Consider the following 96,648-nt stretch of genomic DNA (forward strand, 5'->3'; position numbering starts at 1 on the left):
TTCCATTTCAACCAGTTCCAGCAGTTCCGCGTCGTCGACCAGGTCGCACTTGTTCAGGAACACGATGATGTATGGAACGCCAACTTGGCGGGCCAGCAGGATGTGTTCGCGGGTCTGTGGCATTGGGCCGTCAGCTGCGGAGCACACCAGGATCGCGCCGTCCATCTGCGCTGCGCCGGTGATCATGTTTTTGATGTAATCGGCGTGGCCTGGGCAGTCAACGTGAGCGTAGTGACGCGCTGCGGTTTCGTACTCGACGTGGGCGGTGTTGATGGTAATGCCGCGCGCTTTTTCTTCCGGTGCCGCATCGATCTGGTCGTATGCTTTGGCTTCGCCGCCGAATTTCTTCGACAGGACGGTTGCGATTGCTGCGGTCAGCGTGGTTTTACCGTGGTCGACGTGGCCGATGGTGCCGACGTTGACGTGCGGCTTGGTCCGTTCGAATTTACCTTTTGCCATTTTGAACTCCTAATGATTTGATTAGATTGCTCAGACACACGCCCGACGGTCTGCTTGAATGTGCTGCCATTACCTATTACTGCGAATTCTGGTGCCCTTGACGTGGATCGAACACGTGGCCTCTCCCTTACCAAGGGAGTGCTCTACCACTGAGCTACAAGGGCTTTGTCATGCGCGCGATGCAAACCGAGCATCTGAAGGGCACTGGAGCGGGTGAAGGGAATCGAACCCTCGTCGTAAGCTTGGAAGGCTTCTGCTCTACCATTGAGCTACACCCGCAAGTATCGTTCACTTCTTACAACTCAGTCTGCCTTGCAAAAACTTGGTGGAGGGGGCTGGATTCGAACCAGCGTACACATAGTGAGCAGATTTACAGTCTGCCGCCTTTAACCACTCGGCCACCCCTCCGCGAGGAACCGCAGAGTATGAAGCATTCCAACACACCTGTCAACTGTATCCGCTGCTGCTGTTGCAGATAAAGAAGAAGATGGCTGCTTCGGGGCGTGATTGTAACCTCAGCTTTCAGGAATCTGCAAGGGCAAGATTGAAATTCTTATTTTTTTCTGTTTTCCCGGCCCTCACGCCCCCAGCGCCACCAGCACCTGGCCCTTCAGGGCGCGGATCAGCGAGGCCTCGTCGGGCGGCACGCCCTCCGGCGCCGGGTGGATGCGGTCGGCGTAGAACAGGCCCAGGCGCGCCGAGTTCACCACCAGCGGCAGCACGATGAAGCTGTGCGCGTCGGCCAGCAGCGTGCGGTGCCACAGCGGCAGCAGCTCGCGGATTTTCTGCGCGGTGGCGTCGGCGATCATCAGGTCGGCGTCGTTTTCCATGGCCAGGTGGAACAGGTCGTTGGCCGGGGCGATGGGGAACTGGAAGCCGGCCTGGCGCTCGATATGCTTTTCGCCGAAGGACAGGCGCCCCCGGTACAGGCCGCTGCGGGCATCCTTCAGGCAGACGGTGGCGAAGCGGAAGCCCATGCTGCGGTACAGCGTTTCCAGCACCGTCTGGATCAACTCGTTCATCTTGCTGTGGCCGGCCGCGCGCATCTGCGTCACCTCCTGCACGCCGGCCAGCAGCAGCTCGCGGGCGTTGGTCGGCTTGCCGCTCGGGTAGCAAGCGTCCTTGCCCTTGTCGCCGGCGTCCATGGTCGCCAGCATCAGCACGTTCGGCAGGCCGCCGCCGGCATCCTCGCCGGGCGTCTGCGGCCCCAGGTTCATGCTTTCCAGCAGACTCGTCATTTCCGCGCGCACGGCGGCGAACAGCTTGCCCAACTGTTCCAGCTCGACGCCGAGGGCGGCGCCGAAGCGGGCGTGCAGGGCCCGCCCCTCGGGGCTGTCGGCGGCGTCGCCGGGGCGCGCCAGCAGCTTGGCCGCGTCGATGCTGAAACTGGCCACCTGGCGCATCCATTCCTGGCGGTTGACGGCGACCTTCTGCAACCCCGGCGGCAGGGTGCTCAGCGAGCGCACGATGACGTCGGGGATTTTCCATTCGCGCAGCACGGCCGCCGACAACACGTCGAAGCTGCTGCCCAGTATCATTTGCGAGGCCTGCCCCTGGGTGTGCTTGCCGTCGGCCACCAGCGCGCAGATTTCGCGGAAGCGCTCGTGCTCCTGCGAGGCGATCAGCAGCGGGCCGATGTTCTTGAACAGGGCGCTGATCGACGCCTCCTCGGCGCCCTGGTAAAAACTCAGGCGCGCCAGCTCGCGGCCGATCAGGCTGGCGCACAGGGCCGCCTCCAGCTCGACGCGCACGCTGTAGGCGTGCTTGCTGTTGAGCAGGGTGTCGACCAGCAGCATGGCCAGCGCCGTCGTCTTCACATTGTTAAAGCCGAGCAGCGAGATGGCCCGCGAAATCGTCGTCACGGCCGTGCCGTTGGCCGTGCGGTAGGTCGGCGTGTTCGACAGGCGCAGGATTTTCTGCGTCAGCGCCACGTCCGACAGCACGTAATAGGCGAGGCTTTGCGTGCCCTCGTCGTCCGAGGAGGCCAGTTGCACGACGCGGGCCACCGAGGCGCCCAGCGCGAACAAGCCCTCGTCGCCGCAGAGTTTTTGCAGCAGCAGGCCGCGCACGGGCCGCTCGGCGCCGGCGGCCGCGCTTGTCGAGGCCATGACCATGACTGTGTCCCCCTCCCTGCCTGTGGTGGCGCCCGGCTAGACGGCGGCGCCGGCGCCCGCGTCGCGCCAGCGGCCCGCGCGGATATTATATTTTTGTAAAATTTTCTGGTGCAGGCCGGACAGCGCCGGCAGTTTCGCGTTGAGCGGGTCGAGCCGGCGCACGGCGCCGATATAGTCGAGCGCGTGCTGGCCGAGCCGCTCGTCCCAGCCATTATGCTCCAGGCACTTCAACACGGCCACGGCGGCGTTGAACACCACCTGCGGATTGTCGGGCAGTTTCACGGCCGCCTCGACCATCAGGTCGACGGCGGCGCGGAAGTCGCCCTGCTGCGCCTTGGCGGCGCCGGCGGCGACCAGGTCGGCCACCTCCTGGCGGCTCTCGTGGGCCAGCGCGACGGCCAGGTCGGCGCGGCCGGCGTTCTCGAACACGGCCATGGCCCGCGCCATCTCGGCGCTGCTGCCGGCGTTGCGCATGACGGCGCGCATGACGTCGGCCGCGCCCTCCTCCCTGCCGTTGTCGAGGCAGTTGCGGGCCAGCTCGATCTTCAAGCCGCTGGACACGCCGACGCTGTGGCGGCAGGCGAACAGGGCGACGTCGAGGGCCTCGCCGAGGCGCTGCTCGTTGCCCGTGTACTCGTGCAGCATGGCCGAGGCGACGGCGCTGCACAACTGGCTGTTCTTCTGCCCCGCCATCGACTTGTCGAGGTCGCGGATGACGGCGGCCGCCTGCACCGGGTCGCCCTTGCGCACCAGGCTGCGCACCAGGCGGGCGTGGTCCTCGGGGTCGCGGAACTCGGAATAGCGGGCCTTGCTGACGACCAGTTTCAGGGCCTTTTCGGCGGCGTCGACGTCGCCCGCGTCGAGCGCCACCTGGCCCAGCCGGCGCCAGCGCCGCAGCGCGTGCGGCGACAGCGCCACCGCCTCGCCCAGCGCCGCCTGGGCGGCCGCCGGCTGGCCCAGCGCCTCGTAGGTGCGGGCCAGCCAGTCGTAGGCGTCGAGGAATTTCTTGTTGTTTTCCAGCAAAGCCTCCAGCATGACGCGGGCCTCTTCGTACTGGCCGCGCAGGAACAGGGTCTTGGCCTGGCCCAGGCGCGCCCAGCCGATCGCCTTGGCCGCGTACAGGGCCGCGTAGATCGGCTCGGCCTCGGCCGGCTCGCCCAGCAGCACGTGCAGCTCGGCGCGCAGGCGCTGGAAATCCGTGGCGTAGCGGGGCTCCCCGGCGGCGCCGTCGAGGCAGGCGGCGATGGCGCCGCGCTCGTCGCCCAGTTCCAGGCACTGGTGGACGGGCAGGAAGGCGTTGCGCTTGTCGAGGGCCCGGTATATGCGCTCAAGCAAGTTGTCGGCAGTGAACGGTTTCAGGATGTAGTCGGTCGGCGCCAGCTCGACGGCGCTGACGACCTTGCCGAAACTGCCCTCGCCGGTGACCATGAAAAACATGGTCGTCGCCTGCACCAGCTTGTGGTGGCGCAAGTCTTCCAGCAATTGCTGGCCGTCCTGGCCCCCTTCGAGGTCGTATTCGCACAGGATCAGGTCGAAACTCTTCACGCCCATCTGGCGGATCGCCTGGCTGGAGTTGGCCGCGTCGTCGATCTTCGCCAGGCCGCACAGGTTCAGCATATTGTGCAGGCTGGCGCGCATGCCGGGATGGGGCTCGACGATGAGCGCGGTCAGACCCTTGAGTTCGTTCATGTCCTCCGCTCCGAAAAACCGCCCGGCGCCCGCGCGCCGCGCCCCCAGACTTCAGTGTAGCCGAGCCGGACGCGCCGCGCTGTGGCGGCGCAGCCACGCCGCCGCTAGCCCTGCTGCGGCTGCCACAGCGCCGGCTCGGTGTCGATCAGGTGGATCAGCGCGGCCACCACCTGCGGGTCGAACTGGCTGCCGCTGCGCTCCTCGATGTAGCGGCGCACCTGCGGATACGGCCACGGCTCCTTGTACGGGCGCTCGTGCAGCAGCGCGTCGAAGACGTCGACGACGGCGACGATGCGCGCCGCCATCGGGATGGCGCGGCCGCGCAGGCCCTGCGGATAGCCGCCGCCGTCGAAGTGTTCGTGGTGGTTGCCGGCGATCTGCGCGCCGTAGGTCAGGTAGCTGACGCCGTCGACCATGCCGGCGGCGCGCTCCAGGATGGTCTGGCCCACGCGCGCGTGCAATTGCATCTGCGCGCGCTCCTCGTCCGTGTGCAGGCCGGGCTTGAGCAGGATGCGGTCGGGCGTGGCGACCTTGCCGACGTCGTGCAGGATGCTGGCCAGGCCGATCATGTCGACCAGTTGCGGCGTCACCTCGTCCTCGTAGACGTTGCGCTCGCTCAGCACGCCGGCGATCGCGCTCGACAGCGCCTGCACGCGGCGCACGTGGCCGCCCGTGTCGCTGTCGCGGAACTCGGCCAGGTCGGCCAGCGCCACGACGGTGGCCTCCTGCGCCTTGCGCAACTGGCCGAACATGTACAGATTGTCGAAGGCGGCGGCGATGCGCTGGCAATACACTTCCAGCAGGTCGCGCTGGATCTGCGCCAGCGGCCACGGCGGCGTGACGGAGATGGCCAGCTCGCGGTCGCCCTCGGTGTGGATGAACAGCACATTGGCCGGGTGCTCGAACTGGCTGCACTTCTCCGTGAAGGCCTTGTGGATGGTCGGCGCCAGCGGGTGCTCGGGCGGCATCGCCCCGACGTCGGCCAGCGCCGCGTAGCCGCCGGTGGCGGCGACGACGGTGGGCACGCCGGTGCCGCCCTGCATCAGGCACAGCACGCCGTCGGCGCCGACGTCGAGGATGGCGCTGACCTGGTTCAGCACGCCGGAGGCGAATTCGCGCAGCGAGTGGATCTGGTACAGATTCGTCGCGCCGGCGAGGATCTTGCCCAGGCCGATGCGGCTGCGCTCCAGCATCATCAGGCTTTCATAGGCGCGCAGGGCCGAGATCACCGTCGTAAACAGCTTCTGCGTCGTCAGCTCCGTCTTCGCCTTGTAGTCGTTGATGTCGTATTCGATGATGACGCGCTGCTCGGGCGCCTGGCCCGGCTGGCCGGTGCGCAGCACGACGCGGACGATCGAGTTGTTCAGGTCGGCGCGGATGCGCTTGGCCAGGATCAGGCCGGCGTCGTCCGTCTCCATGACGACGTCGAGCAGCACCAGGGCGATGTCGGGGGTGTCGCGCAGGATCTCGAAAGCCTCCCTGCCGCTGTAGGCCGAGAACAGCTCCAGCTCGCGCCCCTTGAAGCTGACGTTGCGCAGCGCCAGCCGGGTCACCGCGTGGACGTCGACGTCGTCGTCGACGATGAGCACGCGCCACAGGCGCTGGTCGGGCGCGGCCAGACCGGCCGGCGGCGGCGCCTCCTCGTCCTCATCAAGCAGCCAGTTCTCGTCTGCGGCGTTGGATTCGGTCATAACTGCTCCTTAGAGGTGAACAAGGCGCCTGCAATGACGCTCTCCTGCCTGCCTAGCATAATCAGATTTTGTCAGCCTTACAACCCCATTCTGCCGGATCGGCGCGCGCCCCGGCGCACGCTATATTTTTCCGCAAAACGGCCGCCGCAGGCTCGCCATCGGCCCGATACTCTGCTACCCTTTAGCCGCACGGGCGGGCGCCTCCGGCCGGCCCAGACAAGGACAGCACACCATGCAAGAACAGCTCGCCGCCGCGCCGCCGGCCACGTCCGGCCAGGAGCGCGCCGGCCACGAATACCTGGCCTTCACGCTCGGCGCCGAGGAGTACGGCATCGACATCCTGAAGGTGCAGGAAATCCGCGGCTACGAGGCGGTCACGCGCATCGCCAACGCGCCCGCCTTCATCAAGGGCGTCATCAACCTGCGCGGCATCATCATCCCCGTCGTCGACATGCGCATCAAGTTCAATCTCGGCACGCCCGTCTACGACCAGTTCACCGTCGTCATCATCCTCAACATCGGCGGGCGCATCGCCGGCATGGTCGTCGACAGCGTCTCCGACGTCACCACGCTGACGCCGGAGCAGGTCAAGCCGGCGCCGCAGATGGGCACCGCCTTCAGCACGGAATTCCTGATCGGCCTGGGCACGGTCGAGGCGCGCATGCTGATCCTGGTCGACATCGACAAGCTGATGTCGAGCGAGGAAATGGCCCTGAGCGAGCCGCACGCCTGAGTCCGGCGCGCTACTTCGCCGCCTGCGCGCAAGCCGCGTCGCCGGCCTCGATGCGCTGGTAGCGCACCTCGTACTTGCCCAGGGTCAGCTGGTCGACGGTGAATTTCTCGTGGGCCTGGATGAACAGATAGCGCACGTTCGAGCGGCGCTCCAGGTCGAACAGGCGGATGAACACGGGCGCGGCGCTGTTGGCGTTGTCGAGCGTCAGTTGCAGCTCGCCGCCCTTGTTGCCGATCGGGAAACCCTCGACATAGCCGGAGCGGGCCGGCCACGGCTCGCCGTTCGGCGCCGCCTGCGCCAGGGCCTGGCCGTCCGCGTCGCAGGAGGCTTGCGCCGCGGACGCCGGCAACAGCAGTTGCGACACGGCCATCACCTTGATTTCCGGCTTGGCCGGCGCCTCCGCCGCATACGGCTTGCCGGCGGCCCAGTCCTCGGCCGCCGCCTCGGCGCGCGGGGCGGCCCGCTGCCCGGCGTGGGCGGGCGTGCCGGCCCCGCCCTGGCCGCCGCCCCAGGCCGACTCCAGCGCCGACAGGGACGGTTCGCCGCGGCCCAGCGTCAGCGCCGCGGCCAGCCAGCCCAGGGCCAGGCATAGCGCCAGGCTGAGCCACCACTTCCAGTCGCGCCAGGCGCGGTAGGGCGGCGCCGCGACGCTTTCCTCGGCCTCGTCGGCCTGGCCGTGGCGCTGCTTGCCGCGGCCCTCCTCCTGGTGGGTGCTTTCCAGCCACTCGATTTCCCACTCCTCGGCGGCGATCCACTCGTCATGCTCCTTGCGCCGCTGCGGGTCGGCCAGCGTGCCATAGGCGCTGTTGAGGATGGCCATGATGCGGGCGGCCTTTTCGTCGCCGGGATTCTTGTCGGGATGGTATTTCTGGCTGAGCGCTTTATAGGCGGCACGTATGACTTCCTGCGGCGCCAGGCGCGCCACCTTCAGGTTGTCATAATGTGTGTGTATCTTTCCCATCGTTTCAATTGTGTCCACAAGCGCGCGACGACGGGTGGTCGCGCTGAATCAGTCATCATAGCCGATCTGGCAAGCAAAAAACCGCGGCGCCGGCCGCGCCCGCCGCGCTACAGGCGGTGGCTGCGGTCGGCCGCCAGCAGGGCCGCCGGCAGCGCCACGCCGCGGCCGACCACGAGCACCTTGAACAGCTCGCCCATCTCGGCCGGCGACAGCAGTTTTTGCAGCGCGTTGGCCTGCGGCAGGTAGGCCGGCGCGTCGGACGGGTCGGTGCGCAGCAGCAGCTCGCCGATGCCGGCGCCGAGCAGGAAGCCGGCCTGGTTCATATAGCCGAGCACGTCCAGGCCGGCGTCCTGGGCCGCCAGCGCCATCGCCGTGAAATCCACGTGGGCCGTGATGTCCTGCAGGCCCGGCAGATAGAAGGGGTCGGCGTGGGCGTGGTGGCGGTAGTGGCACATCAGCGTGCCGGCGGCGCGCTGGCCCAGATAGTATTCGTGGCCCGGGAAGCCGTAGTCGAGCAGGATGGCCGCGCCCGCCGTGCCGGCGCCCAGCATGCGCGCCAGGGTGCGCATGAAGCCGCAGGCGACGCCGTGCACCTCGCTGACATAGCCGACCGGCAAAGCGTCGGCGTCGCCGATCTGGGCGGCGATCTGCGCCAGCGCGGCGGCGCCGGCGGCGCGCTCGACGAAGACGAAGCGGCCGGCCTCGACGCCGACGTGCAGCTCGCACCAGCCGGCCGGGGTCTTGCTGACCAGGCTCACCGGCATGGCGTCGAGCACCTCGTTGCCGAGCACCACGCCGTCGAAGGCGTCGGGGAAGCCGTCCAGCCACACCACCTGCGGGAAGGCGGCCAGCGCCAGCTCCTGGCGGGCGCGCAGCTCGCCCGACAATTCGACGATGGCGTACTGCTCGACGTGGACGCCGGCGCGCGCCAGCTCGGTCAGCACGTCGTGCGCCAGCTTGCCGGTGCCGGCGCCGAATTCGAGGAGGCGCGGCGCGCTTTGCGCCATAATAGCGGCTGCGACGTGGGCCAGCGCGGCGCCGAACAGCGGCGTCAGCTCCGGCGCGGTTGTAAAATCGCCATCCTTGCCCAGCTTCGCGGCGCCGCCGCTGTAATAGCCGAGGTCGGGCGCGTACAGCGCCAGCTCCATGAAGCGGTCGAAGGGAATGGCGCCGGCGTGCCGCTCGATATCGGCGGCGATGCGGCGCTGCAGGGCGTGGGACGCGGCCAGCGCGTCGCTAGAAGGTGCGGGAAGAGACATTCCGGCATTGTAGCGAATCGCCGGCGCGGCTCCACACTTTATGCCAAGATTTGCATCAACCTCCAAGCTAGATGGATAAACACACCGCTATGACGCAGCACACCACCACGCAACACGGCGCCGCCGCCAACGTCGCCCTCGTCACGGGCGCGGCGCGGCGCATCGGCCGCGCCATCGCGCTGGCGCTGGCGCGCGACGGCTGGGACGTCGCCGTCCACTACCGCGGCTCGGCCGCCGAGGCCGAGGCCACGGCGGCCGAGATCCGCGCGCTGGGCCGGCGCGCCGCGGCGCTGCGCTGCGACCTGGCCGACGCGGAGCAGACGCGGCAACTGCTGGCGCGCGCCGCCGCCGAGCTGGGGCCGGTCGGCTGCGTCGTCAACAACGCCTCCCTGTTCGAATACGACGGCGCCGGCGACTTTTCGGCCGCGCTGCTGGAGGCCCACATGCGCACCAACGTCGCCGCGCCGCTGCTGCTGGCGCAGGCGCTGCACGCGGCCACGCCGGCCGGCGCCCAGGCCGTCGTCGTCAACCTGCTCGACCAAAAACTGTACAATCTCAATCCTGATTTTTTGTCGTACACCCTGTCGAAGGCCGCGCTGCACACGGCCACGACGCTGCTGGCGCAGGCGCTGGCGCCGACCGTGCGCGTGGTCGGCATCGCCCCCGGCCTCACCCTGGTGTCGGGCGAGCAGAGCGAGGCCGGCTTCAGCAAGGCGCACCAGGCGACGCCGCTGGGCCGCTCCAGCACGCCCGACGACGTCGCCGCCAGCGTCTGCTACGTGGCGCGCGCGCGCGCCCTGACCGGCACCACGCTGCTGGTCGACGGCGGCCAGCACCTGACGCCCTTGCCGCGCGACGTCATGTTCATCGCCCAGTAAGCCACAACCCGATACGCATTCCCCACAAAAGGTAAAAACTATGTTGTCCGCCCTGTCCCACCCCCGCCTGACCGACTGCCGCCGCCTGTTCCTGCGCAACTACGAAGTGCTGATCAACATCGGCGTGCACGATTTCGAGAAAAAGGGCGAGCAACGCGTCCTTATCAACGTCGACCTGTACATCCCGCTGGCGCTGTCGACGCCGAAGGACGACCAGCTCGACGAAGTGGTCGACTACGACTTCATGCGCGAAACCATCGCCAAGCGCATGGCGCGCGGCCATGTGCACCTGCAGGAGAGCCTGGTCGACGACGTCGTCGCGGCCATGCTGGCGCACCCGCGCGTGCGCGCCGCGCGCGTGTCGACGATGAAACCGGACGTCTACCCCGACTGCGAAGGCGTCGGCGTGGAAGTCTTCCAGATCAAGGACGACGTATGAGCGCCGCGACACTGACGGCGGCGCCGGCCGCGCCCACCGCGAAACAGGCCGACAAGATCGCGCTGGAAAACAACAAGCTGCACAAGCGCCTGTGCCGCCTGGTCGGCCAGGCCATCGGCGACTTCAACATGATCGAAGAGGGCGACAAGGTGATGGTCTGCCTGTCCGGCGGCAAGGACAGCTACGCCCTGCTCGACATCCTGATGACGCTGCGCGAGCGCGCGCCCATCCACTTCGACATCGTCGCCGTCAACCTCGACCAGAAGCAGCCGAACTTCCCGGCCGACATCCTGCCGACCTACCTGAGCAATCTGGGCGTGGCCTTCCACATCGAAAACCAGGACACCTACAGCATCGTCAAGCGCCTGATCCCCGAGGGCAAGACCACCTGCTCGCTGTGCTCGCGCCTGCGCCGCGGCATCCTGTACCGCGTCGCCGACGAGCTGGGCGCGACCAAGATCGCGCTGGGCCACCACCGCGACGACATCCTGGAAACCTTCTTCCTGAACATGTTCTTCGGCGGCAAGCTGAAAAGCATGCCGGCCAAGCTGCAGTCGGACGACGGCCGCCACATCGTGATACGGCCGATGGCCTATGTGAAGGAAGCGGACAGCGAGCGCTACGCCGAGGTCAAGGGCTTCCCCATCATCCCCTGCGACCTGTGCGGCTCGCAGGAGAACCTGCAGCGCAAGCAGATCAAGAACCTGATGCGCGAGTGGGACAAGAAATTCCCCGGCCGGGTCGACAGCATCTTCTCGGCGCTGTCGAACGTGGCGCCGTCGCACCTGCTCGACCGCGAACTGTTCAGCTTCACCGACATCAAGGCGGACGGCGTCGCCAACCCGCTCGGCGACATCGCCTTCGACGAGGAGCCGTGCGCGATGCCCGCCACCTTCCCCGGCACGATTCCGCTGCAAGCCGTGTAGGCGGGCGCGGCCGCCGCGTTCATCGGGGCGGCCGCCCGCGGCGGCGCCGCCTCAATACACGGCGGCGCTGCGCATCACCGGGTAGAGCATGAAGCGCTCGTCCCAGGAGGCGTGGCGGCGCGCGAAAAACTCCAGGCGCGCGCGGGCGCTGGCGGCGAAGGCCGCGTCGCCCTCCAGCTTGCGCTTGAACTCGGCCGCCAGGGCCGGATCGGCCGCCAGCTGCTCGCGCGCGACGTCCTCGGCGACATACTCCTCCATATACTCCTTGCGCTCGAAGGCCGTGTTGAACCAGCCCCAGGCCAGCAGCGAATCGGGCGCCTGCGGCTCCAGCAGCGCCATCACCAGGCGCGCCTTCGGCTGGGCGATCGGCACGAACAGCGCGCCGGCGCCGACGCTGCGCGCCTCGGCCCGCCACGCGCCCGTCAAGGCCAGCGTCTGGCGGCCCTCGAAGGACTGCGCGCCGAACTTGAGCTGCTCGGCGCGGAAAGTCTCGACCTCGACCTTGCCGGGCGCGTCCTTCAACTGCGCGAACGCGACGCCGTGCTGGCGCAGCTTGGCGCCGACCCGGGCCGCGTGGGCGGCCGGCACCAGATAACCGCCGGCCGGCGCCGCCACGGACAGGTCGGCCAGGATCTCGTCGCGCAGCGGCACCGTCCACAACTGCGGCGTCGCCTCGTCGTAGCGCGTCATCAGCGCGCCCGACACCTCGGACGGCGTGCGCGTATAGGCGTAGCCGCGGAAATCGACCATGCGGCGCTTGTCGCTGGTCTTGTAGCTGAGCGGCACGGCGGCGCCGGCCAGCGCCGCGGCGCGCCCGTCCGCCTCGCGCGCCGTCTTCAGCCAGGCGGCGCCGTGCGCGGCGACGCGCTCCAGCAGCGACACGATGGTGTTGCGCGTGACCCGCACGCGGGTCGGATAATCCTTCCACGAATGGGTTTCGACCAGCATCGCGAAGCGGTTGCGCAGCAAAAAATAGCCGGTCGAGAAACGCGGATTCGACACGGCGTCGACGAAGCCCGACTGCGGATTGTCCGTCTCGGCGAAAGAAATATAAAACGGCTTCGGATCGGAACCCTGCCTGGCCAGATCGGCCATCACGCCGTCGCGCAGCGCCGCGCCGGCCTGCCGCAGCGCGGCGTCGCCGGCGTGCACCGGCTCGACCTGGATCGACACATCCGGCTCGAACTTGGCGCCGTCCGTCACATGCAGATCGACATAGGCGAGCGGGTCCCAGGCATTCACCAGCGCCAGCATCGCCTGCATCTCGGGCGCGTCGGCCTTGGCGTAATCGCGGTTCAGATTGAAATTTTGCCCCGTCGTGCGCCAGCCCATCTCGACCGGGCCGCGCTGGTTCGGCCGGTTCCACTGGCCGAAGCGCTCATGGCCGTCGACATTAAAGACGGGCACGAACAACAACACCTGGCGCTCCAGCGCGCCGGGCGCGGCGCGGCCGTCGAGCACCTCGCGCAAGGCCAGAAAACCGGCGTCCTTGCCATCGATTTCGCCGGCGTGGATGCCGCCCTGCACCAACAACACCGGCAAGCCGCGCCGCTTCGCCTCGGCGGCGCTGAGCGCGCCGCTGCGCGAGACGGCCAGCGCCAGCATCGGCCGCCCCTCCGGCGTGCGGCCGAACTCGACGCAGCGCACGGCCCGCGGATAAGCCTTCTGGAACGCCGCGCACAGCCGCTGCACCTCCTCATAACGGCCGGTGCGCTGGAAGCCGGAGCGCTCCGACAGCGTGCTCAGCGGATCGGACGCGGCGGCAAGCAGCGGACTGGCGAACAGGGCAAGCAGCAAGGCGGAACGAATCATCAAACGGACTCCGGGAAAGAAAGGGACAAACGGGCGGGAAATTATAGACGGACCCGGCGTTTTTGTTGCAAACACCCCTGGGGTCAGGTCTAGACATGGCGGTTTCTGGCGAAAAACCGCCATGTCTAGACCTGACCCCAGGGGGTGAAGCAAGTTTTTCAGGCGGCGGGGAGGTCGATCCAGAATTCGCTGCCCTGGCCCGGCTCGCTGGCCGCGCCGATGGCGCCGTCCATCAGTTCGACCAGGCGCCGCGTGACGACGAGGCCGATGCCGGTGCCTTCTTCGCCGCCATGTTCTTGCCCCAGCCGGTTGAAGGGCTGGAAGAGTTCGCCCAGTTGCTCCGGGCGCAGGCCCATGCCGGTGTCGCAGACGCGGATGCGCACGCGCCCGCCGCCGGCGCCGCAGTGGACGGCGATGGCGCCGCCCTCGCGGTTGTATTTGGCGGCGTTCGAGAGCAGGTTCAGCATGATTTGCTTGAGCCGCGTCGGGTCGGCCAGCGCGCGCAGTTGCGCCGCCGCCGGCAGCGCCAGGCGCAGCTGCCGCGCCGCGCACAGCGGCTGGATCAGCGTCGCGCATTCCTGTATCAGTTCGGCCAGCGGCACGGCCTGCAGCTCCAGTTCCATCGTGCCCGATTCGACTTTCGCCAGGTCGAGGATTTCGTTGATGAGGGCCAGCAGGTGCTTCGACGATTTCAGGATGTGGGCGGCAAATTCGCGTTTCTGCGCCGCCGTCGAGGGCAGCGTCGTCGAGCTGAGGATGTGCGAGAAGCCGAGGATGGCATTGAGCGGCGTGCGCAGTTCGTGGCTCATGCTGGAGATGAACGCGGATTTGGCGCGGCTGGCCAGTTCCGCCTTGGCCCGCGCCAGGTCCAGTTCGCGGTTCGCCTGCGCCAGCTCGGCGGCGCGCTCGCGCAGGCTTTGTTCGACTTGCGCCTTGTCGATGCGCAGTTGGCGCATCGCCAGCGCCCGCTTGAGCACGGGCAGGATGACGCTGAGCTTGAACGGTTTGAGGATGTAGTCGAGCGCGCCCTGTTGCATGGCCTCGACGGCGCTGCCGATGGTGCCGTCGCCCGTCATGATCAGGCAGGCCAGGTCCGGGTCGCTGCGCAGCGCCGCCTGCAGCAGCGTGATGCCGTCCATGCCGGGCATCATCAGGTCGGCCAGCAGCAGCGCGTAGCCGCCGCCGCCGAGCTCCGCCAGCGCCGCCTCGCCGGCCGTGAAGCCGACGGTCTGGTAGCCGTAGTCGCGCAGCGTGTCGCACAGGGCCTGCATGTGGGACGCCTCGTCGTCGACGACGAGCACGCGCACCGCCGAGCCGTCCGCCGCCATCGCCCGCTCCCCGCCTAGCCGGCCGCCGCCGCGCGCGGCTGGAAGCCGGCCAGCGCGGCGCGCAGTTCGCGCAGCTTGGGCGGCTTGCTCAGCACGTAGTCGACGTGGGCCGGGATGTCGTCGTCCTCCAGCAGTTGCACGCCCCAGCCCGTCAGCAGGATCACCGGCGCGGCCGGCGCGCAGCGCTTGACGGCGGCCGCCACCTGGCGCCCGTCCACGTAGGGCATGCCGAGGTCGGTGATGACGGCGGCGAACGGCGTCGCGCCCGCCTGCGCCAGCTCGAAGGCGGCGATGCCGTCGGCGCCGCCGTGCACCGAGGTGACGGCGTGGCCGTCCGTCTCCAGGATGTTGCGCAGCGAGCGCAGCAGGACCGGGTCGTCGTCGATCACCAGCAGCCGCAGCCGCGGCGGCAGCGCGTAGGCCAGCGCCGGCGCCACGGCGGCCGCCTCGGCCTGGCGCGCCGGCACGAACAGCAGCCGCAGCACGCTGCCGGCGCCCTGCCAGCTGTCGATCTCGATGTCGGCGTTGTGGCGCTGCGCGACGCCGTAGACCATCGCCAGGCCGAGGCCGGTGCCGCGCTCGCCCTTGGTGGTGAAGAACGGCTCCAGGCAGCGCCGCCGCGTGTCCTCGTCCATGCCGATGCCGGTGTCGGCCACTTCGATGCAGACGCGGGCGCCGGCGCGCCCGCCCTCGCCGGCGGCGATGCTGCGCGTGCGCAGCGTCAGCACGCCGCCCTCGGGCATGGCGTCGACGGCGTTGAAGACGAGGTTGATCAAGGCTTCGCGGATTTCGCTGTCGACGCCCATCACGGCCGGCAGCTCGGGCGCCAGCGCCGTCACCAGTTCGATGACGACGCCGCTTTGCTGCGGCATGTCGAGCCAGCGCGCCCGCGTCAGCCCCAGCACCTGTTCGACCAGCATGTTCAGCTGCACCGGCGCCAGGCGCATCTGCGGCTCTTGCTGGCGGTAGAACTCGCGCATCCGCGCCACCGTCTGGGCGACGTCCTCGATGGCCCGCTGTATCGTCTCCAGGTAGGTGCGGGCGCGGGCGCTGAGCGCCGTCTCCGTTTCCAGCAGCGATTCCGTGTACAGCGCCACCGGCGAGATGGCGTTGTTGATGTCGTGGGCGATGCCGCTGGCCATCTGGCCGAGCGCGCGCAGGCGCTCCTGCTGCAGCACGATCTGCTGGGTGCGGCGCAACTCGTCGTAGGACTGGCGCAGCGCCGCGTGCAGGCGCGCCTGGTGCGCGGCCAGGGCCACGTGCTCGCTGAGCTGGCGCAGGAATTCGCAGTCGCCGCTGCGGAAGCTGGCGCTGGCCCGGCGCGCCGTCACCAGCACGCCGAAGACGGTGCTCTCGACCAGCAGCGGCGCCATCACCAGCGCGCGCAGGCCGCCGCCGGCCAGGCGCTGCGGAAACGGCGAGGCGACTGCGCCGATGTCCGGCTCGTAGACGAGTTCGCCCTTGACGCAGCGCGCCAGGCCGTTCTCGTCGACGTCGATGACGGCGTCCTCGGCCATCGCCAGTTGCAGCGCCAGCCCGGCGCTGCCGACGCCGACGCAGCTGACGCTGAGCTGCCCGGCCTGGACGTCGTACAGGCAGATGCAGCAAAAGTCGATCTGCAGATTGTCTTCCAGCGTGCGCACGACCACTTGCAGGATGCTTTTCAGGTCGAGCCGCTCGCCGATGGCCCGGGTGATGCGGTTCAGCAGGTCGAGGCGGCTGAGCTGGGTTTCGAGCTTGCGCTCGGCCTGCAGGCGCACGTCGATCTGCGCCTGCAGCGAGGCGTTGGCCTGCTCCAGCTGGGCCGTGCGCTCGGACACGCGCTGCTCCAGGATCAGGTTCAGCTGCGCCAGTTCGCGCTCGGCGCGGCTGCGTTCGAGCATGTCGGTGGCGGCGTGGCGCATCAGCGAGAACAGCAGCGTCAGGTAGGCGGCGACGATGATCAGGTGGGCCGCCAGCGCCGGCGTGTCGGCCGTCGTGCGCGAGTACAGCATGGCCGTGTGGGCGCCGACGAGCACGACGGCCATCAGCCCAAGCGAACTCAGCAGTCTGTCGGCGCCGCGCCGGCGCCAGCAGCCCCAGCCCACCAGCGCCCACAGCAGCGGCACGAACAGCAGCGTCGGGCGGGTCACGCCGGACCACACCGGCACGGTATATTTCGGCAGCCAGATCGACGGCGGCATCAGCGCCGCCCCCAGCAGCAGCAGGACCAGGCCCAGCCGCGGGGCCCTCAGCCAGGCGGGCGGCAGCCACAGCGCGCACAGTATGCCGATCGGCAAGATGTAGGCGGCCGGCGGCCACGTCGCCGGCCGCAGCCACGGCTGCGACAGGGCGATCGCTTCGAGCGCGCCGAACCATTCGACCTCGACGATGGCGTGGACGAACTGGAAGCCCGAGGAGATGGCGAAGCTGATCGCCAGCGGCTGCAGCAGCGGGCGGCCGGCGCCGGCGCCCATGTCCCACAACAGCAGGGCCAGCACGCCCGAGGCGAGGAAGACGCCGGTGTTGAGGATGGTGTGCAGGAAGGGGTAGACGCGGTAGCCGATCAGGAACAGCAGCAAGGCCGTCAAGCCGAAGCTGAGCAGCACGACGGCGCTGCTGCGCGGCAAATTCAGGCGGCCCCCCGCTTCCACGGCCGCCATCGGCACACTGACTGCATCTGAGCGCTGCGACATGTCCACCTCTTTAGGGGAAACACAGACTGCGGGGCGGCGGAAGCCGGCACCGATGCGATAATGGGGAAAAAACAAGAGTTCCGATTATATTCTCTTTTTTTGGGGAAACCGCTATGCACACCTCCGCTTTGCGCCAACGCAAGACGCGGCCTGACAACAACGCCGCCGCGCGCCGCGCGCCGCGCCCTATCGGGAGAGCGCCGTGTCGCGTGCCGAACGTCTGTTGCAATTGATGCAGGCGCTGCGCCGCCACCGCGAGCCGGTGAGCGGCGCGGCGCTGGCCGCCGAACTGCGCATCAGCGTGCGCACGCTGTACCGCGACATCGCCTCGCTGCAGGCGCAGGGCGCGCGCATCGACGCGCAAGCGGGCGTCGGCTATGTGCTGCGGCCCGGCTTCCTGCTGCCGCCGCTGATGTTCACCGATGAAGAAATCGAGGCCCTGGCGCTCGGCTCGCGCTGGGTCGCCAGCCGCGCCGACCGGCGCCTGGGCGAGGCGGCGCGCAACCTGATGGCGAAAATCGCCGCCGTGCTGCCGGCCGAGCTGCGCCACGAGCTGGACACGGCCGCGCTCATGGTCGGCCCGGCCGGCCCGGCGCCGGCCGGCGACCGCGAGCTGGCGCAGATCCGCGCCGCCATCCGCGCCGAGCAAAAGCTCGACATCGTCTACCGCGACCTGCAGGGGCGCGACTCGCGCCGCACCGTGTGGCCCTTCGCCATCGGCTTCTTCGACAAGGTGCGCGTGCTGGCCGCCTGGTGCGAGCTGCGCGGCGGCTTCCGCCACTTCCGCACCGACCGCATCGTCGGCCTGGACGCGACGCCGCAGCGCTATCCGCGCCGGCGCCAGGCCCTGCTCAAGGAATGGCGCCACAACGAGGGCGTGGCCCGGCAATAGCAAAAAGGCCACTGACAGAAACTGACAGTGGCCCTCCCTATGATGGGCAGCAACGGGTCGGCGCCGCCGCAGAGGGCGGGCCGGACCGGAACCAGCACCCACCCCAACCGGAGCATTGCCATGTCGTCTAGCCCCCATCCCAACTTCTTCCTCCTCTACGTCGACCGGCCGCCGGCCAGCGCCGACTTCTACGCCGGCCTGCTGGGCCGTCCGGCCGTGGAAGTGTCCGCCACCTTCGCCCTGTTCGCGCTGGAGTCCGGCGTGATGCTGGGCCTGTGGTCCAAGCACACCGTCGAGCCGGCCGCCACGGCCGGCGGCGGCGGCGCCGAAGTGGCCTTTTCCCTGGCCGACAGGGACGCCGTCGACGCCCGGTACGCCGACTGGCGCGCCAAAGGTTTGCCGATGCTGCAGGCGCCCGTCGCGCTGGACTTCGGCTACACCTTCGTCGCGCTGGACCCGGACGGCCACCGCCTGCGCGTGTTCGCCGCCGGCGCCTGAGGCCGGGGGTTCAACTGCCGAAGTGGTAGTTGAACTCCAGCGAGCCGAGGCGGCCAAGCGGGCTGTAGCGGCCGATCGGGTAGTACGGCCAGCCGCCGCTGCTGTCGTACTTGACCTTGTTGAAGACATTGTTGACGATCAGGGACACCGTGGCGTTCTTGTTCACCCGGTACACCGTGCTGAGATTCGCGATGCCCGTCGGCGGCAGCTCCGCCGTCCTGCCCGAGTTCGGCGTCTTGCTGTAGCGCGTGACGAACAGGGTGTTGGTCCAGTCGCCAATATTCCAGCTCAGGCTGGTGTTGAACTTGCTCGGCCAGTCGACGTTGCTCAGCGTGTTCAAGTCGTCGCTGATGGCGTCGCCCTCGAACTGCTTGGAGCGCTTGGTCAGCGTGCGCGAGTAGTCGGCCTTCCACACAAAGCTGCCGTAGTCCGTCGTCTTCCACTGGTACTTGAGGCTCAGGTCGAAACCGCTGCTGCTCTCGTGGGCGGCGTTGATCGGATTGGTCGTGATCTCCCTGATCTCGCCCGGCTTGTTCAGCGCCGTCAAAGGATAGCGCTCGACGCGGCGCAGCGTGTCGACGCAGGACGGCGAGTTGATGTCGGCCTTGCCCAGGCGGCAGTCCGACTCGTCGCGCAGCAATTTGTCGGAACTGAGGTTGGTGACGAGGTTGTCGATCTTGATGTTCCAGTAGTCGAGCGAGACGTCGAAGCTGGTGCTGGGCGACCAGACCACGCCGACGCCATACGACTTGCCCTTCTCCGACTTCAAGTCCTTGCTGCCGTACTGGACATAGTTGGCGCCCGGCGACATGCCGGCGTAGTCGCAGTCCTCCAGCGCCTTGCCCGCCTGCGCGCAGCGGTAATGGTCGGTGGTCGACGAGTAGTAGCCGGTGCCGCGCGACTTGTAGATATAGTTCATGTCCGGCGCGCGGAAGCTGGTCGCGTAACTGCCGCGCAGCAACACCTGCTTGATCGGGCGAATCTCCAGGCCGCTGGCGTAGGTGAACTTGCCGTCGCTGCGGCCGGCGAAGCTGTAGCGGTCGTAACGGCCGGCCAGCGTGCCCGTCACTTCCTTGAGCAGCGGCAGGTTGATCTCGGCGCCCAGGGCGTAGCGGTTGCGGGTGCCGGCCGTGACGTCGGATTTGCTGGTGGTGTTGAAATAACCCTCGTTGATGCGCGGGTCGGGGCTGTTGCTGAAGCCCTGGCGGCCCAGCTCGGCCACCGTCGCCACCTTCGCCACGCCGGCCGGCAGCGTGAACGCGTCGCCGCTGGTGATGATGCTGATGCCATGGGTCCAGGACTTGTCCTTGCTGACGGAGCTGCCCGTGATGCTGTCGAATTCGGCCGCGCTCAGGCGCCGCGTCAGGCGGCTCAGGTCCGGCGCGTAGATGGCGATGCCGGCGCTGTCGACGCCCTTCTGCGGCCCGAGGAAGAAGCTGTCGATGTTCGCCAGCGCGCGCGGCGCGTAGTTCTTGCTCTGGTAGACAGAGGCGCTGTAGCCGGCCTCGTAGGTCCAGCCGGTGTGCGGGATGGTCCCCTTGATGCCGAAGGCCAGCGAGCTGGCCAGGTCGTCCCAGCTGCGGTTGTAGCGGCCGGCGCCGCCGATTTCCTCGGGCGCGATATACTTGGTCCAGGCCTCGTAAGCCTTGGTCTTCTCGTTCAGGAAATAGCTGCCGTTGGTCGACGACGAGGTCCACGACGGCCCGCGCGTGCTGTTCTCCGTCGAGTTCTTGCCGATCAGGAAATCGCCGTACAGCGAGGTTTCCGGCGTCAGCTCATAATTGACGCTGGTGGAAAAATTCTGGCTCTTGTTCTGCGTCTGCGTCGTCCAGTAGGTCGCGCCCGCCTTCGGGCTGGCGCAGTAACTGCCCTTCTTGGCCGTGTACTTGATGACGCTGCCGCCGAACAGGTCGCCCAGCTTGTCGCAGGCGTCGCCCAGGTCGAGCAGGGCGCCGCCCTTGACGACCTTGCGCGTCAGCACCGCCGTCGGCGTGCCCGAGCGCTCGGCCATGAAGTCGCGCTGCTGGGTCCACAGCATGTCGCGCTCGCTCAACTCGACGCTGAAGATGGCATTGAGCTTGTCGCCGTTCACGCCGCCGGAGAATTGCGCGCGCCGGCTGCCGCCGCCGCCGCGCGAGGTGTCGCTCAGCTTGACGTTGGCGTCATAGCCCTGCGCCTGTTTTTTCAGGATCACGTTGACGACGCCGGAAATCGCGTCCGAGCCGTACACGGCCGAGGCGCCGCCGCTGAGGATTTCGATGCGCTCGACCATGCTCGACGGAATGTTCGACAGGTTCGTGAAATTCACCGAGCCGCCGTAGGCGACGGGGAAGTCGGCCATGCGCCGGCCGTTCAGCAGGATCAAGGTGTGGTTCGGCCCCAGGCCGCGCAGGCTGATGGTGTTGGCCGAGGGCGTGAAGGTGTTGCCGAAATCCTCGCCCTGGACAAAGCCGCTGTTCTGCACCTGGTTGTTGAGCGCGTCGAAAACGTTTTTATAGCCCTGCCGGGTGATCTCCTCGCCGGTGATGACGGTGACCGGCGACGGCCCCTCCAGGGCGGCGCGGACTATGCGCGAGCCGGTGACGACGACGGACTGCGTTTCGGGGGTTTGCGCGGCGGCCTGCCAGCAGGAGCTGCCGAGAATGGCGAGCACGCCAACGGCCAGAGGTTGAAGTGTAAGGGGTGTTCGGGTCATTGAAGTCTCGCAATCGGATGGAGCCCCAAAGGTAACAAAGCCGCAACAATATATTAACGAATATATTTGCTTTATCTTATATGATAATTGCAGTACGGAATCGCGGCGCAGCACCGGGGTCGCCCCCGGCCCTGCGCCGCGGCGCTCAGGCGGCGCGGTGCGCGGCGTCCGTCGGCGCGGCCGGGGCGTGGAAGGCGGCCAGCAGCGCCGCCTCTTTCTCCTTGGCCGCCTTCAGGTGGCGCTCCTTGACGTGGCCGTAACCGCGGATGTCCTCGGGGACGCTGGCGATCGCCACCAGTTGCGCCAAGTTCTCCGCCGTCAGCTTCGCCAGCAGGCCGCCCACGGTCTGGCGGTAGGCGCCGATCAGCGCGCGCTCCATCTTGCGCTCGGCCGTGTAAGCGAACACGTCGAATTTGGTGCCGCGCAAGCCCTTCAGCTTGGCCAGCACGCCGAAGGCGCGCATCATCCAGGGACCGAATTCCTGCTTGACCAGCTGGCCCTTGGCGTCATGCTTGGCCAGCAGCGGCGGCGCCAGGTGGAACTTGAGCTTGACGTCGCCCTCGAACATGGCGGCGATCTTCTCCTTGAAGGCGCCGTCCGTGTACAGGCGCGCCACCTCGTACTCGTCCTTGTATGCCATCAGCTTGTAGAAGTAGCGCGCCACCGCCTCCGCCAGGCGGGTGCCCTTGCCCAGCTTGGCCTCCGCGGCGCGGACCTGCTCGACGAAGTCCTGGTATTGCCGGGCGTAGGCGGCGTCCTGGTAGGCCGTCAGCAGCTCGACGCGCCGCTTGACGAGCTCGTCCAGGCTTTGCGTGCGCTTGAACTCGATCACCTTCGCCGGCGTCGTCATGCGGATCAGCGCGGCGGCGTCGTGGGCGGCCGAGCGGCCCCAGTTGAAGGCCGCCTTGTTGAAGGCCACCGAGACATTGTTCAAGTCGATCGCCTTCATGATGCCGGCCTCGCTCAGGGGCACGCGGCCCTTTTGCCAGGCATAGCCGAGCATGAACATATTCGTCGCGATCGAGTCGCCCATCAGCGCGGTGGCGATCTGGCCGGCGTCGATGAAGTCGACCCGCTCGGCGCCGCAAGCCTTCTGGATTTCCTGCTGCGAGGAGGCGCCCGGGAATTGCCAGTCCGGGTTCTTGACGAAGGCGGCCGTCGACGAGCCGGTCGAATTGATCATCGCGTAGGTGCGGCCCTCGCCCATGCGCGACAGCGCGTCGCGGCTGGCCGTGACGATCAGGTCGCAGCCGATCACCAGGTCGGCCGCGCCGGTGCCGACGCGGGTCGAGTGGATGTCTTCCTGGCGGTCGGCCAGGCGCACGTGCGACATCACCGGGCCGCCTTTTTGCGCCAGCCCGCTCATGTCGAGCACGGAACAGCCCTTGCCCTCGACGTGGGCGGCCATCGCCAGGATCTGGCCGACGGTGACCACGCCGGTGCCGCCGATGCCGGTGACGAGGATGCCGAAGGGCTGCGCCGTGGACGGGATCTGCGGCGTCGGCAGGACCGGCATGGCGGCGTCGCCGGCGGCGGCCTTCTTCGGTTTCTTCAGCGCGCCGCCCTCGACGGTGACGAAGCTCGGGCAGAAGCCCGTGACGCAGGAGAAGTCCTTATTGCACGAGGACTGGTTGATCTGGCGCTTGCGCCCCAGCTCCGTCTCCAGCGGCTCGACCGACAGGCAGTTCGACTGCACGCTGCAGTCGCCGCAGCCCTCGCAGACGGCCTCGTTGATGACGGCGCGCTTGGCCGGGTCCGGGTACTCGTTGCGTTTCCGCCGGCGCCGCTTCTCGGACGCGCAGGTCTGGTCGTAAATCATCGCCGACACGCCGGGCTGGTCGCGCAGCTCGCGCTGCACGGCGTCCAGTTCGCTGCGGTGGCGCACCGTGACGCCCTCGGCCCAGGCGTAGTCGGCCGGGTATTTGTCCGGTTCGTCGGTGACGACGATGATGGGCGTGACGCCCTCGGCGGCGATCTGCCGCGAGATGATGGCCGGCGACAGCGGGCCGTCGAACTCCTGGCCGCCCGTCATCGCGACGGCGTCGTTGAACAGGATCTTGTAGGTGATGTTGACCTTGGCCGAGACGGCCGCGCGGATCGCCAGGATGCCGGAGTGGAAATAGGTGCCGTCGCCGAGGTTGGTGAAGACGTGCTTCTCGTTGGTGAACGGCGCCTGGCCGACCCAGGTCACGCCCTCCGCGCCCATGTGCGTGAAGGTCGAGGTTTCGCGGTCCATCCACAGCACCATGTAGTGGCAGCCGATGCCGGCCAGCGCGCGCGAGCCTTCCGGCACCTTGGTCGAGCTGTTGTGCGGGCAGCCGGAGCAAAAGAACGGCGTGCGGTCCTTGTTCGGGTCGGGCTTGGCGCTGATGGTCTTGAGGACGTTTTCCTTGGCCTCCAGGAAGGCGATGCGCTCCTTGACGCGCTGCTCGACCGGGTGGCCGGCGTAGTAGCGCGAGATGCGGCTGGCGATGGCGCGGGCGATCAGCGCCGGGTTCAGCTCGTAGGTGGCCGGCAGCAGCCAGTCGCCGTGCCCGGTGCGGTGCTCATTGCTCCACTCGCCAGTGTCGTCGAACTTGCCGACCACGCGGGGCCGCTCGCCATCCTTCAGGTTGTACAACTCCTCCTTCAGCGCATATTCGAGGATCTGGCGCTTTTCCTCGACGACGAGGATCTCGTCGAGGCCCTTGGCGAAGTTGTGCACGCCGTCCGATTCCAGCGGCCAGGTCATGCCGATCTTGTACAGGCGTATGCCGATGTCGGAGGCGACCTGCTCGTCGATGCCGAGGTCGGCCAGCGCCTGGCGCGTGTCCAGGTAGGACTTGCCGGCCGTGATGATGCCGATGCGCGCCTTCGGGCTGTCCCAGATGATCTTATTCAGCCGGTTGGCGCGCGCATAGGCCAGCGCGGCATACCATTTGTAGCTGTTCATGCGCACTTCCATGTCCAGCACGCTGTCCGGCCAGCGGATGTTCAGGCCGCCCGGCGGCAGCTCGAAGTCGTCCGGCATGGCGATCTGCACGCGGTCCGGGTCGAGGTCGACGGCGGCGCCCGACTCGATGATGTCGGTGACGCACTTCATCGACACCCACAGGCCCGTGTAGCGGCTCATGGCCCAGGCGTGCAAGCCGTAGTCGATGTATTCCTGCACCGACGCCGGGTACAGCACGGGAATGCCGCAGGCGTTCAGGATATGGTCGCTCTGGTGCGCCGTCGACGACGATTTCGCCGCGTGGTCGTCGCCGGCCAGCACCAGCACGCCGCCGTGCTTGGCGCTGCCGGCGTTGTTGGCGTGCTTGAAGACGTCGCCGCAGCGGTCGACGCCCGGGCCCTTGCCGTACCACATGCCGAAGACGCCGTCGTACTTGGCGTCCTCGAACAGATTGGTCTGCTGGGTGCCCCAGACGGCCGTCGCCGCCAGGTCCTCGTTCAAGCCGGGGTGGAATTTGACGTGGTGTTCGTCGAGGTATTTCTTGGCCTTCAGCGCCGTCATGTCGACGCTGGTCACGGGCGAGCCGCGGTAGCCGGTGATGTAGCCGGCCGTGTTCAAGCCCGCCTTCAAGTCGCGCTCGCGCTGCAGCATCGGCAGGCGGATCAGCGCCTGGGTGCCCGTCATGAAGGCGCGGCCGCGCTCCAGCGTGTATTTATCGTTGAGCGAAATCTCGCCCGATGGCTGGCCTGGCTCTAGTTGTGAGCCTTTAGTTGGTGCATTCATTGCTTGTCTCCATTATTCTCATTGCATTGCGCGCAAGCCGGGTGGGCCGTACACGCACGTACCGTCTGGCCTTGTGGGCGCGGCGGTGCGAAAAAATGACTGCTTTTATAGGGTAGCACAAGCCCGCGCACCTTTCTGGGAGGGGCTGCGGACTGGGCCGGCGTCCGGCGCCCAGAGGCGGGCGCCGGCGTAATCATGCTGGAATAAGCGCACAGTATAGTCCTGCCAGGGCGGCATTTAATGCCAAAGACTTCCCAGCGCAGTACGATTTGAGCAATAATATTGCGTGCAGATTGCCCTATTTGAGATATTGATGACCAAGATTACGCTGGATAAAACCGACCGCCGCATCCTCTCCATCCTGCAGGCCGACGGCCGCCTGTCGAACCAGGACGTGGCCGAGCAGGTCAGCCTGTCGCCGTCGCCCTGCCTGCGCCGCATCAAGCGGCTCGAAGAGGCCGGCGTGATCCGCCAGTACGTGGCGCTGCTGGACCCGGACAAGATCGGCCTGGGCCTGCTGGCCTACGTCAACGTGCGCCTGGAAAAGCACAACGAGGCCGGCGCGCAAAGCAACGCCCGGGCGCTGGCGCTGACGCCCGTGACCTCGCCGCGGGCCGACTTCGCCGTCTCCGTCGAACAGTGGCCGGAGGTGGTGGCCTGCTATGCGATGACGGGCGAGATGGATTACCTGCTGCGGGTGCACGTGGAGGACATGGAACATTTCTCCCGCTTCATGATGGCGACCTTGCTGCGCCACCCGGCCGTGCTCGACGTGAAATCCAGTTTCGCACTGCAGCGCATCAAGGATACGACGGCGCTGCCGTTAGTGTAGTGTTGCAGCTGTGCCGCGCCGCGCCGCCGGGCGCGCGGCGTGGCGGGCAATGCAAACTTCACACCATCGGGCCGCCATGAAACTGAGCAAACTGTTCGCCCTCGCCACGCTCGTGCTAGCCCTGCTGATCAGCTCGATGCTGGCGCGCATCCTGGCCGGCGAATGGCGCCACTACCAGGCCACCCGGGCCGGGCTGCAGGCGCTGCAACTGGCCCACCAGGCGATGCTGGCGGCGGAAAAGGTGTCGCTGGAGCGCGGGCCGGCCAACGCGCTGATGGGCGCCGACGCGCCCGACGCGGCCGCCCGGCAAAGGCTGGCCGATGCCAGGCTCGGCAGCGACGCCACGCTGGCGGCGCTGCAGGCGGCCCTGGCCGGCGCGCCGCGCCAGCCCGACGCGGCGCTGCTCGCCGTCGGCAAGGCCAGGGCGGCCCTGGCGGCGGCGCGCCGCGGCGTCGACGCCGTCGCCGCCCAGCCGCGCGCGGCGCGCGCGCCGGCGCAGATCCGCGGCGCCGTCCAGCACATGTTCGACGTCGTCCCCCTCGTCATGCAGGCCGTGACGGCGCTGTCGCAGCGCGCCGAGGCCGTCTATCCGCAATTTTCCGGCGCGCTGATGAGCGCCCGCATCGCCGTCGAACTGCGCGAGTACGCCGGCCGGCTCGGCTCGCACTTCACGGCCGCGCTGACGGCGCAGCAGGCGCTCAGCGAGGAAGACACCGCCCACATCAACGTGCTGCGCGGACGCATCGAGCAATTGCGCCTGCTGACGACGCTCTCGCCCAACGAGGCCAACGCCGACGCCCGCGTCGCGGTGGCGCTGCAAACCATGGAAGCGCGCTATTTCGGCGACGGCCTCGCCTTCGCCGGCGGCATCGTCGCGGCCAGCAAGGCGGGGCGGCCCTACGGCATGGACAGCGCCCAGTTCGCCGCCGGCTACGTGCCGGCGATGCAATCGATCCTGCAAGTGCGCGACGCCCTGCTGGCCCTGTCCATCGACGGCGCCCGCCAGGCCAGCGAGCAAGCCCAACGCGAACTGCTGCTGGCGTCCTGCCTGGGCGCGGCGATGCTGCTGATGCTGGCCGGCCTGCTGTACATCCTGCGCCGCCGCGTCGTGCGGCCGCTGCTGTGGGCCACGCGGGCCGTCGTCGACATCGCCAACGGCGACCTCGACACGCCGGTGCGGGTCTCGCAGCGCCGCGATGAAATCGGCGACATGCAGCACGCGCTGCTGCGCCTGCGCGCCAGCAACCTGGAAAAACGCCAGCTGGAGCTGGAGCGCCAGCACCTGATCGAACAGCTGCGCGTGAGCGCGGACACCGACTACCTGACGGGCACGCTGAACCGGCGCGCGTTCACGGCGGCCGGCAAGGCCATGGCGCGGCGCTGCCAGGAACACGGGCTGCCGCTGGCGCTGATCATCTTCGACATCGACTACTTCAAGGCCGTCAACGACGAATGCGGCCACGACGCCGGCGACCTGGTGCTGATCCGCATCGCCGAACTGGTCGGGCGGGAACTGTGCGACGGCGACATCCTGGCCCGCTACGGCGGCGAGGAATTCATCGTCATGCCCGTCAATTGCGACCTGGCCGGCGCGCGCGGCGTCGCCGAGCGCCTGCGCGCGGCCATCGCGGCGGCGCCGATCCGCCTGCCGGACGGCGCCAGCCTGCGCGTCACGGCCAGCTTCGGCGTGACGGCGGCGGGCGGCACGCCCGCCACGCTCGACGGCCTGTTCCGCAGCGCCGACGCGGCCCTCTACAACGCCAAGAAACTGGGGCGCAACCGCGTCGAATGCGGCTAGGCCCTGGGAACTAGTCCTGCTTGCGGCCCGGCAGGCGGTCCAGCCACTTGACGGCGGCCCGCGTGTTGGCCTTGAAGGTGTAGTCGAGCATGGCGAACTGCTCCTCGACGGCTTCCTGCAGCACGCTGGCCGGATTCGGCGGCAGCAGCTTCAGGTAGGCGTCCGCCTCGCCGTAGTCGCGCTGGATTTCCATGCCCGCCTTTTTGGCGATGTGCATCATCGTCTGGTTCGACGACAGGCAGTGCATATACATGGTGTCGACGTCGTTGTTGCGGCAGTGGATGGCGGCGCGCTCGAACATCTTCGTGCCGACGCCCATGCCGCGCGTCGAGCGCAACACCGACACGCCGAACTCGGCCACCCGCTCCTTGGTCGTGGCGGCGTGCTTGGCCGGCGATTTTTCCTTCGGCGCGAAGGCCAGGTGGCCGACGGCGATCAGCTTGAAGACGCGGTTGTAGACGCCATAGACGACGTCGCGGGAAAAATCGATCTTGTTGACGTAGGATTCGACCAGCTCGTCGGGCAACTGGGTGCCGAATCTGAGTAAGCGGTCACTCTTCTCCAGCGCGAGGAAATGCTTCAGCATGCGCCGGCGGTCGCGCTCGTGCAACTCTTTGACGAGCACGGCGGGGCCGAAGCCGCGCCGCTTCCAGCTTTCCATCCAGCGGATAAAGGGATTCGCTTGGGTCACGCTATGCTCCTGGCTTGGTGCAGCGCACCATCCCGACCATTGTATACCAACGATTTCTGCCGTTTGGAATTATCCCTCTAACGCGCGCACGGCCTGCACCCGCGCCGCGTGCACCGCCGCGGCGATGTGGGCGGGCTGCTCCGCGTGGCGCCTGGCCACCTCGCCGGCGTCGACGCCGCGCGCCACCGCCAGCGCCGCCAGCAGGTGCGGCGCCTGCGGGAACGGCTTGTCGCGGAAGCCGTCGGCGGCGCCGCCGCGGCCGCGGAAGTCGCATTCGGCCGCCAGCAGCATCTGCGCGAAGCGGGCCGGCTTGCGCAAGCCGTCGCAGCGCTCGAACAGCGTGACGATGGTGTTGGCGCGCAGGCTCAGCGCGCGGCCGACGTTGCCGTGCTCGCGCGCCGTCATCACGGCCAGTTCGCGGCAGTCGTTGGGCACCTTCAGGCGCCGGCACAGTTGTTCGATCAGCGCCACGCCGGCGCCCTCGTGGCCGTGGTGGCTGGGCCACAGTTGCGGCGGCGTCGTCCCCTTGCCGAGGTCGTGCATCAGGCTGGCGAAGCGCACCGGCAAGTCGAAGCCGCGCTCGGCGGCGTAGTCGAGCACCAGCAGCATGTGCGCGCCGGTGTCGATTTCCGGATGGTGCAGCGGCGGCTGCGGCACGCCCCACAGCGCGTCCAGCTCGGGCATGATGCGCGCCAGCGCGCCGCACTCGCGCAGCAGCGCCAGCATGCGCGACGGCCGCGCCTCCATCAGGCCGCGCGCCAGCTCCTGCCAGACGCGCTCGGGCACCAGCGCGTCGACCTCGCCGGCGGCGACCATGCGGCGCATCAGCGCCAGCGTCTCCGGCGCCACCGTGAAGTCGGCGAAGCGCGCCGCGAAGCGCGCCAGGCGCAGGATGCGCACCGGGTCCTCCAGGAAAGCGTCGGAGACGTGGCGGAACACCCGCTTGCGCAGGTCGGCGACGCCGCCGAAGGGGTCCGACAGCGTGCCGTCGCCGGCCTTGGCGATGGCGTTGATGGTCAGGTCGCGCCGCACCAGGTCCTGCTCCAACGTGACGTCGGGCGCCGTGTGGAAGACGAAACCGCGGTAGCCGGGCGCGCTCTTGCGCTCGGTGCGCGCCAGCGCGTACTCCTCCTGCGTGTCAGGGTGCAGGAAGACGGGGAAGTCCTTGCCGACCGGGCGGAAGCCCTGGCGCAGCATGTCGTCCGGCGTGGCGCCGACGACGACGTAATCGTGGTCCTGGACCGGCAAGCCGAGCAGCTCATCGCGCACGGCGCCGCCGACCATGTAGATGCGCATTGCCGGCGCGCTCAATCGGGCATCTCGGCGTCGTGCTTCGGCGCCTGCTCCGGCTCGGCGACGCCCTCGCCGATCCAGCGCGCCACCGCCGGATGCGCCAGCACCCGCTCGCAGTAGGCGTTCAGCGCCGGCGCCAGCGACACGCCGTAGGTGCGGAAGCGCGTCACGACGGGGGCGAAGTAGGCGTCGGCGATCGAGAAGTCGCCGAACAGGAACTGGTGGTGGCCGAAGCGCGACAGGCACTCTTCCCAGATTTCGCTGATGCGGCCGATGTCGGCCTGGGCCGCGGCGGTGCGCCCGCGCCCCGGCAGGCTGGCGCGCAGATTCATCGACATGGCGCTGCGCAGGCCGCCGAAGCCCGAGTGCATTTCGGCGCAGACCGAGCGCGCCATCGCGCGCGCCGCCACGTCCTGCGGCCACAGGTGCTTTTCCGGGAACTGCTCGGCCAGGTATTCGCAGATGGCCAGGCTGTCCCAAATCGTCATCTCGCCGGCCAGCAGCACCGGCACGCGGCCGCCGCCCGAGTAGCGGGCGATCTGCGCGGCCGTGTCGTCGCGGTCGAGCAGCACGCGCACCTCCTGGAAGGGAATGCCGAACGCCGTCATCGCCACCCACGGCCGCATCGACCACGACGAATAGTTCTTGTTGCCGATGACGAGGGTCAGGCCCGGCTGGCGGGCGCTGGCGAGGGTTTGCGACAAGGAGGGATCGAGTTCGGTGGTTTGCATGTTCTGCTGTCCTTGGTGGGTGGAGGGTGAAGGGTGCGCTAGCGTCCGGCGCGGCTGCGGAAATCGTCGAAGCCCGGCGGCGCCGCGCCGAGGTAGTGGCGCGCCTGCGCCTCCAGCGCGACGGGGACGATGTCCAGTTCGGCGGCCGTGCGCGCCTGCGCGGCGGCGTCGACGACATTGTCGGTGCGCATGGAGTCGAGGTTGTCGCGGCTCATCAGCGGCTCGCCGGGCAGGCATTCGAGCAGGCGCGCCTGCAGGCGCCCCAGCGCCGCCGGCAGGGCGATGATGGGGCGCGGGTGGCCGGCATAGTCGCCGGCCAGCGCGGCCAGCTCGCGCAGCGTGTAGACGCGCGGGCCGCCCAGCTCGTACACCTGGTGGCGGCTGCGCGGGCGCGCCAGCGCGTTGACGAAAGCTTGCGCGACGTCGCCCACATACACCGGCTGGTAGCGCGAACCGGCGCCGGCCAGCGGCAGCAGCGGCAGATAGCGCTGCAGGCGCGCGAACAGGTTGAGGAAGTGGTCTTCCGGGCCGAACACCACCGAGGGCCGGAAGATCGTCGCGGCGACGGCCGGGTTGGCGGCGGCCGCCAGTTCGCCGTCGGCCTTCGAGCGCAGATACATCGACGGCGCGCCGGCCGCGGCGCCCAGCGCGCTCATGTGCAGGTAGCGCGGCACGCCGTGGGCGGCGCAGGCGGCGACGACGCGGCGCGGCAGTTCCACGTGGGCCCGGGCGAAGGCGCGCCCGTATGGCGCGCCAGTGTCCGAGTGCAGGCGGCCCACCAGGTTGACGACGGCGTCGAGCCGCTGGCCGGCCATCAGCCGCCGCAGGTCGGCGTCGCGGTTCGGGTCGGCCTCGACGACCTCGACGCGCGGCAGGGATATCAGGTGCTTGGCGCGCTCGAAGCGCCGGGTCGGCACGATGACGCGGGCGCCGGCCGCCGCCAGCCGCGCCACCAGGTGGCGGCCGACGAAGCCGGAACCGCCCAGCACCAGCACGGTCTGTATCTGCAACGCCATTTCGGGTATCCGCATCTCATCCTCCCTTGTCCGGCGGCGCCGCGCGCCGCGCTTACGGCAATTCGGCCGCTGCCGCGCTGCCCTTCGGTCCCACCGTGCCCAGGCGCGCCTTCAGCGACTGCGGCTTGTTCTCGAACAGGGCCGCGTAGTAGGTCGCGTTCGCCATGACGTTCTTGACATAGGTGCGCGTCTCCGTGAACGGGATGGTTTCGGCGAAGATCGCCCCCTCCAGCGTCCGCGGCAAGGTGGCGCGCCAGCTGCGCAGCCGGCCCGGGCCGGCGTTGTAGGCGGCCGAGGCCAGCACCTGCGAGCCGTCCAGGCCGCCGATGACCATGTTCATGTAATTGGTGCCCAACAAAATATTCGTGCGCACGTCGCTGAGCATCTCCTGGACGAAATCCGTCAGGCCGATCTTCTTCGCCACCCAGCGCCCCGTCGACGGCATCACCTGCATCAGGCCGGAGGCGCCGACATGCGACTGCGCGTCCATGATGAAGCGCGATTCCTGGCGTATCAGGCCGTACACCCAAGCCTTGTCCAGGCCCAGCGTCTGCGTCGCCGGATGCATGATGTCGTGGTGCGGCGACGGGTAGCGCTGGGTGTAGTCGACCTCGACGCGGGTACGGTCCGAGGTGTTGACCATGCGGTCGAGGATATTGTTCTGGCGCGCGAATTCGGCCGCGGCCAGATGCTCGCGCTCGCTCATCTTGCGCAGCTCCCAGTTCCACTCGCGCGTGCCCTCGAAGCGCAGGCGCATCGCGAAGAACTTCAGCGCCCGCTGGAAACCGGGGTTGGCGGCGACGGCCGCGACTTCCTGCGCCGTGATGGCCGGGCCGGTCAGCGGGATCGTGATCTGCCGCCCCAGCTCCTCCTGCGCCAGCAAGCCATAGAAATTGCTCTGATCGGCGATGCCACGGAACAGCTGCGCCGCCTCGGTGCTGACCTGGCCCGGCGCCTCCGCCTTCAGGGCGCGACCCAGCCAGTAGCTCCAGGCCGGATCCTGGCGCAGCGCCGGCGGCATCGCCCGGATGCCCGCCTTGACCTGGCCCCACTGCTCGTCGCGCAGCGCGATGCGGGTCTTCCACTGCATCTGGTCGAGCGACAGCGGCGCGCCGTTCGACTGGCGCCAGTAGTCGCCCGTTTCCGGCGCCAGCGAATACGAGGACTGCAGCGCGATATTCGCCCAGCCGATGGCGCGCTCCTGCTCCGTCAGCTTCGGCTCGGCCTTGTGCAAGGCCAGCACGGCCAGCTTGACGCTGCTTCTGGCCATGCGGCCCAGCGCCACCAGATAGGTTTCATGCTCGGCGCGGCCGCTGCCGACGCCCTTGGCCAGCGCCAGCGCCGGCGTGTCGATGGCGCGCGCGATGGCCGTGTCCGCGCCGCCCAGCAACAGCATGGTGCGGCGCGCCGGCCCCGTCGCGTTCATCTCGCCGGCCAGGCGCAGCTGCGCCCACAGGTCGTCGCCGCCGAACTGGCCGTTTTGCGCCAGCGCCGCGATCAGGCTGCCGCACGCCTCGCCGTAGCCGGGCGGCGACACCAGCAGCGCGCGCGCCTCGGCCGCCACCTTCTGGCCCTTGAGCGCGCGCGACAGCAGCGCATAGCACTTGACCTGGGTGTCGTCATTGAGGGCGAAGCGCGGATATTCGGCGTCGAAATTGAGCCAGTCGCGCTTGCGGCCCAGTTCCAGCAGCCAGTCGTTGCGCAGGCGGTCGGCGATGGCGCTGCCCTCGTAGCGGCTGAGGAAATCGCGGAATTGCTCGACGCCGAGTTCCTTGAGGCGCGGTTTGAGCCGATAATAGTCGACATACGAGGCGACCGAATAGGCGCCCAGCCGCTCGGCATAAAAATCGGCCTTGGCCGTGTCGTCCTGCCGGGCGGCGTCGCGCAGCAGCAGGAAAGCGTCGTCATCGGCGCGCGCGTCGGCGCCGGCGGCGAAAGCCTGGGTTGGCAGGACGCAAGCTGCAACAACAATCGCGCGGGCAAACCATTTCGATGGGGAACTCAATTACGACTCTCAATTCAAATTTGAAACATGACATGAACAGCAAGCCTAGAATACCACGCGATCCGGGCGCGCCACCAGCGCCCGCGACAAACCCGAAGGCGCACTTACGCAGCAGCCTGCTCAACGCGCGCCGGGCCCTGGCCGATGACGCGCGCGCCCAATGGGACGGCGCCATCTGCGCGCGCCTGCTGGACTGGTGCGCGGCCCGGGACATCGCCGCGCTGGGCGTGTACTGGCCGCTGCGGGGCGAGCCCGACCTGCGGCCGGCCTACGCGGCGCTGGCGGCGCGCGGCGTGCGCCTGGCGCTGCCGGTGGTGCTGGAAAAAGCGGCGCCGCTGGCGTTCTCGGCCTGGACCCCGGGCGAGGCGATGCGCAAGGACGGCATGGGCGTGGCCGTGCCGGCCGCGCTGCGCCTGCAAGCCTGCCCGCCGGCCATCCTGCTGCCCTGCCTCGGCTACAACGGCGGCCGCCTGCGCCTCGGCTACGGCGGCGGCTACTACGACCGCACGCTGGCGCAGGCGCCGCGCCCGGCCACGGCCGGCATCGCCTACGCCTGCCTGGCGGCGGACTTCGCCGGCGACGCGCACGACATCGCGCTCGACGCCATCATCACGGAAAACGGCATCTTATAGCGCCGGCGCCGCCGCGGCAGGGCGCGCTCAGACCAGGCGCTGCCACAGGGCGGTGGTCGCCTGGGCCTGGTTCATGCTGTAGAAATGCAGGCCAGGCGCGCCGCCGGCCAGCAGGCGCTCGCACAACTGCGTCACCACGTCCAGGCCGAAGGCCTTGATCGACGCGCTGTCGTCGCCGAAGCTGGCCAGCTTCAGGCGCACCCAGCGCGGAATTTCCGCGCCGCACATGTCGGAGAAGCGCATCAATTGCGTGTAGTTGGTGATCGGCATGATGCCCGCGACGATGGGCACGTCCAGGCCCAGCTTGCGGGTTTGCTCGACGAACTGGAAATACGCGTCCGCGTTGTAGAAGTACTGGGTGATCGCGGCGTTCGCGCCGGCCCGCACCTTGCGCGCGAAATTCTGCAAATCGTCCTGCGGCGAACGGGCTTGCGGATGCACCTCGGGATAGGCGGCCACCTCGATGTGGAAGCAGTCGCCCGTCTCGGCGCGGATGAACTCGACCAGCTCGCTGGCGTAGCGGAACTCGCCGGAGGCGCCGTAACCGCTCGGCAAGTCGCCGCGCAAGGCCACCAGGCGCTTGATGCCGTGGCCCTTGTACTCGTTGAGGATGGCGCGGATCGACTCGCGCGTGCCGCCGACGCAGGACAGGTGGGGCGCGGCGTCCTCGCCGGCCGCCATGATCTCCAGCACGGTGTTCAGGGTGCCGTTTTGCGTGCTGCCGCCGGCGCCGAAGGTCACCGAAAAATACTTCGGATGCAGCTCGGACAGCTTCTGCCGCGTCGCGCGCAGCTTTTCCGCCCCCTCCACCGTCTTCGGCGGAAAGAACTCGATACTGAAATTAGGTGTTGGCATCGGAATTTTTCAAAAGTAAGGTCGACAAGGCCCAGGAGATGATGCTGTACAGCAGGGCGCCGCCGATGGCAGCCCAGAAACTGGCGACATGGAAGCCGTCGACCAGTTGCGCCACGAGCCAGAACATGAAGCCGTTGACGATGAAGATGAACAGGCCCAGCGACAACACCGTCACGGGCAGCGTCAGCAGGATCAGCAGGGGGCGGATCAAGGTGTTCACCAGGCCCAGCAGCAAGGCCGAGACGAGCGCCGCGGCGACATTGCTGACGCTCACGGAATGCATCAGGTAGGGCACGGCGAACAGCGCCGCCGCATTGATAAACCAGGTCAGTATCAATCGCATATCAGTATGCCTGTCAGATAGAAAAAGGCCGGCGGCAAGCGCCGGCCCTGGAGTTACCGTATATTGCCCGAAGCGCCGGCGGGCGCCTTAGTAGCGGTAATGCTCCGGTTTGTACGGACCCTGCGGCTGCACGCCGATGTAGGCGGCCTGCACGTCCGTCAGCACCGTCAATTGCGCGTTGAGTTTCTTCAACTGCAGGCGCGCCACCTTCTCATCCAGATGCTTGGGCAGCGTGTACACGCCGACCGGGTAGTTGGCCGTGTTGGCGAACAGCTCGATCTGGGCGATGGTCTGGTTGGCGAACGAGGAGCTCATCACGTAGGACGGATGGCCGGTGCCGCAGCCGAGGTTGACGAGGCGGCCTTCGGCCAGCAGGATGATGCGGCGGCCCGAAGGGAAGATCACATGGTCGACCTGGGGCTTGATGTTTTCCCACTGGTATTGCTTGAGCGAGGCGACGTCGATTTCATTGTCGAAATGGCCGATGTTGCAGACGATGGCCTGGTCCTTCATGCGCGTCAGGTGCTCGTGCGTGAGGATATGGTAATTGCCGGTGCAGGTGACGAAAATGTCGCCGTGCTCGCAGGCGTAATCCATCGTCACGACGCGGTAACCCTCCATCGCCGCCTGCAGCGCGCAGATCGGGTCGACTTCCGTGACCCAGACCTGGGCCGACAGCGCGCGCATGGCCTGGGCCGAGCCCTTGCCGACGTCGCCGTAGCCGGCGATGACGGCGACCTTGCCGGCGATCATCACGTCGGTGGCGCGCTTGATGCCGTCGACCAGCGACTCGCGGCAGCCGTACAGATTGTCGAACTTCGACTTCGTCACGGAATCGTTGACGTTAATGGCCGGGAAGGCCAGCTTGCCCTCCTTGTGCATCTGGTACAGGCGGTGCACGCCGGTGGTGGTTTCCTCGGTGACGCCGAGGATTTCCGGCAAGCGCTTCGAATACCAGCTCGGGTCGATGGCCAGGCGCTTCTTGATCGAATTGAACAGGCAGACTTCCTCTTCCGAGCCGGGCGCGGCCAGCACCGACAGATCGCTCTGGGCGCGCACGCCCAGATGCAGCAACAGCGTGGCGTCGCCGCCGTCGTCGAGGATCATATTCGAATACACGGGCGCGCCGGCGGCGTCCGGCCACTCGAAGATGCGGTGCGTGAATTCCCAGTAATCGTCGAGCGACTCGCCCTTGAACGCGAACACGGGGGTGCCGGCGGCGGCGATGGCGGCGGCGGCGTGGTCCTGGGTCGAATAGATATTGCACGAAGCCCAACGCACCTGGGCGCCGAGCGCCTCCAGCGTCTGGATCAGCACGGCCGTCTGTATCGTCATATGGATGGAACCGGTGATGCGCGCGCCCTTCAGCGGCTGGGCCGCGGCGAACTCCTCGCGGATCGCCATCAGGCCCGGCATTTCCGTTTCTGCAATTTTGATTTCTTTATCACCCCAAGGCGCCAAGCTAATGTCGGCGACGAAGTAATCCTGCTGGTCTTTGAGTACGGCGTTCATCACGCCCTCCTTTCAGTTAGAAAAAAGTAACGTGAGCGCGGTTGCGGAAGAATCCCGAGCCTGGCGAAAATGAATTCGTCGCAACGCTCCTCGGGCCTTCCATCTTAGCATCGGCGCGCGGCCGGCGCCACCCCAAAATGCAACTCTTGCTCCAAAACCACTTTGGGGTCAGGTCTAGACATGGCGGTTTTCCGCGAAAAACCGCCATGTCTAGACCTGACCCCAGGGGGTGAAGCAACAAAAAAGCGCCCGCGGGCGCTTTTGGGGCTTAGCGCAGGCCGGCCGCCTCGCGCAGCAGCGCCACCTTGTCGGTGCGCTCCCACGTGAATTCCGGCTCTTCGCGGCCGAAGTGGCCGTAGGCGGCGCTCTTTTGGTAGATCGGGCGCAGCAGGTCCAGCATTTGGACGATGCCTTTCGGGCGCAGGTCGAAGTGCTGGTGCACCAGGGCGGCGATTTGCTCGTCCGGGATGACGCCCGTGCCTTCCGTGTAGACGGTGATGTTGATCGGCTTGGCCACGCCGATGGCGTAGCTGATCTGAATCTGGCATTGCCGCGCCAGGCCGGCCGCGACGATGTTTTTCGCCACGTAGCGCGCCGCGTAGGCGGCCGAGCGGTCCACTTTCGACGGGTCTTTGCCGGAGAACGCGCCGCCGCCGTGCGGGCTGGCGCCGCCGTAGGTGTCGACGATGATTTTGCGCCCGGTCAGGCCGCAGTCGCCCTGCGGGCCGCCGATGACGAAGCGCCCCGTCGGGTTCACCAGGTAGCGGGTGTTGACCAGCCATTCGCGCGGCAGCACTTGCTTGATGATGTCTTCGATGACGGCTTCTTCGATATGCTTGTGCGAGATTTCCGGCGAGTGCTGGGTCGACAGCACGACGGTGTCGACGCCGACCGGGCGGCCGTCGACGTAGCGCAGCGTGACCTGGGATTTGGCGTCCGGACGCAGCCACGGCAGGCGGCCGTCCTTGCGCAGCTGCGACTGGCGCTCGACGAGACGGTGGGCGTAGTGGATCGCCGCCGGCATCAGCTCGGCCGTTTCGTCGCAGGCGTAGCCGAACATCAGGCCCTGGTCGCCGGCGCCCTGGTCGAGGTCGATGCCGGCCCCTTCGTCGACGCCCTGGGCGATGTCGGGCGACTGCTTGTCGTAGCACACCATGACGGCGCAGCCGCGGTAGTCGATGCCGAATTCCGTGTTGTCGTAACCGATGCGTTTGATGGTTTCGCGCGCAACTTGAATATAATCCACATTGGCGTGGGTGGTGATTTCACCGGCCAGCACCACCAGGCCCGTGTTGCACAGCGTTTCCGCGGCGACGCGGGCGCTCGGGTCTTGCGCCAGGATGGCGTCAAGGATGGCGTCGGAAATCTGGTCGGCCACTTTGTCTGGATGGCCTTCGGAGACGGACTCGGACGTAAAAAGGTAGTCGTTTGACATGGCAAGCTCCTGTTACTGTTTGAATGATCTGTCGCAGTAAAGGTGCCTGCGACGCTTTAGCGATATTTATATTCCGCTTCGCAAGTTGTCTGTTAACTCAGCGGATACGACTTCTGTCGTGGTATTTTACGCTTCTTAAAAAATTTTGGCCAAGCAACCCCGCCTTTTTGTTGAAATCCATTACCTATGCTCGTACCTCTCTTTCGCTTTTTATCAAGGTTTCCGCTGCCGCTGCTGCACGGCCTCGGCGCCGCCCTCGGCTGGCTCGTCTACCTGGCGTCGCCGTCCTACCGCCGGCGCATGCGCGAGAACATGGCGCGGGCCGGTTTTTCGCCGCAGTTGCGCGCCGCCGTCGCCGAATCGGGCAAGAGCATCGTCGAGCTGCCCTTCATCTGGTGCGCCGCGCCCGAACGCGTCGCCCGCCACGCCAGCGAAGAGAACTGGGAGCTGGTCCAGCGCACGCTCGACAGCGGCCGCGGCATTGTGTTCCTCACGCCACACCTGGGTTGCTTTGAAATCGTCGCCCAGCAGATCGCGCTGCGCACGCCGCTGACGGTGATGTACCGGCCGCCGCGCAAGGCGGCGCTGAAGCCGCTGATCGAGGGCGCCCGCGCGCGCCAGAACCTGATGCTGGCGCCGGCGAATATGTCGGGCGTGCGCATCCTCGCCAAATGCCTGCGCAAGGGCCAGCCCATCGGCCTGCTGCCCGACCAGGTGCCGCAGGAGGGCGAAGGCGTGTGGGCCGAGTTCTTCGGCCGCAGCGCCTACACGATGACCTTGCCGGCCAAGCTGGCGCAGATGGGCGAGGCGCAAGTGATCCTCACCTACGCCGAGCGCCTGCCGCGCGGGCGCGGCTACAAGGTGCATTTCGTCGCCCTTGAGGACAGCCTGGACGGCACGCCGGCCCAGCAAGCCCAGGTCATCAACACGGCCATGGAGCGCCTGATCGCGCGCAGCCCGGCCCAGTATTTCTGGAGCTATAACCGCTACAAGGTGCCGCCCGGCGCCCAGGCGCCCGCCGCGCCGCAAGGAGAGCAGGCGTGAGGGCCCTGATCGCCTTCATGTGGCTGCTGCACTGGTTGCCCCTGCCCGTGCTGGGGCGTTTCGGCGACGCCGTCGGCAGCCTGCTGTTTAACCTTCTGGGCAAGCGCCGCGCCATCACCTTGACGAATTTGCGCCTGTGCATGCCGGAATTGTCCGAGCAAGAGCGGGTGGCGCTGGCGCGCCGCCATTTCCAGGCGTATTCGCGCAGCGTGTGGGAGCGCGGCATCCTGTGGTGGGCACCGCAGGCGCGGCTGCGCCGCCTGATCCGCGTCGAGCCGGGCTTCCCCGCCGCACAGATCGCCACCGGGCCGACCATCCTGCTGTGCCCGCACTTCGTCTGCCTCGACGTCGCCGGCGTCGCGACGGCCATGGAAATCAGCGCCTCGTCGATGTATGTGCAGCAGAAAAACGCCTTCTTCGACAAGGTCTTGCGGGCCGGCCGCTCGCGCTTCCGCCCCGTGCGCCTGTTCACGCGCCAGGACGGCATCAAGCCCATCCTGCGCGCGCTGCGCGAGGGCTTGCCCTACTTCATGCTGCCGGACATGGATTTCGGCGCCAAGGATGCCGAGTTCGTGCCCTTCTTCGGCGTGCCGGCCGCGACGCTGACGGCGACGGCGCGCATCGCCGCCGCCACCGGCGCCCAGGTGCTGCCCGTCATCTCGACCTTCCTGCCCGGCTACCGCGGCTGGAGCGTGCGCTACTACCCGGCCTGGGAAAATTATCCGGGGCCGGACATCACGGCGGCGACGGCGCGCATGAACGCCTTCATCGAGGCGCGCGCGCGCGAGCACCCGGCCGAGTATTTCTGGACCCACAAGCGCTTCAAGACCCGCCCGGAGGGCGAGGCGTCGCCCTACGCGGCCAGCGGCCGCTAAGCCCGTCCCGCCCGAAACCTCTTATACTGATGGTATGAAACTCAAATTTACCAAGATGCACGGCGCCGGCAACGACTTCATCGTCATCGACGCGATCAACCAGCAGGTCGACTTCACGCCGGCCCAGTGGCAACGCCTGGCCGACCGCCGCTTCGGCATCGGCGCCGACCAGATCCTCGTCGTCGAATCCTCGGCGCGGCCGGGCTGCGACTTCCGCTACCGCATCTACAACAACGACGGCGGCGAAGTCGAGCAGTGCGGCAACGGTTCGCGCGCCTTCGTCAAATTCGTCGTGGAAAAAGGACTGACGACGCGCTCCGGCATCAGCGTCGAGACCATGGCCGGCGTCATCGCGCCGCGTCTGGAGGCCGACGGCAGCATCAGCGTCGACATGGGCGCGCCGGTGCTGGAGCCGGCCGCCGTGCCCTTCGACACGGCCGGCCTGACGGGCCTGCCCGAGGGGCGCGACACGCTGTGGCCGCTGCAACTGGACTTGCCGGGCGCGGCCGCCGAGGTGCGCATCTCGGCCGTGTCGATGGGCAATCCGCACGCCGTGCAAGTGGTCGCCGACGTCGAGCGCGAGCCGCTGGAGCACAGCGGCCCGCTGATCGAGCGCCACGCGCGCTTTCCGAAGCGCGTCAACGCCGGCTATATGCAAGTGCTGGACCGCCGGCACATCAAATTGCGCGTCTATGAACGGGGCGCCGGCGAAACGCTGGCCTGCGGCACCGGCGCCTGCGCCGCCGTCGTCGCCGGCATCCGCCGCGGCTTGCTCGACTCGCCCGTCAAGGTCAGCGCGCGCGGCGGCGAATTGTCCATCAGCTGGGGCGGCGAAGGCCAGCCGGTCTGGCTGACCGGTCCGGCCGTGACCGTGTTCGAAGGGGAAATCGACCTCGCCTGACGCCGCCCGCCTAATATATATAGGCGATGCGCGTCTCAGGCCGGCAGCAGGCCGCCGTCCGGCTCCGCCAGCGACTCGGGCAAATAGGTCTTCAGCCGGTACAGGCGCTGGCGGTAATTGCCCTCCGGCCCGGCCAGGCCGCAATCGAGCCGCTCAAACACCCGCCCGATGCGTTCCAGCGCCTGGCGCTGCTGCGCCGTGCGCACCAGCACCAGGCGGCGCTTGCTGCGGCCATAGCTGGCGCGGATGTCGATGACCAGGCAATGCCCCTGGTCGGCGGCGTTGACGTCGACCAGCAGCGCCTCCGCCCGCGACAGGCCGAACAGGCCGGCCAGCTCCAGGCGGGCGGCCAGCAGCGGCTGGCTGGCCGCCAGTTCCAAGGCCGTCAACGGCCCCAGCGCCGCGCTCCACGGCGCCGCCACGGCGCTGGGCGCGATCTTGCCCAGCGCCGCCTCCGCCTCCGCGCTGCCCTGGGCCGCCGCCTTCATCAGCCAGTAAGCCGCGCGCACATCGTTGTTTGCGCCGTCGCGCCGGGTGCGCCAGGCGTGGATGCCGCATTCGAGTTGCGCCGCGCCATGCCCCATGTCGGCCGCGCGCTCCAGGTAGGACTGGGCTTCGCTGACGCTGCGCTGGGAAAATTCCGGTTTGATATAGATACGCGACAGGGCGAACCAGGCGTCGGCCAAACCCTGCTCGCCGGCCTGGGTCAGCCAGCGGATGGCGCGCTTGAAATTGACGGCGCCGGCGCTGGATTCGACCCGGCTGCCCTGCGCATCCATGCGCGCGAACCACAGGCCCAGCGACAACTGGGCCGCGCGGTCGCCGCCCTCGGCCGCCAGCTCGCAAAAGCGCTGGCGCTGCGCCGCATCGACGACGATGCCGCCTGCGCCGCGCTGTAGCAATTCCGCGCAGCGCGACAGCAACAACACTTCCTGCGGCGACAGCGGCGCCGCGCCCGGTTTCCTGGCGCCGTCGGCGCCCTCGCCCGCCTCCTGCAGCAGCAACTGCGCCACCGGCAGGGCCCGCGCCAGGAATTGCCCGGCGTCGCCATCCTCCCAAGCCTGGCCCAGCACGGCGTACAGCGCTTCGCTGACGCCGTTGTCGGCCGCCTTGGCCAGCCAGGCCTGGCCCTCGCGCAGCTGTGCCGGCGCCGCCGCGCCCGCGCCGCTATGCTGCGCCAGCAACCACTGGGCGTCGGCCAGGCCGGCTTGCGCGGCCGCTTTCAAGCCCCGCAGGGCCTGGGCGCGCAGGGCGCCGCCGGCGTCGTCGCGGCCCAGCGTCAGTTGCGCCAGCACCAGGCCGGCCGCCACGACGCCGGCGTCGCTGGCGCGCGCATAGCTGGCCACGACCTCGGCGCCGCCCTGTTGCGCAATATCGTAAGGAATATGGGCGCCGATCAGCAGGCAGGCTTCATCGCAGCCGGCCCGCGCCGCGCGCTGCAACCAGTGCAGCGCCGTCGGCGCGCTTTTCGGCAAACCGGCGCTGCCGAACAGGTAAAGCTTGCCGAGCGCGAGCTGGGACTGCCGATCGCCGGTACGCGCCCCTTTGATAATCCCTAATTCTTCACGATTTGCCATCGATCCACTTATTGATGTTAAAAAATTTGTGAATATATTTACATATAGTTAATAGGTTTTTGCTTACAGTCACTATATTGGGGCGACATGCTGTTTTTCAATCCTTGCCGCAGAATAAATGTGCAATGCAGCAAATACAACGGCTTCCAGTGTAGTCGTTGGCGGCGGCGAAACACCTTGCGCTAGCTCAAGTTCCTCAATACGGGACAAAATACGACAAGCCATCGGGGCGCCATATCCGATGCCGGCAAAACATATTAAGCACAGAATTGCACGACATTCCAAATTGCACCGTCACAAAAATACAACAGCCAGCGATGCTTCTTTAACTTTCGACCAATATTGCTCCAGTCAATCGACCAATCTGGCGGCCTTGGCGCCGCGAGCATTTAAGGTTCAGCTCATCCAAGTGTTGAATACCGCGCACTTCATTGCTCCACGGATCTTTGAACGCTTTCACTTTATAGGGAATAAAAATGAAAAAATCTTTAGTGGCTCTGGCCCTTTTCGGCGCTTTCGCCGGTGCTGCACACGCACAATCGTCCGTCGCCATCTACGGCACGATCGACGCCGGCCTGGGTAAAGCCACCGGCAAAACCACCGCCGTCACCAAGCGCGACAACAACAAGCTGGGTTTCAAGGGCGTGGAAGATCTGGGCAACGGCTTGAAAGCCCTGTTCCAACTGGAAATCCGCTATGAGTCCGACACCGGCCAACTCGAAAACGGCTCGAACGGCTCGCAGCGTCCGCTGTTCCAAGGTCAAAGCCGCGTCGGCCTGCAAGGCGACTTCGGTACCGTCCGTCTGGGTCGTGGCCTGACCGCCTTCCAGGAATCGAGCACCGCCTTCGAACCATGGTCCGGCATGCCAACCCAAGTGGGCTTCCAGTCCGACCTGCACACCGGCGGCTACAACAGCGATCCACAGGGCGGCACTGTCAGCTCGAAAAACCGCTTCTCGAACGCGATTTTCTATAACACCCCAGTGATGTCGGGCTTCCAGGTGAATGCCACGGTCGCAACCAAAGAGGCCACCGCAGTCCCCGTTACAGAAAATCCAAGCGTCGTCGGCGACGCGAAGGTCAGCCCTTACTCGCTGTCGGCCACCTACACCAACGGCCCGTTCGCCGGTATGGCCGCTTACGAGCGTAACGCCGCCGAAACCAAAGTGTGGTCGGTCGCCGCATCGGTCAACCCTATCCAGGACTTGAAACTGATGGCTTCGTACACGAAGCAAGACCAGAGCAAATCCGTGGCCGTCAATCCAAACACCAAATCGTGGGTGATCGGTGCTAACTACACCGTCGGCGCCGGCCTGATCCGCGCCGGTTACGGCCAAAAAACCCCGGACGGCGTGACCAAAACCAAGCAAGCATCGCTGGGTTACGAGTACAACCTGTCGAAACGCACCTATGTCTACGCTGACGTGTCGCAAAAGAAGATCGCCACCTCGGTTAACTACTATGGCGTCGGTCTGCACCACAACTTCTAATCGGCCTGCGCCAGCCACGCCTGTGGCTGGCCGCGCCGAAGCGTAGTTGACAACGGCCGTGGGCAACCACGGCCGTTTTTTTTCGTCCGCGCCAGGCGGACAGGCGCATGTTTCCTGGCTTCCATTCATTTGTGTTGTTTTTGCAACCTTGATGCCGCGTACTCGATGGCGTTCTGTACAAGCCACGGGAAGAATGTCATATTGGGGTGCGCCGGATTAGTACGGACGTTCGTTTTCATAAAAAAGACAAACCTTTTGGAGACAGCACGATGAACAAAACCATTCTCGCAGGCCTCATTGCCGCAGGCTTCGCCGCGCCGGTCCTGGCGCAGTCGAACGTGACGATCTATGGCATCGCCGACGCCGGCGTGATGTACGTCAACAACGGCGGCAAGGACAGCCGCGTCAAGCTCGTCAGCGGCATCGCCGACGGCTCGCGCATCGGTTTCAAGGGCACCGAAGACCTGGGCGGCGGCTACAAGGCCATCTTCAACCTGGAAGCCCGCGTCGAACTGGACACGGGCGGGCAAAAAACCGGCAACATCAGCTCGAACCAGGGTTACGCGCTCACGCGCGGCCTGGAAAAGCTGCCGGCGCCGCTGCTGGCCGGCGTGCGCGGCGCGCTGCAGCCGGCCGTCAACGTCAACATCAGCGGCGCCCTGTTCGACCGCACCTCGATGGTCGGCCTGGTCACGCCGGTGGGCGCGGTGCTGATGGGACGCATGTACACGCCCGGCTATGAAGTGTTCAACAACGCCGACGTGTTCGAGTCCGGCACGGCGGCCGGCTGGGGCGGCATCGTCGGCGGCGCCGGCGGCCTGCTGACGGCCGGCATCGCGATCCGCTCCGACAAGGCCATCCAGTACCGCATGGAGACGCCGCAGGGCATCGGCGTGTCGCTGATGTACGGCTTCGACAAATCCGGCTACGTCGGCATGGACAAGCGCTCCTGGGGCGCCAACGTGCGCTACAAGGCCAACGGCTGGGACCTGGGCCTGGCGCACAACTTCGGCACCGACCAGGTCGGCAACCGCGGCCTCGTGACGACCACGCTGGGCGGCTCCTTCGCCACCGGCGACGCCAAGTTCTTCGTCGGCTACCACAAGCAAAAGAATGAAAACTCGGTCATCATCCGCTTCGCCAACGAGACGCTGGCCCCCGTGTTCGCCCCGCTGGGCGCCCAGGGCGTGGCGCTGGCCGGCCTGGTCAACCGGGCCCTGGTGAACAATTTCTACCTCGACGCCGCCAGCTACCAGATCGGCATGCATTACCGCATCGGCGCCGGCCGCATCATGGCCTCCATCGTGCGCCAGGACGACAAGACCTCGCTCAACAGCGACGCCACCCAGTACGGCATCGGCTACGACTACAACCTGTCCAAGCGCACCGACATCTACACGGTGCTGGCCTACATCAAAAACACCAACCAGGGCCAGTACGCGCTGGGCGCGGCCAGCGCCTCGGGCGGCTTCACCTCGGCCCCGGGCGAGTCCAGCCGCGGCGTGCAATTCGGCATACGCCACCGCTTCTAAGCGCCGCCGGCGCCCCGCCAGACGCCTTCGGGCGTCTTTTTTCTGCCCGCCGCGCGGCGCGGCGCGGGGCCGTCGGTTAAAATTGGGTTTCCGCTGCGAAGCACCGCTGTCGCGCAGCAAGCTCACCTTACCAACAGAAACGATCAATGACCGCCACACTGGATTCCACAACTGTCGCCCAATACCTGACGGACCACCCGCAATTTTTCCAGGAACACGTGGGCTTGCTGGGCGAGGTTAAACTGACCAGCCCGCTGACCGGGCGCACCGTCTCGCTGCAGGAGCGGCAGATGGAAGTGATGCGCGACAAGTACAAGGCGCTGGAATTGCGCCTGTCCGAGCTGTCCCGCCTGGCCGAGGAGAACGCCGGCATCGCCGCCAAGTTCCACGGCTGGACCCAGGACCTGTTGCGCGCCCGCGAGGCCGCCGGGCAGCCGCGCGCCGTCGTCGACGGCATGCTCGGCCATTTCGCCGTGCCCTACGCCACGCTGCGCCTGTGGGACCTGGCGCCGCAGCACGCCGACGCCTGGTTCACGGCCGGCGTCTCCGACGACGCCCGCCTGTTCGCCAGCAGCCTGCAGGCGCCCTACTGCGGCGCCAACAAGGATTTCGAGGCGGTGCGCTGGCTCGACGCCGCCGCCCCGGTGGCCTCGACGGCCATGCTGGCGCTGCGCGCCCCCGGCGGCGCCGCCTTCGGCCTGCTGGTCCTCGGCGCGCCCGACGCCGCGCGCTTCAAGGACAGCATGGCCACCGATTTCCTCGTCAACATCGCCGCCACCGCCAGCACCGCGCTGGCCCTGCTGCGCGCCTGACGCCGATGGCCGGCGCGCGCGCCAACGGCGACTGGCTGGACGCCTACCTGGAACAACTGGCCAGCCAGCGCAAGCTGTCGCCGCACACGGTGGCCGCCTACCGGCGCGATTTGCGCGAGCTGGACCGGCTGCTGGGCGGCCTGGCCTGGGACGCCGTCGGCGACACCATGCTGCGCCGCTGCGCCGCCCAGTTGCACGGCGGCGGCCTGCAGCCCCGCTCGATCGCCCGCAAACTGTCGAGCTGGCGCGGCTTTTTCGACTGGCTGGGCCGGCACGCGGCGCTGCCCGCCAACCCGGCCGCCGGCGTGCGCGCGCCCAAGCGCGCCAAGAGCCTGCCCAAGGCCCTCTCCGTCGACGACGCCGTGCGCCTGGCGGCGACGCCGGCGCGGCCCCTCGGCGGCGCCGCCGAGCCGGCCGCGCTGTGCAACCGCGCCATGTTCGAGCTGCTGTATTCGAGCGGCCTGCGGGTGGCCGAGTTGAGCGGCCTGGACACGCACTACCGCGGCGCCGGCGCCCACGGCCCGGCGTCGCTGGGCTGGATCGACGCCGCCGCCGGCGAAGTGCTGGTCACCGGCAAGGGCGGCAAGATGCGCAAGGTGCCCGTCGGCGCGGCCGCCCTGGCGGCCCTAGCGGCCTGGCTGGCCGTGCGCCCCGCGCCGGCCGACGGCAGCGCCGCCCTGTTCCTGAGCACGCGCGCCAGCCGCATCTCGCCCCGCGTGCTGCAACTGCGCCTCAAGGCCCACAGCCAGGCGCTCGACATCCCCGCCAACGTCCACCCGCACATGCTGCGCCACTCCTTCGCCTCGCACCTGCTGCAATCGTCGGGCGACTTGCGCGCCGTCCAGGAAATGCTGGGCCACGCCAGCATCACCTCGACCCAGGTCTACACGGCCCTCGATTTCCAGCACCTGGCCCTCGTCTACGACCGGGCCCATCCGCGCGCCAAGCTCAAATAGGCGGCCGCCGCCGCCGTGATCCAGGTCAAGCGCCTGGGCCGTATTTGCAAGCGGGCGCGGAATTCCGGCATAATCGTCGGCCAGCCGCGCCGAAAAGCGGCGCGCGACCCAGTCACCTTCACAGCAACGGCGGACACGATCCATGGCACTCATTCCCACCACCATCCTGACGGGCTTCCTCGGCGCCGGCAAGACCACGCTGCTCAAGCGCATCCTGCAGGAACAGCACGGCCTGCGCATCGCCGTCATCGAAAACGAATTCGGCCAGGAAAACATCGACAACGAGATTCTCGTGCAGGACAGCAACGAGCAAATCATTGAAATGAATAACGGCTGCATCTGCTGCACCGTGCGCGGCGACCTCATCGTCGCGCTCGGCACACTGGCGCGCCAGCGCGACGCCGGCCAGTTGCAGTTCGACCGCGTCGTCATCGAAACGACGGGCCTGGCCAATCCGGGGCCGGTGGCGCAAACCTTCTTCGTCGACGAGGAAGTGGCCAGCCACTACCTGCTCGACGCCGTCGTCACCGTCGTCGACGCCCGCCACGCCATGGCCCAGCTCGACGAGCACGAGGAGGCCCAGCGCCAGGTGGGGTTCGCCGACAAGCTGTTGCTGTCGAAAACCGACCTGGTCGACGCCGCCGCGCTGGCCCTGCTGACGCCGCGCCTGAAGCGCATCAACCCGCGCGCGCCCATCGCCCACATGGACTTCGGCCGCACGCCGCTGGCCGAGGTGCTCGACATCCGCGGCTTCAATCTGAACGACAAGCTGGAGCTGGACCCGGATTTCCTCGCCGCCGAGACGGCCCACGAACACGAACACGAGCACGAGCACGGCGCGGCCTGCGCGGCCGACTGCGCCGCGCCCGGCCACCACCACCACCACGCCGGCCATAGCGACGACATCGCCGCCTTCGTCTTCCACAGCGCGCGGCCGTTCGACAGCGCCAAGCTCGACGAATTCCTCGGCGGCCTGGTGCAGGTATACGGCCCTCGCATGCTGCGCTATAAAGGCGTATTGTTGATGCAGGGGGCGGACCGCAAGGTCGTGTTCCAGGGCGTGCACCAAATCATGGGCAGCGATCTCGGCGCGAAATGGGGCGAAGACGAGGTCCGTGGCAGCAAAATGGTATTTATTGGTAAAAATCTACCAAAAGACATCTTTATTCGCGGACTCGAACAATGTTTGGTATAAACTAGCCGGGTTTTGCGCACTCGCCTCTGCCATGGCCGTCAAATCGGGATGGCAATAAGAAGCAAAGCGTGACAAAATCGCCAGACACGACGGCGCAGTCCGAATGTCGTGATCCCGTCATGAAAGACGGGCAAGATGCTGGGGCAATCGGCGGCGGCACAGCAGCGCTGCGCCGAGAACGTAGTTTCCACAAAAGCAATATCCGGAAAGCTGAATAGTAAAAGCGGATACCGGTGCAGCTGGCCGCGCAATCGCCTGGTCAACTGATCAATTTGAAAACTCTGTCGTATCGAAGGTAAGCGAAGTGATGACCAAAACAAATAAATCAACCCCCGCCGCCAACACAGAAGTCGCCATCCTCTCCGAAGAAGCCATTCGGCAAATGAGCGAGAGTGACTATATGAACCCGGCGCAACTGGCATTTTTCAAGGCGCGCTTGCAGCAACTTGAAAAAGACTTGCTGAAAAACGCAGGCGAAACCACCGAGCACCTGCGCGAAACCGTGCTCGTGCCCGATCCGGCCGACCGCGCCACCATCGAGGAAGAGCACGCGCTGGAATTGCGCACCCGCGACCGCGAACGCAAGCTGCTGAAGAAGGTGCAGCAGTCGATCGCCAGCATCGACGCCGGCGATTACGGCTGGTGCGAAGAGACGGGCGAGCCGATCGGCATCCCGCGCCTGATCGCCCGGCCGACGGCGACGCTGTCGCTGGAAGCCCAGCAGCGCCGCGAACTGAAACAGAAACTGTACGGCGACTGAGACGCCGTCGCGCGCCGGCCCGCCGGCGCCCCGCCGCAAGCAGGCACGCGACCCAAGGGCGCGTGCTTTTTTTTTGCGCGGAATCGGGGGAAATGTAAGGGGCGGCGCAAAAGCTTGCCCATCAGCTACACTAGTCGGGCATGCGACGGCCGCGGCCCTGCCGCCGCCGTCGATGCGCAAGCTCGGGCACCTTCATTGAACCGCATTCGGGACGGGACAAGACGTGGGACTGTTCTCACTGTTCAAAAAAAACGCGGCCGACGCGCCGCCGCAGGGCGCCGACGAGGCCGGCCGCGCGCCCAACAGCGAGGCCAACCGCGAACTGGCGCAGGCGCGCCAGCGCGAACTGGCCCGCGCCACGGCGCAAAAGATCGACGAGATCGAGGCGGCGATGGCCTTCGACATCTTCAACACGCCGGAGCCGGCCTGGGGCAGCGCGCCGAAGCGCCCGCCGCGCCCGCCCGCCGGCGACGCCACCCTGGCCCTGCTCGACGCGGCCAGCACGGAATTGCTCGGCTGCGCGGCCGGTCCGGCCCCCGTCGTCGAGGAAATCGCCGTGCTCTTCGCCAACGGCCAACTGGCGCTGGCCGGGCAGATGCTGACGGCCAGCCTGGCCGGCGCCGGCGCCGACCGCAGCCTCTGGTGGATGCTGTTCGACCTGTACCAGATCGAAGGCCGCCAGGAACAATTCGACAGCCTGTCGATCGACTACGCCAGCACCTTTGAAACCTCGCCGCCGGCCTGGAGCGGCGCGCCGCCGCAGCCGGGCGCCGCCTACGCGGGCGCGGCGCCGACGCTGGCCCTGTCCGGCCCGCTCGACGGCGCCATCGGCCCGGCCCTCGAACGCCTGGGCCAGTTGGCGCGGCAGGGCCCGCTGCTGCGCCTGGATCTGAGCCAGGTGACGGCCGTCGAGCCGGCCGGCTGCGCGCTGCTGCTGCACAGCCTGAAACAATTGCAGGACGGACAACGCGAACTGGTCGTCGTCGCCGCCGCCGAACTGGCCGCGCACATCCAGGCCATCGTCCAGGTCGGCCGCCGCGACGAGGGCGAGGCTTGCTGGCTGCTGCTGCTGGAACTGCTGCAACTGCTCAAGCGCGAAAAGGAGTTCGAGGAAACCAGCATGGACTACTGCGTCACCTTCGAAGTGTCGCCGCCGCCCTACCTGGCGCCGGCCAAGGTGGCGACGCCGCCGCGCCAGCCGGCCTCGGCGGCCAGCGACCGCTTCATGCTGCCGCCCCTGGTCGACGGCGCGGCCGCCGCCCTGCTCGACGCCATCGACGCCTACGCCGGGCGCGACGGCGCGCTGGTGTTCGACTGCTCGCGCCTGGCGCGCATCGAGTACGGCGCGGCCGGCCTGCTGCTGGCCCGGCTGCGCCGCCTGGCCGCGGACGGCAAGGCGATCGAATTCCGCGACTTGAACCACCTGGTGGCGGCGCTGCTGCGCCTGTTGGCTTTTTGCGACATCGCCAAGATCTTCCCCCACAAATACTAGGATGGCGCCGGCCAGGCGGGGGCCGCGGGGCCGCGGGCGCCTTGCAATCGGCCATTCCATCCCCATTTTTGCACGATGCAGTCGATGCGACTCCCCCTTTTGAGGTCAATATGGAACAATTTCACGGCACCACGATCCTGTGCGTGCGGCGCGGCAAACAGGTCGCCATCGGCGGCGACGGCCAGGTCACCCTCGGCAACATCGTCATGAAGGGCACGGCCCGCAAGGTGCGCAAGTTATACCAGGGCAAGGTGCTGGTCGGCTTCGCCGGCGGCACGGCCGACGCCTTCACCCTGCTCGACCGCTTCGAGGGCAAGCTGGAAAAACACCAGGGCAATCTGCTGCGCGCCTCGGTCGAACTGGCCAAGGATTGGCGCACCGACCGCGTGCTGCGCCGCCTTGAGGCGATGCTGCTGGTGGCCGACAGCGAATCGACGCTGGTCATCACCGGCAACGGCGACGTGCTGGAACCGGAGGACGGCATCGGCGCCATCGGCTCCGGCGGCAGCTACGCCCAGTCGGCCGCCAAGGCCCTGCAGGAAAACACCGAGCTCGCGCCGGCCGAGGTGGTCAAGAAGTCGCTGACCATCGCCGCCGAGCTGTGCATTTACACGAATATGTCGCATACGATAGAAACCCTGGATTGAAGGGCACACCATGAACATGACACCGCTGGAAATCGTCGCCGAGCTCGACAAACACGTGGTCGGCCAGGGCCGTGCCAAGAAGGCCGTCGCCATCGCGCTGCGCAACCGCTGGCGCCGCCAACAGGTCGGCGAGCCGCTGCGCCACGAAATCACGCCGAAGAACATCCTGATGATCGGCCCCACCGGCGTCGGCAAGACCGAGATCGCGCGCCGCCTGGCCAAGCTGGCCGACGCCCCCTTCATCAAGATCGAGGCGACCAAGTTCACCGAGGTCGGCTACGTCGGCCGCGACGTCGACACCATCATCCGCGACCTGATCGACATCGGCATCAAGCAGACCCGTTCGAGCGAAATGAAGAAGGTGCGCCTGCGCGCCGAGGACGCCGCCGAGGACCGCGTCATCGACATCCTGGTGCCGCCGGCGCGCGACTTCGGCTTCAACGTGGCCGCCGCCGAGGCGCCGGCCGCCGGCGACAGCACGCGCCAGACCTTCCGCAAGCGCCTGCGCCAGGGCGAGCTGGACGACAAGGAAATCGAGATCGAGCTGGCCGAGGCCGGCCCGCAGATGGAAATCATGGCGCCGCCGGGCATGGAGGAAATGACCGAGCAGATCAAGTCGATGTTCTCCGGCGTGGGCGCCGGCCGCAAAAAGGCCCGCAAGATCAAGATCAAGGAGGCGCTCAAGCTGCTCGTCGAGGAAGAGGCGGCCAAGCTGCTCAACGAGGACGAACTCAAGCAGATGGCGATCCAGAACGTCGAGCAGAACGGCATCGTCTTCCTCGACGAAATCGACAAGATCGCCTCGCGCTCGGAGGTGGGCGGCGCCGACGTCTCGCGCGCCGGCGTGCAGCGCGACCTGCTGCCGCTGGTCGAGGGCACCACCGTCAACACCAAGTACGGCATGATACGCACCGACCACATCCTGTTCATCGCCTCCGGCGCCTTCCATCTGGCCAAGCCGTCCGACCTGATTCCCGAGCTGCAGGGGCGCTTCCCCATCCGCGTCGAGCTCGAGTCGCTGTCGACGGCCGATTTCGAGCGCATCCTGACCAGCACCGACGCCTGCCTGACCATGCAGTACGAGGCGCTGCTGGCGACCGAGAACGTGAAGATCGACTTCGCGCCCGAGGGCATCACGCGCCTGGCCGAAATCGCCTTCTCCGTCAACGAGCGCACCGAGAACATCGGCGCGCGGCGCCTGTACACGGTGATGGAAAAGCTGCTTGAGGAAGTGTCGTTCAGCGCCAGCGAGAGCGGCGGCACGGTCGTCACCGTCGACGCCGCCTACGTCAACGCCCGCCTGGAGGCGCTGGCCGTCAACGAAGACTTGTCGCGCTACGTGCTGTAAGGGGAACGGCGATGGCAAACAAGGCCCTGGCGACGCGGCAGCGCATGCAGTTCCGCGTCGAACCGTCGCAACAGCCGCGCCGGCCCGTCGCCGCCGCCCCCGCGAAGGGCGCGGCGCGGCGCCAGCCGGCGCCGCCCAAAACGCGGGCCAAGCCGGCGTAAGCGGCGGGCCGCCCGCGGACGCCCCGGCGGGCGCCCGCCATCAGGCCAACGGTGGTGTCAGAAGCGGCGCGACAGGCCAGTGGTGAACAAGGTGCGGCGGCCGCGCGCCGCGTCGCCGGGCACGCTGTCCCAATCCACATGCAGCGACCAGTCGGCGTCCAGCGCATAGGCGCTGCCGAAGCCGTACAGCGCGCCCAGCCGGCGCGCCGCGGCGCCGCCGTAGCCCAGGCCGAGCCGGGCGTGCAGCGAGAACGCGTCGAATTTATATCCCCCCACATACGCCAGGGCGATGCCGCGCACGCCGGCGCCGCCCGCATAGCCGAGCGCCTCGGCCGAATGGGCCGCCTCGCCGCCGCGGAACTGCAGGGACGGCAAGCGGTAACCGGCGTACAGCCTGGCGTTGTCGGCGCCGCCCACGCCGGCGCCCGCATACAGCGGCGCGGCGGCAAGAAGGTGGGCTTGGGGCATGGGCATCCTGTCATGGCTGCGGCCGGCGCGGCGGGGGCGCGGGCCTGCCTGGCAGTGTCACCAGTTTAGCCCGGAAGTACCATATACTTATGCGAAGTCCCGTTACGAGCCACGTTTGGTAGCGTATTTCGGTACTCGACATTGCTGCGGCGGGCTGCGCTGCCGCAAAGCTAAGATGTCGGAAAATGCAACAACAAGCACAGGCCGAAGGCCGGGTTCCTCCCGGCCGGCCTGACCCCGCATCCGCGTCCCCGGTTTGGCCCGGCTGGGCGGCATTGACGACAAAGGCAAGCCATGAGTTCACCGGAATTGATCGTGCAGGTGCTGCGCGCCGAGCTGCGCGCCGTCGGCATCACCTACAAGCTGCTGGCCGAGCGCATCGGCATGAGCGAGTCCAGCGTCAAGCGCATGTTCGGCCAGCACGATATGTCGCTGTCGCGGCTGGCGCAAATTTGCAAGGCGGCCGGCATCGCGCTCGAAGACGTGCTGCGCGCCGCCGCCGACGTCACGCCGCACGCCGACACGCTCACGCTGCCCCAGGAAAATTCGCTGATGGCCAACCCGAAGCTGCTGCTGATGGCCATCTGCTGCCTGGGCCACTGGACGCTGGAACAGGTGGTGGAAACCTACCACCTGTCGGAACCGGAGTGCATCGGCCTGCTGGCCGAGCTGGACCGCCTCGGCCTGATCGAGCTGAAGCCCCTGAACCGCTACAGCATGCGCGTCTCGAACGCCTTCCACTGGCTGGCCGACGGCCCCGTGCAGCAGTACTTCCGCGAGCATGTCGTGGCCGACTATTTCGGCGGCCACTTCGACGGCGCCGGCGAGACGCTGATGTGCATCCCGGCGCGCCTGAGCCTGCCCAGCGCGCGCGAGCTGGTGCAGAAGATCCAGCACCTGGCCGGCGAACTGGCCCGTCTGCACCAGGGCGACCGCCGCCTCGCCGCCAGCGAGCGCGACGGCTTTACCCTGCTGCTGGGCTTCCGCTCATGGGAATTCGGCGCCTTCACGGCGCTGCGCCGGCCCCGCCCGGCTCACCAGATCGGCCCGAGGAATAAATAGAAGGTGCCGGTGCCGCGCTTGCTGGCGCCGGCGCCCGCATAGAAGGGGCCGAAGCGCGTGTCGACGGACAGGAAGGCGCTGACCGACTGGGTGAAGCGGCCCCGCTGCCACGGCTCGCTCTGGTCGAAGGCGCCGCCCGCCTCCAGCGAGAAGCCGGCGCGGATGGCCCCGCCCAGCGTGCTGGGCACGGCGCCGATGCGGCGCGCCATCACCAGACGGCTCAGCAGCACGCTGCGGCCCTCGATGGAATTCTCCTGCACGCCGGAGAGCCGCAGGAAGCCGCCCAGCTGCAGCGGCGCCGCGCCGCTCTGGCCGCGCGCCCATTCGGCGTAGACGTGGCCGGCCCAGTTTTCCGTGTGGAAGGCCGACAGCGCCGTCACGGCCGTGCGCCGCTCCGCCGGGCCCCGCTCGGCGCCGCTGTCGACGGAACTGGCCCAGGTGGCGTCCAGCATGAAGCCCCTGGTGGGGAAGGCCAGCGAGTCCAGCGTGTCGATGCGGTAGGCGATGTAGCGGTCGGTGGCCAGGCCCGTCTGCATCCCCGCGGTCATCTCGGGGATCACCTGGCGCGCCCGGCCCTGGTTGCGGCGTATGCCGATCTGCACGTCGCCATAGCTGCCCAGCCCGCGCCCCAGCGCCAGCGTGGCGCTGTTCAAGTCGTAGGCGTAGCGGTAGTTGCGCAAGCCGTCCATGAACTTGTCCCCCACCGCCGAGCTGTAGCGCAGCGACGGCGCGATATACCACGGCGAGCCGGCGCCCAGCGGCTGCCACCACTGCGTCTCGATCGAGCGCTCGGTGCCGATCCGGCCGATGGTGCGCCACTCGGCGCCCCAGGCGTTGAGCGAGCTGGCCACGTGCATCACCTTCAGCGCGAACTTGTTGTTGTCGTTGAAATCGCTGCCCAGCTCCAGGCCGACGCGCAGGCGGCTGCCGGCCCATTCCGACGGGGTGGCCTTGATCAGCACGCTGCGCTGGTCGCCGGCGTCGCTGACCTCGGTTTCGACGCGCGCCAGGTCGCCCCGGCCGTACAGGCGGGCGCCGGCGCGGCGCACCTCTTCGCGCGTCACGGCGCTGCCCTCGACCAGGCCGGACTGCGCCGCCAGCGCCCTTTCGTTGATGCCGCCGCCGCTCTGCACCTCAAGCCGGGCCAGCGGCAGCGCCACGTCGGCCAGCACCGGCGCGGCCAGCCGCAGCGCCTCCAGCGCCGCGTACTCGCGCTCGGGCAGGGCCAGCGGCGCCAGCCGCAGGGCCAGCGCGCGCGCCGCCTCGGCGCCGGCGCGCATGGCCCGCTCCTGCTTGCCGAAGTCGAGGAAGCTGATGCCGTTCAAGTCCGGCGCCAGCAGGATGTCGCCCGGCCCCAGCTCGCGGATCGAGCGCTGCACGTTTTGCTCGGTGAGGATTTGCAGCATCTGCTGGGCCACGCCGATGGCGCTGCCCAGCTCCTTTTCCGGCGCCAGCGGCGTGCCGACGTTGACGGCGATGACGATCTCGGCGCCCATCGCCCGCGCCATGTCGACGGGCAGGTTGCGCACCAGGCCGCCGTCGACGACGAGGCGCTGCTTGATGCGCACGGGCGCGAACACGCCCGGCACGGCCAGCGAGGCGCGCACGCTGAGGAACAGCGGCGTGTCGTCGAGCTCGACCAACTCGCCCGTGATCAAGTCCGAGGCCACCGAGCGGAACGGCAGCGGCAGGCTGTTGACGGGACGGTCGCGCATGGCGTCCGGCAGCAGCCGGTTCAGCGCCAGCTCCAGGGCCGCGTTGCCGGCCGCGGCGGGCGGCAGCGAGACGCCGTCGCGGCTCAGGCCGAACTCGATGCGCGAGGGCAGCAGCTGGTCTTCCTCGCGGCGCCGGAAGGCCAGGTCGTCGCGCGCCTGGCGGTCGGCCACGACGCGGTCCCAGCTGGTGTCACGCGCCATGCGCTCCAGGTCGGCCACCGAGGCGCCGGCCGCGTAGGCGCCGCCGATGACGCCGCCCATGCTGGTGCCGACGACGATGTCGACCGGCACGCGCATGTCGCGCAGCACCCGCAGCACGCCGATGTGGGCCAGGCCGCGGGCGCCGCCGCCGGACAGCACGAGGCCGACGCGCGGGCGCGCGGCCGGCGCGTCGGCCGGGGCGGCGTCCTGCGCGGCGGCATGGGACAGGGGTAGCGCGCAGGCGCAGCAAACCACGAGGGCGCGAAGGGATAGCATGGTGCGGTGACTCCAGAAAGCGCGGCGGCCGGGCCGCCGGGGGGAAAAAAGGCCGGCGAGCCGGCCCGGGCACGCGGCCCGACTGTCAGCGCTGCGCGCCCGGCGCCGGCATGCCGATGCGCGACGGCGGTGCCATCTGCACGGGCGGCTGCTGCGGCGGCTGCGGCTGGCCCTGCGGCGGTTGCGGCGGCGGCAGCGGCGGCGCCGCCGACAGCGGCGGCGCGTCGCCGCGGCCGGCCTCCTGCGCCAGTTCGACGCGCTTCGGCACGCCGCCGTCGGCCAGCAGCACGAAGCGCGGCTGCACTTCCTTGACGACGACGCCGGGCGCCACCTCGGCGCCGACCGGATAGGCTTGCGCCGGCTTGCTGTCGCTGGCCAGGATGGCCACGCTGCCGCGGCCGTCGGCGGCCGCGACGACGCCCTTCAACTGGTAATTGCTCAGGGCGGCGGCCTGCAGGCGCCCGCCGAACAGGCCGGCGGCCGCCTCCGGGCTGGCCTCGGGCGCGCCCAGGCTGGCGACGGCGGCCAGCGGACGCTGCTGCGGCTTGAACAATTGCAGCGTCCAGTAGGCCAGCGAGGCGGACAGCGCCACGACGGCGAGAAAACTGACAAACAGGGGCAAACGCTTCATTCCATTCCTCTTTAACGCACCAGCTGGTTAATTTCGATGATCGGCATCAGCACCGCCAGCACGATCAGCAGCACCACGATGCCCATCGCCAGGATCAGCGCCGGCTCCAGCAGGCCGGCGATGGTCAGCGTGCGCCGCTCCAGGTCCTGCTCCTGGGCGCTGGCGGCCCGTTCCAGCATGGCCGGCAGCTCGCCGGTGATTTCGCCGGCCCGTATCATATGGATCAGCATGGGCGGGAAGTGCTTCTGCGCCGACAGCGCGCGCGCCAGGCTGACGCCCTCGCGGACGTTGTTGCTGGCCTCTTCGACGAGCTCGCGCATGGCCACGTTCGAGAGCGTGTCGCGGCTCGTTTCCAGGGCCCGCAGGATGGGCACGCCGGAACCCGTCGTGATGGCCAGCGTGCTGGCGAAGCGGGCCGTGTTCAGGCTGCGCTCGAACTTGCCGTACAGGGGGGCCGTCAGCAGCCAGGTGTGCCAGCGCCGCTTCAGGCCCGGCTCCGTGAGGGCGCGGCGCCAGGCGAACCAGGCCGCCAGCAGCACCGCGCCGACCAGCAGGCCGTAGTGGCGCACGAAGTCCGACAGCGCCAGCATGATGACGGTCAGCAGCGGCAGCTTCTGCTTGGTGTTGGCGAACACGGAGACGATCTGCGGCACCACATAGGTCAGCAGGAAGATGACGATGGCGAAGGCGACCACGGTGACGATGGCCGGGTAGGTGAAGGCCAGCCTGACCTTTTGCACCAGCGCGTTGCGCCGCTCGATGTAGTCGGCCAGGCGCGACAGCACGCGCGACAGGTGGCCGATCTGCTCGCCCGAGGCCACCAGGGCGCGGTAGATTTCGGCGAAGTCGCGCGGGTGGCGCGCCAGCACGTCGGAAAAGGCGGCGCCGCCGATGACCTCGGAGCGGATCGAGGCGATCAGGTCGCGCAGATAGGGCCGCTCGGCCTGTTCCAGCAGGGCCGAGAACGCCTGCTCCAGCGGCAGGCCCGCCTCCAGCAGGCTGGCCAGCTGGCGCGTGAACAGGGCCAGCTCGGTGTTCGACAGGCGCTCGCCGAAGCTGCGCTGGCGGGCCACGCCGGCCGCGTCGACCTGGGCGGCGATGGCCTCGACGAGCAGCGGCACCAGGCCCTGCACGCGCAACTCGGCGCGCGCGGCGCGCGCGCTGTCGGCGTTCAGCACGCCCTTCTTGGTGGCGCCGCCGGCGTCCACGGCTTCATAGCGAAATGCGGGCATCGGCCGGTCCCTAGTCTTTGGTCACGCGCAGCAGCTCGGCCGGCGTGGTGGTGCCGTCGGCCAGCCAGCGCTCGCCGTCCTCGCGCATCGTCAGCATGCCGCTGCGCTGCGCCGCGGCGCGCACCTCGGCTTCGGAGGCGCGGTTGTGGATTTGCGCGCGGATCTGCTCGGTGGTCTGCAGCAGCTCGTAGACGCCGACCCGGCCCTGGTAGCCGGTGTGGCCGCAGCGCTCGCAGCCGACCGCCTGCCAGTGCTGGCCGTCGAAGCTTTTGCAGGCGCCGCACAGCTTGCGCACCAGGCGCTGCGCCAGCACGCCCAGCAGCGAGGACGACAGCAGGAACGGTTCGATGCCCATGTCGAGCAGGCGCGTGACGGCCGCCGCCGCGTCGTTGGTGTGCAGCGTCGCCAGCACCAGGTGGCCCGTCAGCGAAGCCTGCACGGCGATCTGCGCCGTCTCCAGGTCGCGGATCTCGCCGATCATGATGACGTCCGGGTCTTGCCGCAGGATGGCCCGCAGCGCCTTGGCGAAGCTCATCTCGATGCGCGGGTTGACCTGGGTCTGGCCGACGCCGACGAGGTCGTATTCGATCGGGTCTTCGACGGTGAGGATATTGGTGGTGCTGGCGTTCAGCCGCGACAGCGCCGCGTACAGCGTGGTCGTCTTGCCCGAGCCGGTGGGCCCGGTGACGAGGACGATGCCGTGCGGCTGCTTCAGCAAGCCGTCGAACTCGGGCAGCATGGCGCCGCTCATGCCCAGGTGGGCCAGGTCGAGGCGGCCGGCCTCCTTGTCGAGCAGGCGCAGCACGGCCCGCTCGCCGTGCCCCGTCGGCAGCGTCGAGACGCGCACGTCGACGGGCTTGCCGCCGACCCGCAGCGTGATGCGGCCGTCCTGCGGCAGGCGCTTCTCGGCGATGTCGAGCTGGGCCATGATCTTGATGCGCGAGATCAGCGAGCCGTGGATGGCCTTGCGCGGCCGCACCACGTCGCGCAGGCTGCCGTCGATGCGGAAGCGCACCACCGAGGTCAGCTCGAACGGCTCGATGTGGATGTCGGAGGCGCCTTCGCGCAGCGCCTGGGTCAACAGGGCGTTGATCATGCGGATCACCGGCGCGTCGTCTGACGATTCGAGCAAGTCCTCGATGGCCGGCACGTCCTGCAGCAGCTTGGTCAAGTCGAGGTCGGCGTCGAACTCGTCGGCCATCTGCGCGGCGTCGCCGCCGGCGCCGGCGTAGGCGGCGGCGATGGCGGCGTCGAGCTCGGCGCGCGCCATGCTCAGCAGGCGGATCCGGCCGAAACGGCGCGACACCTCGGCGATGGCGGCCGGCGCCGTCGTCGCCGACACCAGCACGTCGACCGTGTGCTCGGCGGCGTCGCTGGCGCGGGCCAGCAGCGCGTGGTCGCGGGCGAAGGCGTAGGGCAGCAGCTGGCTCATATCAGTTCGGCACGGTGGCGTTGGCCGGCGCGGCCGGCGCGGGCCGCGCCGCCGGCGGCAGGGGCAGCGGCCGCAGCGCCATATTGCTGCCGGCCGGATGGCCGTCCTGCAACTGCTGCAACTGCGGCGCGCCCAGGTCGCGCAGCATCAGGTTGCCCGTCTGCGGCTGCGCCTTCTCCTCGGCGGCGCGCATGTAGTCGTAGCGGTCGGCCGCCAGGCTGCTGCTCTGCTCCTTGCTGCGGATCACCACGGGGCGCAGGAAAATCATCAGATTGGTCTTCTTGCGCTCGCGCGTCTGGTACTTGAACAGGTTGCCGATCAGGGGGATGTCGCCCAGGCCGCGCACCTTCTCGGCGTTGTCGTTGGTGGTGTCCTCGATCAGGCCGCCCAGCACGATGATCTGGCCGTCGTCGGCGATGACGTTGTTCTCGATGACGCGCTTGTTCAGCGTCAGGCCGGACTGCGCCGTCAGGCTGGCCTTCTCGACGGTCGACGTTTCATGGTAGATGGCCATCTTGATCGTGCCGCCCTCGGAAATCTGCGGCCGCACCTTCAGCGTCAAGCCGACGTCCTTGCGCTCGATGGTCTGGAAGGGGCTGGCGTTGCTGGTGCCCGGCACCAGCGTCTGCCCCGTCAGCAGCGGCACGTTCTGGCCCACCTGGATGGTCGCCAGCTCGTTGTCGAGGGTGATCATGTTCGGCGTCGACAGGATATTCGCGTTGCCGTCCGATTCCAGCGCGTGGGCCAGGGCGCCCAGGCCGAGCGCGCCGTTGATCTGCTTGAACACGCCCAGCGTCAAGCCGCCGCCCGGCAGTTGCACGGCGCTGCCGCCCTTGGCGGCGCCGGCCGCCAGCGCGGCGATGTTGTTGTTGCCGCTGGAGAAGGACTGCAGGCCGCCGATGCGGTAACTGCTGTTCTTGTCGCCCGACAGGCCCAGCCACTGCACGCCGAACTCGGAAGCCTTGGCCGACGTCACCTCGACGATCAGCGACTCCAGGTAAACCTGGGCGCGGCGCACGTCGAGCTGGTCGATGACGGCGCGCAGGTTGCGGTACATCGGCTCCGAGCAGGTGATGATCAGCGTGTTGGTGGCGACGTCGGCCTGGATGAAACCGGCCGCGCCGCCCGCCGGCAGCGCCTGCGGCGCCTGCGACAGCGCGGCGCCGCCGCCCTGCTGGCCGCCCATGGCGCTGTTTGTGGTCGACGCCGTGCCGCCCTGCGTCGGCGCCGGCGTCGGCGCCGGCGTGCCGCCGCCGCTCTGGCCGGCGGCGCCGTCGCCGCTGCCCATGACGGCGCGCAGCGTCAGCGCCAGCTTGGTGGCGTCGGCGTTTTTCAGGTAGACGACGTGGACATTGCCCAGTTGCGCGGTGGGCTGGTCCAGCTTGGCGATGAGGGACTTGGCCAGGTTGGCCCGGGCCGGCGACGGCGCCCGCAGCACCAGCGAATTGGTGCGCGGGTCGGCCAGCACCGAGATGCGGCCGGCGTCGGCGGCGCCGCCGGCCGGCTCGGTGAGCTTGTTGACCATCGCCGCCAGGTCGGAGGCGATGGCGTAGCGCACCGGAATGACGTCCATGTCGGCGGCGATGGGCGCGTCGAGGGCGGCGATGATCTTGCCCAGGCGCTTCAGGTTGTCGGCATAGTCGGTGATCACCAGCGTGTTGTTGCCGGGGTTGGCGTTGATCGTGTTGTTCGGCGAAATCAGCGGGCGCAGCACCGTCAGCAGATTGTTCGAGGACTCGTAGTTCAGGTAAAACACCTGGGTGGCGATCTGGTCGCCCTTGACGCCGGCGCCGGCGCCGACCTGGGTCGGCACCGACTGCAGCTTGGCTTCGGCCTCCGGCACCACCTTGGCGTAGCCGTCGCCGCTGACGACGGCGAAGCCCTGCAGCCGCAGCGCCGACGCCAGCAGCGCGAAGGCCTGGCTTTTCGTGATGGATTTCTCCGACACGAGCGTGATCGTGCCCTTGACGCGCGGGTCGATGACGAAATTGATGTTGGTGTAGTGGCCGACCGCCTTGATCACCGACTCGACGTCGGCGCCGACGAAATTCAGCGCGGCCTCGTCGGCGGCGCGGACGGGGGCGGCGGCGACGGCGCAGCACAGCAGCGCGCCGGCGCCAAGGCGGCGCAGCGACAGCGCCGGAAAGGGAAAGTTGCTCACAGTGTGTTTTGTCATTATCTGAACTCTAAGGCGATGATGTTTTTGTCGCTATTGGTACGGCGCTGGCCCAGCAAATTCAACAAACTTGCCAAGGTCTCTTCATATCCTGTTGCTGCCTGCGCCTGCCCGGAAAACTGCGGGCGCCCGTTGACCAGCGCGCCGCTGCCCTCCAGCAGCAGCGGGCCCTTGACGGATCGCAGGCCCAGTTGCGCCTGCTGGCCGTGCCAGTCGAAAGCCAATTCATAACTGCCCAGCGGCCGGATCGGCGACAGGCGCGACGCCATATCGGCCATCTCCAGCGTCGTGCGGCCCTCGACGGCGATGCCGCCGCCGGCCAGACCGAGCCGCAGCGTCGTCCACGACAGCCGCATCGTGCCGCTGGGGGCGATCGTGTTCAGCGGCGCGCCCAGGCCGGACAGGCGCTCGGCCGGCAGGCGCAGCGACGCCGGGCTGAGCTGCCACTGCGACCAGGAGCCGCGCAGGCTCAAGGGCTGCGACAGCGCCGCCGGGTTCTCCAGCTCGACGTCGACCGTCCCCAGCAGCACCAGCGGCGACAGCCGCCACGCGAAACGGCCCGGCAGCAGCGGCGTGACGCTGCCGCCGCTGCCGGCGGCGCCGCCGACAAAGGCCGAACCGCGCCACAGCGTACCTTGGGCGTCGCCCAGCGTCAAACGTCCGCCCGTCTGGCGCTCGACGGCCGCCGCCAGCCAGGCGGCCGGAAAGAACAGCAGCAGCGTCGCGGCGGCGCCGAACGCGGCGGCCAGCAACCATAGCACAGCGCGCTTCACGGGCCGGCCCTTTTTTTGCTTCCCGCGGCGCGCCTCATCGGCCGGCGCCCTGGTGCAGCGTCAGCGTGGCGTTGACCACGCCGGCCGTCGGCTGGGCGACGACATTGGCGTCCTGCACGGCGATGCGGCTGTCGCGGCGCACGGCGTCGAGCCAGGCGACGAGGCCGGCGAACGGCACTTCGTTCAGCTGCAGCTTGGCGTACTCGCCCGTCAGCGAGATCGACTGCGCCGTCAAGCCCTGCGCGGCCAGCGACGCGCTCAGGCTGGCCCGGCTCATCGGCTCCGGCGGCGGCGGCGCCTGGCGCGTCAGCTCGGCGGCCTGGCGCGCCAGGCCCTCGATTTCGGCGGCGTCCAGGCGCAGTTGCGGCAATTCCTTCAACAGGGCCTCGCGGCCGGAGACGGCCGGCCCGATCAGCACCGCGTACAGCAGCGCCAGCGCGGCGACCGCGCCGCCGACGCCGAGGAACTGGCGCTCCTGCTCGCTGCGCTGCTGCCAAAACGTGCCGGCGGCCAGCTTGTAGCGCTCCAGCATGACGCTCACATTCTTCATGGTTTCACTCCTGCCGCTGCGCGGATCTGCCAGGTGCCGGGGGCCGGCTCGGATAATTGCAACTGGCGCTCCGCCAGCGCCGCCTTGGCCTTGGCCAGCACGCCGGCCGGCACGGTGTCGGGCTTGAGCTTGACGGTGAGCGCGCGCTCGCGGTAGTCGAGCGAGGCGATCGCGCCCTTGGCGCCGAGCGCGCCCAGGGCCTCGCCCAGGGCCGCGCCGAGCGCGCTGAATTCGTCGGCCGCCATCTGGCCGCTGGCCAGCTTGGCCGTGGCCAGGTTGCGGCGCATCTGCTCGGCCGGATACAGCGGCGTCTCGTTCGGATACGCCGCCTTGAAGGTTTGCTGCATGGCGGCGCGCAGCGCCGCGGCGTCGCGCTTCAGGCGCAGCCACTCGATGTTGACGCCGGCGATGTTCACCAGGGCCACCAGCAGCGCCAGCCGCAGCGGCCAGCGCCAGCGCTGCCAGTTGCGCGCCTGGCCGCCGGCCGCGCCCAGCGCCGGCACCAGGTCCAGGCCGGCCGTTTTCGCCGCCGCGATCCAGTGCGGCCACTGCTCCGCCTCGACGGCGACGCCGGCCGTGGCGGCGGCCGCCTCCTGGTAGGCGGCCAGCTGGGCGGCGCCGACGTACAGGGTCAGCGGCGCCTCGGCGACGAAGGCGCGCAGCAGCGGCAGCAGCGTCGCCGGCGCCTGCGCCGGCAGGATCAGGCCCATGCCCTCGTGGGGGGCCAGGCGCAGGGTCAGCGCGACGCCGCCGTCGACCTCATGCAAGGCGGCGGCGGCGCCGCCCGGCTGCAGCGGCAGGCACAGCTGCGCCGGCAGGGCGGCCACGCCGCGCGCGCCCTGCGCCAGCAGGGCCTTGACCAGCACCTCCAGCCAGGCCCGCTGCACGACGGCCACCGTGCGCATGCCGTCGGCGCCCTCGGCGCCGGCGGCCAGCACGCAGTCGCCCGGCTCGCCGAGGATCTGCTCCTCGACCAGGCCGGGCAGCGCCGCCTTCAGGCGCGCGGCCGACAGCGGCGGCACCTTCAGGCGCAGCAGCGTGACGTCGGCGGCGGCCAGCAGCAGCACGACGCGGCGCGCCGCGCCTATCATCTGGCCCATGCCGCCCAGCGCGGCCGCGCCCTGCTGCAGCAGCCTGCCGTCGGCGCCGGCCAGCGCGAACTGGCACTGCGCGACGCTGTCGACGCTGGCCTTGGCCGGGTGGCGGATATACAGTGTAGTCAAAGGGTCTCGCTTTCAGGTTCTAGTTTTCCCGCACCCAGACCAGGGTCGTGGTCCGGGTCATGCTGTCGCGCTGGATCAGCGCCTGCGTGTCGAGCGCCGCGCGGTCCAGCCGCACCTGGCTGTCAACCAGGAAGTAACTGCTTTTAATGTCCACACCCTCGTTCGGCACCAACAGGGTTTTGCCCTGTATCAGCGCCATGAAATCGCCCATGCCGTTGAACGGCTTGCGCTGCCGGTTGCTCACCAGGGCGCCCGCCTCCGACACGGAAAACACCACCGCCGCCGCCAGCACCTCGGCCGGCGCCGTGTTGACGTTGATGGCGCTCGGTTTGGGCAGCACGATGACGAAGTCGCGCAGGCGCTCCAGCGCCGCCGGCGTGAAGCCGGCCACGCCGAGCAAATCCTCGACGCGCAGGAAGTCCATCGGTTCGCGCCCGTCCGCCGGCACGCCGGCGGCGACCTTGCCGCCGCCGTCGCCGTCGGCCGTCGCGGCCGCCTTCTGCGTCGCCGCGACGGCCGCGGCGGCGGTCTGCGCCAGCGCGGGGTCGAGCTGCACATTGGCCAGCAAACGTCCGAACACCTGCACCTGCACGGGATCGGGCACGCGATTTTTGGCAAGGTTGGCAAGATTGTAGCGCGCCTGCGCGTCCGTGGCACGGCCCGATAGCGTCGCCGCATACGATTCGCCCTCGACGCGCTCGCGTTCGACGAACTGGTCCAGATTGGTTTCCGCCACCGGCGTCGTCCAGGTGCCGTCGAGGCGGGTCTGGCTGGGGTTGTCCTGGCGCAGCCAGAAGCGCGCCAGATCTATCGCCCCGAGCAAGATCCACTTGGTCTGCTGGTGCAGGCGCTGGTTCTCCATCGAGCGCACCTGCACCTGCTGCTGCCAGAACAGGCTGGCGACGATGGTCACCGTCAGCGTCGTCAGCAGCAAGGCCGTGATGACGGCGACCCCGCGCTGGCGCGCCAGCCGCAACGGCCGCCTCATACGGCCCCCAGCAGGAAAATCTTGATCAAATCCGTTTGCTGGCTCTGCAGCCGCAGCGACACCTCCAGGCCGCTGCTGGCGGCCGGCGCCGTGCCGACCGGGCCGGGCGCCGCCGGCGCGGCCGGGACGCTGCCGGGGGCGCTCCAGCCGCTGCCGTCCCACAGGCGCATCGACATGCCGGCCACGTCGGCCTGCAACTGCACGGCGGCCGTGCTGCTGTCGCTGTCGCTCAAGGCCGCCTGCCACAGCGCATCGAGCACCAGCAGGTCGCGTGTGCCGTTCGACTCGCGCCGCGTCAGCACGCCGTCCTTGATGCGGTAGGACACCACCTGCAACTGCGCCGCCTCGTTTTCCGCGAAGACGGCGCGCACCAGCGTCAGGCGGTCGTTTTCCGCCTGCAGGTTGCGGCGCCCGTGCAGCAGCGCCACGCCGGCGCCGGCGCCGGCCAGCTGCTCGCAATCGCTCTGCATCTGGGCGAACGCCAGTTGCATGCCGCGGGTCTGCTCCAGTTGCCCCGTCAGCGTCATGCGCGCGCGCACGATGCCGTCCAGGCCGCGCCAGCCGAGCACGGCGACGATGGCCAGGATGCTGATCGCCACCAGCAGCTCGATCAGCGTGAAGCCGCGCCGGTGCGCGCGCCGCCCGCTCATTGGCTCAGCACCAGTTGCACCAGCTTGATGATGCGGCGCTCGGGGTTTTCCGCGTCGTAGACGCTGACCTCGACGCGGCGGAAGCGCGGATTCGGCGTCGCCAGCACCTCTTCCTGGCAAATCAGGCGCAGATCGCCCTGCGGGCAATCGGTCGAGGTCTTGCCGATCGGCGGGAAGGCTTTGCTCAGGCGGAATTGGACGAGGCGGTTCTCGGCCGACCAGGTCGCCATCATCGTGCTGCGCAAGCCATTGCTGTTCTGCGTCAGGCTGCCGACGGCGCGCAGCGAGGCGCCCAGCGCGGTGCCGACGATGACCAGCGCGACCAGCACTTCGAGCAGGGTGAAGCCGCGGCCGCGGCGCAATGGCGGCATCTTCATTCGACGGTGAAATGGCCGATGCCATCGGCGCGGATGGCGGCGCTGCTGTCGCCGCTGGCCATGGTCAGCACGAAGGGCTTGTCGACCGGCTCGCGGCCGAAGACGATGCGCAGCGGCGGCGCGCCCGTGCCGCTCGGCGGCACGATGGTAAACAGCACCGGACTGTATTTGAAGGGGCGCTCGCGCAACAGGTCGTCCTGCGTCACGGCTTCCCAGCGCTTGTCGTTGCGCACCAGGAAGCGGTAGCTGTCGGCGTCCGCCTCGAAGGCAACCTGGCGATTGCGCACGATGGCCTCGTCGCGGGCCAGTTGCAGCAGCAGCGCGATGCGCTCGGCCTCCTTTTGCAAGCCCTGCTGGCGGCTGGGCATGGCGTTGAAGGACACCAGCCCCATCGTCAGGCCGACAATGACCAGCACGACCAGCAGCTCGATCAGCGTGAAGCCGCGCGCCAAATGCAGCGGCCGCGCGCCGGCGCCGCGTCGCTCAGGCAGCAAGCGGGTTAAATGTCCCACGAGCCGATGTCGGCGTCGTCGCCGCTGCCGCCCGGCTGGCCGTCGGCCCCCAGCGACAGCACGTCGATCTCGCCCTTGATGCCGGGCGACAGGTACTGGTAGGGATTGCCCCACGGGTCTTTCGGCATTTTTTCCAGGTAGCCGCCGCTCTTCCAGCCGTTCGCGGCCGGGCCGGTGGTCGGCTTCGTGACGAGGGCTTGCAAGCCCTGCTCGGTGCTCGGGTAGCGCTGGTTGTCGAGCTTGTACAGCTTGAGCGCCTGCATCAGCGTGGCGATGTCGACGCGGGCCGCGGCCACGCGCGACTCGCCGGTGCGGCTGATCAGCTTGGGCACGACCAGCGAGGCGAGGATGCCCATGATCACCACCACGACCATGATTTCGATCAGCGTGAAGCCGCGCGCGAGGCGGCGGCGGGTCGAACGATGTGCGACGTTTTGCATAAGAAAATTGAAAGATGATGGTGAACGAGTGCAGAGTATAAGACGGAATTGGCGCAACGCCAAAGAACGTTGTCAAAAACGTATAGCCGGGAGCGCTTAGGCCCGCGCCGGCGCGGTGCCGCAGACCGGGCAGCCGGGGTCGCGCGCGACGCCGATGCTGCTCCATTCCATGTTGACGCCGTCGAGCATCAGCAGGCGCCCGGCCAGCGAACGGCCCACGCCCATCAGCAGTTTCAGCGCCTCGGCCGCCTGCATGGCGCCGACCACGCCGACCAGCGGCGCGAACACGCCCATCGTCGCGCAGGCGACGTCCTCGAACTGCTGGTCCTGCGGAAACAGGCAGCAATAGCACGGCGAGGCCGGCGCGCGCGGGTCGAACACGCTGACCTGGCCGTCGAAGCGGATCACCGCGCCCGACACCAGCGGCACCCGGTGGGCCACGCAGGCGCGGTTGACGGCGTGGCGGGTGCGGAAATTGTCGCTGCAGTCGAGCACCACGTCGGCCGCCGCCACCAATTCGTCCAGGCGGGCGGCGTCGGCGCGTTCGTTGACGGCGGCGATGTCGATCTCGGGATTGATTTGCTGTAAGGTCTGGCGCGCCGACTCGGCCTTCGGCTGGCCCACGCGCGCCGTCGTGTGGGCGATCTGGCGCTGCAGATTGGTCAGGTCGACGTTGTCGTTGTCGACGATGGTCAGGCGGCCGACGCCGGCCGACGCCAGATACATGGCGGCCGGGGAACCGAGGCCGCCGGCGCCGATGAGCAGCGCGTGGGCGTCCAGCAGCGCCTGCTGGCCTTCGATGCCGATCTCGTCGAGCAGGATGTGGCGCGAGTAGCGCAGCAGTTGCGTATCGTTCATGTTATTCCGTAAAGGACAAGCTGGCGCCGGGTATAAAGCCGGGGTCAGACCCGGCGGGTCAGACCCCCGGTTGGCGCCGCGGGCCGGATGAACCGCTTACGGCGCTCCCGCACCTATTTCTTGGCCGGCGCCTTTTTGTCGTCGACTTTGCTCTCGGCCTTGGCGTCAGCCTTGGCTTCCGCCTTGGCGTCGGCCTTGTCGGTCGCTTCGACTTTCGACAGCTTCACCGGCAAGCCCTTGAAGTGGTTCAGTGCCTGCGTCAGCTGGAAGTCATCCTTGCCGCCGTATTCCAGCGGCTTGCGCTTCTTCGCCAGCTCGGCCAGGCGCTTTTCGTCGTCCAGCTCGTCGTGCTTGGCCACGACCGGCGCGACACCCTTGTCTTCGTCGTTGCCCAGGTGTTTTTGCAGATCGGCCTCGCGCACGCGCAAGCTGTTCCAGCCGTCGCCGTCGGCCGTTTCGTCGACCATCATGTCGGGCACGATGCCGCGCGCCTGGATCGAGCGCCCGTTCGGCGTGTAGTAGCGCGCCGTCGTCAGTTTGACGGCCGTGTCGGCCGTCAACTGGCGCACGGTCTGCACCGAGCCCTTGCCGAAGGTCTGGGTGCCGAGGATGGTGGCGCGCTTGTGGTCCTGCAGCGCGCCGGCGACGATTTCCGAGGCCGACGCCGAGCCGGTGTTAACCAGCACCACCAGCGGCACGCGCTTGAGCGCCTCCGGCAGCGCCGCCAGCGGGTCGCCGCCGTTGCGGCCGGCGTAAAACTCGCGCCGGCCGTAGAAGGTCTGCTTCGAGTCGGCCAGCTGGCCGTTGGTCGAGACAATCACGGCGTCCTTCGGCAGGAAGGCGGCCGAAACGCCAACGGCGCCGGGCACGACGCCGCCGGGATCGTTGCGCAGGTCCAGCACCAGGCCCTTGAGGTGCGGGTCCTGGGCATATAACTGCTTGATTTTCTTCGCCATGTCGTCGACGGTGGGTTCCTGGAACTGGGCGATGCGCACCCAGGCATAACCCGGCTCGACCATCTTGGCCTTGACGCTTTGCACGCGGATTTCCTCGCGCACGATGGGGAAAACCAGCGGCTTGTCTTCGTTTTTGCGGGAAACGGTCAGCGTGATCTTGGTGTGCGGCTCGCCGCGCATCTTCTTGATGGCCTCGTCCAGCGACAGGCCCTTCATCGGCGCGCCGTCGATGCGCGTGATCAGGTCGCCGGCCAGGATGCCGCCCTTGGCGGCCGGCGAATCCTCGATCGGCGCGACCACCTTGACGTAGCCATCCTCCATGCCGACTTCGATGCCCAGGCCGACGAACTTGCCCTGCACGCTTTCGCGCATTTCCTTGAAGGCTTTCTTGTCCAGGTAGACCGAGTGCGGGTCGAGCGAGGCGACCATGCCGGAAATGGCTTCGGTCAGCAGTTTCCTGCCCTCGACGGCCTCGACGTAGTCGGATTGGATCAGGCCGAACACGTCGGACAACTGGCGCAGCTCTTCCAGCGGCAGGGGGCCGCCGGCGCTTTTTTGCGCGACGGCGGAAAACTGCATCGACACGCCTATGCCGGCCAGCATGCCCAAGCCGATCAGGCCGATACTTTTTACTTTGATGCCCATGTTTTACCGCACTCCACCAAACAACACAAAAAGAACCGCTAGAATTTCACCCAGCCGGCGGGATCGAAGGGACGGCCCTGCAGCCGCATTTCAAAGTATAAACCCGATTCTTCGTTACCGCCGCTGTTTCCCACGCTGGCGATGGCGTCGCCGCCCTTGACGGCGTCGCCGACGCGCTTGAGCAGGGACTGGTTATTGCCGTAGATGCTCCAGTACTGGCTGCCGTGGTCGACGATGATCAGGTTGCCGGAGCCGCGCAGCCAGCCGGCATAGACGACGCGGCCGGCGGCGATGGCCTTGATGTCGGCGCCCTCGGCGGCGTGGATGAAGACGCCCTTCCAGCTCGGCCCCTCGCCGCGGCGGCTGCCGAACTTGGCGCTGAGCCTGCCCGCCACGGGCGCGCTCATGCGCCCGCGCAGGCTGGCGAAGGCGCCCTCCGGCGCGGCCGGCCCCAGGCTGGGGCGCGCCGGCTCCGGCTTGTCCTCTTCCGCCGGCCGCGCCACCACCTTCGGCTCGTCGGCGTCGATGGGGTCGGGCTTGAGCGGCGGCAGCGGCTTGACCTTGCCGCCCTTGGCCTGCTCCTGGGCCAGGCGCTCGCGCTCGGCCTGGGCCTTGGCGCGCGCCGCCAGGCGCTTCTCGCGCGCTTCGGCGTCGGCCTTGGCCTTGGCCTCGGCGCGCGCCTGCGCCAACTGCTCCTGGCGCCGGCGCTCGGCGGCGGCGGCCTCGGCCTGTTCCTTGATCAACTTGCCCAGCCGGTCGACCAGATTGCCCAGGCGCTGCTCGTCGCGTTCCAGGTTGCCGGCGTCCTTGCGCTGCGCCACCAGGCGCTTCGACAGCGTCGTCAGCAGCGCCGCGCGGCGGCCCTTTTCCTGCTCCAGCAGGGTTTTCTGCTCGCGCTCTTCCTGCGCGATCTCTTCCAGCTCGTCCTTGGCGTTCTGCGCCTCGGCCTGGTTGCTTTCGACGGCCTGCAAATTCGTCCGCAAGGCGCCCAGCAGGCGCGCCTGGGCCTGCGACACATAGGCCAGCATTTGCAGGTCGCGGTTGATGCGGTTCGGGTTGTCGCCGGACAGCAGCAGCTTGATGCGGTCCTCGTTGCCGGCGACATATTGTTCGCGCAGCAGCTTCGCCAATTGCGCCTTTTGCCGGGCCACGGTGGCGACCAGCTTCTCGTGCTCGCCGCCCAGCTCGCGCAGCTTGACGCCGGTCTGCTCCTGCTCGGCGGCCAGCTCGCGCAGCGCGCGGTTGGCGTTCGAGATCGCCTCCTCCGACTCGGCCAGGGTGTCGGCGGCGTCGTCCTTGGCGCTTTCCGTGCGGCTGATGTCGCGCTTCAAGGCCGTCAGCTTTTGCTGCAAATCGGCGCGCTGCTGCTCGGCGGCGACCTTCTGCTTGCTGCGCGCGGTGGTTTTGGCGCCGTGGGCGCCGCCGCTGGCGAGCGCCAGGGCCAGGCACAAGCCCAGCCCGGCGCGCCAGGCCGGTGACACGAGGGGGACAACCCGGAAGAAAGACGGCAAAGTTACTTGGCCTTCCCTTGGTTCGCCACGGCGCTCATGGCGGCGGCGATGGCTTCCTGGTCGCCCAGGTAGTAGCTGCGGATCGGCTTCAGGTCGGCGTCGAGCTCGTAGACGAGCGGTTGGCCGTTGGGGATGTTGAGGCCGACGATGTCGGCGTCGCTGATGCCGTCAAGCATCTTGATCAGGGCGCGCAGGCTGTTGCCGTGTGCCGAGATCAGGATGCGCTTGCCGGCGCGGATGGCCGGGGCGATTTCCTCGTCCCAGGCCGGCATCACGCGGGCCACGGTGTCCTTCAGGCATTCCGTCAGCGGAATGGCCGACTGCGGCAAGCCGGCGTAGCGCGGGTCCGCGAACGAGGCGCGCCCGTCGTCGGCGGCCAGCGGCGGCGGCGGCGTGTCATAGCTGCGGCGCCACACCAGCACCTGCTCGTCGCCGTACTTGGCGGCCGTCTCCGCCTTGTCCAGGCCCTGCAGGGCGCCGTAGTGGCGCTCGTTGAGGCGCCAGTCGTGCTTGACGGGCAACCACATCAGATCCATCGCGTCCAGCGACAGCCACAGCGTGCGGATGGCGCGCTTGAGCACCGAGGTGTAGGCCAGGTCGAAGGTGAAGCCGGCTTCCTTCAGGATGCGGCCGGCCTGGCCCGCCTCCTGGCTGCCCTTCTCCGTCAGATCGACGTCGGTCCAGCCGGTGAAGCGGTTATCGAGGTTCCAGGTGGACTCGCCGTGACGCATGAAAACGATTTTATACATGTCAATCTTCAATCTTCTAGAGGGTTTAAGGCAAAATTCAGCGTGAGAGTAACTCTTCCAGCTTCTATTTTATAATGCGCGGATTGACTTAAACCATTGGACACCCGTGAAATTCATTATTGAACACATTTTTCTTATTGGCATCGTCGTCCTTTCCGGCGGCGCCCTGCTGTGGCCGACCCTGACGCAACGCGGCAAACGCGCCACCGCGCTCGAGGTGACGCAGTTGATCAACCGCGGCAAGAGCCTGATCGTCGACGTGCGCAACGAGGCCGAGTACGCCAACGGCCACCTGCGCGACGCCCGCCACATCCCGCTGACGGAGCTGGTGCAGCGCGTGGGCGAGCTCGACAAGGCGAAGAACAAGACCATCGTCGTCGTTTGCCAGAAGGGCGTGCGCTCGGGCCTGGCCGCCAAGGTGCTGGCCAAGGCCGGGTTCGAGGACGTCGTCTGCCTCGAAGGCGGCGTCACGGCGTGGCAGGCGGCCGGTTTGCCGCTGGCCAAGTAAGCGCAAGCCTTACCATTTAAAGGAAACCCTGCCATGACAGCCCATGTCCTCCTCTACAGCACCGCCGTGTGCCCCTATTGCGTGCGCGCCGAGCGCCTGCTCGAAGCCAAAGGCGTGACCGCCATCGAAAAAATCCGCGTCGACCTCGACCCCGAGCAGCGCGCGCTGATGATGCAGCGCACGGGGCGCCGCACGGTGCCGCAGATCTATATCGGCGACACCCACGTCGGCGGATTCGACGACCTGTATGCGCTCGATCAGGCCGGTGGCCTTGACCCCTTGCTCAAGGGCGCTTAAATTGTCCTGCGGAGGGTATTGGTTTTGATACAATTGCCCTCACCTTCGATTCCAGGCTGCGCCGTAGCAAGCGACAGAGCAAGAAACGAGCGTATGCACCATTAATCCGGACGGCAATTGCCGTTCTTCCCCTTACAACGAAAGCGTTCCATGTCCGACGAAAACCTGCAACCCGTATTCCAAATCCAACGCGTCTATCTGAAAGACATGTCGCTGGAACAGCCGAATTCGCCTTCCATCTTCCTGGAACAAGAAGCGCCGGCCATCGAAGTCGCTCTCGACGTCAGCGCCGAGCCGCTGGCCGACGGCATTTTCGAGTCGACCGTGACCATCACCGTCACCGCCAAAATCAAGGACAAGGTCGCCTTCCTGGTCGAAGGCAAGCAAGCCGGCATCTTTGAAGCCCGCAACATTCCAGCCGATCAACTCGATCCGCTGCTGGGCATCGGTTGCCCGAACATCGTCTACCCTTACCTGCGCGCCAACATCGCCGACATGATCACCCGCGCCGGCTTCCCGCCAGTGCACCTGGCCGAAATCAATTTCGAAGTGTTCTACCAGCAGCGCCTGCAAGCGGTTGCCGACGCCGCCGCGGCGGCGCCAGCCACCGGCGAAGCCACGCACTAAGCAAGTCCAATGCCCGCGCGGCGCCGCATCGGCGGCCGCGGCGCGGGCACGCAACGACACGCTGGCGCGCCCGCCGCGCCGCAGATTTACCGATTTCGAAAGCCCGGTTATGAGTATTTCCCGTTGGATCGCAGGCGCCGCGCTGATGCTGGCGACAGCCGCCGGCCACGCATTCGACTTCAAGACCGTCGGCGCGGCCCCGGCCATCTTGTACGACGCCCCCTCGACGAAGGGCGGCAAACTGTATGTGGCGCCGCGCGGCATGCCGCTTGAGGTCGTGCTCAGCTACGGCGAATGGGTCAAGGTCCGCGACGTCAGCGGCGACCTGGCCTGGACCGAGGCCAAGGTGCTGAGCAACCGCCGCAACGTGGTCGTGCGCGGCGCCGGCCTGAAAGTGCGCGCCGCCGCCGACGAGGCGTCCGCCCCCGTATTCATCGCGGAAAAAGGCATCTTGCTCGAAGTGACGGAAGCGAACAGCTCCGGCTGGATCAAGGTGCGCCACAAGGACGGCTTGAGCGGCTACGTGAAAAGCGCCGACGTCTGGGGCATCTGAACAGGGCCGGGCCCGCGGCTTGTTGCCAGCCCCCGCCCCGGGGCATGCGCGGCGCGCCGGCCAGCCTGAGCGGCCGCGCCCGCCCCATCTTTTACGCCTGAGGTGCCATGCAAGACTCCCCTGTTTCCCCCTCCGCCGCCGCGCGCAAGGTGACCGTACTCGGCGCCGGCGCCTGGGGCACGGCCGTGGCCATCGCCTTCGCCGCCCGCCACGACGTGCTGCTGTGGGGCCGCAACGGCGCCGCCATGCAAGACATGGCGGCGCGCCGCGAGAACCCCTACCTGCCCGGCTTCGTGCTGCCGCCGGCGCTGCGCCTGGGCGCCGACTTCGACGCCGCGCTGGCCCATGCCGACGGACCCGGCGCGCTGCTGATCGCCGCCTGCCCGGTGGCCGGGCTGCGCCCCCTGCTCGAACAAATGCAAACGCGCGCCATCCCGAACCTGGTCTGGCTGTGCAAGGGCTTTGAAAACGGCAGCGGCCTGCTGCCGCACCAGATCGTCGCCGCGGTGCTGGGCGAGCGGGTGGCCGGCGGCGCCCTGTCCGGGCCGTCGTTCGCCCAGGAAGTGGCGCGCGGCCTGCCCTGCGCGCTGACGATCGCCTCGCGCTCGGCGCCGCTGCGCGACAGCGTCGTCGCCGCCCTGCACGGCGGCGGCATCCGCGTCTACGCCAGCGAAGACGTGGCCGGCGTCGAAGTCGGCGGCGCCGTCAAGAACGTGCTGGCGATCGCCACCGGCATCGCCGACGGCCTGGGGCTGGGTTTGAACGCGCGCGCCGCGCTGATCACGCGCGGCCTGGCGGAAATCACCCGCCTCGGCACCGCGCTGGGCGGGCAGATGGAAACCTTCATGGGCTTGACCGGCATGGGCGACCTGATCCTCACCTGCACGGGCGAGCTGTCGCGCAACCGCCGCGTCGGCCTCGGCCTGGCCCAGGGCAAACCGCTGGACGCCATCGTCGCCGAACTGGGCCATGTGGCCGAGGGCGTGCCCTGCGCCCGCGCCGTGCGCGAACTGGCGCGCACCCTGGGCGTCGACATGCCCATCACCGACGCCGTCGCCGGCGTGCTGTTCGACGGCGACCGGCCGCAAGACATGGTGCGGCGCCTGCTGGCGCGCGACCCGCGCGACGAGGCGACCTGACTTAAAAGCCCTTGACCAGCAGGATGGTCAGCAGCAGCAGGCTGTCCTGCTCGGCGCGCAAGGCGTGGGCCTGGCCGCCGTTCAGGTAGAGCATCTGGCCGCTGCGCAGCGTCTGGCTGCGGCCATGGGCGTCGACGCTGACGTCGCCGCGCAGGCACAGCAGGGTGATTTCCCCCGGCACGTGGTGCTCGGGCATGACCTTGCCTTTGGGCAGGGTCAAGCGTATCAATTCCATCTCGTCCGTCTTCGCCAGCGCGAGCGCGGAAAACTGCGTCAGATCGTCGTCGCCATGCTGCACCGCGATCACTTCGCCGGACCCCGCATGTGGCAATGCCATGTCGTCTCTCCTTTACGTTGCGTCTTCCTGTTCGCGGGCGCCGCGCAACCACGTCACCAGCGGCAGCGCATCCTTCAGCCCGGCCGCCAGTTGCGGCAGCAGCTCCTCCGGCGCGTTCAGGTTCAGTTGGACCTCGGTCCAGACAAAAAAACTTTTCAGCTTGATCAGCTCGATGTGCTCGGCGTCGGCGGCGAAGCCCTTGGGCGGCCGCATCAGCTTGCCCTCGTCCTGCAGCGTGCCGAAGGTCTGGCGCAAGCGCTTATTCTTCAGCACTTTGCTGAAACCCGGCGCGTCGTTGACCATGTGCTCGCGGATGGCCCGCAGCCGCCCGGCCGGCGGCATGTATTCGCCGGCGCCGAACAGCAGTTTGCCGCTGCCCTCGATCTGCAGGTAATAGGTGGGGCCGGCCGCCATGCTGGGGCGGCGCATGTCGTTGGGCGCGATGGCCGCCGAAAAGCGCGTCTTGTAGGGCCGCTTGTCGTGGGCGAAGCGGACATCGCGGTTGATGCGGAACAGGGCTTTTTTCGGATTGCAGAATTTGACGGCCGGGTCGAATTTGCCCAGTTCGGCGATCAGGCCCGTGACGAGGGCGAGGAATTCCTCGCGCAGGATGTCGTAGCGCGGCTTGTTCATGATGAACCAGGGCCGGTTGTTGTTTTCGCTCAGTTCGTTCAAAAATTGGCTCAGATCGCGCAAATGCATGGAGCAGCTTCCAGTCAGGGCAGTTTGTTGTGGGGGCGCTTGCCGACGAGGACGTCGAGGGTTGCCTCGCGGTCCTTGCGCAGCACCGTCATTTTAGCGTTTCCGCCCGGCGCCAGTTGGGCGATCAGGTTCAGCATGTCGGTGGTGTCGGCGACGGCCTTGCCGTCGACGGCCAGCAGGATGTCGCCCGGCTTGATGCCGGCGCGGTCGGCCGGGCCGTTCTTGACGACGCCGGCGATGATGGCGCCGCTCTGCTGGCGCAGGCCGAAGGTGCGCGCCAGCTCCGCCGTGATGTCCTGCGATTCGACGCCTATCCAGCCGCGCACGACGTGGCCCGTCTTGATGATTTCCTCCATCACCGTCTTGACGGTCGAGACGGGGATGGCGAAGCCGATGCCGACCGAGCCGCCGCTTTGCGAATAGATGGCGGCGTTGATGCCCAGCAGCTTGCCGTTGCCGTCGATCAGCGCGCCGCCGGAATTGCCGAAGTTGATGGCCGCGTCCGTCTGTATGAAGTTTTCGAAGTGGTTGATGTGTAAATTATTGCGCCCCAGCGCGGAGATGATGCCCATCGTCACCGTCTGGCCCACGCCGAAGGGATTGCCGATGGCCAGCACGACGTCGCCGACCCTGGCCTGTCCGACGTCGCCGAGCACGATCACGGGCAATTTATCGAGCGCGACCTTGATGACGGCCAGGTCCGTTTCCGGGTCCAGGCCGACCACCCGGGCCGGCGCCTTGCGCCCGTCGGCCAGCACGACCTCGATCTGCCCGGCCGCCTCGACGACGTGGTTGTTGGTCAGGATGAAGCCGTCGGCGCTGACGATGACGCCGGAGCCGAGGCTGGACTCCTCGTCCTCGTCGGGCGGGCGCTCGCCGAAGAATTTCTTGTAGAACGGGTCCTTCAGCAGCGGCCGGGCGGAGCGTTTCGGCGCCTGGCTGGTGAGGATGTTGACGACGGCCGGCATGGCCTGCGCGGCGGCGGCCCGGTAGGAGCCGGGCGCGGCCACGGCGGCGGCCGGCGGCGCCGGCGGCAGCGGCGCGCGCGCCGGGCGCACGGCCGAATAGACGAAATACAGTGCCAGGACCACGGTCACCGCTTGCGCAAACAATAACCAGAGTCGTCGCATAGAAGCTTCAGGAAGGAAACGGCCGGCGCCGCGCCGGGGCGGCGCCGGGAGGGGTGCTTATTTTTTCAGCGCGTCGCGTATTTCGCGCAGCAGCACGATGTCTTCCGGCGTCGCGGCGGGCGCCGGCGCCGCCTCGGGCGCGCTGCTGCGGCGCGCCTTGTTCACCAGGCGCACCATCTGGAAAATGATGAAGGCGAGGATGATGAAATTGATCAGGATCGTGATGAAGTTGCCGTAGGCGAGGACGGCGCCGGCCTTCTTCGCCTCGACCAGGGTCAGTTGCGTGCCCTGGTTGTTCAGCGGCAGATAGTAGTTGGCGAAGTCCAGGCCGCCGAACACCTTGCTGATCGGCGGCATGATGACGTCCTGCACCAGCGAGTCGACGATCTTGCCGAAGGCGCCACCGACGATGACGCCGACGGCCAGGTCGACGACATTGCCCTTCATTGCAAATTCCTTGAATTCTTGCATCATTGCCATGAATTTTCTCCTTTGATTGTGCATTCGGCATCTGGATCATACTCTTGATCGTGGCCGAATCCCAAGCGCGGCGCGTGCGCGGGGGGCGCCGCGGCGGCCGGAAAGACGCCACAAAACCCGCCAATTATGGCGCCGGCAACGTTTTTTCTTTAAATCGCCACGCGCTTCCCTTATAATTTAAGGTTGCTAGAAGCCATGTTAACGCTTCAGGGCACCTGCAAAAGCGCGGCACCCCGGTCTGGTTCAGGCGAACCCGGGATGGGACGGCGGGCAAATTGCGGGGTGCTCCTTATAAAAAAGATTTCGCATTTTGACTGATTGGGGTTTGTATGAGTAACGAAAAGCAGGTCGATTCCGGCCGACGCGGCTTGCTCGTCGCTACGTGCGCGGCGGGTAGTGTGGTCGGTTTGGCAACCGCAGGGGCCTTGGTAAGTACATTCCAGCCGTCGGAACGGGCGAAAGCCGCCGGCGCGCCGGTAGAGGTGGACATCGGCAGCCTGAATCCGGGCGAGATGATCACCGTGGAATGGCGCGGCAAGCCAGTCTGGATCCTGAAACGGACGCCGGACATGGTGTCCTCGCTGAAAAAGACCGACGGCAAAGTCGCCGACGCCGAGTCCAAGCGCAACCCGGAAGAGTTCACGCCGGAATACGCGCGCAACGAATGGCGCTCGATCAAGCCGGAAATCCTCGTCGCCGTCGGCATCTGCACCCACCTCGGTTGCTCGCCCTCGTCGAAATTCACGCCCGGCCCGCAGCCATCGCTGCCGGACGACTGGGAAGGCGGCTTCCTGTGCCCATGCCACGGTTCGACCTTCGACATGGCCGGCCGCGTCTTCAAGAACAAGCCCGCGCCGGACAATCTGCAAGTGCCGCGCCATATGTACCTGAGCGATACCAAACTGGTCATCGGTAAAGACGAGAAAGGCGAGGCATAATCATGGCCGCTTTCAAAGAAACCAAATTCCCCGCCGACGCACCCGTTGCCGCCAAGGCGCTGGGCTGGGTCGACGACCGCTTCCCGCTGACCAAGCTGTGGAACGACCAGTGGGGCAAATACTACGCGCCGAAGAACTTCAACTTCTGGTACATCTTCGGCTCGCTGGCCATGCTGGTGCTGGTCTTGCAGATCGTCACCGGCATCTTCCTGACCATGCACTACAAGCCGGACGCCAGCCTGGCCTTCGGCTCGGTCGAATACATCATGCGCGAAGTGCCGTGGGGCTGGCTGGTGCGCTATATGCACTCGACCGGCGCGTCGGCCTTCTTCATCATCGTCTACCTGCACATGACGCGCGGCCTGCTGTACGGCTCCTACCGCAAACCGCGCGAGCTGATCTGGCTGTTCGGCTTCGCCATCTTCCTGTGCCTGATGGCCGAAGCCTTCTTCGGCTACCTGCTGCCGTGGGGCCAGATGTCCTACTGGGGCGCGCAAGTGATCGTCAACCTGTTCGGCGCCATCCCGCTGATCGGCCCTGACCTGTCGCTGTGGATACGCGGCGACTACGTCGTCTCCGACGCCACACTGAACCGCTTCTTCGCCTTCCACGTGATCGCCATCCCGCTGGTCCTGCTGGGCCTGGTCGCCGCGCATCTGATCGCGCTGCACGAAGTCGGTTCGAGCAACCCGGACGGCATCGAAGTGAAGGAAACCCTGGGCGCCGACGGCCACCCGCTCGACTCCATCCCTTCGCACCCCTACTACACCGTGCACGACCTGTTCGGCGTGTCGATCTTCCTGACCATCTTCAGCGCCGTCGTCTTCTTCGCGCCGGAAATGGGCGGCTACTTCCTGGAATACAACAACTTCCTGCCCGGCGATTCGCTGAAGACCCCGCTGCACATCGCCCCGACCTGGTACTTCACGCCGTTCTACTCGGTGCTGCGGGCCACCACGGCCGACTTCATGTACGTGCTGATGGCCGCCGTCGCCGCCTACGTCGTGTTCATCTGGCTCAAATCGCGCCTGGCCACGGCCATCAAGGCCGCCATCGCCGGCGTCGCCCTGGTCGCCATCGTCGGCATGCTGCCCTTCATCCTGGACGCGAAGTTCTGGGGCGTGGTGCTGTTCGGCTCCTCCGTGATGATCCTGGCCGCGCTGCCTTGGCTGGACCACTCGAAGGTCAAGTCGATCCGCTACCGTCCGGACTGGCACAAATATGTGTACATCGTCTTCGGCATCTCCTTCCTGACGCTGGGCTACCTCGGTACCCAGGCGCCGACGGACGCCAAGACCATCGTCTCGCAGGTGTGCACGCTGATCTACTTTAGCTTCTTCCTGCTGATGCCGTGGTGGAGCGCAATGGGCACGTTCAAGACCGTGCCGTCGCGCGTGACGTTCCATCCGCACTAATTGACGACATCACGCTAAGCTCAAAGGACATTACATGAATTTCCCGAAAAAACTGCTCGCCATCCTGGCACTGCTGCCGGCGCTGGCCGTGGCGAACGAAGGCGGCCACCCGCTCGACAAGGCGCCTGACCGTTCGACCAATATGGCCGCGCTGCAGCACGGCGCCAAGCTGTTCGTCAACTACTGCCTGAACTGCCACAACGCCTCGTCGATGCGCTACAACCGCCTGAAGGACCTGGGCCTGACGGAAGACCAGATCAAGGCGAACCTGCTGTTCACCGGCGAAAAAGTCGGCGAGATGATGACCACCAGCATGAGCGCGAAAGACGCCAAGACCTGGTTCGGCGCCGTTCCGCCCGACCTGTCGGTGATCGCGCGCGCCAAGGCCTCGTCGGCCGGCACGGGCGGCGACTACCTGTACACCTACCTGCGCACCTTCTACAAGGACGACAGCCGTCCGACCGGCTGGAACAACCTGGTGGTGCCGAACGTGGCGATGCCGCATGCGCTGTGGGAACTGCAGGGCGCGCGCAACGTCAAAATGGTCGAGGAAAAAGATCCTCACGAAGAAGGCAAGATGGTGCACAAGTTCGTCGGCTTCGAACAAGTGACGCCGGGCAAGCTGACGGCGCTCGAATACGACACGGCCATGGCCGACCTGGTTGGCTACATGGAATGGATGGCCGAGCCGGCCCAGGCCACCCGCAAGCGCCTCGGCGTCTGGGTGCTGCTGTTCATGTCCTGCTTCGCCCTGCTGGCATGGCGCCTGAACGCGTCGTTCTGGAAAGAAGTCAAATAAGAGAGTGCTGCATTTAGCGCATTCGTTCTGCGTTGCCCGCACCGGCGGGTAAACGATTCGGGGTGATCCGTTCGCGGCGTCACCCCCTTTGTTTCTAAGGAACTATAAAATGATGGTTCTCTACTCGGGCACAACCTGCCCCTTTTCCCAACGCTGCCGCCTGGTCCTGTTTGAAAAAGGCATGGACTTCGAAGTGCGCGACGTCGACCTGTTCAACAAACCGGAAGACATTTCGACGATGAACCCGTACGGCCAGGTGCCCATCCTGGTCGAGCGCGAACTGATCTTGTACGAATCGAACATCATCAACGAATACATCGACGAGCGCTTCCCGCATCCGCAACTGATGCCGGCCGACCCGCTGATGCGCGCGCGCGCCCGCCTGATGCTGTTCAACTTCGAGAAAGAGCTGTTCGTCCACGTGCACGTGCTGGAAAGCGAACGGGCCAAGGGCAGCGACAAGAGCCACGACAAGGCGCGCGCGGAAATCCGCGACCGCCTGACGACGCTGGCGCCGCTGTTCCTGAAGAACAAGTACATGCTGGGCGACGAATTCTCGATGCTCGACGTGGCCGTTGCGCCGCTGCTGTGGCGCCTCGACCACTACGGCATCGAACTGTCGAAAACGGCCGCGCCGCTGATGAAGTACGCCGAGCGCATCTTCTCGCGCCCGGCCTACATCGAAGCGCTGACGCCGTCGGAAAAGGTGATGCGCCGCTAAGCGCGGCCCACCGTTGTTTATTTGAAGTAACGGCGCGCCCAGCCTTCCACCGGGCGGCGCGCCGGCTCCCCCCAGTCCGCCAAGATCATGTCTGAAATCTCAACCAAACCCTATATGCTGCGCGCCATCTACGAATGGTGCACCGACAGCGGCTACACGCCCTACCTGGCCGTCAAGGTCGACGCCGGCACCACCGTGCCGATGGAATACGTGAAAAAGGGCGAAATCGTCCTCAACATCAGCTTCGGCGCCACCAACGGCCTGAAGATGGAAAACGACTGCATCCGTTTCCACGCCCGCTTCGGCGGCGTGTCGCGTGAAATCTACGTGCCTGTCGAGAATGTGATGGCGATCTACGCCAACGAAAACGGCCAGGGCATGGCGTTCGAGCCGCAACTGGGCTCCTTCGACCCGTCCGCCGGCCCGACCGACAGCCCGACGTCCGGCAGCGCCGCCAGCGCCCCGGTCAGCGCGCCCGCGCCCATGCTGGCGTCGGTGCCGACCAGCCAGCCGGAAGCCCGCCCCGCGGCCGACGGCGACGCCCCCACCGGCGACGACGAACCGCCAAAAAAAGGCGGCCGCCCCACCCTGACGCGGATTAAGTAGCGTATAATTCGCAACGCATCAGTTTTGCCGACTTAGCTCATTTGGTAGAGCAGTTGATTTGTAATCATCAGGTGGCCAGTTCGAAACCGGCAGTCGGCACCAAGAATATCAAGGGCTTACAGAGATGTAAGCCCTTTTTTGTTGATTTTCAGCGAAATCTGACCCACTTTGCAGGATAATTTGCAAACGAATCTGCCCCACGTTTAAGACACCATCCTGCCCACGACTTCGAGTGGGAAATCAGAGTGATCGACGCGGCATTACCGGGCATTATTCGACGCTGGCGCATTCGCGACCAGCTCCCATTGAGAGAGATAGCCAGGCGGTTGGTCATCTCCAGAAACACCGTCCGACGCTACCTGCGCTCGGAAACCATCAAGACCGAGGCGGCCAAGTCGCGCAAGCAGCGGCGCACGCTGAAACAGATCCATGAGGACCTAAAAAATTGGGGTTCGAGAAGGGAACCAAGAATTAGAGCTGTAACTGATTGGCTGCTTTTGGTCGCCAGCCGTCATCACACTGTGTTGTCGAAGAGTTTACACGACATCGTCCGAAGAGATCACTAATCTTTTACTCATGCTTGTGAACGAAAAGGTCTGACCGTCTATCCTGAACATTTCCGGGACCTCGCCAGTCTGAGTAAAGCCTGAACGATGGTAAAGTCGAATGGCAGGCTCGTTAATAGACAAAACCTGTAAATCAATCCACTCCACCGCCCCGCTGCCCAACGCCCATTTTTCTGCATGTTCAATTAGACGCTGTCCCAAGCCGAATTTTCTAGTATTTCGGTCAACTCCCATGCCAAGCAGGCACCGATGGGCCGCGCAACGCTCTGGATGCGCTCTTAGGTCAATATGACCTACTAAGCTACGATGAGGGGTGAACGCTCCCCACAATCGACGCCAGCCCGGAGCACCCACAGAGACATCTAACGCCTCTCGAAAAGCTTTAGCCTTCTCGGAAGAGAATATCGACTCAGCATATGGCAACGGTTGGAAGTAAACGTTCCCGGGTTCTCCATTATCGGAAAGATGGTCATTCAAATACGTAACAAATATATCAAAATCAGCAGGCGCAATCGGTTCAATAGAAAAATCAAGAAAAATTGAATGGTCGGGCATAAAGTTCAAATTGATTCAAAGAAATTCACATATCGCGAAGGCCCGGTTCTGGCGAATTAGGTCCATCGGACCATGTCATAGCATTTTGTGATAGATAACAAATCCGGGCTTTTCAGCAACCTTGTCATACAGCTGCATAGCTGTAACATTGGTTTCGCGCGTCTGCCAATAGACGCGAGGAACACCAGCGGCTCTTGCTTGTTCGCATACTGCATTGATAAGCGCTCGGCCCACACCTAGCCCTCTTGCCCCATCCGCAGTAAACAAATCTTGCAAATAACATGCCGGCATTATCTGTATAGTATTCCTGTGATAGAGGAAATGGGCCAACCCAAGCAATTTTCCTGAACGCTCCGCGACCAATGCATGCATGGGCTCGTGAGCATCGAAGAAGCGTGACCAAGTCATATGGGTTATTTCGGGCGCCAATGCGGTTTCTCCGGACCTCCCGTAGAATGCGTTGTAGCCATCCCAAAGAGGCTTCCATTCTAAGAAATCATCCTTTTCTGCTGCACGAATCACAAGCTGCTCGTTCATGATTTCCTTCTTAGTATTACGAATCAAAGGGCCGCTCCTGACCGTGCGCAGCCGAAGCTCATCAGGATAGCATCTTGCTCATGTGAAAAATACGCGAATTATCACGTTCGCCCAGCCGGGCGCCGCATCCAATTATGTGCGTTGAATTGTGGCGAACGCATAAGAATAGGTGGCTGGCGGTGCTCTGCGAGAACGGGGGGCACGATCTTGCGCCGCAAGCTAGCAGAACGCACCGTCAACGTTACTGCGCTGCCTGACGTCGTCATCGCCCCCAATGGCGGCCAGTACATTGAGCTTCGTATCCCGCGCGCTCTGGCCTGCCGCCGACTAGCTGCGCTCCAACCTCGATGCCGCCCCACCGCCAAGCTCAACGGGCTTGATCAGGCGCGTTGTTGCCTTCACAGACGCTATCCAGCACTGAGCACGCTGTACAGGTAAACGCCTTTCTCAGCTAGTTTACAAACAATACTTGCGATCTTTCCTCATGACGAAGACTTCACCTTCATGCAATCGCCCCGGTGGCAGCAGTGCAGTGCTGCTTTTCACGATTACTTAGCCTGGATAAAAGTACTGTATAGTTATCCGAAAGCCAAGCAACAAGTCGCCTTTTATGCGGTCTGCGATGCCGAGTGAAGGCGTCGACGTAAAGCCAGGGCACAACATTGTTTCCCTACACCGTTCTTGAATACTTACTGATCGAGCACTCAATATGACGTTGAAAACAATTTTCCTTGGGGCCATTTTTATGACGCCAATGGTATTTGCGCAGGTTACAGAGGTGGAGGCGGCAAAGGCCCCGTTACAAAACTACATTCGAGCCCATGAGACGGGAAATGCGGATTTCATGCGCAAGGCTTTTACTAGTGACGCGAAAATTGTTGGCTACATGGGCGGCAACATGATTTCATGGAGCTTGGAACAGTACGCTGGACGCTTTAGCGGTAAGCCTGCAAATGATGAAGCGCAGCGCAGACGGAGTTTTGAAATTCTCGATCTCGTTGGGGATGCGGCCGTGGGTAAGGTGGTACTGGATTATCCAACCGTGAAATTTGTAGATTACATGACACTGCTGAAAATCGACGGCGAGTGGAAGATTATCAATAAGTCATTTAATGCGCAAACCAAGCCCGCACTATAATTAAGGGGCTGCATAGCCGCCATGTTTTTCGCCGCCGGTGGCGGCCCTGCTTGCCACCGAAAAGATTTAAATTTCTGCGGCAGAGACGACTTTGCTAAGTCACTGCCGGTTCAGAGGCGGCGTATCGAACATGCAGGAGAAAACTCAGGCCGCCTGCGGTGCTGGCTGAACCTGCATAGGCACATCCACGAAGCGTTGTGCTGCTTGCCACACGTCATATGCGCTTTGTTCCGCTAGCCACAGGCGAGCTTCGCCGCCCCGCTCTAAGCCCAGCCAAGCCTCGATACGCAAAGCCATTTCAGGCGAGATAGCAGCGTGACCATTGAGGACGCGGGACAGCGTGACGCGGTTGACGTCCAGCTGCCGCGCAGCTTCAGTAACGGACAAGCCCAGCGCCGGCAGAACGTCATCGCGCAAGGTCAGTCCCGGATGTGGTGGGTTAAACATGCGCGCCATAATATTTCTTCCTCAATGATAATCTCGATAATCTACCAGGATGGCATCCGTCCCCTCAAATTTGAACGTCATACGCCAGTTGCCATTGATCCATACGGAAAAATGTCCCTTGAACTCCCTGCCTTTAAGCGGATGCAGGCCCCAGCCCGGCAGGTTCATTCCTTGGGGAGAGGTGACCTCGTTTAAACGGCGCAGCATGGCGCCCAGTCTGGGGAGCATCGCTCGCCTGAATGCCAGCCATGCTCCCCGCCTTGAAAAAACCCCTCAGTCTCTTGTGCTGAATTAGACCAGCCTCGTCCATGGTGGAGTGCATCACCGCGTGCTTGTATCTGGCGCATACTGTGATCGGGACATCCTCCCGCTGCGGCACAGTAAGGCCGCCGGCCTATTTCACAATCATCGAATTTTTCACCTCGGTGACGCCCTTGACGCCGCGCGCCACCTGCACGGCTTTGTTGATCTCCTCGCGCGAACTGACGAAGCCGCTCAACTGCACCGTGCCTTTGAAGGTTTCGACATTGATTTCGCGCGCCTTCAATTCCGGGTCGTTGACCAGCGCCGCCTTGACCTTGGTGGTGATGAAGGTGTCGTCGATGTATTCGCCCGTGCCCTCGTGCTTGGCGGTCGGTGCGCAGGCCATCAGGGCCAGCAACAGCAATCCGCACAGGAAGGACAAAAATGGATGCGCTCGTTTCATGGCTGTACTCCTTTTGGTTGATTGGTCCGCTGCATGGCGCCGGCCCCAGATGGCGGGCCGTCCCCCGAGCCGGACGGCAGTCTTATTGTCGGCGCTGGCGCGGCACGCTATTTGATGCCGGACAAACGCGCGCCGCTGCCCCCTGGACTATCAGCCGAATTTGGCCAGCTCCAGCCGGGCCAGTTTCAGTTGCTTAACATAGTAGCGGTGCAGCGCCACCGGATCGAGCTGGTCGCGCCCGAGCACGACGCGTAAGTCGGCCGGCGCGCAAGGGGCCGCTTCCAGCCGCACCAGCGGCCCCAGGCTGCCCGCCAGCGCGCGCGCCGCCGTTTCCAGCTCGGGACGGTACTCGACGCGGCTATGGGCGACCAGGAAATGCCGTTCGTTACTCACGCGGATCACGCGCAGTTGCGCGCTGGCCAGCGTGCGCCCCAGCGCCGCCGCCATGCCGGGAACGCCATTGCCGTTGCGTATTTCCAGCCGCAGCGGCGCAGCCTGGGCCACAAGCGCGGCGGAACCGGAGGCCGGCGCGGGTGCGGTCACCGTCGCGACGGCGGCCGGCGCCGCAGCTTGCGCCACGCGCCGCAGTTCCAGCATGCCGTCGGCGGCGGCCACCAGTTCGGTGCGCGCCAAAGGCGGCGCCCACGCGCCGGCGCCGTCCGGCGCCGGGGTGGGCGCGGCCGGCGGCGCGGCGGCGGGCGCGGCCACGCCCTGCCGCGCCAGCGCGTAGTCGGCGCGGGGGTCGTGCCGCCGCAGGCTGCGCGCCTGGCGCAGCATCAGCGCGGCGCGCTCCGTCTGTCCCAATTGCTCCAGCACGGCGCCGAGGTGTTCCCAGCTCAGCGCGTTCAAGGGGTCGAGCACGCAGGCTTGTTCCAGCGCCGCCAGCGCGCGCTGGTTATCGCCGCTGAGGTGGTGGGCGTAGCCGAGGTTGGCGTACAGGTGGGCGCTCTGCGGCGCCGCCGCGCCGTCGCCGGTCAGGCCCTGCCACAGGGCGATGGCGGCGGCGTAGTCGCCGCGTCCGGCGGCCAGCACGGCCAGGCCGTTGCGGGCATTGCCGTGGCCGGGCGCGATCTGCAGCGCCTGCCGGTAGGCTTGCAGCGCGTCGGCGTCGCGCCCGGCCGCGTGGTGATTGCGGCCCAGCACGTAGTGGCTGTCGGCCGACTGCAGCGCGGCCGGCGCGGCCGTCACCGGCGGCGCGCCGCCACCGCCGCCGCCGAGGGCGCAGCCGCCGAGCAGAAGGCAGGCGGCGGCGATGCCGCGGCGGCGCAAGGTGGTGTGCATGCTCGTTCTCCCGCGGCCGCGGGGCCGCAAATATCGTTCCCGGCCTTAGCCGGAATGCGACAGCGTTTTCGTCAATTGGATGAAGGCCGGCCCCGTCAGCACGACGAGCAGGGTCGGGAAGACGCAAAAGATCAGCGGGAACAGCAGTTTCAAGGCGATCTTCGCCGCCGCCTCCTCGGCCACCAGGCTGCGCTTGCTACGCAGGTTGTCCGAGTGCACGCGCAGCGAGTCGCCCATGCTGGTGCCGAAGCGCTCGGACTGGATCAGCATCGCCACCAGCGTGTCGACGTCCTCGACGCCGCTGCGCAGCGCCAGGTTGCGCAGGGCTTTTTCCTTGCTGAAGCCGGCGCGCATTTCCATCAGCACCAGTTGCAGTTCCTGCGCCAGCGTGACGCTCTTGATGTGGATTTCGGCGGCCACCTTGGCCAGGCCCCGCTCCAGGCTCAGGCCCGCCTCGACGCAGACCGTCAGCAAGTCCAGCGCGTCGGGGAAGGTTTCGAAGATTTCGCGCTGGCGCCGCGCCGCCCAGCGCGCCAGCACGACGTTGGGCAGGTAATAGCCGAAGCTGCCGCTGGCGAACAGCATCAGCAGCAGGCCCTTGCCGGCCGCGCCGGCGGCGAACAGGGCCAGCAGCAGTGGCAGCAGCAGCGCCAGCGCCGACTTGGCGGCGAAGTAGAGCGGCCCCGTGGCCGGATGGCGCCAGCCGGCGTTCATGAAGCGGGTGCGCAGCGGCGAGCGCTCCCAGCCCTCCTCCGGCAGCGACAGCCGGGTGAACGGCCGCGCCACCTTGACGGCGCGCTCGACCCAGACGTCGCCCTGCGCCGCCCTGGCCTCGGCCGGCGCCATGAACGAGAACAGGCGCCGGCGCAGCGCCAGCGGCGCGAACATCAGCAGCGCCAGCGCGGCCAGCGCGACGACGACGGCGAAGACTATCGCCAAAAACAGCCATTGCCGGGCCGTCATACGCGTATCCTGATGACGTTGCGCATCCAGACGACGCCGACGGCCACCATGCCCACCGAGTACCACAGCAGGCGCACGCCGGCCGGGTCGGTCCACAGCACGCGGATGTAGTCGGGGTTGACGACGGACATGATCGCCATCATCGCCACCGGCATCAGGCCGAGTATCCAGGCCGACATCTTGCCCTCGGCCGACAGCACCCGCACCCGCCCCAGCAGCTTCAGGCGCTCGCGGATGATGCGGCCTATGCTGCCCAGCAGCTCGGCCAGGTTGCCGCCCGATTCGCGCTGGATCAGCACGGCGATGACCATGTAGCGCAAGTCCGTCAGCGGCACCCGCGCCGCCAGGTTTTGCAGCGCCTCGTTCATCGGCACGCCGTAGTTGATTTCCTCGTGGGCGAACTTGAACTCGCCGCTGATCGGCTCGGGCAGTTCGTCGCCGACCATTTGCAGCACGTTCGAGAACGAGTGGCCGGCGCGCAGCGCGCGGGCGAGGAAGTCGGCCGCCTCCGGCAACTGGCCCTCGATCTTGTGCAGGCGCGCGGCGCGCGCGCGCAGCAGCAGCAGGTAGGGCAGCGCCAGCGCGAAGGCGCTCAGGCCCAGCCCGGCCAGCGCCGGCACGCCGTACCACAGGGCCAGCGCCGCGCCCACGGCCAGCGACAGCGCGCTGGCGGCGAGCAGTTGCAGCACCGACCAGCGCGTGCCCGACTGCAGCAGCAGGCGGTCCAGCGCGGCCGTGTGCGGCAGCGCGCGCAGCAGCCGCTCCCAGGCCGGCCACTGGCTGTAGCGGCGCTGCTTGAGGATGGACACTTTTTCGCCGCCGCCCTCGCCGCGCGCCGACATCAGGCGCAGGCGCCGGGCGATGTGGCGGGCGCCGCCGCCGCGCGTGGCCGACCACCACAGCCAGGCGCCCTCGACGAGCAGGAAGCAGGCGGCGAACAGCAGCACGGTGAAGCCGTAGAAGCTCAGGTCCATGGCGCCTCCGCCGCGGCGCGCCGGCTATTCATACACGCGCTCCGGGTCGAAGGCGCTGTCGGGCACGGCCACGCCGAACATGCGCAGGCGCTCGGCGAAGCGGGGCCGCACGCCGGTGGCGGCGAAGTGGCCGAGCACGCGGCCCTCCTTGTCGACGCCACTCTGCTCGAAGCGGAAGATTTCATGCATGGCGATGATGTCGCCCTCCATGCCGGTGATTTCCTGGACGCTGACGAGCTTGCGCGCGCCGTCCGTCAGCCGCGACACTTGCATGACCACCGTCACGGCCGAGCAGATCTGCTGGCGCGTCGCCCGCGGCGTCAGGTTGACGCCGGCCATGCCGACCATGTTCTCCAGCCGCGACAGGGCGTCGCGCGGCGTGTTCGAGTGGATCGTCGCCAGCGAGCCCTCGTGGCCCGTGTTCATCGCCTGCAGCATGTCGAGCGCCTCGGCGCCGCGCACCTCGCCGAGGATGATGCGGTCGGGGCGCATGCGCAGGGCGTTGCGCACCAGCGCCCGCTGCGTCACCTCGCCCTTGCCCTCGATGTTGGGCGGGCGCGTCTCCAGGCGCACCACGTGCGGCTGGCGCATCTGCAGCTCGGCCGCGTCCTCGATGGTGACGATGCGCTCGTTCGCCGGGATCGAGCCGGACAGCACGTTGAGCAGCGTCGTCTTGCCGCTGCCCGTGCCGCCGGAGATGAGGATGTTGATTTTCGCCTGCCCCAGCGCCTGCAGCACCTGCACCATGGGCGGCGTCAGGCTCTTGTTCTCCAGCAGGTTGGCCACCGTCAGCGGGTTCGCCGAGAAGCGCCGGATCGACAGGATGGGCCCGTCGACGGCCAGCGGCGGGATGATGGCGTTGACGCGCGAGCCGTCCGGCAGGCGGGCGTCGACCATCGGGCTCGACTCGTCGACGCGGCGGCCGACCCGCGAGACGATCTTTTCGATGATCTTCATCAGGTGGGCGTTGTCGTGGAAGCTGACGTCGGTCAGTTCGAGCCGGCCGGCGCGCTCGACGTAGACCTTGTTGTGGGTGTTGACGAGGATGTCGGAGACGCCGGGGTCGGCCAGCAGCGGCTCGAGCGGGCCGAAGCCGAGCATCTCGTGCTGGATGTCGAGCACCAGGTTGTGGCGCTCGTGCTGGTTGAGCACGATGCGCTCGTCCTCGATGATGCGCTGCACCAGCAGCGCCAGCTCGTGCTTGAACTGCTCGGTCGTCAGGCGCTTCAGCCGCTCCAGGTCGATGCGGTCGAGGATGGCCTGGTGCATACTCTTCTTCAATTCCTGGTAGGCGTGGCCGGCCAGGCCGCTCAGGTTGCCGCTGGCGGGCCGGGCCTGGTCGGCCACCGCAAGGCGTTCACGTAAGGTCATGCCGTTCTCCCTTGGTTGCCCCGCGCGGGGGCGCTGTCACAGTTCCGCGTCGGCGCGGCCGAACAGGCGGCCGAACAAACCCTTGTTTTCGGCGATGCGCCTGGCCGTCACGCGCTCGACCAGCTCGGCCAGGCTGCGCGCCACCGCGCTGGTGCGCGACAGCTGCAGCGCCGGCACGCCCTGGTTGACGGAGTCGGTGGCGGCGATGTAGTCGTTCGGCACGGCGTGCACGACCTCGGCGCCGAGCGCCTGCTCCAGGTCGGACAGGCGCAGCTTGCCGCCCTTTTCGTAGCGGTTGACGATCAGGTGCACGCGCTCGTTCGGATAGCCGAGCGAGCGGAAGATGTCGAGCAGGCGGCGGCCGTCGCGGATGTCGGGCAGCGCCAGTTGCAGCACCGGGTAGATGGCGTCGGCGCCGTCCAGGGCGCGCAGCGACATCGGGTCGATCTGCCGGCCGACGTCGAGCACGATGTAGTCGTAGTGCTGGCGCGCCACGCGCAGGATGGTTTCCATGTGTTCGGCCGTCATGTCGACGCCGCCGACCGGGTCGTCGGCCGCCGCCAGCACGCCGAAGCCGGGCGAGACGTGCACCAGGCAGGACGCCAGGAAGGCGCCGTCGACGCGGCCGATCTGCTGGCACACGTGGGCCAGCGTCATGGCCGGCTTCAGGTCGGAGACGTACAGGGCGGCGTCGCCGAACTGGCCGTGCAGGTCGATCAGCAGCACCTTCTTTTCCGCCAGCGTCGCCAGCGCGTAGCCGAAGTTGGTCGAGATGAAGGTGGCGCCGCTGCCGCCCTTGCAGGACAGGAAGGCCAGCACCTTGCCGTCGCGCAGCTGGGTGACGCCGGCCTGCACGTCGATCCGGTCCATCGCCTCGTGGAAGGCCTTGTGCTGCAGCGGCAGCGGCAGCACTTCGCGCATGCCGGCGCGCATCGCCCGTATCAGCAATTCATGCTGCTGGCCGCCGGTCAGCAGCATGAAGGCGGCGCCCGGGTAGAGCCGGGCCAGGCGCTCCAGCAGCTCGGCCTCGGCCGGCGCGACGTCGCTGGCGTCGACGATGACGAGCTGCGGCGCCTCCGGCGCAAGGCGCTCGACGGCGTCGCGCAGGCCGTCGCGGCTGGCCGCCAACTGCAGCGCCGGCAGGCGCGCCGCGCCCTGGGCCGCCACTTCGGCGTGCAACTGGCTGTCCCTGGTGATCATCAACGCTTTCATCGTGGGCGCTTCCTTTCAGTCGAGCAGGGGCCGGCGGCTCAGCAGCCGCGGCCCGGCAAGTGGCCCAGCGTCGCCGCCGGCACCACCGTCGTGGCCCGGCCCATCGCAACGGCCGCCGGGGAATACTGGAACAGGGCCGGCAGCAGCGGCAGCAGCGGCTGGTAGGGCACGGCGTCGCAGGCGGCGTCGCCGCCGCCGGGCAGGCACAGGCGCGCGCGCACGAAGCGGATGCAGCCGGCGCCGTGCGGGTTGTTGCCGCAGGCCAGAAGATTGGCCATCGGGCAGGCCGGCAGTTGCGCCGCGACTATGGGCTGCATGGCGTTGGCGGCGTCCAGCGACAGGTAGTCGATGCGCAGATAGGAGGCGTCGATGGCGCCGCCGAGGATCAGGCGGCCGCCGGCGCCGGCCAGCAGCGCCTGCTGGCGCACGGCCAGCATGGCCGCCGGGTCGCTGAAGTCGGCGGCGGCGGCGGCGCGCGCGGCGCGCCGCGTCATGTCTTGCACGGTCACGGCCAGGTACATGGCCCGCGCCGCCTCGCCCAGCAGGTAGGCGACGCCGAGGAACAGCGCCAGCAGCAGCGCGAACTCGACGGACAGCAGGCCCCGCTGCGGCGGCGGCCGCGCGCCGCGCTCAATTCCCATACGGCACCGTCACGTCGAGCACCACCCTGACGGTGTCGCCGCCGCCGACCAGGGGGCGGAAGCCGGCCAGCACGTCCACCGGCAGTTGCAGCACGGGGATGTAGACGCGGATGACGGCGGGCTTGCTGGTGTCGATGTCGCAGGGGACGCCGTCGCAAAACACGCCTATCATCGCCGTCGACTGGAAGGCGGGCAGGCCGGCGGCGCTGGCGCCGTCCTGGACGATCTGGCGCGCCATGGCCATCACCGCCACGCGGCGCGGGTAACTGCTCATCTCGCCCAGCGAGGCCGCCGCCATGAAGCGCGCCGCGTTTTGCGCCGCGTCCTGCATGACGTTGTAGGACAGCAGCACGCGGACGAGGTAGACCATCGCCGCCAGCACGGTCAGCATCAGCGGCAGGATCAGCGCCAGCTCGACGGCGGCAATGCCGCGCTGCCCGCCCTTGCGCCGGGCGCTCATTGGAACAGGCCCACCGGGCCGCCCAGCGCGGCCTCGCCGGCGATGCCGGCGAATTCGCCGCTGACGGCGGCGGCGCTGGCCTTGGCCGTCATGTAGAAGCGGCCCACCGCCAGCACCGCCGCCGTCGCCGTCGCGCCGGCCGGCACCGGGCAGCCGAGCAGGGCCACATGCAGCAGGCGCCGCCCGGACAGCGCCGGCACGTTGACAGCCGGCGCCGTAAAAAAGCTGCCGCCCGGCCGGCTGGCCGGCGTGTACGGCGCCGGCGGATAGCCGCTGGCGGCCACCACGGCGGCGCCGCTGTTCTTCTGGTACAGCGTGGCCCAGTTGGCCGTCGTGAACGCGGCCTGGCCGCCGCCCGGCGCCGCCGGGCCGTAAGCCCACAGGGGGCCGAAGCTCATCGCCGTGATGGTTTCGGCACTGGGCAGCAGCAGGTCGGCCTTGGTGCGCAGCGGCGCCACGCCGGCCGCCGTGGCCGCCGCCGTCTGGCCGCTGGGCAGCGCCGCCGTGCTGCCCCACCAGTTCGTCAGCGTGGGCAGGAATTCGCGCACATTGAGGTCCGCCGGCGCCACCGCGGCGTCGCAGGGCGAGGCGCCCGTGTAGACGCCGAAGCGGGAATTGAGCTGGTTGCTGAAGGCGAAAGCGGCCGGCGCCACGCGGCTGACATAGACGCTGGCCGGCTGGCGCGTCAGCGGCAGCGTGCCGCTGCACATGAAGGGGTTCAGCACGGCCGCCGCGAAATGGCCAGGGTCCAGCGCCGCGCCGGGCAGGTCGACGGGATTGACGAGGAAGCTTTCGGCCTGGGCACCGCCCGGGTTCAGGGCCAGCAGGTTGTAGCCGACGCCGCGGCGGAAGCCGTACTCGACCCGTTCGACGAGGCCGCCGCGGGCCTGGTCGGCCGCCGCGGCCGGACTCATCGCGCACACGGCCAGCGGCGCCAGCTTGATCGCCGTGCGCCCGGCCACGGCGCGCGCGCCGGCGCCGAAGCCGACCAGCCCGGCGTTGACGCTGCGCATGAAGCCGGCGTCGACGTTGGCGGCCGCCAGCACGCTGGTGTCGACGCGGACGAACCACAGGTTTTGCGGCGCCGCCAGCGCCGCCGCGTAATCGAGCCAGCCGCCGGCGCCGTCGGGCGTGGCGGCAAAGCGCAGGGCCGCCTCGCTCCAGCCGACCGCCACCTTGCTGTAGCGGTAGTAATTGGCGCCGGCCAGCGCCGCGGCCTTCGCCACGGCCGCGTCGATGCCGGCCGCCGTGCCGACCAGCTCGCGCGCGGCCGCCAGCGCCACGGCGTCGGCGACGTTCTGCATTTCCGTGCGGCGGTTGTAGACCTGGGCGATGTCGAGCACCGCGCCCATGCACAGCAGCAGCACGAACAGCAGCGGCGCCAGCAGCACGGTGAAGACGCCGCGCTGGCGCCGCCGCGGGCGCGGCGATCGGCCGGGGGAAAGGTGCATGGCCATGCCCGCCTACTTGCCGCCGCCGATGCTGAAGACGACGGGCGGCGGCGCCGCGTCGCTGAACGATTTCTGGTAGCGCTCCAGCGCCGCGCGGGCGCTGGCGCCGTCCATGCCGGCGACGGCGTCGCGGCGCACCGCGCCGGGAAAGGCGACCTGCTGGGCGAAGGCGGTGCGCACGGCGTCGCCGGCGTGCCGGTCCAGCTGCGGCGTGGTCTGGGCGCAGCCGGCCAGCAGGGCCAGCAGGATCGGCGCGGCCGACGCGCGGCGCCCGCGCGCCCGGTGTCGTGGTGTGTGCATCTGTGGCTCCCCGTGGACTATTTCAATTCGAAGCCGCGTGTCGCCTGCGGCGGCGGCGCGGCGGCGGCGGCGGGCGGCGGCGCCGCCCCCTCCATGCGCCCGCCGAGGAACAGCTCGCTGCGGCCCGGCGCGCGCAACTGCTCGGTCGGCAGCACATAGTCGGGCGGCAGCGGCTTGACCAGATGCGCCGTGATCACGAACAGCAACTCGCTGCGGTCGTGCTGGAAATCCGTGCTGCGAAACAGCGCGCCCAGCACCGGCAATTCGCCCAGCACCGGCAAGCCCTTGATGTTGCTGACCTGGTTGTTCTTGATCAGGCCGCCGATGGCGTAACTCTGGCCGTCGAACAATTGCACCGTGGTGGCGGCGCGCCGCGTCGTGATCAGCGGCAGCACGGCGCCGCCGGTGAAGCCGGCCGCGCTGATGCCGACGCCCTCGCGCGACACTTCCGACACCTCCGGCGCCACCTTCAGGTTGATGCGCCCGCCGGCCAGCACCGTCGGCGTGAAGCGCAGGCCGACACCGAACTCCTTCTCCTCCAGCGACACCTTGCCGTTGTCCTGGGCCACCGGCACGAAGATCTTGCCGCCGGCCAGGAAGCTGCCCTCCTGGCCGCTGATCGCCATCACCGTCGGTTCGGCCAGGATGCGCACCAGGCCGTCGCGTTTTTGCGCCGCCAGCGTCACCTGGTTGCCGTTCGACTTGCGCAGGTCGAGCAGGCCGCCGGTGGTCCCGGTGAGGAAGTTCGACAGCAGCGTCGTGGCCCAGCTGCCGGACGTGTAGCGCAGGGTCGTGCCCACTTCGAGCTTGTCGAGCAGGGACTTCGACACTTCGGCGATCTGCACTTCGAGCATCACCTGCTGCGGCGCGCCGACGCTGAGCAGGTTGATGATGCGCCCGCCGGCACCGGCGCCGGCGCCGGCCGCGGGCGCCGCGACGGCCGGGGCCGCGGCGCCGTCCTCGCCCTTGCGCGCCAGCGCCAGCGCGCGCACCGGCCGGCGCACATAGGCGCCGGCCAGCTCGACGGCGCGCTGCACGGCCGTGGCGTCGTCGACGCTGCCGCTCAGCACCAGCGTGTCGGCGGCGGCGCTGACGCGTATGCCTTTTTCCTCCGGCATCAGCGCGGCCAGCGTGGCCTGTAAGGCGGCCGGGTCCATGCCGACGGTGACGTCGAGCACGCTGCACAAGCCGCTTTTTCCCTGGATGATCATATTCGTGCCGCCGACGTCGACGCCGACGATGTACAGCGTGTCCGGCGCCACCAGCATGGCCTGGACCACGCCCGGGTCGCCGACGCTGCGGTGCTGCACGGCCTCGGGCAGGCGCATCAGCGTCGACTTGCCGACTTGCAGCGTCAGCTTGGCCGGCGTGGCCGCCTCGCCGCTGCAGCGCGGCCCGGCGTCGCCGGCTAGCGCGGCGGCCCGCTCGGGCGCCGCCGCGCCGGCGCGCGAGGACAGCGCGGCAAGCAGAACGAAGAACAGGACGGGGCGGCTAGGCATCGGGCGTATCCATATGGCTGGGCGGGCGGTGGCGGCCGTCGGGCCGGGACTAGAAACACTCCTGCGAACGCTGCAGGCCGTCAATGACGCCGCTGCAGCGCTGCGCCGGCCGGGCCGCCGTTTGCAGCGGCCGCGCCGGCGCCGGCGGCGGCGCGGGCGGCGCCGCCGTGGCG

General features: G+C 67.7%; 92 protein-coding genes, 4 tRNA genes and 1 riboswitch. Of the genes, 35 read left to right on the forward strand and 61 right to left on the reverse strand.

The window, feature by feature from the left end:
- The 7 genes from OIK44_RS22715 to OIK44_RS22745 all read right to left on the reverse strand — a co-directional run.
- Window positions 1-459 (reverse strand): GTP-binding protein (locus OIK44_RS22715; RefSeq protein ID WP_273674183.1); only part of this gene is annotated, 459 nt, incomplete at its 3' end.
- Between the two features lie 89 nt (window positions 460-548).
- Window positions 549-623, reverse strand: a tRNA-Thr gene (locus OIK44_RS22720).
- Between the two features lie 41 nt (window positions 624-664).
- A tRNA-Gly gene (locus OIK44_RS22725) sits at window positions 665-738 on the reverse strand.
- A gap of 44 nt (window positions 739-782) precedes the next feature.
- Window positions 783-867, reverse strand: a tRNA-Tyr gene (locus tag OIK44_RS22730).
- Window positions 868-1,037: 170 nt separating this feature from the next.
- Window positions 1,038-2,567: an HDOD domain-containing protein gene (locus tag OIK44_RS22735; protein WP_273674184.1), complete on the reverse strand. Its 1,530-nt coding sequence runs from the start codon at window positions 2,565-2,567 to the stop codon at window positions 1,038-1,040.
- 42 nt (window positions 2,568-2,609) lie between these two features.
- Entirely contained in the window at window positions 2,610-4,262 is a 1,653-nt protein-coding gene (locus OIK44_RS22740) for a tetratricopeptide repeat-containing response regulator (protein ID WP_273674185.1), read from the reverse strand.
- Window positions 4,263-4,366: 104 nt separating this feature from the next.
- Entirely contained in the window at window positions 4,367-5,953 is a 1,587-nt protein-coding gene (locus OIK44_RS22745; protein ID WP_273674187.1) for a DUF3369 domain-containing protein, read from the reverse strand.
- 232 nt (window positions 5,954-6,185) lie between these two features.
- Between OIK44_RS22745 and OIK44_RS22750 the strand changes: the two genes are divergently transcribed.
- Window positions 6,186-6,686, forward strand: a complete 501-nt coding sequence (locus OIK44_RS22750; RefSeq protein WP_273674188.1) for a chemotaxis protein CheW — start codon at window positions 6,186-6,188, stop codon at window positions 6,684-6,686.
- 10 nt (window positions 6,687-6,696) lie between these two features.
- Here OIK44_RS22750 and OIK44_RS22755 read toward each other — a convergent pair whose 3' ends face one another.
- Together OIK44_RS22755 and OIK44_RS22760 are read right to left on the reverse strand one after the other, a co-directional pair.
- Window positions 6,697-7,647: a J domain-containing protein gene (locus tag OIK44_RS22755; protein WP_273674189.1), complete on the reverse strand. Its 951-nt coding sequence runs from the start codon at window positions 7,645-7,647 to the stop codon at window positions 6,697-6,699.
- A gap of 107 nt (window positions 7,648-7,754) precedes the next feature.
- Window positions 7,755-8,906: a class I SAM-dependent methyltransferase gene (locus OIK44_RS22760; RefSeq protein WP_273674190.1), complete on the reverse strand. Its 1,152-nt coding sequence runs from the start codon at window positions 8,904-8,906 to the stop codon at window positions 7,755-7,757.
- 89 nt (window positions 8,907-8,995) lie between these two features.
- Between OIK44_RS22760 and OIK44_RS22765 the strand changes: the two genes are divergently transcribed.
- Genes OIK44_RS22765 through ttcA form a run of 3 tightly spaced genes read left to right on the forward strand, consistent with a single transcriptional unit; the run spans window position 8,996 to window position 11,149 of the window.
- Window positions 8,996-9,784, forward strand: coding sequence for an SDR family oxidoreductase (locus OIK44_RS22765; RefSeq protein ID WP_273674192.1), 789 nt, complete (start codon window positions 8,996-8,998; stop codon window positions 9,782-9,784).
- Window positions 9,785-9,824: 40 nt separating this feature from the next.
- Window positions 9,825-10,223 carry a dihydroneopterin aldolase gene (locus OIK44_RS22770; protein ID WP_273674193.1) on the forward strand — a complete coding sequence of 133 codons (399 nt, stop codon included), beginning with the start codon at window positions 9,825-9,827 and terminating at the stop codon, window positions 10,221-10,223.
- The gene (ttcA, locus tag OIK44_RS22775) at window positions 10,220-11,149 is read left to right on the forward strand and encodes a tRNA 2-thiocytidine(32) synthetase TtcA (RefSeq protein ID WP_273674194.1); all 930 of its coding nucleotides are present in this window, start codon (window positions 10,220-10,222) and stop codon (window positions 11,147-11,149) included. The genes OIK44_RS22770 and ttcA overlap by 4 nt, the downstream gene beginning before the upstream one ends.
- Before the next feature lie 51 nt (window positions 11,150-11,200).
- Here the strand turns inward: ttcA and OIK44_RS22780 are convergent, their stop codons facing one another.
- From OIK44_RS22780 to OIK44_RS22790, 3 genes are all read right to left on the reverse strand, one after another.
- The gene (locus OIK44_RS22780) at window positions 11,201-12,961 is read right to left on the reverse strand and encodes a M14 family metallopeptidase (RefSeq protein ID WP_273674321.1); all 1,761 of its coding nucleotides are present in this window, start codon (window positions 12,959-12,961) and stop codon (window positions 11,201-11,203) included.
- Between the two features lie 158 nt (window positions 12,962-13,119).
- The gene (locus OIK44_RS22785) at window positions 13,120-14,289 is read right to left on the reverse strand and encodes a hybrid sensor histidine kinase/response regulator (protein ID WP_273674196.1); all 1,170 of its coding nucleotides are present in this window, start codon (window positions 14,287-14,289) and stop codon (window positions 13,120-13,122) included.
- A 14-nt stretch (window positions 14,290-14,303) separates the two neighbouring features.
- Window positions 14,304-16,964: an ATP-binding protein gene (locus tag OIK44_RS22790; protein ID WP_273674198.1), complete on the reverse strand. Its 2,661-nt coding sequence runs from the start codon at window positions 16,962-16,964 to the stop codon at window positions 14,304-14,306.
- Window positions 16,965-17,166: 202 nt separating this feature from the next.
- Here OIK44_RS22790 and OIK44_RS22795 point away from each other — a divergent pair, with 202 nt between their 5' ends.
- Together OIK44_RS22795 and OIK44_RS22800 are read left to right on the forward strand one after the other, a co-directional pair.
- Window positions 17,167-17,856 (forward strand): helix-turn-helix transcriptional regulator, encoded by a 690-nt coding sequence (locus OIK44_RS22795; RefSeq protein WP_273674199.1) that lies wholly within the window; start codon window positions 17,167-17,169, stop codon window positions 17,854-17,856.
- Between the two features lie 120 nt (window positions 17,857-17,976).
- The gene (locus tag OIK44_RS22800; protein ID WP_273674201.1) at window positions 17,977-18,354 is read left to right on the forward strand and encodes a VOC family protein; all 378 of its coding nucleotides are present in this window, start codon (window positions 17,977-17,979) and stop codon (window positions 18,352-18,354) included.
- A 10-nt stretch (window positions 18,355-18,364) separates the two neighbouring features.
- Here OIK44_RS22800 and OIK44_RS22805 read toward each other — a convergent pair whose 3' ends face one another.
- Both OIK44_RS22805 and OIK44_RS22810 read right to left on the reverse strand, forming a co-directional pair.
- Complete coding sequence (locus tag OIK44_RS22805) at window positions 18,365-21,007, reverse strand: TonB-dependent receptor plug domain-containing protein (RefSeq protein WP_273674203.1); 2,643 nt, start codon at window positions 21,005-21,007, stop codon at window positions 18,365-18,367.
- Between the two features lie 187 nt (window positions 21,008-21,194).
- Window positions 21,195-24,764 (reverse strand): indolepyruvate ferredoxin oxidoreductase family protein, encoded by a 3,570-nt coding sequence (locus OIK44_RS22810; RefSeq protein WP_273674204.1) that lies wholly within the window; start codon window positions 24,762-24,764, stop codon window positions 21,195-21,197.
- A gap of 313 nt (window positions 24,765-25,077) precedes the next feature.
- Between OIK44_RS22810 and OIK44_RS22815 the strand changes: the two genes are divergently transcribed.
- A complete protein-coding gene (locus OIK44_RS22815; protein ID WP_273674206.1) occupies window positions 25,078-25,596 on the forward strand; it encodes an Lrp/AsnC family transcriptional regulator in 519 nt (172 codons plus the stop codon).
- Window positions 25,597-25,672: 76 nt separating this feature from the next.
- Window positions 25,673-27,394 carry a GGDEF domain-containing protein gene (locus OIK44_RS22820; protein ID WP_273674207.1) on the forward strand — a complete coding sequence of 574 codons (1,722 nt, stop codon included), beginning with the start codon at window positions 25,673-25,675 and terminating at the stop codon, window positions 27,392-27,394.
- 10 nt (window positions 27,395-27,404) lie between these two features.
- Here OIK44_RS22820 and OIK44_RS22825 read toward each other — a convergent pair whose 3' ends face one another.
- From OIK44_RS22825 to OIK44_RS22845, 5 genes are all read right to left on the reverse strand, one after another.
- Entirely contained in the window at window positions 27,405-28,055 is a 651-nt protein-coding gene (locus tag OIK44_RS22825) for a GNAT family N-acetyltransferase (protein WP_273674323.1), read from the reverse strand.
- A gap of 99 nt (window positions 28,056-28,154) precedes the next feature.
- Window positions 28,155-29,381 (reverse strand): multifunctional CCA addition/repair protein, encoded by a 1,227-nt coding sequence (locus tag OIK44_RS22830; RefSeq protein WP_273674324.1) that lies wholly within the window; start codon window positions 29,379-29,381, stop codon window positions 28,155-28,157.
- Between the two features lie 11 nt (window positions 29,382-29,392).
- Entirely contained in the window at window positions 29,393-30,109 is a 717-nt protein-coding gene (locus tag OIK44_RS22835) for a glutathione S-transferase family protein (protein ID WP_273674209.1), read from the reverse strand.
- A 38-nt stretch (window positions 30,110-30,147) separates the two neighbouring features.
- A complete protein-coding gene (locus OIK44_RS22840) occupies window positions 30,148-31,140 on the reverse strand; it encodes a complex I NDUFA9 subunit family protein (RefSeq protein WP_273674210.1) in 993 nt (330 codons plus the stop codon).
- Window positions 31,141-31,177: 37 nt separating this feature from the next.
- Window positions 31,178-33,130 carry a lytic transglycosylase domain-containing protein gene (locus OIK44_RS22845; protein WP_273674212.1) on the reverse strand — a complete coding sequence of 651 codons (1,953 nt, stop codon included), beginning with the start codon at window positions 33,128-33,130 and terminating at the stop codon, window positions 31,178-31,180.
- Window positions 33,131-33,162: 32 nt separating this feature from the next.
- On the opposite strand from OIK44_RS22845, the gene OIK44_RS22850 reads away from it, so the two are divergent.
- Window positions 33,163-33,762, forward strand: a complete 600-nt coding sequence (locus tag OIK44_RS22850; protein WP_273674213.1) for a 5-formyltetrahydrofolate cyclo-ligase — start codon at window positions 33,163-33,165, stop codon at window positions 33,760-33,762.
- 27 nt (window positions 33,763-33,789) lie between these two features.
- On the opposite strand, the gene metF is transcribed toward OIK44_RS22850, so the two are convergent.
- The 4 genes from metF to metK form a co-directional block, all read right to left on the reverse strand.
- Window positions 33,790-34,617 carry a methylenetetrahydrofolate reductase [NAD(P)H] gene (metF, locus tag OIK44_RS22855; RefSeq protein WP_273674214.1) on the reverse strand — a complete coding sequence of 276 codons (828 nt, stop codon included), beginning with the start codon at window positions 34,615-34,617 and terminating at the stop codon, window positions 33,790-33,792.
- The gene (locus OIK44_RS22860; RefSeq protein WP_273674216.1) at window positions 34,604-34,960 is read right to left on the reverse strand and encodes a phage holin family protein; all 357 of its coding nucleotides are present in this window, start codon (window positions 34,958-34,960) and stop codon (window positions 34,604-34,606) included. Before OIK44_RS22860 ends, metF begins: the two co-directional genes overlap by 14 nt.
- An 87-nt stretch (window positions 34,961-35,047) precedes the next feature.
- Window positions 35,048-36,472: an adenosylhomocysteinase gene (gene ahcY / locus OIK44_RS22865; RefSeq protein ID WP_273674217.1), complete on the reverse strand. Its 1,425-nt coding sequence runs from the start codon at window positions 36,470-36,472 to the stop codon at window positions 35,048-35,050.
- Window positions 36,473-36,498: 26 nt separating this feature from the next.
- A riboswitch (S-adenosyl-L-homocysteine riboswitch) is annotated at window positions 36,499-36,570 on the reverse strand.
- A 170-nt stretch (window positions 36,571-36,740) separates the two neighbouring features.
- On the reverse strand, window positions 36,741-37,907 hold the full coding sequence (gene metK, locus OIK44_RS22870; protein WP_273674219.1) for a methionine adenosyltransferase: 1,167 nt from the start codon (window positions 37,905-37,907) through the stop codon (window positions 36,741-36,743).
- 186 nt (window positions 37,908-38,093) lie between these two features.
- Here metK and OIK44_RS22875 point away from each other — a divergent pair, with 186 nt between their 5' ends.
- The 3 genes from OIK44_RS22875 to dapF are packed head-to-tail and all read left to right on the forward strand — an operon-like array spanning window position 38,094 to window position 40,727.
- A complete protein-coding gene (locus tag OIK44_RS22875; protein ID WP_273674220.1) occupies window positions 38,094-38,951 on the forward strand; it encodes a lysophospholipid acyltransferase family protein in 858 nt (285 codons plus the stop codon).
- Entirely contained in the window at window positions 38,948-39,826 is an 879-nt protein-coding gene (locus OIK44_RS22880) for an LpxL/LpxP family acyltransferase (protein WP_273674222.1), read from the forward strand. Before OIK44_RS22875 ends, OIK44_RS22880 begins: the two co-directional genes overlap by 4 nt.
- 34 nt (window positions 39,827-39,860) lie before the next feature.
- Complete coding sequence (dapF, locus tag OIK44_RS22885; protein ID WP_273674224.1) at window positions 39,861-40,727, forward strand: diaminopimelate epimerase; 867 nt, start codon at window positions 39,861-39,863, stop codon at window positions 40,725-40,727.
- Between the two features lie 35 nt (window positions 40,728-40,762).
- Here the strand turns inward: dapF and OIK44_RS22890 are convergent, their stop codons facing one another.
- The gene (locus tag OIK44_RS22890; protein ID WP_273674226.1) at window positions 40,763-42,304 is read right to left on the reverse strand and encodes a tetratricopeptide repeat protein; all 1,542 of its coding nucleotides are present in this window, start codon (window positions 42,302-42,304) and stop codon (window positions 40,763-40,765) included.
- A 476-nt stretch (window positions 42,305-42,780) separates the two neighbouring features.
- Here OIK44_RS22890 and OIK44_RS22895 point away from each other — a divergent pair, with 476 nt between their 5' ends.
- From OIK44_RS22895 to OIK44_RS22940, 10 genes are all read left to right on the forward strand, one after another.
- Window positions 42,781-43,794: a porin gene (locus OIK44_RS22895; RefSeq protein ID WP_273674228.1), complete on the forward strand. Its 1,014-nt coding sequence runs from the start codon at window positions 42,781-42,783 to the stop codon at window positions 43,792-43,794.
- 269 nt (window positions 43,795-44,063) lie between these two features.
- On the forward strand, window positions 44,064-45,326 hold the full coding sequence (locus OIK44_RS22900) for a porin (RefSeq protein ID WP_273674230.1): 1,263 nt from the start codon (window positions 44,064-44,066) through the stop codon (window positions 45,324-45,326).
- A gap of 146 nt (window positions 45,327-45,472) precedes the next feature.
- Entirely contained in the window at window positions 45,473-46,138 is a 666-nt protein-coding gene (locus OIK44_RS22905; RefSeq protein ID WP_273674232.1) for a DUF484 family protein, read from the forward strand.
- 5 nt (window positions 46,139-46,143) lie between these two features.
- On the forward strand, window positions 46,144-47,094 hold the full coding sequence (locus OIK44_RS22910) for a tyrosine recombinase XerC (RefSeq protein WP_273674234.1): 951 nt from the start codon (window positions 46,144-46,146) through the stop codon (window positions 47,092-47,094).
- A 142-nt stretch (window positions 47,095-47,236) separates the two neighbouring features.
- Window positions 47,237-48,289 (forward strand): CobW family GTP-binding protein, encoded by a 1,053-nt coding sequence (locus OIK44_RS22915; RefSeq protein ID WP_273674236.1) that lies wholly within the window; start codon window positions 47,237-47,239, stop codon window positions 48,287-48,289.
- Window positions 48,290-48,596: 307 nt separating this feature from the next.
- The gene (gene dksA, locus OIK44_RS22920) at window positions 48,597-49,049 is read left to right on the forward strand and encodes an RNA polymerase-binding protein DksA (RefSeq protein ID WP_337587215.1); all 453 of its coding nucleotides are present in this window, start codon (window positions 48,597-48,599) and stop codon (window positions 49,047-49,049) included.
- A 223-nt stretch (window positions 49,050-49,272) separates the two neighbouring features.
- Complete coding sequence (locus OIK44_RS22925) at window positions 49,273-50,541, forward strand: STAS domain-containing protein (RefSeq protein WP_273674240.1); 1,269 nt, start codon at window positions 49,273-49,275, stop codon at window positions 50,539-50,541.
- A 110-nt stretch (window positions 50,542-50,651) separates the two neighbouring features.
- Window positions 50,652-51,188, forward strand: a complete 537-nt coding sequence (gene hslV, locus OIK44_RS22930; protein ID WP_273674242.1) for an ATP-dependent protease subunit HslV — start codon at window positions 50,652-50,654, stop codon at window positions 51,186-51,188.
- A 10-nt stretch (window positions 51,189-51,198) separates the two neighbouring features.
- Window positions 51,199-52,536, forward strand: a complete 1,338-nt coding sequence (gene hslU / locus OIK44_RS22935; protein WP_273674244.1) for an ATP-dependent protease ATPase subunit HslU — start codon at window positions 51,199-51,201, stop codon at window positions 52,534-52,536.
- Between the two features lie 11 nt (window positions 52,537-52,547).
- Window positions 52,548-52,697 (forward strand): hypothetical protein, encoded by a 150-nt coding sequence (locus OIK44_RS22940; RefSeq protein WP_273674330.1) that lies wholly within the window; start codon window positions 52,548-52,550, stop codon window positions 52,695-52,697.
- A gap of 57 nt (window positions 52,698-52,754) precedes the next feature.
- Here OIK44_RS22940 and OIK44_RS22945 read toward each other — a convergent pair whose 3' ends face one another.
- Complete coding sequence (locus tag OIK44_RS22945; RefSeq protein ID WP_273674245.1) at window positions 52,755-53,165, reverse strand: hypothetical protein; 411 nt, start codon at window positions 53,163-53,165, stop codon at window positions 52,755-52,757.
- A gap of 294 nt (window positions 53,166-53,459) precedes the next feature.
- Between OIK44_RS22945 and OIK44_RS22950 the strand changes: the two genes are divergently transcribed.
- Window positions 53,460-54,227 carry a helix-turn-helix domain-containing protein gene (locus OIK44_RS22950; protein ID WP_273674247.1) on the forward strand — a complete coding sequence of 256 codons (768 nt, stop codon included), beginning with the start codon at window positions 53,460-53,462 and terminating at the stop codon, window positions 54,225-54,227.
- On the opposite strand, the gene OIK44_RS22955 is transcribed toward OIK44_RS22950, so the two are convergent.
- The 17 genes from OIK44_RS22955 to gpmA all read right to left on the reverse strand — a co-directional run bounded on the left by OIK44_RS22955 (window position 54,200) and on the right by gpmA (window position 72,122).
- Window positions 54,200-56,419 (reverse strand): patatin-like phospholipase family protein, encoded by a 2,220-nt coding sequence (locus OIK44_RS22955; protein ID WP_273674249.1) that lies wholly within the window; start codon window positions 56,417-56,419, stop codon window positions 54,200-54,202. The two genes, OIK44_RS22950 and OIK44_RS22955, sit on opposite strands and share 28 nt — an antisense overlap.
- A gap of 85 nt (window positions 56,420-56,504) precedes the next feature.
- Window positions 56,505-57,050: a type II secretion system protein N gene (locus tag OIK44_RS22960; protein ID WP_273674251.1), complete on the reverse strand. Its 546-nt coding sequence runs from the start codon at window positions 57,048-57,050 to the stop codon at window positions 56,505-56,507.
- 11 nt (window positions 57,051-57,061) lie between these two features.
- A complete protein-coding gene (gspF, locus tag OIK44_RS22965) occupies window positions 57,062-58,282 on the reverse strand; it encodes a type II secretion system inner membrane protein GspF (protein WP_273674252.1) in 1,221 nt (406 codons plus the stop codon).
- A 10-nt stretch (window positions 58,283-58,292) separates the two neighbouring features.
- Window positions 58,293-59,714: a type II secretion system ATPase GspE gene (gspE, locus tag OIK44_RS22970; protein ID WP_273674253.1), complete on the reverse strand. Its 1,422-nt coding sequence runs from the start codon at window positions 59,712-59,714 to the stop codon at window positions 58,293-58,295.
- Between the two features lies 1 nt (window position 59,715).
- On the reverse strand, window positions 59,716-61,890 hold the full coding sequence (gspD, locus tag OIK44_RS22975) for a type II secretion system secretin GspD (protein ID WP_273674255.1): 2,175 nt from the start codon (window positions 61,888-61,890) through the stop codon (window positions 59,716-59,718).
- Window positions 61,890-62,663 (reverse strand): type II secretion system protein N, encoded by a 774-nt coding sequence (locus tag OIK44_RS22980; RefSeq protein WP_273674257.1) that lies wholly within the window; start codon window positions 62,661-62,663, stop codon window positions 61,890-61,892. The genes gspD and OIK44_RS22980 overlap by 1 nt, the downstream gene beginning before the upstream one ends.
- A 34-nt stretch (window positions 62,664-62,697) precedes the next feature.
- Window positions 62,698-63,213 carry a type II secretion system protein GspM gene (gspM, locus tag OIK44_RS22985; RefSeq protein WP_273674258.1) on the reverse strand — a complete coding sequence of 172 codons (516 nt, stop codon included), beginning with the start codon at window positions 63,211-63,213 and terminating at the stop codon, window positions 62,698-62,700.
- Window positions 63,210-64,436, reverse strand: coding sequence for a type II secretion system protein GspL (gene gspL, locus OIK44_RS22990; RefSeq protein WP_273674259.1), 1,227 nt, complete (start codon window positions 64,434-64,436; stop codon window positions 63,210-63,212). Before gspL ends, gspM begins: the two co-directional genes overlap by 4 nt.
- 19 nt (window positions 64,437-64,455) lie before the next feature.
- Window positions 64,456-65,424: a type II secretion system minor pseudopilin GspK gene (gene gspK / locus OIK44_RS22995; RefSeq protein WP_273674261.1), complete on the reverse strand. Its 969-nt coding sequence runs from the start codon at window positions 65,422-65,424 to the stop codon at window positions 64,456-64,458.
- Complete coding sequence (locus OIK44_RS23000) at window positions 65,421-66,074, reverse strand: PulJ/GspJ family protein (RefSeq protein WP_273674263.1); 654 nt, start codon at window positions 66,072-66,074, stop codon at window positions 65,421-65,423. Before OIK44_RS23000 ends, gspK begins: the two co-directional genes overlap by 4 nt.
- Window positions 66,071-66,445 (reverse strand): type II secretion system minor pseudopilin GspI, encoded by a 375-nt coding sequence (gspI, locus tag OIK44_RS23005; RefSeq protein ID WP_273674265.1) that lies wholly within the window; start codon window positions 66,443-66,445, stop codon window positions 66,071-66,073. Before gspI ends, OIK44_RS23000 begins: the two co-directional genes overlap by 4 nt.
- A gap of 2 nt (window positions 66,446-66,447) precedes the next feature.
- Entirely contained in the window at window positions 66,448-66,942 is a 495-nt protein-coding gene (gspH, locus tag OIK44_RS23010) for a type II secretion system minor pseudopilin GspH (protein WP_273674326.1), read from the reverse strand.
- An 8-nt stretch (window positions 66,943-66,950) separates the two neighbouring features.
- Window positions 66,951-67,403: a type II secretion system major pseudopilin GspG gene (gene gspG, locus OIK44_RS23015; protein WP_273674267.1), complete on the reverse strand. Its 453-nt coding sequence runs from the start codon at window positions 67,401-67,403 to the stop codon at window positions 66,951-66,953.
- Window positions 67,404-67,499: 96 nt separating this feature from the next.
- Complete coding sequence (locus OIK44_RS23020) at window positions 67,500-68,261, reverse strand: HesA/MoeB/ThiF family protein (protein WP_273674269.1); 762 nt, start codon at window positions 68,259-68,261, stop codon at window positions 67,500-67,502.
- A gap of 113 nt (window positions 68,262-68,374) precedes the next feature.
- Window positions 68,375-69,862 carry a S41 family peptidase gene (locus OIK44_RS23025; RefSeq protein ID WP_273674270.1) on the reverse strand — a complete coding sequence of 496 codons (1,488 nt, stop codon included), beginning with the start codon at window positions 69,860-69,862 and terminating at the stop codon, window positions 68,375-68,377.
- Between the two features lie 38 nt (window positions 69,863-69,900).
- A complete protein-coding gene (locus OIK44_RS23030; protein ID WP_420213885.1) occupies window positions 69,901-71,343 on the reverse strand; it encodes a murein hydrolase activator EnvC family protein in 1,443 nt (480 codons plus the stop codon).
- A 32-nt stretch (window positions 71,344-71,375) separates the two neighbouring features.
- On the reverse strand, window positions 71,376-72,122 hold the full coding sequence (gene gpmA, locus OIK44_RS23035; protein WP_273674271.1) for a 2,3-diphosphoglycerate-dependent phosphoglycerate mutase: 747 nt from the start codon (window positions 72,120-72,122) through the stop codon (window positions 71,376-71,378).
- Window positions 72,123-72,228: 106 nt separating this feature from the next.
- Here gpmA and OIK44_RS23040 point away from each other — a divergent pair, with 106 nt between their 5' ends.
- The 5 genes from OIK44_RS23040 to OIK44_RS23060 all read left to right on the forward strand — a co-directional run bounded on the left by OIK44_RS23040 (window position 72,229) and on the right by OIK44_RS23060 (window position 75,246).
- Window positions 72,229-72,630: a rhodanese-like domain-containing protein gene (locus OIK44_RS23040; RefSeq protein WP_273674273.1), complete on the forward strand. Its 402-nt coding sequence runs from the start codon at window positions 72,229-72,231 to the stop codon at window positions 72,628-72,630.
- Between the two features lie 33 nt (window positions 72,631-72,663).
- Window positions 72,664-72,927, forward strand: coding sequence for a glutaredoxin 3 (grxC, locus tag OIK44_RS23045; protein WP_273674275.1), 264 nt, complete (start codon window positions 72,664-72,666; stop codon window positions 72,925-72,927).
- 150 nt (window positions 72,928-73,077) lie between these two features.
- Window positions 73,078-73,554: a protein-export chaperone SecB gene (gene secB, locus OIK44_RS23050; RefSeq protein WP_273674277.1), complete on the forward strand. Its 477-nt coding sequence runs from the start codon at window positions 73,078-73,080 to the stop codon at window positions 73,552-73,554.
- A 109-nt stretch (window positions 73,555-73,663) separates the two neighbouring features.
- Window positions 73,664-74,107: an SH3 domain-containing protein gene (locus OIK44_RS23055; RefSeq protein ID WP_273674279.1), complete on the forward strand. Its 444-nt coding sequence runs from the start codon at window positions 73,664-73,666 to the stop codon at window positions 74,105-74,107.
- A gap of 107 nt (window positions 74,108-74,214) precedes the next feature.
- Entirely contained in the window at window positions 74,215-75,246 is a 1,032-nt protein-coding gene (locus OIK44_RS23060) for an NAD(P)H-dependent glycerol-3-phosphate dehydrogenase (protein WP_273674281.1), read from the forward strand.
- 1 nt (window position 75,247) lies between these two features.
- Here the strand turns inward: OIK44_RS23060 and OIK44_RS23065 are convergent, their stop codons facing one another.
- Genes OIK44_RS23065 through mscL form a run of 4 tightly spaced genes read right to left on the reverse strand, consistent with a single transcriptional unit; the run spans window position 75,248 to window position 77,895 of the window.
- Entirely contained in the window at window positions 75,248-75,583 is a 336-nt protein-coding gene (locus OIK44_RS23065; protein ID WP_273674283.1) for a cupin domain-containing protein, read from the reverse strand.
- Window positions 75,584-75,595: 12 nt separating this feature from the next.
- A complete protein-coding gene (locus OIK44_RS23070; protein ID WP_273674284.1) occupies window positions 75,596-76,285 on the reverse strand; it encodes a DUF2461 domain-containing protein in 690 nt (229 codons plus the stop codon).
- A 14-nt stretch (window positions 76,286-76,299) separates the two neighbouring features.
- Window positions 76,300-77,415, reverse strand: coding sequence for a trypsin-like peptidase domain-containing protein (locus OIK44_RS23075; protein WP_273674286.1), 1,116 nt, complete (start codon window positions 77,413-77,415; stop codon window positions 76,300-76,302).
- Between the two features lie 57 nt (window positions 77,416-77,472).
- Window positions 77,473-77,895: a large conductance mechanosensitive channel protein MscL gene (mscL, locus tag OIK44_RS23080; RefSeq protein ID WP_273674287.1), complete on the reverse strand. Its 423-nt coding sequence runs from the start codon at window positions 77,893-77,895 to the stop codon at window positions 77,473-77,475.
- Window positions 77,896-78,224: 329 nt separating this feature from the next.
- Between mscL and petA the strand changes: the two genes are divergently transcribed.
- The 6 genes from petA (at window position 78,225) to OIK44_RS23110 (ending at window position 82,476) form a co-directional block, all read left to right on the forward strand.
- The gene (gene petA, locus OIK44_RS23085) at window positions 78,225-78,833 is read left to right on the forward strand and encodes a ubiquinol-cytochrome c reductase iron-sulfur subunit (RefSeq protein ID WP_273674289.1); all 609 of its coding nucleotides are present in this window, start codon (window positions 78,225-78,227) and stop codon (window positions 78,831-78,833) included.
- A gap of 2 nt (window positions 78,834-78,835) precedes the next feature.
- Window positions 78,836-80,248, forward strand: a complete 1,413-nt coding sequence (locus OIK44_RS23090) for a cytochrome b (RefSeq protein ID WP_273674291.1) — start codon at window positions 78,836-78,838, stop codon at window positions 80,246-80,248.
- 34 nt (window positions 80,249-80,282) lie between these two features.
- Window positions 80,283-81,047 (forward strand): cytochrome c1, encoded by a 765-nt coding sequence (locus OIK44_RS23095; RefSeq protein WP_273674294.1) that lies wholly within the window; start codon window positions 80,283-80,285, stop codon window positions 81,045-81,047.
- Between the two features lie 109 nt (window positions 81,048-81,156).
- Window positions 81,157-81,768 (forward strand): glutathione S-transferase N-terminal domain-containing protein, encoded by a 612-nt coding sequence (locus tag OIK44_RS23100; RefSeq protein ID WP_273674295.1) that lies wholly within the window; start codon window positions 81,157-81,159, stop codon window positions 81,766-81,768.
- Between the two features lie 87 nt (window positions 81,769-81,855).
- Window positions 81,856-82,374, forward strand: a complete 519-nt coding sequence (locus tag OIK44_RS23105; protein ID WP_273674297.1) for a ClpXP protease specificity-enhancing factor — start codon at window positions 81,856-81,858, stop codon at window positions 82,372-82,374.
- 26 nt (window positions 82,375-82,400) lie between these two features.
- A tRNA-Thr gene (locus tag OIK44_RS23110) sits at window positions 82,401-82,476 on the forward strand.
- Window positions 82,477-82,910: 434 nt separating this feature from the next.
- Here the strand turns inward: OIK44_RS23110 and OIK44_RS23120 are convergent.
- Both OIK44_RS23120 and OIK44_RS23125 read right to left on the reverse strand, forming a co-directional pair.
- Window positions 82,911-83,495, reverse strand: coding sequence for a GNAT family N-acetyltransferase (locus tag OIK44_RS23120; protein ID WP_273674299.1), 585 nt, complete (start codon window positions 83,493-83,495; stop codon window positions 82,911-82,913).
- Window positions 83,496-83,570: 75 nt separating this feature from the next.
- Window positions 83,571-84,032 (reverse strand): GNAT family N-acetyltransferase, encoded by a 462-nt coding sequence (locus OIK44_RS23125; RefSeq protein ID WP_273674300.1) that lies wholly within the window; start codon window positions 84,030-84,032, stop codon window positions 83,571-83,573.
- A 709-nt stretch (window positions 84,033-84,741) separates the two neighbouring features.
- On the opposite strand from OIK44_RS23125, the gene OIK44_RS23130 reads away from it, so the two are divergent.
- The gene (locus tag OIK44_RS23130) at window positions 84,742-85,170 is read left to right on the forward strand and encodes a nuclear transport factor 2 family protein (protein WP_273674301.1); all 429 of its coding nucleotides are present in this window, start codon (window positions 84,742-84,744) and stop codon (window positions 85,168-85,170) included.
- Between the two features lie 144 nt (window positions 85,171-85,314).
- On the opposite strand, the gene OIK44_RS23135 is transcribed toward OIK44_RS23130, so the two are convergent.
- From OIK44_RS23135 to OIK44_RS23195, 13 genes are all read right to left on the reverse strand, one after another.
- Window positions 85,315-85,626 (reverse strand): HigA family addiction module antitoxin, encoded by a 312-nt coding sequence (locus OIK44_RS23135; protein ID WP_273674302.1) that lies wholly within the window; start codon window positions 85,624-85,626, stop codon window positions 85,315-85,317.
- 12 nt (window positions 85,627-85,638) lie between these two features.
- Window positions 85,639-85,845: a type II toxin-antitoxin system RelE/ParE family toxin gene (locus tag OIK44_RS23140; RefSeq protein WP_337587216.1), complete on the reverse strand. Its 207-nt coding sequence runs from the start codon at window positions 85,843-85,845 to the stop codon at window positions 85,639-85,641.
- A 166-nt stretch (window positions 85,846-86,011) separates the two neighbouring features.
- On the reverse strand, window positions 86,012-86,323 hold the full coding sequence (locus tag OIK44_RS23145; RefSeq protein ID WP_273674304.1) for a BON domain-containing protein: 312 nt from the start codon (window positions 86,321-86,323) through the stop codon (window positions 86,012-86,014).
- Between the two features lie 150 nt (window positions 86,324-86,473).
- Window positions 86,474-87,604 carry a LytR C-terminal domain-containing protein gene (locus OIK44_RS23150; protein WP_273674306.1) on the reverse strand — a complete coding sequence of 377 codons (1,131 nt, stop codon included), beginning with the start codon at window positions 87,602-87,604 and terminating at the stop codon, window positions 86,474-86,476.
- Window positions 87,605-87,649: 45 nt separating this feature from the next.
- Window positions 87,650-88,567, reverse strand: a complete 918-nt coding sequence (locus tag OIK44_RS23155; RefSeq protein ID WP_273674308.1) for a type II secretion system F family protein — start codon at window positions 88,565-88,567, stop codon at window positions 87,650-87,652.
- The gene (locus OIK44_RS23160) at window positions 88,564-89,541 is read right to left on the reverse strand and encodes a type II secretion system F family protein (RefSeq protein WP_273674310.1); all 978 of its coding nucleotides are present in this window, start codon (window positions 89,539-89,541) and stop codon (window positions 88,564-88,566) included. Before OIK44_RS23160 ends, OIK44_RS23155 begins: the two co-directional genes overlap by 4 nt.
- Before the next feature lie 24 nt (window positions 89,542-89,565).
- Window positions 89,566-90,912 carry a TadA family conjugal transfer-associated ATPase gene (locus tag OIK44_RS23165; protein WP_273674312.1) on the reverse strand — a complete coding sequence of 449 codons (1,347 nt, stop codon included), beginning with the start codon at window positions 90,910-90,912 and terminating at the stop codon, window positions 89,566-89,568.
- 36 nt (window positions 90,913-90,948) lie between these two features.
- Window positions 90,949-92,124, reverse strand: a complete 1,176-nt coding sequence (locus OIK44_RS23170) for a CpaE/TadZ family protein (RefSeq protein ID WP_273674313.1) — start codon at window positions 92,122-92,124, stop codon at window positions 90,949-90,951.
- A gap of 38 nt (window positions 92,125-92,162) precedes the next feature.
- The gene (locus tag OIK44_RS23175; RefSeq protein ID WP_273674315.1) at window positions 92,163-92,765 is read right to left on the reverse strand and encodes a TadE/TadG family type IV pilus assembly protein; all 603 of its coding nucleotides are present in this window, start codon (window positions 92,763-92,765) and stop codon (window positions 92,163-92,165) included.
- The gene (locus OIK44_RS23180) at window positions 92,755-93,225 is read right to left on the reverse strand and encodes a TadE/TadG family type IV pilus assembly protein (RefSeq protein WP_273674317.1); all 471 of its coding nucleotides are present in this window, start codon (window positions 93,223-93,225) and stop codon (window positions 92,755-92,757) included. The genes OIK44_RS23175 and OIK44_RS23180 overlap by 11 nt, the downstream gene beginning before the upstream one ends.
- Window positions 93,222-94,676, reverse strand: coding sequence for a pilus assembly protein TadG-related protein (locus OIK44_RS23185; protein WP_273674318.1), 1,455 nt, complete (start codon window positions 94,674-94,676; stop codon window positions 93,222-93,224). The genes OIK44_RS23180 and OIK44_RS23185 overlap by 4 nt, the downstream gene beginning before the upstream one ends.
- A 12-nt stretch (window positions 94,677-94,688) precedes the next feature.
- The gene (locus tag OIK44_RS23190) at window positions 94,689-94,976 is read right to left on the reverse strand and encodes a hypothetical protein (protein ID WP_273674319.1); all 288 of its coding nucleotides are present in this window, start codon (window positions 94,974-94,976) and stop codon (window positions 94,689-94,691) included.
- Between the two features lie 17 nt (window positions 94,977-94,993).
- Window positions 94,994-96,475, reverse strand: coding sequence for a type II and III secretion system protein family protein (locus tag OIK44_RS23195; protein WP_273674320.1), 1,482 nt, complete (start codon window positions 96,473-96,475; stop codon window positions 94,994-94,996).
- Between the last annotated feature and the right edge of the window lie 173 nt (window positions 96,476-96,648).

This window comes from Janthinobacterium fluminis, from assembly GCF_028595325.1.
GTDB classification, from domain to species: domain Bacteria; phylum Pseudomonadota; class Gammaproteobacteria; order Burkholderiales; family Burkholderiaceae_D; genus Janthinobacterium; species Janthinobacterium fluminis.

Excerpts from the sequence above, each read along its gene's own strand:
- OIK44_RS22735 (WP_273674184.1), bottom strand. The coding sequence starts at position 2,567 with ATGGCCTCGACAAGCGCGGCCGCCGGCGCCGAGCGGCCCGTGCGCGGC.
- OIK44_RS22740 (WP_273674185.1), bottom strand. The coding sequence starts at position 4,262 with ATGAACGAACTCAAGGGTCTGACCGCGCTCATCGTCGAGCCCCATCCC.
- OIK44_RS22745 (WP_273674187.1), bottom strand. The coding sequence starts at position 5,953 with ATGACCGAATCCAACGCCGCAGACGAGAACTGGCTGCTTGATGAGGAC.
- OIK44_RS22750 (WP_273674188.1), top strand. The coding sequence starts at position 6,186 with ATGCAAGAACAGCTCGCCGCCGCGCCGCCGGCCACGTCCGGCCAGGAG.
- OIK44_RS22755 (WP_273674189.1), bottom strand. The coding sequence starts at position 7,647 with ATGGGAAAGATACACACACATTATGACAACCTGAAGGTGGCGCGCCTG.
- OIK44_RS22760 (WP_273674190.1), bottom strand. The coding sequence starts at position 8,906 with ATGTCTCTTCCCGCACCTTCTAGCGACGCGCTGGCCGCGTCCCACGCC.
- OIK44_RS22765 (WP_273674192.1), top strand. The coding sequence starts at position 8,996 with ATGACGCAGCACACCACCACGCAACACGGCGCCGCCGCCAACGTCGCC.
- OIK44_RS22770 (WP_273674193.1), top strand. The coding sequence starts at position 9,825 with ATGTTGTCCGCCCTGTCCCACCCCCGCCTGACCGACTGCCGCCGCCTG.
- ttcA (WP_273674194.1), top strand. The coding sequence starts at position 10,220 with ATGAGCGCCGCGACACTGACGGCGGCGCCGGCCGCGCCCACCGCGAAA.
- OIK44_RS22780 (WP_273674321.1), bottom strand. The coding sequence starts at position 12,961 with ATGATTCGTTCCGCCTTGCTGCTTGCCCTGTTCGCCAGTCCGCTGCTT.
- OIK44_RS22785 (WP_273674196.1), bottom strand. The coding sequence starts at position 14,289 with ATGGCGGCGGACGGCTCGGCGGTGCGCGTGCTCGTCGTCGACGACGAG.
- OIK44_RS22790 (WP_273674198.1), bottom strand. The coding sequence starts at position 16,964 with ATGTCGCAGCGCTCAGATGCAGTCAGTGTGCCGATGGCGGCCGTGGAA.
- OIK44_RS22800 (WP_273674201.1), top strand. The coding sequence starts at position 17,977 with ATGTCGTCTAGCCCCCATCCCAACTTCTTCCTCCTCTACGTCGACCGG.
- OIK44_RS22810 (WP_273674204.1), bottom strand. The coding sequence starts at position 24,764 with ATGAATGCACCAACTAAAGGCTCACAACTAGAGCCAGGCCAGCCATCG.
- OIK44_RS22815 (WP_273674206.1), top strand. The coding sequence starts at position 25,078 with ATGACCAAGATTACGCTGGATAAAACCGACCGCCGCATCCTCTCCATC.
- OIK44_RS22820 (WP_273674207.1), top strand. The coding sequence starts at position 25,673 with ATGAAACTGAGCAAACTGTTCGCCCTCGCCACGCTCGTGCTAGCCCTG.
- OIK44_RS22825 (WP_273674323.1), bottom strand. The coding sequence starts at position 28,055 with ATGGAAAGCTGGAAGCGGCGCGGCTTCGGCCCCGCCGTGCTCGTCAAA.
- OIK44_RS22830 (WP_273674324.1), bottom strand. The coding sequence starts at position 29,381 with ATGCGCATCTACATGGTCGGCGGCGCCGTGCGCGATGAGCTGCTCGGC.
- OIK44_RS22835 (WP_273674209.1), bottom strand. The coding sequence starts at position 30,109 with ATGCAAACCACCGAACTCGATCCCTCCTTGTCGCAAACCCTCGCCAGC.
- OIK44_RS22840 (WP_273674210.1), bottom strand. The coding sequence starts at position 31,140 with ATGCGGATACCCGAAATGGCGTTGCAGATACAGACCGTGCTGGTGCTG.
- OIK44_RS22850 (WP_273674213.1), top strand. The coding sequence starts at position 33,163 with ATGAACAGCAAGCCTAGAATACCACGCGATCCGGGCGCGCCACCAGCG.
- metF (WP_273674214.1), bottom strand. The coding sequence starts at position 34,617 with ATGCCAACACCTAATTTCAGTATCGAGTTCTTTCCGCCGAAGACGGTG.
- OIK44_RS22860 (WP_273674216.1), bottom strand. The coding sequence starts at position 34,960 with ATGCGATTGATACTGACCTGGTTTATCAATGCGGCGGCGCTGTTCGCC.
- ahcY (WP_273674217.1), bottom strand. The coding sequence starts at position 36,472 with ATGAACGCCGTACTCAAAGACCAGCAGGATTACTTCGTCGCCGACATT.
- metK (WP_273674219.1), bottom strand. The coding sequence starts at position 37,907 with ATGTCAAACGACTACCTTTTTACGTCCGAGTCCGTCTCCGAAGGCCAT.
- OIK44_RS22875 (WP_273674220.1), top strand. The coding sequence starts at position 38,094 with ATGCTCGTACCTCTCTTTCGCTTTTTATCAAGGTTTCCGCTGCCGCTG.
- dapF (WP_273674224.1), top strand. The coding sequence starts at position 39,861 with ATGAAACTCAAATTTACCAAGATGCACGGCGCCGGCAACGACTTCATC.
- OIK44_RS22890 (WP_273674226.1), bottom strand. The coding sequence starts at position 42,304 with ATGGCAAATCGTGAAGAATTAGGGATTATCAAAGGGGCGCGTACCGGC.
- OIK44_RS22895 (WP_273674228.1), top strand. The coding sequence starts at position 42,781 with ATGAAAAAATCTTTAGTGGCTCTGGCCCTTTTCGGCGCTTTCGCCGGT.
- OIK44_RS22900 (WP_273674230.1), top strand. The coding sequence starts at position 44,064 with ATGAACAAAACCATTCTCGCAGGCCTCATTGCCGCAGGCTTCGCCGCG.
- OIK44_RS22905 (WP_273674232.1), top strand. The coding sequence starts at position 45,473 with ATGACCGCCACACTGGATTCCACAACTGTCGCCCAATACCTGACGGAC.
- OIK44_RS22910 (WP_273674234.1), top strand. The coding sequence starts at position 46,144 with ATGGCCGGCGCGCGCGCCAACGGCGACTGGCTGGACGCCTACCTGGAA.
- OIK44_RS22915 (WP_273674236.1), top strand. The coding sequence starts at position 47,237 with ATGGCACTCATTCCCACCACCATCCTGACGGGCTTCCTCGGCGCCGGC.
- dksA (WP_337587215.1), top strand. The coding sequence starts at position 48,597 with ATGACCAAAACAAATAAATCAACCCCCGCCGCCAACACAGAAGTCGCC.
- hslV (WP_273674242.1), top strand. The coding sequence starts at position 50,652 with ATGGAACAATTTCACGGCACCACGATCCTGTGCGTGCGGCGCGGCAAA.
- hslU (WP_273674244.1), top strand. The coding sequence starts at position 51,199 with ATGAACATGACACCGCTGGAAATCGTCGCCGAGCTCGACAAACACGTG.
- OIK44_RS22940 (WP_273674330.1), top strand. The coding sequence starts at position 52,548 with ATGGCAAACAAGGCCCTGGCGACGCGGCAGCGCATGCAGTTCCGCGTC.
- OIK44_RS22945 (WP_273674245.1), bottom strand. The coding sequence starts at position 53,165 with ATGCCCCAAGCCCACCTTCTTGCCGCCGCGCCGCTGTATGCGGGCGCC.
- OIK44_RS22950 (WP_273674247.1), top strand. The coding sequence starts at position 53,460 with ATGAGTTCACCGGAATTGATCGTGCAGGTGCTGCGCGCCGAGCTGCGC.
- OIK44_RS22955 (WP_273674249.1), bottom strand. The coding sequence starts at position 56,419 with ATGCTATCCCTTCGCGCCCTCGTGGTTTGCTGCGCCTGCGCGCTACCC.
- OIK44_RS22960 (WP_273674251.1), bottom strand. The coding sequence starts at position 57,050 with ATGAAGCGTTTGCCCCTGTTTGTCAGTTTTCTCGCCGTCGTGGCGCTG.
- gspF (WP_273674252.1), bottom strand. The coding sequence starts at position 58,282 with ATGCCCGCATTTCGCTATGAAGCCGTGGACGCCGGCGGCGCCACCAAG.
- gspE (WP_273674253.1), bottom strand. The coding sequence starts at position 59,714 with ATGAGCCAGCTGCTGCCCTACGCCTTCGCCCGCGACCACGCGCTGCTG.
- gspD (WP_273674255.1), bottom strand. The coding sequence starts at position 61,890 with ATGACAAAACACACTGTGAGCAACTTTCCCTTTCCGGCGCTGTCGCTG.
- gspM (WP_273674258.1), bottom strand. The coding sequence starts at position 63,213 with ATGAAGAATGTGAGCGTCATGCTGGAGCGCTACAAGCTGGCCGCCGGC.
- gspK (WP_273674261.1), bottom strand. The coding sequence starts at position 65,424 with ATGAGGCGGCCGTTGCGGCTGGCGCGCCAGCGCGGGGTCGCCGTCATC.
- OIK44_RS23000 (WP_273674263.1), bottom strand. The coding sequence starts at position 66,074 with ATGAGCGGGCGGCGCGCGCACCGGCGCGGCTTCACGCTGATCGAGCTG.
- gspI (WP_273674265.1), bottom strand. The coding sequence starts at position 66,445 with ATGCCGCCATTGCGCCGCGGCCGCGGCTTCACCCTGCTCGAAGTGCTG.
- gspG (WP_273674267.1), bottom strand. The coding sequence starts at position 67,403 with ATGCAAAACGTCGCACATCGTTCGACCCGCCGCCGCCTCGCGCGCGGC.
- OIK44_RS23020 (WP_273674269.1), bottom strand. The coding sequence starts at position 68,261 with ATGAACGATACGCAACTGCTGCGCTACTCGCGCCACATCCTGCTCGAC.
- OIK44_RS23025 (WP_273674270.1), bottom strand. The coding sequence starts at position 69,862 with ATGGGCATCAAAGTAAAAAGTATCGGCCTGATCGGCTTGGGCATGCTG.
- gpmA (WP_273674271.1), bottom strand. The coding sequence starts at position 72,122 with ATGTATAAAATCGTTTTCATGCGTCACGGCGAGTCCACCTGGAACCTC.
- grxC (WP_273674275.1), top strand. The coding sequence starts at position 72,664 with ATGACAGCCCATGTCCTCCTCTACAGCACCGCCGTGTGCCCCTATTGC.
- secB (WP_273674277.1), top strand. The coding sequence starts at position 73,078 with ATGTCCGACGAAAACCTGCAACCCGTATTCCAAATCCAACGCGTCTAT.
- OIK44_RS23055 (WP_273674279.1), top strand. The coding sequence starts at position 73,664 with ATGAGTATTTCCCGTTGGATCGCAGGCGCCGCGCTGATGCTGGCGACA.
- OIK44_RS23060 (WP_273674281.1), top strand. The coding sequence starts at position 74,215 with ATGCAAGACTCCCCTGTTTCCCCCTCCGCCGCCGCGCGCAAGGTGACC.
- OIK44_RS23065 (WP_273674283.1), bottom strand. The coding sequence starts at position 75,583 with ATGGCATTGCCACATGCGGGGTCCGGCGAAGTGATCGCGGTGCAGCAT.
- OIK44_RS23070 (WP_273674284.1), bottom strand. The coding sequence starts at position 76,285 with ATGCATTTGCGCGATCTGAGCCAATTTTTGAACGAACTGAGCGAAAAC.
- OIK44_RS23075 (WP_273674286.1), bottom strand. The coding sequence starts at position 77,415 with ATGCGACGACTCTGGTTATTGTTTGCGCAAGCGGTGACCGTGGTCCTG.
- mscL (WP_273674287.1), bottom strand. The coding sequence starts at position 77,895 with ATGGCAATGATGCAAGAATTCAAGGAATTTGCAATGAAGGGCAATGTC.
- petA (WP_273674289.1), top strand. The coding sequence starts at position 78,225 with ATGAGTAACGAAAAGCAGGTCGATTCCGGCCGACGCGGCTTGCTCGTC.
- OIK44_RS23090 (WP_273674291.1), top strand. The coding sequence starts at position 78,836 with ATGGCCGCTTTCAAAGAAACCAAATTCCCCGCCGACGCACCCGTTGCC.
- OIK44_RS23095 (WP_273674294.1), top strand. The coding sequence starts at position 80,283 with ATGAATTTCCCGAAAAAACTGCTCGCCATCCTGGCACTGCTGCCGGCG.
- OIK44_RS23100 (WP_273674295.1), top strand. The coding sequence starts at position 81,157 with ATGATGGTTCTCTACTCGGGCACAACCTGCCCCTTTTCCCAACGCTGC.
- OIK44_RS23105 (WP_273674297.1), top strand. The coding sequence starts at position 81,856 with ATGTCTGAAATCTCAACCAAACCCTATATGCTGCGCGCCATCTACGAA.
- OIK44_RS23120 (WP_273674299.1), bottom strand. The coding sequence starts at position 83,495 with ATGCCCGACCATTCAATTTTTCTTGATTTTTCTATTGAACCGATTGCG.
- OIK44_RS23125 (WP_273674300.1), bottom strand. The coding sequence starts at position 84,032 with ATGAACGAGCAGCTTGTGATTCGTGCAGCAGAAAAGGATGATTTCTTA.
- OIK44_RS23130 (WP_273674301.1), top strand. The coding sequence starts at position 84,742 with ATGACGTTGAAAACAATTTTCCTTGGGGCCATTTTTATGACGCCAATG.
- OIK44_RS23135 (WP_273674302.1), bottom strand. The coding sequence starts at position 85,626 with ATGGCGCGCATGTTTAACCCACCACATCCGGGACTGACCTTGCGCGAT.
- OIK44_RS23140 (WP_337587216.1), bottom strand. The coding sequence starts at position 85,845 with ATGCTCCCCAGACTGGGCGCCATGCTGCGCCGTTTAAACGAGGTCACC.
- OIK44_RS23145 (WP_273674304.1), bottom strand. The coding sequence starts at position 86,323 with ATGAAACGAGCGCATCCATTTTTGTCCTTCCTGTGCGGATTGCTGTTG.
- OIK44_RS23150 (WP_273674306.1), bottom strand. The coding sequence starts at position 87,604 with ATGCACACCACCTTGCGCCGCCGCGGCATCGCCGCCGCCTGCCTTCTG.
- OIK44_RS23155 (WP_273674308.1), bottom strand. The coding sequence starts at position 88,567 with ATGACGGCCCGGCAATGGCTGTTTTTGGCGATAGTCTTCGCCGTCGTC.
- OIK44_RS23160 (WP_273674310.1), bottom strand. The coding sequence starts at position 89,541 with ATGGACCTGAGCTTCTACGGCTTCACCGTGCTGCTGTTCGCCGCCTGC.
- OIK44_RS23165 (WP_273674312.1), bottom strand. The coding sequence starts at position 90,912 with ATGACCTTACGTGAACGCCTTGCGGTGGCCGACCAGGCCCGGCCCGCC.
- OIK44_RS23170 (WP_273674313.1), bottom strand. The coding sequence starts at position 92,124 with ATGAAAGCGTTGATGATCACCAGGGACAGCCAGTTGCACGCCGAAGTG.
- OIK44_RS23175 (WP_273674315.1), bottom strand. The coding sequence starts at position 92,765 with ATGGGAATTGAGCGCGGCGCGCGGCCGCCGCCGCAGCGGGGCCTGCTG.
- OIK44_RS23180 (WP_273674317.1), bottom strand. The coding sequence starts at position 93,225 with ATGAGCGCCCGGCGCAAGGGCGGGCAGCGCGGCATTGCCGCCGTCGAG.
- OIK44_RS23185 (WP_273674318.1), bottom strand. The coding sequence starts at position 94,676 with ATGCACCTTTCCCCCGGCCGATCGCCGCGCCCGCGGCGGCGCCAGCGC.
- OIK44_RS23190 (WP_273674319.1), bottom strand. The coding sequence starts at position 94,976 with ATGCACACACCACGACACCGGGCGCGCGGGCGCCGCGCGTCGGCCGCG.
- OIK44_RS23195 (WP_273674320.1), bottom strand. The coding sequence starts at position 96,475 with ATGCCTAGCCGCCCCGTCCTGTTCTTCGTTCTGCTTGCCGCGCTGTCC.